The 114,945-nt window shown below is 55.9% G+C and carries 108 protein-coding genes and 1 pseudogene (1 of these 109 only partly in view); 38 read left to right on the top strand and 71 right to left on the bottom strand.

What is annotated here, in order from left to right; genetic code table 11:
• On the bottom strand, positions 1–1,895 hold the 5' portion of the coding sequence (locus tag ABY734_RS10490; protein ID WP_372779033.1) for a TonB-dependent receptor. 652 nt of this gene lie to the left of the window's left edge; the window shows 1,895 of its 2,547 coding nt (coding positions 1–1,895); it begins with the start codon at positions 1,893–1,895; its stop codon lies beyond the left edge, outside the window.
• Between the two features lie 815 nt (positions 1,896–2,710).
• On the opposite strand from ABY734_RS10490, the gene ABY734_RS10485 reads away from it, so the two are divergent.
• From ABY734_RS10485 to ABY734_RS10465, 5 genes are all read left to right on the top strand, one after another.
• Positions 2,711–3,481: a helix-turn-helix transcriptional regulator gene (locus tag ABY734_RS10485; RefSeq protein ID WP_372779032.1), complete on the top strand. Its 771-nt coding sequence runs from the start codon at positions 2,711–2,713 to the stop codon at positions 3,479–3,481.
• Positions 3,482–3,966: 485 nt separating this feature from the next.
• Positions 3,967–5,328, top strand: coding sequence for a cytochrome P450 (locus ABY734_RS10480; protein ID WP_372779031.1), 1,362 nt, complete (start codon positions 3,967–3,969; stop codon positions 5,326–5,328).
• A gap of 307 nt (positions 5,329–5,635) precedes the next feature.
• The gene (locus tag ABY734_RS10475) at positions 5,636–6,472 is read left to right on the top strand and encodes a metal-dependent hydrolase (protein ID WP_372779029.1); all 837 of its coding nucleotides are present in this window, start codon (positions 5,636–5,638) and stop codon (positions 6,470–6,472) included.
• A 328-nt stretch (positions 6,473–6,800) separates the two neighbouring features.
• A complete protein-coding gene (locus tag ABY734_RS10470) occupies positions 6,801–7,049 on the top strand; it encodes a hypothetical protein (RefSeq protein ID WP_372779028.1) in 249 nt (82 codons plus the stop codon).
• Positions 7,050–7,061: 12 nt separating this feature from the next.
• Positions 7,062–7,433, top strand: coding sequence for a metal-dependent hydrolase (locus ABY734_RS10465; protein WP_372779026.1), 372 nt, complete (start codon positions 7,062–7,064; stop codon positions 7,431–7,433).
• A 107-nt stretch (positions 7,434–7,540) separates the two neighbouring features.
• On the opposite strand, the gene ABY734_RS10460 is transcribed toward ABY734_RS10465, so the two are convergent.
• The gene (locus tag ABY734_RS10460; RefSeq protein WP_372779025.1) at positions 7,541–7,804 is read right to left on the bottom strand and encodes a helix-turn-helix domain-containing protein; all 264 of its coding nucleotides are present in this window, start codon (positions 7,802–7,804) and stop codon (positions 7,541–7,543) included.
• 67 nt (positions 7,805–7,871) lie between these two features.
• Here ABY734_RS10460 and ABY734_RS10455 point away from each other — a divergent pair, with 67 nt between their 5' ends.
• The gene (locus tag ABY734_RS10455; RefSeq protein ID WP_372779024.1) at positions 7,872–8,405 is read left to right on the top strand and encodes a hypothetical protein; all 534 of its coding nucleotides are present in this window, start codon (positions 7,872–7,874) and stop codon (positions 8,403–8,405) included.
• Positions 8,402–9,814: a DEAD/DEAH box helicase gene (locus ABY734_RS10450; RefSeq protein WP_372779023.1), complete on the top strand. Its 1,413-nt coding sequence runs from the start codon at positions 8,402–8,404 to the stop codon at positions 9,812–9,814. Before ABY734_RS10455 ends, ABY734_RS10450 begins: the two co-directional genes overlap by 4 nt.
• A 54-nt stretch (positions 9,815–9,868) precedes the next feature.
• Here ABY734_RS10450 and gmtX read toward each other — a convergent pair whose 3' ends face one another.
• Genes gmtX through gmtY form a run of 3 tightly spaced genes read right to left on the bottom strand, consistent with a single transcriptional unit; the run spans position 9,869 to position 16,074 of the window.
• Positions 9,869–10,459, bottom strand: coding sequence for a gamma-mobile-trio protein GmtX (gene gmtX, locus ABY734_RS10445; protein WP_372779022.1), 591 nt, complete (start codon positions 10,457–10,459; stop codon positions 9,869–9,871).
• Entirely contained in the window at positions 10,456–14,652 is a 4,197-nt protein-coding gene (locus ABY734_RS10440) for a VPA1269 family protein (RefSeq protein ID WP_372779021.1), read from the bottom strand. The genes gmtX and ABY734_RS10440 overlap by 4 nt, the downstream gene beginning before the upstream one ends.
• Positions 14,653–14,685: 33 nt before the next feature.
• Positions 14,686–16,074: a gamma-mobile-trio recombinase GmtY gene (gene gmtY, locus ABY734_RS10435; RefSeq protein ID WP_372779020.1), complete on the bottom strand. Its 1,389-nt coding sequence runs from the start codon at positions 16,072–16,074 to the stop codon at positions 14,686–14,688.
• A 131-nt stretch (positions 16,075–16,205) separates the two neighbouring features.
• Between gmtY and ABY734_RS10430 the strand changes: the two are divergent.
• Positions 16,206–16,538: pseudogene (locus ABY734_RS10430) on the top strand (GreA/GreB family elongation factor); the annotation flags it as partial.
• On the opposite strand, the gene ABY734_RS10425 reads toward ABY734_RS10430, so the two are convergent.
• The 4 genes from ABY734_RS10425 to ABY734_RS10410 form a co-directional block, all read right to left on the bottom strand.
• Entirely contained in the window at positions 16,513–17,361 is an 849-nt protein-coding gene (locus tag ABY734_RS10425; protein ID WP_372779018.1) for a DMT family transporter, read from the bottom strand. The pseudogene ABY734_RS10430 and the gene ABY734_RS10425 overlap by 26 nt on opposite strands.
• A gap of 1 nt (position 17,362) precedes the next feature.
• Positions 17,363–17,743 carry a cytochrome c family protein gene (locus tag ABY734_RS10420; RefSeq protein ID WP_372779017.1) on the bottom strand — a complete coding sequence of 127 codons (381 nt, stop codon included), beginning with the start codon at positions 17,741–17,743 and terminating at the stop codon, positions 17,363–17,365.
• A complete protein-coding gene (locus ABY734_RS10415) occupies positions 17,740–19,239 on the bottom strand; it encodes an FAD-dependent oxidoreductase (protein WP_372779016.1) in 1,500 nt (499 codons plus the stop codon). The genes ABY734_RS10420 and ABY734_RS10415 overlap by 4 nt, the downstream gene beginning before the upstream one ends.
• 128 nt (positions 19,240–19,367) lie before the next feature.
• Positions 19,368–20,198: a hypothetical protein gene (locus ABY734_RS10410; RefSeq protein ID WP_372779014.1), complete on the bottom strand. Its 831-nt coding sequence runs from the start codon at positions 20,196–20,198 to the stop codon at positions 19,368–19,370.
• A gap of 296 nt (positions 20,199–20,494) precedes the next feature.
• On the opposite strand from ABY734_RS10410, the gene ABY734_RS10405 reads away from it, so the two are divergent.
• Both ABY734_RS10405 and ABY734_RS10400 read left to right on the top strand, forming a co-directional pair.
• On the top strand, positions 20,495–21,193 hold the full coding sequence (locus ABY734_RS10405) for an EthD domain-containing protein (RefSeq protein ID WP_372779013.1): 699 nt from the start codon (positions 20,495–20,497) through the stop codon (positions 21,191–21,193).
• 85 nt (positions 21,194–21,278) lie between these two features.
• Complete coding sequence (locus ABY734_RS10400) at positions 21,279–22,514, top strand: alpha/beta hydrolase fold domain-containing protein (RefSeq protein WP_372779011.1); 1,236 nt, start codon at positions 21,279–21,281, stop codon at positions 22,512–22,514.
• Between the two features lie 29 nt (positions 22,515–22,543).
• On the opposite strand, the gene ABY734_RS10395 is transcribed toward ABY734_RS10400, so the two are convergent.
• The 18 genes from ABY734_RS10395 to ABY734_RS10310 all read right to left on the bottom strand — a co-directional run bounded on the left by ABY734_RS10395 (position 22,544) and on the right by ABY734_RS10310 (position 37,725).
• The gene (locus ABY734_RS10395) at positions 22,544–22,963 is read right to left on the bottom strand and encodes a hypothetical protein (RefSeq protein ID WP_372779009.1); all 420 of its coding nucleotides are present in this window, start codon (positions 22,961–22,963) and stop codon (positions 22,544–22,546) included.
• 29 nt (positions 22,964–22,992) lie between these two features.
• Complete coding sequence (locus ABY734_RS10390) at positions 22,993–23,637, bottom strand: HAD family hydrolase (RefSeq protein ID WP_372779008.1); 645 nt, start codon at positions 23,635–23,637, stop codon at positions 22,993–22,995.
• The gene (locus tag ABY734_RS10385) at positions 23,618–24,259 is read right to left on the bottom strand and encodes a CDP-alcohol phosphatidyltransferase family protein (RefSeq protein ID WP_372779007.1); all 642 of its coding nucleotides are present in this window, start codon (positions 24,257–24,259) and stop codon (positions 23,618–23,620) included. Before ABY734_RS10385 ends, ABY734_RS10390 begins: the two co-directional genes overlap by 20 nt.
• 240 nt (positions 24,260–24,499) lie before the next feature.
• Positions 24,500–24,838, bottom strand: a complete 339-nt coding sequence (locus ABY734_RS10380; RefSeq protein WP_372779006.1) for a HopJ type III effector protein — start codon at positions 24,836–24,838, stop codon at positions 24,500–24,502.
• Positions 24,839–24,909: 71 nt separating this feature from the next.
• A complete protein-coding gene (lipA, locus tag ABY734_RS10375; protein ID WP_372779005.1) occupies positions 24,910–25,914 on the bottom strand; it encodes a lipoyl synthase in 1,005 nt (334 codons plus the stop codon).
• 3 nt (positions 25,915–25,917) lie between these two features.
• Positions 25,918–26,592: a lipoyl(octanoyl) transferase LipB gene (gene lipB / locus ABY734_RS10370; protein ID WP_372779004.1), complete on the bottom strand. Its 675-nt coding sequence runs from the start codon at positions 26,590–26,592 to the stop codon at positions 25,918–25,920.
• On the bottom strand, positions 26,592–26,861 hold the full coding sequence (locus ABY734_RS10365) for a YbeD family protein (RefSeq protein ID WP_372779003.1): 270 nt from the start codon (positions 26,859–26,861) through the stop codon (positions 26,592–26,594). Before ABY734_RS10365 ends, lipB begins: the two co-directional genes overlap by 1 nt.
• The gene (locus tag ABY734_RS10360) at positions 26,861–28,027 is read right to left on the bottom strand and encodes a D-alanyl-D-alanine carboxypeptidase family protein (protein WP_372779002.1); all 1,167 of its coding nucleotides are present in this window, start codon (positions 28,025–28,027) and stop codon (positions 26,861–26,863) included. Before ABY734_RS10360 ends, ABY734_RS10365 begins: the two co-directional genes overlap by 1 nt.
• Positions 28,028–28,046: 19 nt before the next feature.
• Positions 28,047–28,874, bottom strand: coding sequence for a septal ring lytic transglycosylase RlpA family protein (locus ABY734_RS10355; protein ID WP_372779001.1), 828 nt, complete (start codon positions 28,872–28,874; stop codon positions 28,047–28,049).
• Positions 28,871–29,848, bottom strand: coding sequence for a lytic murein transglycosylase B (gene mltB, locus ABY734_RS10350; protein WP_372779000.1), 978 nt, complete (start codon positions 29,846–29,848; stop codon positions 28,871–28,873). The genes ABY734_RS10355 and mltB overlap by 4 nt, the downstream gene beginning before the upstream one ends.
• Positions 29,849–29,876: 28 nt before the next feature.
• Positions 29,877–31,022, bottom strand: coding sequence for a rod shape-determining protein RodA (rodA, locus tag ABY734_RS10345; protein WP_372778999.1), 1,146 nt, complete (start codon positions 31,020–31,022; stop codon positions 29,877–29,879).
• Complete coding sequence (gene mrdA, locus ABY734_RS10340) at positions 31,019–32,914, bottom strand: penicillin-binding protein 2 (protein WP_372778998.1); 1,896 nt, start codon at positions 32,912–32,914, stop codon at positions 31,019–31,021. The genes rodA and mrdA overlap by 4 nt, the downstream gene beginning before the upstream one ends.
• An 11-nt stretch (positions 32,915–32,925) precedes the next feature.
• Positions 32,926–33,393, bottom strand: coding sequence for a 23S rRNA (pseudouridine(1915)-N(3))-methyltransferase RlmH (gene rlmH, locus ABY734_RS10335; RefSeq protein ID WP_372778997.1), 468 nt, complete (start codon positions 33,391–33,393; stop codon positions 32,926–32,928).
• The gene (gene rsfS / locus ABY734_RS10330; RefSeq protein WP_372778996.1) at positions 33,383–33,730 is read right to left on the bottom strand and encodes a ribosome silencing factor; all 348 of its coding nucleotides are present in this window, start codon (positions 33,728–33,730) and stop codon (positions 33,383–33,385) included. Before rsfS ends, rlmH begins: the two co-directional genes overlap by 11 nt.
• Positions 33,731–33,743: 13 nt before the next feature.
• Positions 33,744–34,373, bottom strand: a complete 630-nt coding sequence (gene nadD, locus ABY734_RS10325; protein ID WP_372778995.1) for a nicotinate-nucleotide adenylyltransferase — start codon at positions 34,371–34,373, stop codon at positions 33,744–33,746.
• Positions 34,373–35,629 (bottom strand): glutamate-5-semialdehyde dehydrogenase, encoded by a 1,257-nt coding sequence (locus ABY734_RS10320; protein ID WP_372778994.1) that lies wholly within the window; start codon positions 35,627–35,629, stop codon positions 34,373–34,375. The genes nadD and ABY734_RS10320 overlap by 1 nt, the downstream gene beginning before the upstream one ends.
• Positions 35,630–35,700: 71 nt before the next feature.
• Entirely contained in the window at positions 35,701–36,459 is a 759-nt protein-coding gene (locus tag ABY734_RS10315; protein WP_372778993.1) for an SDR family NAD(P)-dependent oxidoreductase, read from the bottom strand.
• Between the two features lie 138 nt (positions 36,460–36,597).
• Positions 36,598–37,725, bottom strand: a complete 1,128-nt coding sequence (locus tag ABY734_RS10310) for a CaiB/BaiF CoA transferase family protein (RefSeq protein WP_372778992.1) — start codon at positions 37,723–37,725, stop codon at positions 36,598–36,600.
• Positions 37,726–37,942: 217 nt separating this feature from the next.
• Between ABY734_RS10310 and ABY734_RS10305 the strand changes: the two genes are divergently transcribed.
• Positions 37,943–38,779, top strand: a complete 837-nt coding sequence (locus ABY734_RS10305; RefSeq protein ID WP_372778990.1) for an acyl-CoA thioesterase — start codon at positions 37,943–37,945, stop codon at positions 38,777–38,779.
• Between the two features lie 48 nt (positions 38,780–38,827).
• Here ABY734_RS10305 and ABY734_RS10300 read toward each other — a convergent pair whose 3' ends face one another.
• The 4 genes from ABY734_RS10300 to ABY734_RS10285 form a co-directional block, all read right to left on the bottom strand.
• Entirely contained in the window at positions 38,828–40,282 is a 1,455-nt protein-coding gene (locus ABY734_RS10300) for an NAD-dependent succinate-semialdehyde dehydrogenase (RefSeq protein WP_372778988.1), read from the bottom strand.
• Positions 40,283–40,479: 197 nt separating this feature from the next.
• Positions 40,480–41,697 carry an NAD(P)/FAD-dependent oxidoreductase gene (locus tag ABY734_RS10295; protein ID WP_372778986.1) on the bottom strand — a complete coding sequence of 406 codons (1,218 nt, stop codon included), beginning with the start codon at positions 41,695–41,697 and terminating at the stop codon, positions 40,480–40,482.
• Positions 41,694–42,014 carry a 2Fe-2S iron-sulfur cluster-binding protein gene (locus ABY734_RS10290; RefSeq protein ID WP_372778984.1) on the bottom strand — a complete coding sequence of 107 codons (321 nt, stop codon included), beginning with the start codon at positions 42,012–42,014 and terminating at the stop codon, positions 41,694–41,696. Before ABY734_RS10290 ends, ABY734_RS10295 begins: the two co-directional genes overlap by 4 nt.
• Positions 42,015–42,174: 160 nt before the next feature.
• Complete coding sequence (locus ABY734_RS10285; RefSeq protein ID WP_372778982.1) at positions 42,175–42,855, bottom strand: SDR family NAD(P)-dependent oxidoreductase; 681 nt, start codon at positions 42,853–42,855, stop codon at positions 42,175–42,177.
• Positions 42,856–43,092: 237 nt separating this feature from the next.
• Here ABY734_RS10285 and ABY734_RS10280 point away from each other — a divergent pair, with 237 nt between their 5' ends.
• Positions 43,093–44,034 (top strand): AEC family transporter, encoded by a 942-nt coding sequence (locus ABY734_RS10280; RefSeq protein ID WP_372778980.1) that lies wholly within the window; start codon positions 43,093–43,095, stop codon positions 44,032–44,034.
• A 34-nt stretch (positions 44,035–44,068) separates the two neighbouring features.
• Here ABY734_RS10280 and ABY734_RS10275 read toward each other — a convergent pair whose 3' ends face one another.
• Positions 44,069–44,683: a TetR/AcrR family transcriptional regulator gene (locus ABY734_RS10275; RefSeq protein WP_372778978.1), complete on the bottom strand. Its 615-nt coding sequence runs from the start codon at positions 44,681–44,683 to the stop codon at positions 44,069–44,071.
• 73 nt (positions 44,684–44,756) lie between these two features.
• Between ABY734_RS10275 and ABY734_RS10270 the strand changes: the two genes are divergently transcribed.
• Positions 44,757–46,049 (top strand): Rieske 2Fe-2S domain-containing protein, encoded by a 1,293-nt coding sequence (locus tag ABY734_RS10270; protein WP_372778976.1) that lies wholly within the window; start codon positions 44,757–44,759, stop codon positions 46,047–46,049.
• On the top strand, positions 46,046–46,588 hold the full coding sequence (locus ABY734_RS10265; RefSeq protein ID WP_372778974.1) for an aromatic-ring-hydroxylating dioxygenase subunit beta: 543 nt from the start codon (positions 46,046–46,048) through the stop codon (positions 46,586–46,588). The genes ABY734_RS10270 and ABY734_RS10265 overlap by 4 nt, the downstream gene beginning before the upstream one ends.
• Positions 46,589–46,756: 168 nt before the next feature.
• Here ABY734_RS10265 and ABY734_RS10260 read toward each other — a convergent pair whose 3' ends face one another.
• The 4 genes from ABY734_RS10260 to ABY734_RS10245 form a co-directional block, all read right to left on the bottom strand.
• Complete coding sequence (locus tag ABY734_RS10260) at positions 46,757–48,439, bottom strand: FAD-binding protein (protein ID WP_372778972.1); 1,683 nt, start codon at positions 48,437–48,439, stop codon at positions 46,757–46,759.
• A gap of 249 nt (positions 48,440–48,688) precedes the next feature.
• A complete protein-coding gene (locus tag ABY734_RS10255) occupies positions 48,689–50,284 on the bottom strand; it encodes an AMP-binding protein (protein WP_372778970.1) in 1,596 nt (531 codons plus the stop codon).
• A gap of 124 nt (positions 50,285–50,408) precedes the next feature.
• Positions 50,409–51,476, bottom strand: a complete 1,068-nt coding sequence (locus tag ABY734_RS10250) for a phosphotransferase (RefSeq protein WP_372778968.1) — start codon at positions 51,474–51,476, stop codon at positions 50,409–50,411.
• 15 nt (positions 51,477–51,491) lie between these two features.
• The gene (locus tag ABY734_RS10245) at positions 51,492–52,532 is read right to left on the bottom strand and encodes a TIGR03857 family LLM class F420-dependent oxidoreductase (RefSeq protein ID WP_372778966.1); all 1,041 of its coding nucleotides are present in this window, start codon (positions 52,530–52,532) and stop codon (positions 51,492–51,494) included.
• Positions 52,533–52,729: 197 nt separating this feature from the next.
• On the opposite strand from ABY734_RS10245, the gene ABY734_RS10240 reads away from it, so the two are divergent.
• Positions 52,730–53,137, top strand: a complete 408-nt coding sequence (locus tag ABY734_RS10240; RefSeq protein ID WP_372778964.1) for a nuclear transport factor 2 family protein — start codon at positions 52,730–52,732, stop codon at positions 53,135–53,137.
• 64 nt (positions 53,138–53,201) lie between these two features.
• Positions 53,202–54,026, top strand: coding sequence for an SDR family NAD(P)-dependent oxidoreductase (locus ABY734_RS10235; RefSeq protein ID WP_372778962.1), 825 nt, complete (start codon positions 53,202–53,204; stop codon positions 54,024–54,026).
• Between the two features lie 69 nt (positions 54,027–54,095).
• On the opposite strand, the gene ABY734_RS10230 is transcribed toward ABY734_RS10235, so the two are convergent.
• The 3 genes from ABY734_RS10230 to ABY734_RS10220 are packed head-to-tail and all read right to left on the bottom strand — an operon-like array spanning position 54,096 to position 57,623.
• On the bottom strand, positions 54,096–56,387 hold the full coding sequence (locus ABY734_RS10230; RefSeq protein ID WP_372778960.1) for an MlaD family protein: 2,292 nt from the start codon (positions 56,385–56,387) through the stop codon (positions 54,096–54,098).
• Positions 56,380–57,000 carry a paraquat-inducible protein A gene (locus ABY734_RS10225; RefSeq protein ID WP_372778958.1) on the bottom strand — a complete coding sequence of 207 codons (621 nt, stop codon included), beginning with the start codon at positions 56,998–57,000 and terminating at the stop codon, positions 56,380–56,382. Before ABY734_RS10225 ends, ABY734_RS10230 begins: the two co-directional genes overlap by 8 nt.
• Positions 56,997–57,623 (bottom strand): paraquat-inducible protein A, encoded by a 627-nt coding sequence (locus ABY734_RS10220; protein WP_372778956.1) that lies wholly within the window; start codon positions 57,621–57,623, stop codon positions 56,997–56,999. Before ABY734_RS10220 ends, ABY734_RS10225 begins: the two co-directional genes overlap by 4 nt.
• Before the next feature lie 284 nt (positions 57,624–57,907).
• On the opposite strand from ABY734_RS10220, the gene ABY734_RS10215 reads away from it, so the two are divergent.
• Together ABY734_RS10215 and ABY734_RS10210 are read left to right on the top strand one after the other, a co-directional pair.
• Positions 57,908–60,412, top strand: coding sequence for a TonB-dependent receptor (locus ABY734_RS10215; RefSeq protein WP_372778954.1), 2,505 nt, complete (start codon positions 57,908–57,910; stop codon positions 60,410–60,412).
• Positions 60,413–60,548: 136 nt separating this feature from the next.
• Positions 60,549–61,226, top strand: coding sequence for a hypothetical protein (locus ABY734_RS10210; RefSeq protein ID WP_372778952.1), 678 nt, complete (start codon positions 60,549–60,551; stop codon positions 61,224–61,226).
• Here the strand turns inward: ABY734_RS10210 and ABY734_RS10205 are convergent.
• The 11 genes from ABY734_RS10205 to ABY734_RS10155 all read right to left on the bottom strand — a co-directional run bounded on the left by ABY734_RS10205 (position 61,214) and on the right by ABY734_RS10155 (position 73,617).
• Positions 61,214–62,857 carry an HAD family hydrolase gene (locus ABY734_RS10205; RefSeq protein ID WP_372778950.1) on the bottom strand — a complete coding sequence of 548 codons (1,644 nt, stop codon included), beginning with the start codon at positions 62,855–62,857 and terminating at the stop codon, positions 61,214–61,216. The two genes, ABY734_RS10210 and ABY734_RS10205, sit on opposite strands and share 13 nt — an antisense overlap.
• Before the next feature lie 61 nt (positions 62,858–62,918).
• Entirely contained in the window at positions 62,919–63,977 is a 1,059-nt protein-coding gene (locus ABY734_RS10200; RefSeq protein ID WP_372778948.1) for a dihydrodipicolinate reductase, read from the bottom strand.
• Positions 63,978–64,080: 103 nt separating this feature from the next.
• Positions 64,081–66,336: a TonB-dependent receptor gene (locus ABY734_RS10195; RefSeq protein WP_372778946.1), complete on the bottom strand. Its 2,256-nt coding sequence runs from the start codon at positions 66,334–66,336 to the stop codon at positions 64,081–64,083.
• 121 nt (positions 66,337–66,457) lie between these two features.
• Positions 66,458–67,903: a parallel beta-helix domain-containing protein gene (locus tag ABY734_RS10190; protein ID WP_372778944.1), complete on the bottom strand. Its 1,446-nt coding sequence runs from the start codon at positions 67,901–67,903 to the stop codon at positions 66,458–66,460.
• Entirely contained in the window at positions 67,900–69,081 is a 1,182-nt protein-coding gene (locus ABY734_RS10185; RefSeq protein WP_372778942.1) for a cytochrome-c peroxidase, read from the bottom strand. Before ABY734_RS10185 ends, ABY734_RS10190 begins: the two co-directional genes overlap by 4 nt.
• Positions 69,082–69,084: 3 nt before the next feature.
• Positions 69,085–69,777: a cytochrome c gene (locus ABY734_RS10180; protein ID WP_372778940.1), complete on the bottom strand. Its 693-nt coding sequence runs from the start codon at positions 69,775–69,777 to the stop codon at positions 69,085–69,087.
• A 101-nt stretch (positions 69,778–69,878) separates the two neighbouring features.
• A complete protein-coding gene (locus ABY734_RS10175; RefSeq protein WP_372778938.1) occupies positions 69,879–70,763 on the bottom strand; it encodes an HDOD domain-containing protein in 885 nt (294 codons plus the stop codon).
• A gap of 136 nt (positions 70,764–70,899) precedes the next feature.
• Positions 70,900–71,325 (bottom strand): cytochrome c5 family protein, encoded by a 426-nt coding sequence (locus tag ABY734_RS10170; protein WP_372778936.1) that lies wholly within the window; start codon positions 71,323–71,325, stop codon positions 70,900–70,902.
• Positions 71,326–71,468: 143 nt separating this feature from the next.
• Positions 71,469–71,792 carry a hypothetical protein gene (locus ABY734_RS10165; protein ID WP_372778934.1) on the bottom strand — a complete coding sequence of 108 codons (324 nt, stop codon included), beginning with the start codon at positions 71,790–71,792 and terminating at the stop codon, positions 71,469–71,471.
• Positions 71,789–73,336, bottom strand: a complete 1,548-nt coding sequence (locus ABY734_RS10160; protein ID WP_372778932.1) for a PepSY-associated TM helix domain-containing protein — start codon at positions 73,334–73,336, stop codon at positions 71,789–71,791. The genes ABY734_RS10165 and ABY734_RS10160 overlap by 4 nt, the downstream gene beginning before the upstream one ends.
• Positions 73,333–73,617, bottom strand: a complete 285-nt coding sequence (locus ABY734_RS10155) for a hypothetical protein (RefSeq protein WP_372778930.1) — start codon at positions 73,615–73,617, stop codon at positions 73,333–73,335. The genes ABY734_RS10160 and ABY734_RS10155 overlap by 4 nt, the downstream gene beginning before the upstream one ends.
• A gap of 202 nt (positions 73,618–73,819) precedes the next feature.
• On the opposite strand from ABY734_RS10155, the gene ABY734_RS10150 reads away from it, so the two are divergent.
• Positions 73,820–74,008, top strand: a complete 189-nt coding sequence (locus ABY734_RS10150; RefSeq protein ID WP_372778928.1) for a hypothetical protein — start codon at positions 73,820–73,822, stop codon at positions 74,006–74,008.
• Positions 74,009–74,103: 95 nt separating this feature from the next.
• On the opposite strand, the gene ABY734_RS10145 is transcribed toward ABY734_RS10150, so the two are convergent.
• The 4 genes from ABY734_RS10145 to ABY734_RS10130 all read right to left on the bottom strand — a co-directional run bounded on the left by ABY734_RS10145 (position 74,104) and on the right by ABY734_RS10130 (position 79,626).
• Positions 74,104–74,889, bottom strand: a complete 786-nt coding sequence (locus ABY734_RS10145) for an enoyl-CoA hydratase/isomerase family protein (RefSeq protein ID WP_372778926.1) — start codon at positions 74,887–74,889, stop codon at positions 74,104–74,106.
• A gap of 9 nt (positions 74,890–74,898) precedes the next feature.
• On the bottom strand, positions 74,899–76,068 hold the full coding sequence (locus tag ABY734_RS10140) for an acyl-CoA dehydrogenase family protein (protein WP_372778924.1): 1,170 nt from the start codon (positions 76,066–76,068) through the stop codon (positions 74,899–74,901).
• A gap of 173 nt (positions 76,069–76,241) precedes the next feature.
• A complete protein-coding gene (locus ABY734_RS10135) occupies positions 76,242–78,386 on the bottom strand; it encodes a 3-hydroxyacyl-CoA dehydrogenase NAD-binding domain-containing protein (protein WP_372778922.1) in 2,145 nt (714 codons plus the stop codon).
• 31 nt (positions 78,387–78,417) lie between these two features.
• Positions 78,418–79,626 (bottom strand): acetyl-CoA C-acetyltransferase, encoded by a 1,209-nt coding sequence (locus ABY734_RS10130; RefSeq protein ID WP_372778920.1) that lies wholly within the window; start codon positions 79,624–79,626, stop codon positions 78,418–78,420.
• A 336-nt stretch (positions 79,627–79,962) separates the two neighbouring features.
• Here ABY734_RS10130 and ABY734_RS10125 point away from each other — a divergent pair, with 336 nt between their 5' ends.
• Entirely contained in the window at positions 79,963–80,139 is a 177-nt protein-coding gene (locus ABY734_RS10125; protein ID WP_372778918.1) for a carbon storage regulator, read from the top strand.
• A gap of 8 nt (positions 80,140–80,147) precedes the next feature.
• On the opposite strand, the gene ABY734_RS10120 is transcribed toward ABY734_RS10125, so the two are convergent.
• The gene (locus ABY734_RS10120) at positions 80,148–81,125 is read right to left on the bottom strand and encodes a hypothetical protein (RefSeq protein WP_372778916.1); all 978 of its coding nucleotides are present in this window, start codon (positions 81,123–81,125) and stop codon (positions 80,148–80,150) included.
• 193 nt (positions 81,126–81,318) lie between these two features.
• Positions 81,319–81,876, bottom strand: a complete 558-nt coding sequence (locus ABY734_RS10115; RefSeq protein ID WP_372778914.1) for a chalcone isomerase family protein — start codon at positions 81,874–81,876, stop codon at positions 81,319–81,321.
• A 113-nt stretch (positions 81,877–81,989) separates the two neighbouring features.
• On the opposite strand from ABY734_RS10115, the gene ABY734_RS10110 reads away from it, so the two are divergent.
• Genes ABY734_RS10110 through ABY734_RS10100 form a run of 3 tightly spaced genes read left to right on the top strand, consistent with a single transcriptional unit; the run spans position 81,990 to position 85,398 of the window.
• Positions 81,990–83,324: an NAD(P)/FAD-dependent oxidoreductase gene (locus ABY734_RS10110; RefSeq protein WP_372778912.1), complete on the top strand. Its 1,335-nt coding sequence runs from the start codon at positions 81,990–81,992 to the stop codon at positions 83,322–83,324.
• Positions 83,324–84,112, top strand: coding sequence for a DUF1365 domain-containing protein (locus ABY734_RS10105; RefSeq protein ID WP_372778910.1), 789 nt, complete (start codon positions 83,324–83,326; stop codon positions 84,110–84,112). The genes ABY734_RS10110 and ABY734_RS10105 overlap by 1 nt, the downstream gene beginning before the upstream one ends.
• A 14-nt stretch (positions 84,113–84,126) precedes the next feature.
• Positions 84,127–85,398, top strand: coding sequence for a class I SAM-dependent methyltransferase (locus tag ABY734_RS10100; protein WP_372778908.1), 1,272 nt, complete (start codon positions 84,127–84,129; stop codon positions 85,396–85,398).
• A gap of 10 nt (positions 85,399–85,408) precedes the next feature.
• Here the strand turns inward: ABY734_RS10100 and ABY734_RS10095 are convergent, their stop codons facing one another.
• The 4 genes from ABY734_RS10095 to ABY734_RS10080 all read right to left on the bottom strand — a co-directional run bounded on the left by ABY734_RS10095 (position 85,409) and on the right by ABY734_RS10080 (position 90,015).
• Positions 85,409–86,866, bottom strand: a complete 1,458-nt coding sequence (locus ABY734_RS10095; RefSeq protein ID WP_372778906.1) for a wax ester/triacylglycerol synthase domain-containing protein — start codon at positions 86,864–86,866, stop codon at positions 85,409–85,411.
• A gap of 209 nt (positions 86,867–87,075) precedes the next feature.
• Positions 87,076–87,882, bottom strand: coding sequence for an enoyl-CoA hydratase-related protein (locus ABY734_RS10090; protein WP_372778904.1), 807 nt, complete (start codon positions 87,880–87,882; stop codon positions 87,076–87,078).
• Between the two features lie 133 nt (positions 87,883–88,015).
• Complete coding sequence (locus ABY734_RS10085; protein ID WP_372778902.1) at positions 88,016–88,936, bottom strand: haloalkane dehalogenase; 921 nt, start codon at positions 88,934–88,936, stop codon at positions 88,016–88,018.
• The gene (locus ABY734_RS10080; protein ID WP_372779070.1) at positions 88,933–90,015 is read right to left on the bottom strand and encodes a ketoacyl-ACP synthase III; all 1,083 of its coding nucleotides are present in this window, start codon (positions 90,013–90,015) and stop codon (positions 88,933–88,935) included. Before ABY734_RS10080 ends, ABY734_RS10085 begins: the two co-directional genes overlap by 4 nt.
• A gap of 175 nt (positions 90,016–90,190) precedes the next feature.
• Between ABY734_RS10080 and ABY734_RS10075 the strand changes: the two genes are divergently transcribed.
• From ABY734_RS10075 to ABY734_RS10040, 8 genes are all read left to right on the top strand, one after another.
• Complete coding sequence (locus ABY734_RS10075; protein ID WP_372778900.1) at positions 90,191–90,802, top strand: TetR/AcrR family transcriptional regulator; 612 nt, start codon at positions 90,191–90,193, stop codon at positions 90,800–90,802.
• 101 nt (positions 90,803–90,903) lie between these two features.
• Complete coding sequence (locus ABY734_RS10070) at positions 90,904–92,016, top strand: acyl-CoA dehydrogenase family protein (RefSeq protein WP_372778898.1); 1,113 nt, start codon at positions 90,904–90,906, stop codon at positions 92,014–92,016.
• A 13-nt stretch (positions 92,017–92,029) separates the two neighbouring features.
• The gene (locus ABY734_RS10065; RefSeq protein ID WP_372778896.1) at positions 92,030–93,253 is read left to right on the top strand and encodes an acyl-CoA dehydrogenase family protein; all 1,224 of its coding nucleotides are present in this window, start codon (positions 92,030–92,032) and stop codon (positions 93,251–93,253) included.
• 88 nt (positions 93,254–93,341) lie between these two features.
• Entirely contained in the window at positions 93,342–93,524 is a 183-nt protein-coding gene (locus tag ABY734_RS10060; RefSeq protein ID WP_372778894.1) for a hypothetical protein, read from the top strand.
• A gap of 73 nt (positions 93,525–93,597) precedes the next feature.
• A complete protein-coding gene (yrfG, locus tag ABY734_RS10055; protein WP_372778892.1) occupies positions 93,598–94,254 on the top strand; it encodes a GMP/IMP nucleotidase in 657 nt (218 codons plus the stop codon).
• Positions 94,251–94,643 (top strand): ribosome-associated heat shock protein Hsp15, encoded by a 393-nt coding sequence (gene hslR / locus ABY734_RS10050; protein WP_372778890.1) that lies wholly within the window; start codon positions 94,251–94,253, stop codon positions 94,641–94,643. The genes yrfG and hslR overlap by 4 nt, the downstream gene beginning before the upstream one ends.
• Positions 94,644–94,668: 25 nt before the next feature.
• Complete coding sequence (gene hslO / locus ABY734_RS10045) at positions 94,669–95,532, top strand: Hsp33 family molecular chaperone HslO (RefSeq protein ID WP_372778888.1); 864 nt, start codon at positions 94,669–94,671, stop codon at positions 95,530–95,532.
• A 157-nt stretch (positions 95,533–95,689) separates the two neighbouring features.
• The gene (locus tag ABY734_RS10040; protein ID WP_372778887.1) at positions 95,690–97,243 is read left to right on the top strand and encodes a phosphoenolpyruvate carboxykinase; all 1,554 of its coding nucleotides are present in this window, start codon (positions 95,690–95,692) and stop codon (positions 97,241–97,243) included.
• 96 nt (positions 97,244–97,339) lie between these two features.
• Here ABY734_RS10040 and ABY734_RS10035 read toward each other — a convergent pair whose 3' ends face one another.
• Entirely contained in the window at positions 97,340–98,122 is a 783-nt protein-coding gene (locus ABY734_RS10035) for an esterase/lipase family protein (RefSeq protein ID WP_372778885.1), read from the bottom strand.
• Positions 98,123–98,408: 286 nt separating this feature from the next.
• Between ABY734_RS10035 and ABY734_RS10030 the strand changes: the two genes are divergently transcribed.
• From ABY734_RS10030 to ABY734_RS10015, 4 genes are all read left to right on the top strand, one after another.
• Positions 98,409–98,786, top strand: a complete 378-nt coding sequence (locus tag ABY734_RS10030; protein WP_372778883.1) for a hypothetical protein — start codon at positions 98,409–98,411, stop codon at positions 98,784–98,786.
• A gap of 134 nt (positions 98,787–98,920) precedes the next feature.
• Positions 98,921–99,337, top strand: a complete 417-nt coding sequence (locus ABY734_RS10025) for a phasin family protein (RefSeq protein WP_372778881.1) — start codon at positions 98,921–98,923, stop codon at positions 99,335–99,337.
• Positions 99,338–99,458: 121 nt separating this feature from the next.
• Positions 99,459–100,100: a TetR/AcrR family transcriptional regulator gene (locus ABY734_RS10020; RefSeq protein WP_372778879.1), complete on the top strand. Its 642-nt coding sequence runs from the start codon at positions 99,459–99,461 to the stop codon at positions 100,098–100,100.
• Between the two features lie 126 nt (positions 100,101–100,226).
• On the top strand, positions 100,227–102,530 hold the full coding sequence (locus ABY734_RS10015; RefSeq protein ID WP_372778877.1) for a Tex family protein: 2,304 nt from the start codon (positions 100,227–100,229) through the stop codon (positions 102,528–102,530).
• Between the two features lie 24 nt (positions 102,531–102,554).
• Here the strand turns inward: ABY734_RS10015 and ABY734_RS10010 are convergent, their stop codons facing one another.
• The 4 genes from ABY734_RS10010 to ABY734_RS09995 form a co-directional block, all read right to left on the bottom strand.
• Positions 102,555–103,487: a PA2778 family cysteine peptidase gene (locus tag ABY734_RS10010; RefSeq protein ID WP_372778875.1), complete on the bottom strand. Its 933-nt coding sequence runs from the start codon at positions 103,485–103,487 to the stop codon at positions 102,555–102,557.
• Positions 103,488–103,560: 73 nt separating this feature from the next.
• On the bottom strand, positions 103,561–103,959 hold the full coding sequence (locus ABY734_RS10005; RefSeq protein WP_372778873.1) for a PA2779 family protein: 399 nt from the start codon (positions 103,957–103,959) through the stop codon (positions 103,561–103,563).
• A 118-nt stretch (positions 103,960–104,077) separates the two neighbouring features.
• Positions 104,078–104,845 carry an adenosylcobinamide-GDP ribazoletransferase gene (gene cobS / locus ABY734_RS10000; RefSeq protein WP_372778871.1) on the bottom strand — a complete coding sequence of 256 codons (768 nt, stop codon included), beginning with the start codon at positions 104,843–104,845 and terminating at the stop codon, positions 104,078–104,080.
• A gap of 89 nt (positions 104,846–104,934) precedes the next feature.
• Complete coding sequence (locus ABY734_RS09995; RefSeq protein WP_372778869.1) at positions 104,935–105,348, bottom strand: Hsp20/alpha crystallin family protein; 414 nt, start codon at positions 105,346–105,348, stop codon at positions 104,935–104,937.
• A gap of 141 nt (positions 105,349–105,489) precedes the next feature.
• On the opposite strand from ABY734_RS09995, the gene ABY734_RS09990 reads away from it, so the two are divergent.
• The gene (locus ABY734_RS09990; RefSeq protein ID WP_372778867.1) at positions 105,490–105,969 is read left to right on the top strand and encodes a peroxiredoxin; all 480 of its coding nucleotides are present in this window, start codon (positions 105,490–105,492) and stop codon (positions 105,967–105,969) included.
• A 20-nt stretch (positions 105,970–105,989) separates the two neighbouring features.
• Positions 105,990–106,799 (top strand): glutamate racemase, encoded by an 810-nt coding sequence (murI, locus tag ABY734_RS09985; RefSeq protein ID WP_372778865.1) that lies wholly within the window; start codon positions 105,990–105,992, stop codon positions 106,797–106,799.
• On the opposite strand, the gene ABY734_RS09980 is transcribed toward murI, so the two are convergent.
• The 5 genes from ABY734_RS09980 to ABY734_RS09960 form a co-directional block, all read right to left on the bottom strand.
• Positions 106,796–107,140, bottom strand: a complete 345-nt coding sequence (locus ABY734_RS09980; RefSeq protein ID WP_372778863.1) for a hypothetical protein — start codon at positions 107,138–107,140, stop codon at positions 106,796–106,798. The two genes, murI and ABY734_RS09980, sit on opposite strands and share 4 nt — an antisense overlap.
• 103 nt (positions 107,141–107,243) lie before the next feature.
• Complete coding sequence (locus ABY734_RS09975) at positions 107,244–108,236, bottom strand: Rieske 2Fe-2S domain-containing protein (protein ID WP_372778861.1); 993 nt, start codon at positions 108,234–108,236, stop codon at positions 107,244–107,246.
• A gap of 161 nt (positions 108,237–108,397) precedes the next feature.
• On the bottom strand, positions 108,398–109,771 hold the full coding sequence (locus ABY734_RS09970) for a DASS family sodium-coupled anion symporter (RefSeq protein WP_372778859.1): 1,374 nt from the start codon (positions 109,769–109,771) through the stop codon (positions 108,398–108,400).
• Between the two features lie 5 nt (positions 109,772–109,776).
• Entirely contained in the window at positions 109,777–110,844 is a 1,068-nt protein-coding gene (locus tag ABY734_RS09965) for a hypothetical protein (protein WP_372778857.1), read from the bottom strand.
• Positions 110,845–110,926: 82 nt separating this feature from the next.
• Positions 110,927–112,069, bottom strand: coding sequence for a PepSY-associated TM helix domain-containing protein (locus tag ABY734_RS09960; protein WP_372778855.1), 1,143 nt, complete (start codon positions 112,067–112,069; stop codon positions 110,927–110,929).
• A 315-nt stretch (positions 112,070–112,384) separates the two neighbouring features.
• Between ABY734_RS09960 and ABY734_RS09955 the strand changes: the two genes are divergently transcribed.
• Positions 112,385–113,155, top strand: coding sequence for an exodeoxyribonuclease III (locus ABY734_RS09955; RefSeq protein WP_372778853.1), 771 nt, complete (start codon positions 112,385–112,387; stop codon positions 113,153–113,155).
• Here the strand turns inward: ABY734_RS09955 and ABY734_RS09950 are convergent.
• Positions 113,152–114,945, bottom strand: a 1,794-nt coding sequence (locus ABY734_RS09950; protein ID WP_372778851.1) for an FAD-dependent oxidoreductase, incomplete at its 5' end; no start/stop codon positions are given. The genes ABY734_RS09955 and ABY734_RS09950 overlap by 4 nt on opposite strands.

The following is a 114,945-nucleotide window of genomic DNA, read 5'->3' as shown; positions in this document are numbered from 1 at the left end:
ACGTGCTCCGACTCAAAACCATCTGTAAAGCCGAAACCGTAGACAATGCCATCAGCTGCAGGCTCGTCGGTGTCATCGCCGCGCCCTTCATCGGCAAATACGCCCGATTGCGTTCCGGTAGAGCCGCGCTGCGGATCGCGGGTATTGAATCCGCCTGACTTGTAAGCCTGAACATACTTTCCGTAGAGATTGCTATTTTCGGAGAGGTCATATTCGGCTACGAAGCTAAAGGAGCTATCAGTAAAATCCTTCGATGCATTAATATTGTCAAAGGCACGGTCGCCCGGCACCAGGAAATCAATCTGCGCGAGAACGGGCGCCAAGACCCCTATATTTTGCACATCTACTGCTTGGTTCAAGGTACCAATTTGCAGATAGGTTTTATCGGTCTGATTTTTTATTGCCGCTCTGGAATCTTTAGAGTAGCGACCTCCAATGGTTAAGCTCAGCCTGTCATCCAGAATGCCAGGCGTCCATGTAAATTGACCGAACAAAGCCCTAGCGGTATTTTCGACTTCGTAGTGTTGAGAAAGCATATTGACGATTGAAACATCACCGAGAGAAAGCACAGTGCCAATCACTGGCGCTAATACTGGCTCCAGAAGTGGGAGAAGAGTGTCACTCAGCTCGGAGCTAAACTGGTGGTGCAGCGGTGAGTTGTCTTCGACTGCCTCTTCTTCAAAGTAATAAGCCCCAAAGATATAATCCAAAGATTCGTTAAATAACGAACCGATAAATTGTAGCTCATGAGAAATCTGTTCCTGAGATATCTGTGGCACAACCAAGGGTAAACAATCCTCTCCAGTTTGCGCTCTCACGGCCGGGCCACAGTACTCATGTGAATCTGTTCGGTAGCGGCCCGAACCTATACCTCCGCCGAGGTCTGCGTAAGATGCGTCATATAGTTCCCGGTATGCGGCGATATATTTCACCTGAACGTTGTAAAAATCTTTTGTTAATATGACCGAGTGCCCTTCAATTTCGGTTTCTGATGTTTCCATAGGGCGAAATGATGCCATCGAGTCAAAGCGGTCGTCGCTATACTTGGATTGCGTGACAGAAAACTCTCTCACCGGCTCAGCCTGCCCTTTATTATTTTCAGCAGGGCGGATCGCTTGATATATGTAGTTGATGTACTCGTATTCCGACTTGTCGTAGGCGTAGTCTACGGTCATGGAGTCATTGACGTCCCAACGGAAGTCCAATCGATAACCTTCGACTTCGCGGTCACCAAAATCGCCCCCGGGGCCCGTATTCTCGATAAAGCCGTCTCTCCTTGTTGCCAGGTAAGCAACTTTGGCAGCTAAAGTATCGCCAAGGGGTATGTTGGCGCTCGTTTTGGAACCGAACTGATTGCGATTTCCGAAAGTGAGCTTTTCTTTGAATTCAAAGGACTCTGTGGTGGGACGCTGGGTGACCAAGTTAATTGCACCACCGGTGGTGTTTCGACCGTAAAGTGTACCCTGAGGGCCTCGCAATACCTCAATGCGTTGTAGTTCTGCCACATCGAGTGCGGTACCAGTAGAACGCGCTATGTACACGCCGTCTACGTAGACACCTACCGGCGGGTCTTGAGTAACCTGTACGTCAGCGATGCCAACACCACGGATAAATATACGTAAAGTTGCGTTATTGATCGGGAATGGTTCGATAGTCAGGCTGGGTACTTTCGAGCCGAGATCATTCAAGCTATTAATGCCGTCGATCTCAAGGCGCTCTTCCCCGAAAGCGGTTAACGAAATTGGCGTTTCCTGAAGTGACTGTGACTTTCTCTGGGCTGTAACTACAACCTCTTCTAGCTCTAAGGAATTACTGCCTTCTTGGGCGTAAGCCTCCAAGGAAAACGAGCTGGCAAGTAGACCACTCCCCACTGATACAAGTAGTAACTTCTTCAAATTGTTCTCCCATGGCTTTTTTACTATCAAACTCACGGGCAACCGAATACACAAATTGCCGAGATTGCCACTCCGAGTTAAGGTCGCTCAAACTTATCGAAACCCATCAATCAAGGCGCCCTTACTATTGCGATCTTTATATTGAGGATCAGAGTACTCAAGATCTCTAACGATGAGGGAAATTCAGACCCGAAAGGTCAGTTGCTTTGCCGCCTCTACCTCGCTATAAGGTATCAATAACTTTCGGACACCAAAATGTAGCAATATGATCAAATGATGGATGTATGTGATTGATGCTGCTGCGACGTTTTCCAATTGAAATGATTTATTCTGGGTGCAATTACATCACTGCAAAGCTACCATTGACGTGAATATAAATGGAGGCCTTGCAGTACGATTGCAATCAATCTCGCATAAGTATATGACACCCTCGATCTAGGATACTTTATCACTCCGACTGCAGCCGGCGACAACAAGACTGGTATATTCCGTGGACCAGAGCGTTACGAAATTGAAGGTCAAATATTCTCGGATTTTAGATCCCAGCCTGAACCGTGATTAATCGCCATCAAGCGCCGACGGAGAAGTAGGGAATCAGTGCTGAGAGCTCAGGTCGAATAATCGAGCAAAGGGGTAGGCTGTAGCCGCCGGTTCTCTACGACGGAATATTCGCCACCAGAACGTCGCCGCGCGCTCTGTTAATTTCGCTATGGAACGCGGACTATCCTCAGGATTGCAAGTCGAAATGGCATCGACACCAGCTCGACTTAAAAGTTGATGCCGCCAACCTTGATTTAGACTTGGAAGTACAGCTTATGAAAATTGAGAGTTTCCATGTAGATTTAGTCAGTTGCGAATACGTTTGGGTCGACAAAAATGTTGGCAAAGTTCCAATGAACACTAAAGAGTGGTGCCTATACTACAATGCCGAGGTTACAGCGGCTCTCCAGCATGAAAGCCGCCAAATACTTCTAGAGCCAAACTTTATTTATTTAATACCGCCGAACACCGAGGTATACGGCACTTTACTTTCGTCGTCATTCCAATTAGTTCTCTTCTTTCATTTGCCATCCTTTCATATTGATTTAGAACCAGGTGTCTATAAGTCTCCTGCGATTGATATCGTGATTGATCGCGCCACACGCCTCAGTTCAATGGAGAAAAATGAGCGGTACGGATTGATTGGACAGCTTTATAGCAACCTTCTGGTTAGTTACGTTTTAAGCCAACTGGACATCGCGCTATTTAAACGGACAGCAATCGATCGACGCATCCAGAAATCTGTTAGCTACCTAAACCGATCTTACACAGAATGTATCGCAATAGAGGACCTTGCCAAGCGCCAGAATATGACAAGAGAATCTTTTAGTCGCTTGTTCAAGAAAGAGTTAGGAAGACCACCATTCGAATACATCGTCAACTTAAGAATGAACAAAGCACGCTTACTGTTACAGAATTCGAACCAATCCATTAAATCAATCGCCAATGTGGTGGGCTACAGCGACCAATACAATTTCTCCAGGTTATTTAAAAAATACTACGGCATGTCACCAAAAGCTTACAGGTTATCTCACCCAAAAGAGTAAACGCTGCGCGAACGATTCAGCCGCCCATTTAGCTCCACCTATTCACTGCGAAGGAAGACCACCGCATTCTGATCGGATGACGCTGCAACCGACTCGGCGATCAGTAATTACGCGATAGAAGCGAGTTAGGAGCTGCGCCATAAGCTACTCGTCTCGCCCAACACTCCGCGTCACAGAGATCCATCATTATATCAAATGCTTCTATTTTTTCGAGATTGGCTTGCTGCTAGTTTAGACAGGCGGATAAAGAACTTAATGCTAGATGGAGACTTGGAGATGTGCGCAATGCTCGTGTGTGTCTTACGCATTTTTTGGCCGAAGTCAGGAAATGGGTTTTAAAGCAAAGGAGTGCAATTTGAACGAGAAGGCCACACTGCCCTAACGACCTGACAAGCGAAGCCGCCTAATAGGCTTTTATAAGGCACATCACAAGATTTGTTGTGCCCGCCCATCACAACCCCCCTAACCAGGTAATATTTTATATTATGAGCATTGCGGAATTTAACAACTACAAAAATGCTTCGGACAACTCTGACCTGAAGCACATCCCTGGTTCATATGGCCGCCCGTTTATAGGCCATTATTTCGATATGGTGAACGATCTTTACGGCACCATCGACAGGCAGTATTGCCGCTACGGGCCAGTGTCAAAACTGAGCGTAGCGTACCTAAAGGGTGTTCTGCTGGTCGGGCCAGATATTTACGGCGAAGTGTATCTCGACAAGAACAAAAACTTTTCGGCCGAGATGGGCTACTCTCGCACTCTTGGTCGTTTCTATAAGGGTGCGCTGCTGCTCCGAGATCATAACGAACATCGCCTCCAGCGTCGCATTATGCAGAGCGCGTTTAAGACCGAAGCCATGCGCGGATACTTTAGTACAATGGGCCCGATGATTCAGGACGCAGTTGAAAGCTGGGACGGTCGCAAGGATCTCCTGTTCTTTCCAGCCATAAAGCGAACGCTACTGGACGTGGCCGCTAGAATATTTGTGGGATTGGATAAAAACGACGAACGAGCCAACAACTTAAATCGAGCCTTTTTGGATATTGCCACTGGTTTGATGGGGTTTGTTGCGAAAGAAATTCCTGGGACCAAATACGCGAGAGGGAAAAAGGCCCAGCGATATCTACAGGATTTCTTTGGTTCGCTGATCGAGGAAAGGCGTTACGGCGATGGTATCGACACATTCAGTTATTTCACGCGGGAAAAAACCGAGAACGGCGGGTATTTTAGCGACGACGACATCATCGCACATATGAGCTTTCTGCTCTTCGCAGCACACGACACCACCACTAGTGCCCTCAGCCACTTAATGTTGCATCTGGGGGAGAATCCGGAGTGGCAACAGCGCCTGCGTGATGAAGCGATGTCGATCGATAAGGATTTTCTTGATTACGACGATCTGGATAAGATGCCATATACCGATGCGGCGATCAAGGAAACATTACGACTTCATCCATCAGCTATGGTTGCGCAACGGCGAACTATTCGCGACTGCGAACTCGGCGGACACTTCATCCCCGCAAACACTATTCTGTTCCTAGTTCCCCAGTACAACCATCGTATGGCCGAGTATTGGGATAACCCTCACTCATTCGAGCCTGACCGCTGGCTGGATCCTCGCAATGAGCACAAGCGACATCCCTTCAACTTCGTCGGGTTTGGTGGTGGCGCCCACAAATGCATCGGTATGCATTTTGCTCTGATGCAGTCCAAAACCTTTGTGCACCAGTTTTTACCTCGCTACAAATTCACGTTAACGGCCGACTCTGGCAAACGGCTCCAGACTGTGCCACTGCCAAAACCGGCTGATGATTTACCAATTAAACTGAAGCGCATAAGGTAATACATCGGTATGCGCCGATAGGTTTCCGAGAGTCACAAATAGATCACTATCGACGACTTATGAATACAAGCGCAGCGGGAACGCTAGATTCAATATTGACTGGCTTTGCCAGCGCCTGACATTGTCAATGTGCATCACATAAATCCATTAAACGGTCATATCAACTAATTTATAGTTCCAACATCAGCATCTATTATAAAAATAAATGTTTTACATAGTTACGTGTGGAAAGAACGATTAAGCATCTACCATACCTCAATAACGTCGTAAAACTATAAACACGACATTATTAGACAGGAGAAAATATATGAACACGATCGAAGCCATCGACTTTCACTCAAAGAAAGTTGATTTCGACCTTAATTTAAGCACTTGCGAAGCCTGGTGCGACACAAGACATATGAGGGTTTTCTGGGAAGCTGTCTCTCTAATAACACCCGCAGCTGAGAAGTATATTATGCGCTCAGTATTGGCTTATAAGAATGATCCAATTATTAAGGATAATGCCTGGCTTAAGATTTTAGTTGACGAATTTATAGAACAGGAGAGGGAGCACACTGTAGTTCATGTGAAGCTAAATAAGGCGCTAGGTATAAATGATATAGGCGAAAACTCCAATCTAGAAAAAACGATGCGCGGGCTAACTTCGAATCTATCTATTCTAGATAATCTAGCTATTGCGGCTGCATTGGAGCACCTATTTTTCTCCGTAATTAAATTAACGTTTATAGACACTGGATTCTACAAAGATGAAACCGTCGATAAAAGGGTGCTAGATGTATTTAAATGGCATTGGTGCGAGGAACTAGAGCATCACTCGGTGACCATTAGCCTGCTGTCTCAGCTTGATAACTCCTACAAAACACGCATAGGTGCTGCGTTCAATATAGTGTCCAAATTTATTCCAGATTGCTGGAAAATAATTCTTGAGGTCGAGAAGTTGTACTCTCCTACGCACTATCGCTTCAATGCAACGGTCGATACGCTAAAACTGTTAAATTACTTTAGGAAGGGTGTTGGTGTCTCGTCAAAATTTTTCGACCCTACATACGACGTGATTCCAGCTGGAAAATGGTCGTGGAGTTATATCGAACAGTGGCGAAAATCACTTGGTGTTGACGAGGAAGTAAAAGTCAGATCTTGAAATGCAGAAGTCCAAACCTGACCTGACCTGACCTGACACATCCTTTTTAAAAGGAGAAAGTTACCCTTTTTGATAAAGGTGTCAAATCTTATATCAAAACAAAAGGTAACTCACACTATCCATGCTGACCTTAAGGGACTATGGCAACAAATCCCCCTAAAGGTGACGGACGCCGGAATGGAACAGTTCTTGGACGATCCCAAACGAAGACTCCATCCGGCAACTATATCTAGCGAGACACAACGACTAGTCGATTTATGGATGTAAAAACCTCCAATAAGTGTCCCTTCAAGGGCGTACGGAAAGAAAGTGACTGAGGAGACGACTAGTGATTGATATTTCGTTTGAAATAAACGGCAGAAAGGTATCGCCTCGAAATATTGGAAGCGCACTGGAATCAGCTTTTGTAGAGTCATTACAGCAGTCCATTACCAAGGCGGTAGGTTCAGCCCGATGCCCTGAACATGACCAGAAGCCAAAGATTAAGGTCAAGGGCCGCAACCTCGACTCCCTGAATTTTGAGGTTTCGGGATGCTGCGAGCAACTGATTGAAAACGTGAAGAAGAAACTCAAATAATTAGGTGGAGTTATGAACGGACCTACGCACCAATTTGCTGGCGCCGTTGCAGCTTTCGCGATCGCACAGCATGACTCAAAAAACAAGACAACACCTTTGCATCATCCGGCCGTTGCAATACCCATTGGCGCATACCTGGGCGAGCTACCCGACATGATCGAGCCCTCGCTGGGCAACGCTCACCATCGGCAGTTTTTCCACAGTTTAACAGTGCTAGGGTTATTGGGAGTAGGCATGCACAAAGTTTATCGCTGGGATCCGCAGGATAACGTTAAACAGCTTTTGCGGGGCCTGCTTTTGCTAGGCGGGGCAGCTTATCTCAGCCATTTAGCCCTTGATGCATTGACGAGTCGACCGCTTCCCATCCTGGGAAAGATTCGCTGACAAGCCGATACTCTCAGCGACTCAGGAACATATGATTACGGGGCGCACACCGCCCCCTTCCCGATGGCTTACCGCCATCCAACAAAAAAGCAGCATTTTAATATTCTCTAACCGCGATGTTTGGTGGAAAGCGCCATTGAAGTCAGGACAAGTTCGAGCCCTTCATGCGGATCGACTCCTAAGGCCCGACAGTATTCCACATACTCAATGATGTCGATGCGGCGTCGATCCTGCTCCATTTTGCCTAGCACAGAATGGTGCCGGCCTACCAACGTAGAAGCAGCACGTAGCGACAAGCCTTGTTCTTCACGCTTGGCCCTGAGCCAAGTGCGAAGCTTGTAATAATGTTGTGAATAGGCAGATGGCTTCATTGTCTCGATAGTAGAGACAATGTAGAATGTCGCGAAATTCGAGACACTCAGCCTTCTAGACGCGCCTATGAAACCACTCCGCATCCACCCGGAGCTGCTCTTCCTTTTGCAATCAGATCAGCTCGACACCTTTACAGTGCCGGAGTTGACAGCTGCCTATATGGCCTTACCCGCGCGCTCCCAGAAAACGGCGAAAGCCTGCCGTCAATTCGTGTACCGCAATGTATTGCGCCTAACAGAGAAAGGGGTATTACAACGTGTTGAACGCAGCGACGGCCGGCCTCGTTATCGGTACGTTGGGGCTGAACAAGAAGGGCACCTGAAATCCGAGCACAATCAGCCACCCTCGGGTCATCACAATGCCAGGAACGAGACCGAGCTGCGTAGCCTCCACGACAAACTACACCGCTATAACCGGGAAATCCTGGCGGTCATCGGTGAAACCGAGGAATACGATGCCCTATGCAGCGAATTCCCGGAGCTACGCAGTTCCGTTCAACAACGTTACAACGACGCGCGAGACCGCTGCACCAAAATGCTCGGCAGGGTACGAGCACTGGAATTCGTGATCGCCGATCATCTTCCGGCCACCCAATCATGACTCTTCGACATTGGCAGGCTGAGTGCATCACTCGGGCGTACCAAGCCTATTGTGGTGGCCAGCCGCACTTCCTGTGTCTAGCCACGCCAGGGGCAGGTAAGACGTGGATGGCTTCCGCTTTGGCCAAGCGTTTGATGGACGCAGGCTTGGTTGACCTGGTGGTTTGTTTCGCCCCCTCAGTCATCGTGGCAGACGATTTTCGGACTGAGCTGGAAACCCAGTTTGAGGAATCCTTTGACGGCCTGCTTGGCTCACGCGGACGCACCCTGACGTACCAGGCGATGCTGAGCATCAACGACAGCTTCTGGGACCTGTTCCGACGCCAGCGGGTATTCGCGATATTTGACGAAATACACCACTGCGCCGGGCAAACGCCGGAGACAGCAAACGCCTGGGGCGAACGGGTCATTTCGCGAGTTCAGGGGCAGGCCGCCTATACGCTGGCGCTCACCGGAACACCTTGGCGTTCCGACGCCATCCCTATCGCGCTGTCATACTACTGCCGGGATAATGGCCAGATCCACTGCGACTACAGGTACGGATTGGCGCGAGCGATCGCCGATGGGGTCTGCCGGTCGCCACAGCTGACCATCGTCGACAACGACCGAATAACGATCCAGCGCCGTAATGCCCTCGACCGGTACGCAAATTTTCGCGAACTGCTTGCAGAAAGCGAGTGCACCTACCAGCAACTGTTGGAGACTGAAGCCCTCATCACATACATCCTTCAGCAGGCTAATCATACTCTGACACGAATACGCGCGACCTCGCCAAATGCCGGCGGACTGATCGTCGCGGCCTCAGTGTCTCACGCACATTTTATCGCTGATCTTTTGGTGCGCACATGCGGTGAGAGCGCAGCCATTGCCACTTATCGTGAAGATGACCCGCTAGCGACGATCCGAAGCTACAAGCGCAACCGTGATAAGTGGATTATATCTGTGGGCATGATCAGCGAAGGCACTAATGTTCCCCGCCTGCGCGTCTGCTGTCACCTCACGCGCGTAAAAACGGAATTATATTTTCGACAGATTCTAGGGCGGATCTTGCGCGCCAACGGGCTCAGCGGTGAAAAAGGTTACCTCTACATGCCTGCAGAACCGACGCTAATCGAATATGCCGAGCGCTTAGCCGAGGATATTCCGACCGTCCAGCCGGTGAAATTTGAGGTCATGCGCCCCACACGCGGCGGCGACCTGCCTTCACCCTCACGACAAAAGAACCCTCCGGCACAATCTGATATGCGAATAATTTTTGGAACAAAGTTTGCCACTCCTGTACAACCCACTGTAGACCAATCCCAATCCATAGCGCCTTCAACGTTGCGGGAATCCTACGAATTGACTTTAAATATGTTCGGCCGCTTTCATCGGGAACTATTGACCATCAATGGCCTAGACTCCGAATAACACCATTCCGATTAAGCAACATCGATGGTACATACCTAATCAATAAGCTCGACACTATAAGCTATCAAGAGCCTTTCGAAGTGCATCTATAGTGCCCACAGGAAAGACTGTTTTACCTGACTCGTCTAAGACATCACCGCGAGATCCAAGTATTAATCCGGCATCTTCCAAAAAACTGGAAGACACCAGGTATTCCAGTGCTCTTCGCTCAATTAAATTGAGCTCAGCTTTTATAATATTATCTGTGACTTTTATTTCTAAGCCCGGCGGCAGAAATTCTGAAATCAGACGATTAGCCTCTGCCAACTCTGCGGCCTGAACTTGCACGAGAAGCCGTAAACCAGGATCTTCAATGTCTGCAATCCATGAGTCCTTGCCCTTTGCATTTTTTTTAATAGATCCAGACTTTACAGAATCACGAAAAGACTTTATCAGGATACGATAATTCTCCCCCGTACTGTTTCTTATACTTTGTGCCTTTGGAACTCCAAGATCCGTCCCGACTTTCGCTATAGTAGCTATAGAAAAATCAGAATTACCTAACTCACGCTGCTGACAACATACTTTATAAATAGCGTCTAGTGTCGAATGAATCCTACTAGAGCTTATGCTCTTCAAATGCTCCAATGTGTCTTCTGGGCTCATGGATCTACCCCAGGCACCAATGCTCGACATTCTGAAAATATTATTTTGAATTCGTCATCTGATATAGACTGATCAAACGACAAGTCGCTAATTCTTACTTCACCCTTCACAACCTTATCTACCGACTCCCACGTCCGCAATCTACTCAGAAGAAGTCTGACGACCTGATTGCCCAAAATAAGCTGCTGATCAGGAGAAAGATTATATAATCGTGGAGAAAGCTTATTGAGGTCAGCCATACGGTCGAGCATTTGGGATCTGGGTATTACGGCATTTTTAGCTGAAGAAGACTCAAATATTTCTGCGTTTTCACACACCTCGCATAATTGATGGAAATGAGAAACCTCTTCCCACGAACTACTCAGTTCACTATATTTATCTGCTACTAGCGAGACAGATTTATTCCGACTATTAGCATCTAAAGCAGTGTTATTAATTATATCGAGGCAATCAGCTACAAAACTAGATACCGCTTGCATATCACACATAAGAAGGTCTAGTTTTTCAGCTGCACTCTCTAACTCTGATGTGATTTTTCGTTTCCTCTGGTCAAGTGAATATAGAGCACCATCATCAAGGCCATCACCTCTTTTTGCCCTATCATAGAAAACTTCTGTTTCCTCTTTTATCTGAATATTTACAAGCTCAAGAGCATCGACCAACCCTTGATAGTGTTCAGCTTGTGTATTGGCCGCTAAGGATATTTCATTCTCTAAAGAAATCAGGCCACCTAGAAATGCCGGACCAGTTATGAAATGCCTACATCTCACACAATTCTGACGTCCGAGGTAGCCACTGACGACTTGAGAGCGGACTCTCTTTTTTCCAAGCAGCTCGCCCCCATCCGAGCATCTAGAGCCTGCATAGGGACAAATACCATAGTCTCGAAATAAAAAGCTACCGGGCGGTTGAGACGCATACGTCTGGTAAGCATCTTTGCCATCGCTTCCAATTAGTTCTCCACGCAATTCCGAAATTCTATTTTGCTCCATCATAGCTTGTGCAAAACTAGCTTTATTTTTTAAAGCTCTCTTTTCACCCTCATCAATCCTCATCTTAAGCGTCTCTGGCGACGATTTCACGTAGTATAGCGACATAACTATCGACGCATGCCCAACAACTTTCATGATCACATCAAGAGGAAGGCCGAACTCCGTCGCATATGCAGTTATCAAAGAAACTCGCATACTATGCGGTGGATAATCAGTTTTATAGTGAGCAAGAATCTCCTTCTGACCAACAAGCGAAGCCAATTTCAAATCTTTCGGTTGGCTATAGTACAAGCCAGCAGCAATTCGAGCCGCCAACCTGCCTTGAAAATGCCCTGGCTCAATATCATTGTAATCACGAAATAAAAAACAATTGGCACCCTTCGCACGCAGTTGTGATTCATTTAACAGTGTGCGCCGACAAGACAACCAAGCCGTCGGCTCCTCAATTGGGTTATATTTTGACTGCCACTCTCTAAGGATTATCATCCAATAGGCGAGCCTTTCGGGAATCCACGGCACACTGTACCCACTTCCCTGATAACCTGTTTTGTTTGTTGTGAAATACATGCCGCAAGCATCGTCATTTAATTTTTTGATAAAGCCTTGCTTGTCCAGCATACCAGCGAGCTGACCTCTATTTTTCGTCCAAGATAATTTATCCCCACTAACAATGGGAATATCTACGTCGGCTTCACCAGAATCATTATACGCAAGCTGTTTCCCTCGAGCGGGGACACTACAAAGTGCGTAGGTATGCATCCAATAAACAGGACACCAAATTTTGTAGCGACCATGCTCGAACTTTATTACGCAATTAGGATCTTTAAAATCAATTGTTTCCTCGTCAACATTCACCCAATCTGCATCAAAGATTTGAAGATGTCTAAGATCCTGAAAGTTTGTCGCACCATCCGGCACAATCCATCGCCTCAACTCGTCCACGAACTGAAATGCCAACGATGGCTTTACAGACTCATCACGCCTAGTAGACTCAACGCCTGATTTATTTCTATAGTTATTGAATGGGTTTCTTGCATTATTAATCTTTCTAATCTCGCCGGATTCCAAGTCTTCAAATGTCATCTTCATACTGATAACGTACTCAAAGTACTCATTCAGCGTCATCAGAATTTTATTTCCAACTGAAATTGACGACTGCTCATCTAAAAAAACCTGAAAACTCCACAGCTCATGATCTTTCCTAGAGACAAATTCTTCCGGCGTACCAGCTAGATCATACTTAGCAATATAATCGCGCAAGAACCTACATAAATATGACTCCTTCTGTTTTGATGCTCGAGAACAACTTAGAAATTCGTCAAAACTTTTTTTCCAAGCGTCAAACGAGGCATCTATATTCTTTGTAACATATGGCTCTTTCCGCCCTAAAAAGTGATACCAATTTTTCCACTCCTCCAGATAGACTTGATCCGGCGTTTTAGCCATACGAGGATCTTTTAATTTTACGCATAGCCTTCTGTACTCATTCTGAGTTGAAGCACCATTTGCTATAGCTATATTTCTGCATTCGTCAAATTCATAGAACCGAGGGATATCGCACATATCGAACCAATCAACCCACTCTTCCTTGAATTTAAGTTCCGGATGAGCTGGCAAAGATGGATAGGCCCTCCTTGCTTTTTTATACTCAACGCTATTCTTGATCTTAAGTACTTTTACAGCCCATTTGACATCGCCCAAACATCGATATCTAACCGGTAACGCGACATCAGGCCACCCAGGAAAGCTGGAAAATATACGATTTGGATTTGCTGGCAATCCCTTATCATCTTTATAGTGAGCTCTGTACTCTGAAAGATTTCTAATACCAAGCCTGCGAATAGCAGCTCGCACCTCATCTAAAGTTTTATACCAGAAATCCCTTTCTGTCTTTATTCCCAGAAATCCATGCCAACCGTTATATTCGCTCCACACATCTGAATATTGATTCATTGGCGCAGCAGGCAATCTAATATCTTTTTTATGTTCCGTTGCGTACTGTTGCCACGATTTAATCTTCAATTTCTTCGCTGCAACGCTCGCATCACCCCAACTTTCATAAGGATTTAGCACTCGGCCACCACCCAAGAAACCTCTCCAGCCACCATTTTTCACCCAAACATCTTTATATTTATCTCTTGGGGTTGCGGGCAACTTAGGGTCTAGCGCATGCTTCTGAATATAGTCCTTAGGTGTCTCAAATCCCAGCGCCTTAGCAGCGGCGCTTGCAACATGCCACTGTTCATAGAACTTCCCAGAGTAACCAACCCCAAGAAATCCTTTCATGCCTCCGTTTTGTAACCATACGTCTTCATAAATCCTATTAGGCTTTGCCGGGAGCTGTCGGCAAAGTTTATATTTTTCGACGTACTCCTTCTGACTTGTAATGCCTAGTGCTCGAGCGGCCTGCGAAGCTTCAGCGTATGACGCAAAAAATATCTTTCTTCTGCTCGTAGTACCCAAGAAATCTTTCCAACCATTGGCATCCCTCCAAATTTCTGGATACGCTATTTGGGGAGATCTAGGAAGCTTTGGATCCTTTTTATACTGCCGATAATACTGCTCCGCACTTTTGATATTTAGGGCTATCGCTGCTTTGCTAGCTAAATCCCATGTTTTATACTTATTTTTGAGATACCCTGTATCCAAGAAACCTTGCCATCCACCTCGCTTACCCCATTCGGTTCTATATTTTTCTTCAGGCTTTCCAGGTAAGCGAAGGTCTCTATCACGACGATTTACGTAATCTTTCGCAGAGACCATTTTGAGCTTTCTAGCTGATTCTGCTGCCTCCTCCCATGTGTCGTAGTGTGACACTACGGGTTTACCTAGAAAGCCGTCTATACCACCATTCTTCCTCCAATCACTCGCGTAATGATTGTCAGGGTTGCGTGGTAGACACGAATCCTCCCAATATCGCTGCTTGTAGTCTGAGGAATTCTTAATCCCTAATCGCTGAGCTGCTTTGCTAGCCTGCCCCCACGTTTGATAAATTTGATCAGCCCGTCGATTGGACCGATGGGTAAGAAATCCATCCCATTCGTTATTACTTTTCCAAATATCGTTATAATATTCTTCTGGGAATTTCGGGAGAAGGGGGTCTTCTTTATAGCGCCTTCGATATTCGCGCTTACTTTTTATCCCTAACCCGATCGCTGCATGACTAGCGTGTAGCCAGTATTTATAAGTACTTTCAGTCATTCTTATTGAAAAGCAAGCCGAAGAAGGATGTTTCTATTCATTGAACTTCCCTCTAACACAATCGCTTTTTTCTCCCGCCTCAGTCTTCTTCATCGCATCACGAATTTCTACACCGCTAGCTTGTATATAAATCAGACAAGAGTCAGGGCTTTTGTGATGCATCGCCTTCTGAATTTCATACTGGTTAAAACCGCGCTTAGCCAACTCATAACCGTATGCGTGCCTGTGCCCATGCTCCGTAGTTCCTTCATTTTTTTTGGGACTTAGACCGATGCGCCTTACCGCATCTGAATGCATACGCTGGAAATTCTTTATCGTTTCAGGTTCACCTTTACTATTTGTAAAAGCATAAGGGTGTTTGGCATTATCACTGGGCGCCACCCTCTGATATTTTAGGTAACTAGTCCAAATATAAAGAAACTCTCTAGCCGCAGAAGTGGGGCAAAATATTACTTGGAAAAAATTCCTTCGGTCTGTCAGCAACGGATCCTTCCAACCCGCATGAAGACGCTCTGTTTTAGGGTAATCAGTTCTAGGCGGAAGGCCAAACTCTTTCAGTAAATATTCCCGTCGATTGTTATATTTATATTCTGGAGATTCGCCATCTGAAGGATGAAAAACGCGAACCACTGCTTCCAATCGTTTTTCGTCTACCAATATATCGCTTTCGTAAATGTGGAATATCTCACTTTTTCGGAGTCCACCAAAATGCATCAAATATGTAATCGCCTGATTCTTAAAATCAGTACGTTCCTCCGGCGGCATTCCGATAGTAGAATATCGCCTCACGAATCCATCGTTAAGTAGCTTAGATATTTTTGAAGCGGGAAACCTGAAAAAGTCCTCTAGCCGATACATTGGCGGCCTGTGCGCTCTTATTTTTCGGACGAGGTTCAAATTGTATTTCTCTTTGTTTTGCTGGGATAAATGCTTCAAAAAAGACCGATCTTGCCGATGAATATGTGCGCAATAATTTAGACGCTCCTCGATAGAAGTTGCCTTTCTAAATGGATTTATCCTATTTTCTTTGTGACCTGATTTCTCGGAAAGGAAATCCGTGTAACTGGTTATGTGATACAGGATTATATTGGCATCACGAGCCTTTCTCGGTGACCAATACAATCCGGAATTGTCTTCTAGTGTGTCACGATCGATTGTCCCAAAGGTTAGGGCGATAACAAATGACCTTAGCAGATCAGACCCAGCAACAAATTTATTGCCATTAGCGTTGATGTACTTTACCAACAGCATTACGGAATAGGTATTTCGCTCGATCCACGATTGACTCTTATTCGAATTTTCTGCCAGGAACCGAAGGTGGGAAATTAGAAGTCCATTTTCAGTAAGCAATGCCGGCAACCGAAATGTTTTCCGATATATATTTGTTGTGTACCTCGCCTTTATCTTTACAACATATGACATGGATCGCCGCCAAAGTATTTATTACATAGTATAGGGTTATTTCATCGGAGTAGGTAAGCTTATTCCTACAACGCAATCTAGCATTTACGTGGTATAAGGCTTAAATAGTATAAAATTGAGTGGGGTTATAATATATCTACGGCAAGCGCCGACTGCGCGAAATCGACAGCCGGGTTCGCTTTCTGACCAAGCGCCTGGACGAACTGACGGTGGTTGACCGCGCTCCTGAGGACCAAGACAAAGTCTTTTTCGGCGCCTGGGTGACACTGGAAGACGAACAAGGAGAGACCGTGGAGTACCGGATTGTCGGGCCGGACGAGTTTGATCTGAAAGCCCGCAAACTGTCGATGGACTCACCACTGGCCAAGGCCATGCTGGGCAAGCGTCTCGACGACGAGATCGTCGTGCGCACACCCGAAGGCGAGCGCGAGTACGCTATTATCTCGATTCGCTACGAAGGTTGATCCACACCCCCACCAGCATTAATGCCGCACCGGCAAACACCCACACCGAAACCGCTTCCTGAAAAATCAGCCAGGCCAGCAGGGCGATCAAGGGCAGGCGCAGAAAATCCATCGGGATCACCACATTGGCCGGCGCCAGCGACAAGGCTTTGGTCAAACAGTAATGAGCCGTCAATGCGGTTAGCGCGATGGAAATCAGGCAGGGCCACTGCCAGCCGGGCGGCCATATCGGATCAAAGGAAAAGGCCAGCGCCGCCATCGGCAATTGCAGCAGATTCATCAGAACCAGTACCGACATCGGTGAATCGGTCAGGGTAATTTTGCGGGTCAGGGTATGCGCGATACCAAAGGCAAAGGCTCCGGCCAGCATCACCATAGTGCCGGTCTCCGGCTCCACCAGTCCCGGCCGCACGATCAACAAGGTGCCGAGAAAACCGAGCACCACCGCCGCGACGCGCGGCGCGGTAATCTTTTCTCCCAGCAGCACCGCCGCAAACAGCAGCGACCAGATCGGCACCGTGAATTCCAGCGCAAATACCTGCGCCAGCGGAATCAGCGCAATGGCCACAAACCAGGCGTATTGCGCCAGAAAATGCACACTGTGACGCAGCAGTTGCACGCCGGGCTGCCGCACTCGCAGCCTGTAAACGCCGATAAAAGGGAAGCAACAAAGCAGCACCGAAACCGCAATAATATTGCGGTAGAACATCAGCTGCAGCGGCGTCAGATCACCAAGCACGATGCGCGCCGCGATCGCCATGGCAGAAAAGGAGGCAATGGCACCGGCCATCCAGGCCGCTGCCTTGAGGGGATGGTGAGTCACATCAGGGCGCTTCAGAAAAGGTCTTGAGGTATTCAATCACATCGGCGCGGTCCTGCGCATCCGCAATACCTTTGCTCATCATCATATTGCCCGGCAGAAAATTCTGCGGGTCGGCAAGCCAGACATTCATCAGCTCGGGCGTCCAGACAAAATCGGCTTGTTTCAAGGCGTCGCTGTAGTAGTCGAAACCGGGCTGACTGCCTACGCGCTTGTTGAAAATATTCCACAGACTCGGGCCGTTATTGTGACCCACTGCCTGCTCCGGGTAGTGGCAGGTGCGGCAGGCCCCGAACTTCAGGCGGCCGCGCTCCGCATCCCCTTCGGGCATTTCCGCCAAGGCAGGAACCGACAAAAACAGCACTAAACTAATCAGACGAATCATGAGCGCACCCCCATAGCATGACGGCCCGCGCGCCGCCCGAAAAAGCTGCCGTCGCCCAGAGAAATCCCGCTCGCAATATAGGGCGCCACCGGCAAGCCTGCGGATGTGCGCCCGGCCGCATAGAGCCCGGGAATCGCTTCGCCAAAACCGTTCAAGACCTGGCTGTCCACACTGGTGCGCAAACCGCCAAAGGTATGGGCCGGGAAAAAAGCCTTGTCCACGCTCAGATCGTAGGCAACAAAAGGCGCCTCACGCAGGGGGCTCAGATACTCTTTCACCTTGCCGAATAAAGGGTCCCGCTGCTTGCGCGCATGCCGGTTGTAGTAGGCGACAGACGCCAGCAGCGCGTCCTTGGGCATGGGCAACTGGCCGGTCAATTCATCCAGCGTTTTGCCACGCGCCACTTCCGCCACCCGGTAGTCGTCATAGCCGTACTGGCTGGTTTTATCAGTGATCAACCAAGCCTTGCCCTGCTGATGAAAGGCAATCTCATGACCGAGGAAAGCGTGGTAGTGATCCTCGCCAATAAAACGCTGCCCGTTTTGATTGACCACAATGCCCTTTAACACATGGTCGGGGAGATACAGGGGCATGATCGCAAAACCGTGGTGCATCTGGGCGGTGGCGCCGCCAGCACTGATGCCCATTTGTATGCCCATCCCCTGATCGCCCATATTGCCCCAGGGCACCGAACACTGCGCCAGTTCAGGCGCGTAAGTTTGCAGCATGTCGGAGTTGTGAACAAAGCCGCCAGCGGCCAGTACCACACCCTTTTTGGCGCGCAGCTGTCGGGTTTCGCCGTCCATTTCTACCTGTATGCCGCCAATGCGACCATCGGATTCGGCAATCAGCCGCTTACAGGTAACCCCTGTAAGGTACTTCGCGCCGGCTTTTTGGGCCGAGGGTATCAGAGCCTCCATCAGGCTGCGCCCGCCCGTCCAGCCGGAGTAGCCCGGCACATGACCGCGCGGCGCGGGAGGCGTCTGCCGCGCAAACTCGGCAACCTGCTCAGAGCCCGAGTAATAAAGGGAGTCCGCACTGCCCGGCAGGCCCTTTTCAGCGGTAAACGATGGCTCGTAATGAACACCCTGTTGAACCAGCCAGTCAAAATGGGCGGGGGACTGCTCGCAGTACAGGTCTATTTTTTCTGACTGGGCATAGAGACCACTGGCCGCCGTGATGTAATCACGCATGGCCTCTTCACTGTCGCTAACGCCGCAGGCTTTTTGCAGGGCGGTACCGCCGCCACAGTAAACCACTCCGCCGGACATTGCCGAAGAACCGCCGAGTTTTGGCAGCATTTCCAGCACCAGTACCGTGCCGCCCGCGGCGCAAGCCTCAATGGCCGCAGCGGTTCCGGCGACACCGGAGCCGACCACAATGACATCGACACTCGCAAACCAGCTGCGCACGGAACCTGCGGTCAGGGCCGAAGCACTGAGAGGCGCCGCCGCCAGACCCGCTAACATCGAACGCCGGGTTAGTTCGTTATTCACCGTAAACCTTCCTGAGCCACCGGGTTTCAGGAGAGCTTACACGAAAAGCCCGCCGACAAAGGGCGGGCTGGCTGAAATGCTACAGCGGGATTAATTCATTAAACCGCTGGTTTGGATTGCCGGGATCATCAGGCCGCAGGCGCGTCACCTGATTCAGGCGCTGAACCACCACCGGAATCCGAGGGGCGTTCAGCCTCCAGAGTGACTGTGATATTCACAATCTCTGACAAGGCAAAGGGCTGCGGCAGCGGCGACTGCTCTTCAGCATCTGAGGGCATACCAAACGCTACCTGAAAGCCATCATCCTCAGGCGCGCCGCCCTCGGGTGGAAAGGCAGGTTGCTGCGGTTGAGAGGGCGCTGCACCATCATTCCCACCCTCGGGTGCCGACGGTGCCGCAGAATCTGAAGGCGCCTCAGGAGACTCTGTACTGGCTACAGTAGCCTCGACCCCCATCAGCTGGGTTTGGGTGGCCGATGCCCGGTTTTCCAGATCGTCCTGGGTGGGCGGCTCGCTATTCGACGCGGCGCTTACAAAGTCTTCAGGGCCCGGTGCCGAATCACTATCCATATCCCCTCCGCTCATTGCCACGGGGTTATCGGGCGCGGCCGGCTGCTCCGGAGCCGATGGCGCAGAAGGCTCACTTCCTCCACCACCGCCGCCCTGACTCTGGACGAAACCGGCGGTCTGCTGCGCCAAGCCCGGCAACGACCGTGAATTGGCGTCAGTAAACACAGAACCCGACAGAAACTCTGAAACACTGAAATTCGCACCGGCGTTGCCGTTCGGCGTTGCGGCACTGGTCAGGGGTTCAGCTTCCAAAGAAGACTGACCGCTCACACTAAATGGCAGCGTCTCACCGAGCCCACCAGGCAAACTACCAGTCCCCACTGGGCCCTGCGCAACCGCCAGGCCACTACCTGCAAGTAAACTTACAACCAGCGTTTTCTTAACAAACATATGCTCCTCCTTTTGCTTCTGGTTTTGCCTGTTCTTACTAGTTGGGACGAGGCCCCGCGCTTCAAGTTTCAGTAAATATTTACAGTGCTTACTTGTTGTGACAGCACGCACAACTGGGGCATTCGCGGCAAAAAAGTGGCGTGATGCCATGCCGCCGCCCACACAAGAAACTTCAAAGATTTAAACCAGCGGCCCTAAATCTGCGGACAGCTGGCCATCCGGAGTTTGTGCGGTGTCAGCAAGGCGTGGATTGAGCTACGCTGTCGCTACAGATTGCCCACTACAGAGACAACAACATGGAAAAAATCATTTACTTGCTGTGGAAAGAAGACTCGGCCTCAGCCGACGACTTTCGGGAGCTGTTGCGCGATAAAGCCAGCGCCGAACTCAGAGGTGAAACGCCTCACCTAATAAGATTGTGCGTATCGGATTCTGACGTCGATGCTGCGGCAGGTTATCGCCTGGAAAGCATGAAACCTGCCGCAGATGCGATTCTCTCGATCTGGCTGGACAGTGCCATTAACCGCAAAGGCGTAGAACGCATTCTCGGAGATCATTGCAAGAAATTCTGCGGTTATCTGGTAACCGAATCCGAGCCGCTGCTTAACACCACCCATATTCCTGCGCCAGGCGAGCGCACCACGGGCATGAATCAGGTGGTGTTTCTGCAAAAGCCCGAGCGGCTGAGTTTTAGCGAATGGATTGACATCTGGCATGGCAGCCACACGGACATCGCCATTGAGACTCAATCCACCTTTGGCTACCGCCAGAATGTCGTGGCGCGCGCACTCACGGACAACGCACCGCCGATCGACGCCATTGTGGAAGAGAACTTTCCGGAGGCCGCGATACACGGCCGTGAAGCCTTTTACGATGCGCAGGGTAAACCCGAACTACAGCAAGAACGGGAAAAAATCATGATGGAGAGCTGCGCCCGCTTTATCGACTTCGACAAGATTGACTGTATACCCATGAGTGAATACCTTGTACCGTGATGTGAAACGCCGGTAAACCAAGAGCCTATCGGCGCTTCACCGACAACGAATAATTTATGAACGAATAACAAAAAAGAGTGGCAGTATGCTGATCCTATCCCTGTTTTGGGCCTGGCTTGCCTGGAATTGCTATCACCCCTGGCGTGGCAAACCCGAAATATTCGGCGTGGTCAGCTTCATCTTCGGACTGCTGGTAGGCGAACTGCCGCTGCATATTATTGTTATCGAGTTTCTTATCACCATCGGCCTGATTGCGGGCGGCGGCCTATACGGCCTGCTGGATGCCTCCGCCGTGTTGATCGCCGGTGCTTCCTGGTTGGCACTGGCACAGTTTTACTCCCAGGCTGACGGCGCCCGCACCGAAGTGCTGGGAGCGGCACGGCAGATTCTCGGTGAGGACTTTATCGACGCAATCCCTCCCGAGCGCCGCCGCGATATTCCCGCGCGTCCGGAGCTGTCTGAACTGATCAATCCTTTTGCCTTTAAAGTGCCGGGCGTTCGTCGGGTTCGCAACGTAACCTATCACGAACAGGATGGGCGCCCGCTGAAGCTGGATATTTTTCATCAGGAAAACTTGCCGCCGAATGCGCCGGTCTTGCTGCAGATTCACGGCGGCGCCTGGGTTATCGGCAACAAGGATCAACAGGCCCTGCCCTTGATGGGCCAGCTCGCCAGCCGAGGCTGGGTGTGCGTAACAGTGCAATACCGGCTTAGCCCCGGCGCCACCTTCCCGGACCACATTATCGATTGCAAACGGGCACTGGTGTGGGTGAAACAGCACATCGCCGACTATGGTGGCGACCCGAATTTCATTATCACAACCGGCGGTTCTGCAGGCGGCCACCTTTCCGCCCTACTCGCCCTGTCGGCCAATGAACCGGCCTTCCAGCCGGGCTTCGAAGCCGAAGATACCCGAGTGCAGGGCGCAGTGCCCTTTTACGGCATCTATGATTTCACCAACAGTCTCAGCCAGCGGCGTCATAAAGGGCTGGAAGAGCTGGTTGGCAAGCGGGTACTGAAGTGCATGCTCAGCGAGGAGCCGGAGCGCTGGCAGCAGGCGTCCCCCCTGTTTCACGTCAGTGACCAGGCACCAACGATGCTGCTTATACACGGCGACGGCGACACACTGGCCCCGGTTGAAGAATCGCATGCGCTCTACAAAGCGCTGCGAGAAATACGCGGCGTTCGCGTGGGTTTTGCGGAACTTCCCCACGCCCAACACGCCTTCGAGCTCTGGTATTCACGGCGCAGCCTGCAGGTAATTTACGCGCTGGAATATTTCCTGACGGCCCTGCACCAAGAACACCTTGACCAACAGTAAGTCCCGGCTGGCAACCAAGAAGTGCATAGCTACTGGGAATGCTTTGGCGAGCCTGCCTGAGGCTGCATTTGCTGGGCTCGTTTGAGCAGAATGGCGCGTTGATCTTCAGTCAGCACGGTCTGAATCCGAGCCTGCAGCAATGCCGTTTCTGCGGTCAACTCACCGCTCAGCTCGCCCAGCTGCTTTGAATGGTGCCGAATCGACTTCTCGTCAAACTCAGGACCAATTTCCTGACCCAGCTGAATTTTGAGCGCCTGGATTTTCCGACTTAGCTGCTCGGTTTTACCCTCGGATTCCACCAGCAGGCTTTCAATTTCCTCTGCCTGGCCTTTATTCAGATTGACGATGCTGTCGAGACGCGCCACCTGATCTGACGCTATCGACGCGGCCTGCCCCGCCATCGGCATCGACAAAACCACCGCCATACATATCCTTTTCCATATTTTCATTTAGCTCTCCTTACACTGCCTGCGCAGCGTTAACTGGTGACTATTTCCCAGCCCTTGCGCTGGGCTAACTGGCGCAATCGACGATCCGGCCGAATGGCGATAGATTGCAAAACCTCCTCAAACAACAGCGAATCACTCCAGGAATCGCCGTAAGCTGTGGCTTGCGACAGCGGCAGACCACAGCGTTCTGCTATCTGCTTTGCGGCGTCTGTTTTGCTGCGCCCCAGGGGATGACGGACTGGCGGGCGCGCCAGAAAGCGATTTCCGTCGTCGGCGCAGCGCGCCGCCACCGCAAACTCAGCGCCCAAATAGCGTGCCAGCGGATCCGCGATAAACTGGGGGGTGCCCGACAACAGGACAACACAGTCTCCCGCGTGACGGTGGCTGCGCAAGCGCCGAACGCTGTCGCTGATCAGGTGCCGCGCAAGCTCCTCGCAGACAAACTGCTCAGCGTGACTCGCGATCTCCGCCTTCTTTAAACCACTCAGCCAGGCTTTGTTTTTGCGCAGCACATGATGGCCGTAGCGCGGCAGACACAACAGGGTAAACAGGCCTGCCGCCAGATAGTTCTGCACACCCAGCACCCGGCGTGTGCGCAGGTAGTGGAAGAAACGCAGCTCACTGCCCGGTTTTGTCACCAGCGTGCCGTCGATATCAAACAGCACCAGCTTCACGCGAGCCCTCCTGACCTTCATTGTGTTCGTTGCGGGCTGCAACAAACTCAATCACAACCGGCGCTCCGCGCAAGATACACAGAGCCGCGGAGGTTACTATCAGGGTTTGAGAGATCATGTCGATCAGGCTGGACCATTCGGCCCAGAACGGAGACGAGAGCGAGGCCACACCGCTCCAGAAAATGACCCAGGTAAAAGTCGTTGCTTTGACGACCGCATAAAATGCCCGCATAAAACGTCCACCGACAATGACCTTGGCCAGCGGGCTGCGCAGCATATCAAAGGCCGCTGTGCCCTGGGCGGCGCCGTGACTGCGGATGGCGTCAACCAGCTCACCACGGGCAATAAACAACAGAGGTACCCACACGGGAATCAAGCCGACATGGGCCAGCACGACCCACAGTACGTTTTCCACCATGCGATCGGCCGCAATATCAAAGGTGGCGCCAAACACCGACTCCTCTCCACGCTTGCGCGCGATATAGCCATCGAGCCCATCAAGGCTGATCATCACCACCACCAGCAGCGCGTTGAACAACTGCATGGCCGGACTGCCAAAGTAGATCAACAGAACAACCACCAACAGTAACAGGCAGCGCCCACTCGTAATCCAGTTTGCCATTGGTTCTCCTTACAGAAGGTTTTCTACAAGCAGACAAAACAAAGCTTAAGTTGAGGGTATTGGATTACCAGAAGGCATAAGGGGTTCCTGTGAATACTGCACAGGGCTGTAAGTTAAGAATAATGACTTTGTGAAGTGGTCGTCTTTTTACGGTGGGCACCCAACGTAAAAAACGGCACTACAACGAAAAAACGCCGGAAAATCCGGCGTTTTTTGATTAATTCTTTTGTAGCAAAATAGCTACAGCGGCGTTAATGCAGCGCCGCTGAAAACAATACCTTGCCAGCCGCTGCGCATAAAATTCCGGATATTCGCATGGTCATCACCAGCCGGATTTTGCAGCACATCTTGAGTATAAAAATCGCCGAACGCATTAAGCGTTGCCTTCTCATCAAGGCCGTGCAGTTGGGCAAAGGCAAAAATTTTGCATGACCCATTGTTACTGCCCGCCTCGTTGTGCACATCACCATTGCGAAAAGCGGTGGGCGTGAACACGTAATGCTCATCAATCACCTGCATAACCTCACTAAAGGCAACAGGTCCGGTACGCAGGGCGTCCAGCAATTGTTTGGGGCTCATGACGAAATTCCTGAAAAAGCAAAAAAGATGGGGCTCGCCTGCGGCGCAGGCGAGCGTTGGCACGGAAGCACTTACTTAAGCAAACTGAGATCGACCTGCTTATCGGCGTGGTAGGACGAGCGCACCAGAGGGCCACTGGCAACACTTTTGAAGCCCAACTCTCTGGCGATATCCGCAAATTCATCAAATTCGTCCGGGTGCACAAAACGATCGACCGGTAAATGGTCGCGGCTGGGCTGCAGGTACTGACCGAGCGTGATCATGTCGATATCGTGTTCGCGCATATCGTGCATAACCTGAATCAATTCCTCACGGGTTTCACCCAGCCCCAGCATCAAGCCGGATTTGGTGAGCACTTCCGGACGACGTTCTTTGTAGCGTTTGAGCAAATCCAGTGACCATTGGTAGTCAGAACCGGGACGAATCTTGCGGTACAGGCTGGGCACAGATTCCAGATTGTGGTTAAAGACATCGGGGGGCTCCGCCGCCAGAATATCCAGCGCGATATCCATGCGACCGCGAAAATCCGGTACTAGCACCTCAATACGGATACCTTCCGAGCGAGCACGGGTTTCGCGAATACACTGGGCGAAATGCTCGGCGCCGCCGTCTTTCAGATCGTCGCGGTCGACCGACGTTATCACCACATATTTGAGCTGCATTTCCGCGATGGCTTCCGCCAGCTCGCGCGGCTCGTTCTCGTCGAGCGCATTGGGACGACCGTGGGCAACATCACAGAAGGGGCAACGACGGGTGCAGATCTCGCCCATAATCATGAAAGTGGCCGTGCCACCGCTGAAGCATTCACCAAGGTTCGGGCACTGGGCCTCTTCACAGACCGAGGCCAGTTTGTGCTTGCGCAGGACATTCTTGATGCGGCCCACTTCAGGGCTGGCCGGAATCCGCACCCGCAGCCAGTCGGGCTTGACGGGCAATTCGGTGGTCGGAATGACCTTTACCGGAATCCGCGCTACTTTTTCAGCACCGCGAAGCTTCTCGCCCTGAACCACCGGGCGCTGCGCAGCCCGACCCCGAGCGCGTTTGGCTGCCGGTGTATTGTCGGTTTGCTCAGTCATGACTTACCTCGAACTACAGGGAAACCCCGCATTGTACACGTGATCGCAGGCAGAATAACCCAAGGCCCCCCGAAATATCTCGGCCAGACGCATGCCAACGCGGGCCAGATCAACCGCTCGCTCCAGGGTAGTAGCGAGATCGGTCACCGCCATGCCGGCATGACCACAGGGATTGATGCGCTGGAACGCGCTCAGGTCCATATCCAGATTGAGGCTGAGGCCGTGAAAGCTGCAGCCTCGGCGCACTCTCAGGCCCACTTGCGCGATTTTGGCACCATTTTCAAGGTAGACCCCGGGGGCATCGGCACGGGGTGCCGCGCTGACACCGTATTCGCCCAGCAGAGCAACAACGCTTTCCTCGATGGCGGTAACCAGCGCCCGCACACCGATACCGAGCCGCTTCAGGTCGAGCAGCACATAGCCGACCAGCTGTCCCGGGCCGTGATAGGTGACCTGACCACCCCGATCCACCTGCACCACGGGGATATCACCGGGGGCCAGCAGGTGTTCGGCTTTGCCCGCCTGCCCCTGGGTAAATACTGCGGGGTGCTCCAGCAGCCACAGCTCGTCGGCGCTATCGGGGCCACGGCTGGCGGTGTAATCCTGCATCGCGTGCCAGGTCGGCTCGTACTCGCTCTGGCCCAGCCAGCGCACCGTGAGCGTTGAGGGCGCCGCCATCACAGCACCATCTGAACGCGGCCGGTTGCCTTGAGCGCCTCGAAAATGGCCTGCAGCTGGCGCTCGCCAGTCGCGGTAATCGTGACAGACACCGAGCACCATTTACCGGTTCGACTCAGTTTGACACGGATATCCTGCGGGTCGATGGGCCCGCAAAACTCACTCATCACATTGACCACCAGATCGCTGAAATCCGGCTTGGCGTCGCCCATCACCTTGATCGGATAGGCGCAGGGAAATTCAATTTTCGGGGCTTCTGGCTCAGTCATCAGCGGCCAATCAAATTAAGAACAAACAAGACAATGGCGTCCCACAGGCGTTTCAGGATGCCGCCCTCCTCGACGTTCTGCAGTGCCACCAGCGGGGTGCGGACCAGCTCCTCACCATCCAGCGACACGACCAGTTCACCGTATTCCTGGCCTTCACTAATCGGGGCCGTCAGCACGTCATCGACGCTGAGCGCGGCTTCCAGCTCCTTGTGCTTACCGCGGGGAATGGTCAGGTGCACCTCATCTTTCACACCAAGGCTTACGGAGTCTGCTGCGCCCTTCCAGACCCGACTCGTGCTCAACTCGGTACCGGAGGTGTAGAGATGGTGAGTTTCGAAGAAGCGAAAGCCATAGGCCAGCAAACGCTGCGTTTCTCGCTCTCTCGCAGACTCACTTTTGGTCCCCATCACCACGGAAATCAAGCGCATACCTTCACGCTCTGCAGAGGCTACCAGACAATAGCCAGACGCCTCAGTGTGCCCGGTCTTCAAGCCATCAACACTCGGGTCGCTCCACAGGAGACGATTGCGGTTGGTTTGGCGAATCCCGTTGTAAGTAAACTCTTTTTCGCTGTAGAGCGCGTATTCTGCCGGGTACCCCAAGATTGCCTTTGCGAGCAGCGCCATGTCCCTGGCTGACGAGTACTGATCTTCGTGGGGCAGACCGTGGGAATTCGTAAAATGGGTGTTTTCCATGCCCAGCTGATAGGCATGCTGGTTCATCACCTCGGCAAAGGATTTCTCACTGCCGGCAATATATTCGGCAACAGCCACGGTAGCGTCATTGCCTGACGACACCACAATACCGCGATGCAGCTCACCCAGTGAGACCTGCTTTCCGACTTCAAGCCACATCAGGGACGAGCCCTTGAATACGGGATTCTGAGCCCAGGCGTTTTTGCTGATAGTAACGATATCGTCGTTCGCTACCTGACCATTTTCCAGCCAGTAGGACAGCACATAACTGGTCATCAGCTTGGTCAGACTGGCCGGCGGCAGGCGCTCATCAGCCCTATGTTCCGTAATGACCTCGCCGCTGTCAGCGTCCATCAGAATCCAGGCTTTGGCTGCGATCTGCGGCGGGGCCGGAATCAGCGAAGGCTGGGCGGCCGCCCAGACGGGAAACAACATAAACAGCAGAGCTAGAAGGCGTTTGGTATAGGACATGGGTTTCCGTTTCAAGTTTTCAGGGTTTGCTGTTGTCGGTGACGATGGACGCGAGCCCGTAGTTGTCGCGCTCTAACATCCGCCGCACCCGCTCGGCTTCCAGATAATCGGTGAACGGGCCAACGCGAACACGATGAAAAGGCGGAGAGTCATTGCTGGCACTAATATGCACCGGCAACTCATGCCGCCCTGCCAATTCCGCCTGCAGGCGCAGGGCACTGCCCTTTACCTGAAACGCCGCAACCTGCAGAAAATAGTTTGCGCCAGGCGCACGTTCGCGGGCCGGATCGCTGGCAAGCTGTTTATTATCCAGATCAATGACGCTGATTTCCACTGGCGCCGTGCCCTGATCGGCGAAGCCCAGCTTAACCGCCGCCGCGTAAGAGAGGTCGATGATCCGGTCACCGTGGAAGGGCCCCCGGTCATTGACTCGCACAATCGCCGTGCGACCGTTATTGAGGTTGGTCACTTTCACATAGACCGGGATGGGCAGCGTTTTGTGGGCGGCCGTCATTTTGTAGAGATCGTAGACCTCGCCATTAGAGGTCAGGCGTCCGTGAAACTTGGTGCCATACCAAGACGCAATGCCCCGTTCCCGGTAGTCGCGATAATCCGTCATCAACTCATAGCGACGCCCCATAACAACATAGGGGCTGACGTTTCCGCGCGAGGTAATCGGTTCCCAGCGCGGCACCGCATCGTTGATCATCGCGGGGTCCAGCACCTGCCTGGGCGCACTGTCTTTAGCTGGCCCCGATGGCGGCACCGGCGGTGAATCCTTCAGCCAAGAGCAGCCCGGCAGCACGAGACAGAGGGCCAAAGCCCAATACGACAAGGTCCGCTTCATTGTGTGTAACGCTGGGCCACCAGTTGACTCAATTGATACACCGCCATCGCATACATGGAGCTGTGGTTGTAGCGGGTAATCACATAAAAATTGTGCAGCCCGAGCCAATGCTCCTCACCCTCGTCGCCGATAAAGCGAATTGCACTGGCCATGGCGTCGCCGTCAAGCTTGGCATAACTGCGCACCCCTTTGTCAGCCAGCTGGGCCACGCTCCACTTTGGCTTCAGGCCGGCCTCGAACACCTCGGCATCATGCTGCTTTGCCACATCGGCGGCCAGCACCACGGCTTCGCCCTGACGCCAGTGATGCCGCGCGAAATAGTTGGCAACACTGCCGATGGCATCGACCGGATTGTTGACGATATCCGCAACACCGTCGCCGTCGAAATCAACGGCAAAACTGCGATAGCTACTGGGAATAAACTGGCCGAAGCCCATGGCACCGGCGTATGAGCCCTTCAATTCAAGCGGGTCCAGGCTCTGCTCGCGCGTCATCAGCAGGTATTCCTCCAGTTGCTTGCCAAAGAATTTACTGCGGGGCGGGTAGTCAAAGCCCAGGGTCGCCAGCGCATCGAGCACACGGTAGTTGCCCTTGTGGCGCCCGTAACGGGTTTCGACCCCGATGACCGCAACAATGATCTGTGGCGGCACCCCGTATTCCTTATGGGCCCGCTCCAGCGTGGCACGGTGCTCGCGCCAGAACTCGACGCCCTGTTCTATTCGGGACTCCTGAATGAATATCCTGCGGTAGTCCTTCCACTCCAGGGTGCGCTCCGCCGGGCGGGCAATAGCGTCCAGAATGCTTTGTTTGCGCTCGGCCTGCGCCAGTAGCGCTTCGACCCGGCTGCGTTCAAAGCCGTGCTCGGAAACCATCCGGTCGGTAAACGGTCTTGCCTGCTCGTGATCCAGATAATTCGCCCACGAGGCTGCCGGCAGCGACAGAAGCAGCGCGAGGGACATCAGGGCTTTACGCATCGTGTTCAGAAACCTTCCGTTTTTATGATTACTGGTGGATAAAGCGCTCGTCGGCGCGAATACTCATTAAAATGCCAAATCCAATCATCAGAGTCACCAGCGACGTACCGCCCTGACTGACAAGGGGCAAGGGTACACCAACTACCGGCAGCAATCCCGACACCATCCCCATATTCACGAATACATAGACAAAAAAAGTGAGCGTTATACTCCCCGCCAACAGACGACCAAAGCTGTGTTTTGCATGGACCGCAATCCAGGACCCGCGCAAAATGAGCAACAGGTAGACCAGCACCAGCGCCAGCACGCCGCGCAGGCCGAATTCCTCGGCCAGTACCGCGACAATAAAGTCGGTGTGACTCTCCGGCAGAAAATCCAGGTGGGACTGGGTTCCCTGCAGCCAGCCCTTGCCGTCAACCCCGCCCGAGCCGATGGCCGTCTGCGACTGGATGATATTCCAACCAGCGCCGAGCTTGTCGCGCTCCGGGTTGAGCATGGTCAAAATCCGCCCGCGCTGATAGTCGTGCAGCACAAACTCCCAGATCGGCCAGGCTGCCGCGCCCAGCAGGGCAAAGCCGGCGGCAATGATATGCCAGCCGATACCCGCCAGGAACAGTACGAAAATACCGGAGGAGGCAATAATGATGGCGGTCCCCAGATCCGGCTGGCGCGCAATCAGGAAGGCGGGCACCAGCAGGATGACCAGTCCGCTCATCACCGCGCTGAAACGCGGCGGCAGCGGCCGCATCGCGTAATACCAGGCCAGAGTCATCGGCAGAACCAGTTTCAGCACCTCGGAGGGCTGAAAACGGAAACCGCCGATGGAAAGCCAGCGCTGGGCGCCCTTGGCACCGTCGCCGAAAAAGGCCACGCCCAACAGCAGGCCTATGCCCGCCACATAGGCGATCGGCGCCAGACGTTTCAGGCTTTCAACGTTCACCTGGGCAACCGCAAACATCACAATGTAGCCAATTAGCAGGTAGCGCGCCTGCCGCGCCACCATCGCGGCGCTCTCACCGCTGGCGCTGTATAAAATCACCAGCCCGAAGCCGGTCAGCGTCAGCAACAGAACCAACAGGGTCAGGTCCAGCCGCAAACGCTGGAAAATGTTGCGTTGAATATCTTGGGCGTGGTGGTCGCGCGGTAACTGGCGAATGAAGTCTGAGTGACTCATACCTCTTCGTCTCCTACAGCGGCCTTGAGCGTAGCGGGATTCAGCTTCGGCTGATGCTTGAGGGTATCAGGACGCAGGTAGGCATCGAATACGCGGCGCGCGATAGGTGCAGCCACGCGACCACCCGCCTCGCCATTTTCCACAACCACAGCCAGAACAATACTCGGGTTGTCAGCGGGTGCAAATCCGACAAACAAGGCGTGATCGCGCTGACGCTTGGCCACCTGCTCCGGGTCATAATCCTCGTGTGATTCGATGCTGACGACCTGGGCAGTACCGGTTTTGCCAGCGATGCGATAGTCCAGATTCTTGGCAATATTCTTGGCCGTACCGCGGGGGCCATGCACGACATCCTCCATCACTTCGTGCATGTAATCCCAGTCACTTTCATTGGCCAGTTCCACCTGCGGCTTGATCGGTGCCGACACCGGCACGCCATTGATGCTGCGCGCAATGCGCGGCACCCGGCGCTCACCCCGACTCGCCAGCACCGCGGTCGACACCGCCAGCTGCATCGGTGTGGTCAACATAAACCCCTGGCCGATGCCGACGTTGACCGTTTCACCCGGGAACCAGTGGGAACCTTTGACTTCGCGCTTCCATTCCCGAGAAGGCAGCAAGCCGGCTCGCTCGTTGTCATTATCAATACCGGTGCGCTGACCCAGACCAAAACGGGATCCGAACTCGTGAATACGGTCAATGCCCATGTTGTAGGCCATGTCGTAAAAGTAAACATCACAGGATTCGACAACCGCCTGATGCAGATCGATCCGGTTGCCGTGACCACCAGCTTTCCAGTCCCGATAAATCCGCTCGTCGTAAGGCAGCTTGTACCACCCGGGATCGTAAACCGTTGTGCGCCGGGTCACCACGCCGTAGTGCAGCCCACCGAGCCCGAAGATTGGCTTGAGCGTAGAGCCCGGGGGGTACTGACCCAGCAGGGTGCGATTGAACAGGGGCAGATCCGGGGATTCGCGCAGCGCCCTATAGTTCTCGCTGCTGATCCCGCCCACAAACAGGTTGATGTCGTAACTGGGTGTGCTCACCATCGCCAACACCCCGCCGTCGGCCGGGTCGATCGCCACAATGGCACCGCGCTCATCGCCCAGGATCTCGTGGGCCACCCGCTGCAGATTGACGTCGATATTGAGCACCAGATCCGCGCCGGGAATCGGCGGGTGCCGCTCCAGCACTCTCAACACCCGGCCCCGGGCATTGGTTTCCACGTTCTGGTAGCCAACGGTGCCGTGCAGGGAATCCTCGTAAAAGTGCTCAATGCCCAGCTTGCCGATATGGTTGGTGGCGCTGTAGTTGACCGTATCGATCTGCTCCATTTCACGCTCGTTGATCCGCCCCACATAGCCCAGCACATGGGCCAGCAGCTCGCCCTGCGGGTAGTAGCGGATCAGCTGGGCATCAATGTCCACCCCCGGCAGCCGATAGCGATTCACCGCAAAGCGCGCGATCTCCTCCTCGGTCAGACGCAGCTTCAGCGGAACCGCCTGATAGGGGCGACGATGGCGCAGGCGACGCTTGAACTTCGTTATATCGTCGTCATCTATGTCAATCAGTTTGGCCAGCTCGGCCAGTGTGCTGTCGATATCCGGCACCCGCTCCTTGATCAACACCAGACTGTAACTGGGAATGTTTTCTGCCAGCAGCACGCCGTTGCGATCGTAGATCAGGCCGCGCTTGGGAGGGATGGGCTGCAACTGGATACGGTTGCGATCCGACTGCACCTGGTAGAGTTCATGCTGCATCACCTGCAGGTAAATATAGCGCCCACAGATCACCCCCAGAAGAACCCCCATACCCAGAATGGCCACCAGATAGCGGCGACCAAAAAGAGTGCGCTCGCGGTTGGGGTCTTTCAGTCGATCGATTGGCGGCATCCTGATTGCGCTTATCGATGGTAGGGATGGCCCTGGAGAATACTCCAGGCGCGATAAATCTGTTCGGCCAGCATCACCCGCACCAGCGGGTGAGGCAGGGTCATGGCGGACAGCGACCAGCGCTGTCGGGCCTGCTGAAGACACATTGGATCAAGCCCGTCCGGCCCGCCCACCAGCAGGCTCACATTGTGACCTTCGTCGTACCAGCCGCCAAGAGTCTCGGCCAGCTTTTCGGTGCTGAGCGAGCGGCCGGTAACATCCAGCGCCACGATAAGATCGTCACGCGGCACCGCCTTGAGCAGCGCCTCACCCTCCTGCTGCCGGGCGCGGCGGATATCCGCATTTTTGCCCCGCTTGGCCAGCGGGATCTCCTGTATGTCCAGACTGAACTCGGCGGGCAGGCGCTTGCGGTATTCCGCCACGCCCGACTCCACCCACGCCGGCATACGGGTACCCACCGCGAGCAGTTTAATCCGCATCGCCCGGTTTGCCCGCCGGCACCGACCAGAGACGCTCAATATCATAAAAGGTGCGGGCTTCCGGCAGCATCGTATGGACGACTACATCGCCGAAATCCACCAGCACCCACTCAGAGACATTGTCCCCTTCCGTGCCGAAGGGCTTAATGCCCTGCTGTTTGGCTTCATCAATCACGTTGTTCGCCAAAGACTTTACATGGCGGTTGGAGGTGCCGCTGGCCACAACCATATAGTCCGTCACACCTGTCATGTCGCGCACGTCGAGCACCACCACGTCTCGCGCCTTCATATCGTCCAGCGCGGTTTTGACAAGTTCCACCAATTCAACAGATTTCATGTGTCTCCAGATTTTAAAGATAAAGCCGGTGTTCGCGGATATAGCCCAATACCGCCTCGGGCAACCAGTCACCCAGCGGCTCGCCTGCCTGCAGACGGCGACGCACTTCCGTGGCCGACTGCGGCCACGGCCGCAGCGCTATACGAGCAAAACCGCCGCTGGACTGTGCCGTTATCTTCTGGGCGTCAACCCGGCGCGGTTCAGTATAGGCAATCACTTCCGCGGCGGGCTGACACGCAACTCCGTCCCGCTCCATGACAACCACATTCGCAAATTCAAACAGGGATTTCCAGCGCGCCCAGTGCTGCAGGGTGTTGAAGGCATCGCCACCCATAACAAACGTCAGACTGACATCCCGGCCCAACACTTCGCGCAGCTCCGCCAGCGTATCTGCCGTGTAGGACGGACCTTCGCGACGCAGCTCGCGATCGTCCACTCCGACACCGGCAATACCGGCAGTCGCCAGGCGCGCCATGGCCAGACGGTGGCTGGCGGAGGAGTCGGGCGAGTTGCGGTGAGCCGGCAGATGGCAGGGGACCAGATCGAGCCGGGAAAACCCCAAACGCTGCCGCAACTCCACGGCACACTCCACATGCCCGCGATGAATCGGGTCGAAGGTGCCGCCGAGGATCGCGTGCGCCATTACTGCCGGATGTGTCCGTCGCCCAGCACAATGTACTTCTGCGAGGTGAGGCCTTCCAGCCCCACTGGACCGCGGGCGTGGATTTTGTCGGTAGAGATGCCAATTTCCGCACCGAGCCCGTATTCAAAGCCGTCGGCGAAGCGCGTGGAGGCGTTTACCATCACCGAGCTGGAATCCACTTCACGCAGGAAGCGTCGGGACTTGCTGTAATTCTCGGTGACAATGGCGTCGGTGTGCTGAGAGCTCCACTGATTGATATGGGCAATCGCCTCGTCCAGTCCCCCGACCACTTTCACCGAAAGAATCGGCGCCAGATATTCTGTCGCCCAGTCGCTGTCGTCGGCTGCCAGCATGTCAGCCACAATCGCGCGGCTCTGCTCACAGCCGCGCAGCTCCACGCCTTTTGCCTGCAGCTGCTGCGCAATACCCGGCAACAGTTCCTGCGCACGGCTAGCCGCAATCAACAGGGTTTCCATGGTATTGCAGGTGCCGTAGCGGTGGGTTTTGGCGTTAACAGCAATAGCCAGCGCCTTGTCCGCAGCGGCCTCGTCGTCGATATAGACGTGGCAGATGCCATCGAGGTGCTTGATAACGGTCACCGTCGCATCTCGCGAGATGCGCTCGATCAGCCCCTTGCCGCCACGCGGCACCACCACATCCACATAGTCGGGCATAGTGATCAGGGCGCCCACCGCAGCGCGGTCGGTGGTCGCCACCACCTGCACGGCCGTTTCCGGCAGACCAACAGAGGCCAGACCACTGCGAATGCAATCGGCGATAGCCTGGTTGGAATGGATGGCTTCAGAACCGCCGCGCAGAATCGCAGCGTTGCCCGATTTAAGGCAGAGGCTGGCCGCCTCGGCGGTCACATTGGGGCGCGACTCGTAGATGATGCCGATAACGCCCAGCGGCACGCGCATTTTGCCCACCTGAATACCACTGGGGCGATAGTTCAGGTCGCTGATCTCTCCGACCGGATCAGGCAGCGCCGCTACCTGTTGCAGGCCTTCGATCATGCCGTCGATTCGCGCCGGGGTCAGCTCGAGGCGATCCAGCAGGGCTGCATCGAGGCCATTGTCGCGGCCAGCCGCCAGATCCCTAGCATTGGCCTCGGCAATAGCTGCCCGTGCGGCATCAATCGCCTTGGCAATCGCCTGCAGCGCCGCATTTTTTTCGCCCGTGCCCAGTGCCGCCATAATGCGCGAGGCTTCTCGCGCCTGACGGCCCATGGTGATCATGGTGTCCTGAATAGTCATGTGTTCCCGCATGCCAAAAAATCAAGCCCGGCATTATAGCGGGAACCATGCCTCCGCGTCAGTGGGGGATTTCAGCCCAAGGAGGCCTGACCGCCGTCCAGCGCGATGGTCTGGCCATTTACATAGCGACTGTCTTCACTGCACAGGCTGGCGACAAAGTTGCCGATATCCAGCTCGCAGTCACCAATACGCTTCATGGGGATGCTGGCGACAAACTCGGCGGCTTCTTCGGGGCGGTTCTCAGTCCACCACTGGAGCGCCGGTGACAGAGCGTGGGGCAGAATCACGTTGGTGCGAATACCGTCTTCGGCCCACTCGCAGGCAGCCCCGCGACTGAGGGAACGAATGGCCTCTTTAACCGCCGCGTAAGCGCCGTAACCCTTCATATCCCAGCGCTTGGCCGCAGTAGAGGCCAGATTGACGATGCAGCCATCGCCTTTCAGATGCGGGTGACACAGCTTCATCATGCGCAGGGTTGCCAGCGGCCCGGACTGCCAGCCCGCCTCGAAGGCTTCTTCGGTGACAGAGTGCAGATCGCCCAGCGGCACTTCCTGGGCGTTGTTGACGAGGATATTCAAGCCCCCAAAGTGGCTGACCACCTGCTCGACGCAGGCGGTCATTGAATCGAGGTTTTTGACATTGCACTCGATCGGCAGAGCCACACCACCGCGCTTTTCAATTTCGGCGCAGGTGGTTTCGAGCTTGGACAGAGTGCGACCGGTCACCGCAACGCTTGCACCGTTGGCGGCCAGCGCAAAGGCGATACCCTGACCAACACCCTGACCGGCGCCGGTAACCAATGCGATTTTGCCTGACAATCTGCTCGACATGACGTAACTCCCAAATTAGTGAAGCCGGGATCATAACCGCCACAGCGCGTCAGACCAGTAGCAAAAGCCGCCGAAGTTGTAGACTTCTGCTACCGGTTTAACACAGTCAACCACCAGGCTCTCGGCCAGGCACACAACTCAGGTAAGCGCACCCGCCTCGCGCAGGCGCGCCAGATCGTCCTGAGTGTATCCGGCTGCCAGCAAGACGGCATCGGTATCACCTCCGGTCGGGGTGGGAAGACGTGGTGTGGCCGGCGCCGTACGGCTGAACTTGGGCGCGGGCGCAGGCTGAACCACCCCGCCAAGCTCGACAAAGGATTGCCGCGCCTGATTCTGCGGGTGCGATGGCGCCTCACTCATGGATAGCACTGGCGCAAAGCAAACATCGCTGCCTTCCATAATCTCGCACCACTCATCGCGGGTTTTGGTTTTGATGACAGAGGCCAGCTTTTCTTTCAGCTGCGGCCACTGGGCTTTGTCCATCTGCGGCGCAAACTCCTCCTTGTCGAGCCCAGCCAGCTCGATCAGCAAGGCGTAGAACTGCGGCTCAATGGAGCCGATAGAGACATATTTGCCATCGCTGGTTTCGTAGGTGTCGTAGAAATGGGCCGCTCCGTCGAGCATATTGCGCTCGCGCTCATCTTCCCAAACGCCCATGGCCTTGAAGGAATACATCATATGCATCAGGGCCGCCGAGCCTTCCACCATCGACACATCCACTACCTGCCCTTTGCCGGAACGCCCCGACTCCCAGATGGCGCTCATTACGCCGAAGGCCAGAAACATGCCGCCACCGCCGAAGTCGCCCACCAGATTCAGCGGCGGCACTGGCTTCTCGCCGGCGCGGCCAATCGCGTGCAAAGCGCCCGACAAGGAGATGTAATTCATATCGTGGCCGGCAACATGGGCCAGCGGGCCGGTCTGCCCCCAGCCGGTCATGCGGCCATAAACCAATTTGGGGTTTCTAGCCCAGCAATCGTCCGGGCCAATACCAAGGCGCTCGGCAACGCCGGGACGAAAACCTTCGATTAAAGCGTCAGCGCTTTCGCAAAGCCTCAGTAGGGCTTCGACACCCTCCGGCGACTTCAGGTTCAGGGCAATACTGCGTTTGCTCCGCTCACTGATCTGAGTACTGCGATCAGCATCGCTGGACTGGCGGGAAATGGAAATCACTTCCGCCCCCATATCGGCAAACATCATGCCGCAGAAGGGGGCTGGCCCCAGCCCCTCGATTTCAATAATACGCATGCCTGTCAGTGGGCCCATGATTGCTCCTCTCGTTTTAATTACATGGTGTAGAGTCTAATAGGGTTATTGTCCCGCGTAGGAAAGCATCCTGCCATGGCGGAAGTCACCAAACGGTAGACGATTTGTGACAGGCCGCGCCACGCACAAAGCATCTGCAAAACCGGCGCTGGCGGCCCTGCCGTGATTCTCGTAGCATGGCCACCGAATTATTCTGCATACCATCGGTGAAACTGCTATGAGCCACGCTGTACCCGCCAAATCGGCCCGCCCCGAAACCGCCTTCAACCAGCTGCGGTCAGGCATCATTGCCACAGCCGATGGCGACTACCGCGCCACCATCGAAGCATCCTGGCTGCAGGGGCGCACAGCCTTTGGCGGTCTGAGTACCGCGCTGGTGTTCGAAGCCATGCGCCAGCAGGTTGACGCCGAGCGCCAGCTGCGCACCCTCGCCGTCAGTTTTGTGGGACCGGCCCCGGCTGGCGAACATCGTATCAGCACCCGAGTATTGCGCGAAGGCGGCTCGGTAACCCATATGCAGGGCGAGCTGCTGTGCAATGGGGAGGTGGCCGTCTCAGTCAATGCCGCCTTTGGCAAGGCCCGCCAATCAAGCATTCAGGTGGCTGCACCTGCCTTGCCGGAACTGCAAGCCCCCGAAGCGTGCGCGAAATTCCCCTACATCGAAGGCATCACACCCGAATTCACCCGCCATTTCGACATGTATCTCGAGCACGGCAGCATGCCCTTCAGCCGCGCAGACAGTGCCGATTTTGGTATGTGGCTGCGCTTTCGCGAAGCCCAGCCACTCACCCTGAGTCATCTGCTGGCGCTGGGCGATGTACCTCCCATGCCGGGCCTGAACATGATCAAGCTGCCGGGCGTTGGCAGCTCCTTGAGCTGGTATGTAGAATTGCCGGCCACGCTTCCCGAAGTCAGTGCCGACAGTTTTGTTTACTACGACTATCGCTGCCAGGCGGCTGGCGACGGTTACTTTAACAATGTCGCTACCCTGTGGACTCAGAACGGCGAGCCGCTGATGTTTGGGCGGCAGGTCGCGACGGTTTTTGAACGTTAGGCCATGCTATCGAGCGGGTTGAATATCAACTGACAATGACGGGCGACCTCAGATCTCGCCCATGCACATATACTTGAGAGACATGTACTCATCGATGCCGTAGTGGGAGCCTTCGCGACCAAATCCGGACTGCTTCACCCCACCAAAGGGCGCCACTTCGTTGGAGATGATGCCGGTGTTGATACCCACCATGCCGTATTCCAGCGCTTCAGCAACGCGCCACACCCTTGAGATATCGCGGCTGTAAAAATAGCTGGCCAGACCAAACTCGGTATCGTTGGCCATCCGGATCACTGCCTCATCACTGCTGAAACGAAACAGCGGCGCCACTGGTCCAAAAGTTTCTTCGCTGGCAATCAGCATGTCCTGCGTCACATCGGCCAACACCGTTGGCTCAAAAAAGTTTTCTCCCAGCGCCAGTCGATTACCACCGCACACGGTGCGCGCACCTTTAGCCAGAGCGTCGTTGATATGCTCTTCGACCTTGGCCACCGCCCCGCCGTCGATCATCGGCCCCTGAGTTACGCCTTCATCAAAACCGTTGCCCACTTTTAGCTGACCTACTGCTGCCGCAAGCTTTTCCGCAAAGGCATCGTAGACCTTGTCGTGCACGTAGAGCCGATTGGTGCAGACACAGGTCTGACCAGCATTGCGGTATTTGGACGCCACCGCGCCCGCCACCGCCGCGTCCAAATCGGCATCGTCAAAAACGATAAAGGGCGCATTGCCACCCAGCTCCATGGACAGTTTTTTCAGGGTGGGCGAGCACTGTTCCATCAACACACGGCCCACTTCGGTGGAACCGGTGAAGGACAGTTTTCGGATAATCGGGCTCGATGTCAGCTCGGCGCCCAGCTCGCGGGATTTGCCGGTAATCACATTGAAGACACCGGCCGGAATGCCCGCTTCATCGGCCAAGACCGCCAGGGCCAGCGCGGTCAGCGGCGTGGCATCTGCAGGGCGCACAATCATCGAACACCCAGCCGCCAGCGCAGGTGCCGCCTTGCGGGTAATCATCGCAGCGGGGAAATTCCAAGGAGTAATCGCCGCGCACACACCAATGGGTTCTTTCACCACCACCAGACGCTTGTCACTGGAAGGGCTGGGAATCACGTCACCGTAGGTACGCTTACCCTCTTCCGAAAACCATTCGATAAACGAAGCCGCGTAGCCCACTTCACCCTTGGCCTCGGCCAGGGGCTTGCCCTGTTCGGCGGTCATGATCTTGGCGATGTCATCGGCATGGGCCGTAATCAGGTCGAACCATTTGCGCAGCAGGCCGCAGCGCTCTTTGGCAGTGAGTTTTTTCCAGGCCGCGAAGGCCGTATTGGCCTGCTCAATCACCGCCCGAGTTTGCGCCCCGCTCAGCTTCGGCACACTGCCGACCAGCTCACCCGTGGCAGGGTTGAAAACCTCTGTGGCATCGCCAGTTTCACCATCAATCCATTGGCCGTTGGCGTAGGCCTGGTTTCTCAGCAGGTCGGGTTTTGAGAGGGATAGCATGGGAGTTCTCCAAAAAATGCCTGTACGCAGGCTGACAGCTCAACGAGAGAATTTCAGTTAAATTATTCCCTCACCCTAGCCCTCTCCCAGAGGGAGAGGGAACTGGATAGCCAGTTCGGCAGACGCTCAAGTGAATTAATTCCCAAGAAAGATTCAGCGCCCCCTCTCCCTGTGGGAGAGGGTTGGGGTGAGGGAGATCAGGCGATCAGCGACTTGAGTTCGACCGATTCATCCGACAGCGTGGCAGCGTCGGCTTTGACGCGACCCGCAACCAGCTTCTTGGCAACCATAAAATCTTTCGGGCGATTGACCGTATCCGCCGAAATAATCACGCCACCACAGAGATAAAAGGCCGAGAAGTTGTTCTCTTCCATGGAACCGCGAATCACCACCTCTTCGTAGCCCTGATTAATTCCGACCATCTGCAGCTTCAGGTCGTACTGATCAGACCAGAACCAGGGCGCCCCGTTGTGCACCGCTTCTTTGCCGCAGATCGTTGCCGCAATAACGCGCGCACCTTCAGAGGCATTGGGAACCGATTCCAGACGCATGCGTCGCAGCAAAAAGCCGTGGTCGTGATTGGCGCAGTCGCCGGCAGCAAAAATATCCGGATCACTGGAGCGACACTGCTGGTCCACCAGAATACCATTATCCACTTCAAGGCCTGCTGCTTCCGCCAACTCGGTATTCGGGATCAGGCCGATACCCACGATAATCACATCGGCATCGAGCTTGGTGCCATCGGCCAGCACGACCTTCTCGACCAGCTCGTCACCTTCCAGCGCATCGACACCGGCACCGAGTTTGATATCAACGCCTTTGGCAGAGTGCACGCCGTAGTAATATTCGGACAGCGCAGGGCCAGTCACCCGCGCCAGCAGGCGCGGCATCGCTTCAACCAGCGTAACCTTGAGTTCTTTCTTGATACCGACCGCAGCCGCTTCCAGACCAATATAGCCGCCACCAATAATCAGCAGGCGTTTACCTGGCAGGAACTGGGCCTTGAGCTTTTCAATATCAGCGATGGTACGCACGTAATGTACGTTGGGCTTTTCCGCGCCCGGCAGTGGCAGGCGTCGGGCGTGCCCGCCAGTGCATAACGCAAGCTTGGTATAGTCGAGTACCTCACCATTGGCGAGGGTGACGTTTTTTGCCGCCCGATCAATGCGCTCTACCCGTACGCCGGTAATCACTTCCACATTCTGTTTTTCGTAAGTGGAGGCAGGCTTGATATAGAGCTGCTCTTCGGTCATGTCACCGGAGAGGTAGGCCTTTGACAGCGGCGGGCGACGATAGGGCAATGCGGGCTCTTCGCCAACCATCACTATGCGCCCCTCAAAGCCTTGCTGACGCAGGGCTGCTGTCAGATCACAACCGGCCTGACCTGCACCGATAATAACAACGGTCTCACTCAAAACTGGCTCTCCGGGAGATGAATCACCAACCCTTCCAGTTCATCGCTCATCGTAATCTGACAACTTAGACGGCTATTCGGCTTCGGATCGACTACGCCATCGAGCATATCGAGCTCTATTTCATCGGGTTCACCCGTCTTGGCGGCCCAAGCGTCATCCACAATGCAGTGGCAGGTAGCGCAGGCGCAACCGCCACCGCAATCGCCCAGAATCCCGGAAATGCCGTTATCGATAGCGGCTTGCATCAGGTTGTCACCGTTTGGGACGTCGACAACGGTTTCTTCACCATCAAAGCTGACGTAAGTTACTTGACCCATGTGTCTCTACTCCACACCGCGCCATCCCTGATGGCTGCTGTTTTATCAGTTCGCGTTATGCCGCCACAGACGGGCGGCAGCAAGCGCGAAATAGTAGCAAGTTCGCCTGTAATGTCTACTTAACGACCGGTAACACTTAAAAACCAGCCCGGCAATAGCGCTAAACCCTGCCGACAACCGGCAGCAGCGCGCCGGTGACAGCCTCAGCCTGCGGACTGAGCAAAAACAGGATGACATCGGCCAGAGCCGCGGGCGTTACCCAGGTCGAAAAATCCGCATCGGGCATAGCATCACGATTGGGCTTGGTATCGATAATGCTGGGCTGAACCGCATTTACCGTGATATTGCGAGATTTAAGCTCTTCCGCCAGCGCTTCAGTCAAGCGGGAAACACCGGACTTCGATGCAGCGTAGGCTCCCAGCCCCATATCCGCTTTCACCGAGCCCGCTGCACTGATATTCACGATGCGACCGCCATCAGCAGGAATGTGGGGCAGCGCTGCCTTGCTGGCATTAACTGCGGTGCGCACATTCAATTTGTAAAGGTGGTCCCAGGTATCGATCGAACCCTCTTCAAGGGTTTCCCAAGCAAAGCCACCGGCCACATTCACCAGTGCATCGATACGTCCGGCTTTGGCAGCAATGTCGGCAAAAGCCTTGTTAGTGGCATCAGCATCACCGAGATCCAGTGCGGGCGTGGATTGGACCCCTGCTTCCGGCTGACCATCAACAACGTCGACGGCATAAACTTTGGCGCCCGCTTTGGCGGCTGCGCTGGACACTGCACGACCCAGCGACCCAAGACCGCCGGTTACGATCACAACTTTATCCTGCAAACTCATAAAAAATACACTCCTTCACCAACATAAAACGGGCTCTGAACGGATCTCTGTGATGATGTAACGTTCACCGCAGACGCCAAACGGACGCGATTCAAACAAATCAACGACCTAAAAACGCATCCACCGCCACATACCGCCCTCTATTCATCAAGCTTTCTCAGAATACGCAGGAAAGCTAACCACCTCAATCACCCAAAATCGTTACAATAGCGATCTCTAGTTAGCGCTAACCTTTTGATGATTTCACTTCTCTATTTATCTTTTCTTTCTATCTTTCCGGTATTCGCCTGGATATTCCTTGGCGCAATTCTTGTACGCTGCCTGCCGCGCCTGCACAACGTTTACCGTTTCGGCGAAAAGTTCGTTTTCTATATCGGGATTCCGGGCATCCTGTTTATCACCGCATCCAAAATCGAACCTTCAGAAGCGTTGACCGCAACCTATTCCATCGCCGGCATCGTCGCCACCCTATCCGCATTATTGTTTAGCTGGGGCTTCGCGCGCTGGCGAAACTACGACATCGAGCAAACCGGCATCATCACGCAAGCCGGGTATCGCGCCAATCTTGGCATTATTGGCCTTGCTCTCTGCGCCAGCACATTTGGTGAAAAGGGGCTTGCCTTGGCGGCACTACCGGTCGCTGTCTGGACACTCCTGTTCAACGTGCTGGCCGTTGCCGTCTTGAACGCAGCCTACGGAGTGCCTTTTGCGCTGCGCCCCTTGATCAGAAATTTAATCCGCAATCCACTTATTATCGGGATAACCCTGGGGTTTGTGGCGGCATTAAGCAGTGTAGAACTGCCCGCCAATTTCTACCGCGCAGGGTCGGCGTTCACCGCTCTGGTGATCCCCCTATCGCTTATTTTCTTGGGCGGCGCGATTGATCTAAAACCTTCACGGCGTTCCCAGCAAGCTCTCGTACTTGCCACGACGATTCGACTACTGTTCGCACCCGCGCTGGCACTGCTAATCTTTCTATTGATGGGTGTGCGCGAAGTAGAGCTTGGGGTCAGTTTCCTGCTACTTAGCGGGCCTGTTGCAGCTGCGTCTCATATTATGGTGGCAGCGAGAGGAGGCGATGCAAAGCTCGCAGCCAATATTGTGGTTTTGTCGACGGCTCTGGCGCCTTTTACCATAACAGCCGGCTTGTTTTTGCTTCGCTATTTCGCCTTTATCTAGACGATAGCTAAGGTGGGGCTTGCCCCTACCCTGATCAGGAGTCTGCAAAAACTCGCATGACACTGGCCATCAATTGCTTTTGCTCGGCCAAATTCTCCGCGTCCAACACACTCCCCATCTTCGCCTGATCGAGAATTTTCTGCGACAGAAAATAGCCGGTCACCGCGTTGAACATCATGATCATCTTCAGCGTAATGCGTTTGTGATCCGACGCCGGGTCAACACTGAGCGCCTCCCACAAGCTCTCGCCCTGGGCGAACAAACGCTGCAGCCAGTCCTCCATCGCTACCTGCCCTGCATCACCGGACTTACCCGATAAGGCCTGGTGAAACAGGCCCGGCATGGCCGGATGCTCACTGAGCAGATCAGTGATCTTGCCCGGCAAATCCTGCAGTTCGTGCTTGCTCAGACCACTGTTCAGGGTTTCCAAAATGACGTCAGCCAGCGGCTGCAAGGCGCGGGTCAGCACATCGCGATAAAGCGCTTCCTTATTTCTGAAATGGTTGTAGAGTCCCGGCTCCTTGATACCAACCCGCTCGGCCACATCCCGCAAACTGGTGTTGTCGTAGCCACTCTCGCCAAAGAGCTCCTCCGCGGCATCGAGAATGCGCTGACGGGTTCGCTCCCCCTTGGTCATTTTGCTCGTCACAACGATTCCCCGCATTCAGTATTTGCGCATTTTATTATCAAGTGATAGTTTTTAGCAATTCAGGAGAAAAGCCATGACGATCGATCTCAAAGAACTGGTCAACGACGACGCATCGCTGATCAGTCGCCGGGCCTGGAGTGACCAGGCCGTGTACGAGCGGGAGAAGCGCGCAATCTTTGCCAAAAGCTGGCTGTTTCTGGGGCACGAATCTCAGATCAAAGCACCCGGCGACTTCGTTCAGGCCTATATGTGCGAAACCCCCATCATTCTCGCCCGCGGCGATGACGGTGGCATTCACGCCTCGGTCAATAGCTGTTCCCATCGGGGCCTGCCGGTATGTCGCAGTGACCACGGCAATACCAAACGCTTTGTCTGCCCTTATCACAACTGGTCTTACAAGGTAGACGGTGAACTGGCGGCCATCCCGCAGGAGCGGCAGGTAAAGTGCAAACCCAACAAGGCTGAGCTGGGGCTTAAGAAAGTGCCCCGCGTCGAATCCTGGCGCGGCCTGATATTTGGCTCATTCAATGACAGCATCGAACCGCTGGAAGACTTTCTCGGCGATATGACATTCTATCTGGGCGCCTGGATTGACCGTTTTCCCGGCGGCATTGAATTTGTCGGCTCACCCCACCGCTGGGTAATCGATTGCAACTGGAAATTGCCGGTAGAAAATCAGCTGGGGGATGTGTACCACGGCCCCTACCTGCACGGCTCACTGATCTCCCCGGACTCGGAGGCGGGCAAGGAAATTGACAGCTACGCCTATAACGTTATCCCGACGCCGGGGCACGGCGCCTCATTTCGCCTGATGCCGGAAGACAGCCCGATAGACCAGGTGGCCTGGGGCTTTGAAAGCACCGTCGGCCAGCTCGGTAGCGATGAACTGAAAGACTATCTGCGCAGCGTTCAAACAAGTGCCGAAGAGTATGTCGGCCCGATACGGGCCCGAATGAAGGGCCTCGCCTACGGGGTGTACCCCAACCTGTCTTTCCTGTGGTCTAACGCGGGCTTCAAGGTTTCCCACCCGCGCGGCCCCAACAAGGTGGAGTACTGGTCCTGGTCGGTGGTGCCTGCCGATGCGCCGGAACACCTGAAGAAGCAACTGCGCAACAACCACGCTTCGTTCTTTGGTCCCGGCGGCGTACTGGAGCAGGAAGACGCCGAAGCCTGGATGCAGCAGAACCTGGGCGCCAATATCGATTTCGCCGACGACCGCAAATTCTTCTATGGCCTTGGTCTTGGTGAGGAAAGTACCCACCCGGACCTGCCCGGCACAGTAACTACCGGCGCCAATGAATACTATGCCCGCGCCTTCTTTAGCCGCTGGCGCGAGGACTTGCTGGCTGCGGAGGCCGAGGCATGAGCTCATTAGAACTTCAGCATCGCGTTGAACAATTCTATTACCGGGAAGCGCGCTTGCTCGACAACCGGGAATACCAGCAGTGGTTTGCACTGATTCATCCGGAGATCAGTTACAGCATGCCGGGGCGCTCCAACCCTATGGTCGACAACCGCGAGCGCGGTCAGGAAAGCATGATCAGCGTGGAGCGCGAACTGGAGGGCGTGGAATCCGATGGCTTGCCCTACCGCGATGAAAACTACGCCGTGCTCTGGGTGCGAGTCGATCGCAGTTACAAAATGAATTCCTGGGCAGAAAACCCGCCGGCGCGCACCCGTCGGATCATCGGTAACGTGGAGATTCTGGACGCCAGTGACGAATCGCTGTCTGTGCTCAGCAACTTCCATCTGTTTTACGCGCGGCCCGGCCTGAAAGATTTCTTTTACGCGGGGCAGCGGCGCGATACGCTCGTTGCGAACGGTGATAGCTTTCAGATAAAGCGAAGGGAAATTGTGATGGATATATCGACGGTTAATGTGCCGACGCTGGGGATATTTTTATAAGCGTTACTGTCCTCGCCAGTTCCCCCTCACCCCAGCCCTCTCCCAAAGGGAGAGGGGGCGCACGGAGCTGGGCTGAAAGTCCCCTCTCCCTCTGGGACAAACCCGCAGGGTTTGGGCGCCGGAACCCGTGACGGCGGGGCGGAGCCCCGAGCGCAGCGAGTCAATGGGTTAGGGTGAGGGCGCTTCTCTCGCAATATGCTCCGCCGCCACAAAACCAAAGGTCATTGCCGGCCCGAGTGTTGCCCCCGCGCCGGGGTAATAACGGCCGGTCACAGACGCAGCGGTATTACCAATGGCGTACAAGCCTTCAATTACCTCGCCCTCCTTGTTGAGCACCTGCGCCGAGGCATTGGTCAGCAGGCCGCCCTTGGTACCGATATCACCGGGGTAGACTTCCATGGCATAAAAGGGCCCTTCTTTTATGGGCGCCAGACAGGGGTTGGGCGAGATGCGCACATCGCCATAGAGCAAATCGTAGGCGTTTTCACCGCGATTGAAATCTTCATCTTTACCCTGCGCCGCAAACTGATTGAAACGCTCAACCGTCTCACTCAGGCCGCGTTTATCAACACCCAGCGAGTCGGCCAGAGCATCGATGCTGTCAGCTTTAGTCAGAAGCTGCTTGAAGCGCGGCGGCTGCAACCAGTTCAGATGCATGCCATCCGGCAACAGCGGCCCGAAGGGATACTCGCGCTTATAGCGGCTGTCAAAGATCACATAGGCAGGGGTATTGCCCTGCTTCTGCATCGCCTGTACGGCGGTGGTATAGGCAACCGATTCATTAAAGAAACGCTTGCCGGCCTTGTTGACCATGATGCAGCCCGGCATCGAACGCTCGGTAAAGAGTTGCCGCGAACGGTCTTCTCCCGGCAGGGTAATACTTGGCCCCCACCAGGCCTCGTCCATCAGATGGGTGGCAGCGCCCACTTCCAGTCCCGCCAGCAGCATATCACCCGTGTTAGTCGGGCTCGCAGACGACCAGTCAGCGCGCGTCGGCTGCGGCAGGTATTGCTCGCGAAGCTCTTGGCTGTGTTCAAAGCCGCCACTGCCAAGCACGACGGCTTTGGCGCGAACGTCGACAGTTTCGCCCTCACGTTCAATCACTGCACCGCAGACCCGGCCATCTTCAACCAGCAGCTTTCGGGCCGGACTGTTGAGCCACAATGGCACCTGTTGATCGAGCAGCGAGCGGCGCAAGCGGCCGATCAAGGCATTGCCCATGGTCAGGCGACGTGACTTGCGCGATTTCAGGCGACCGGGAATATCGCTGAAATATTCCCAGGCCAGCTTCAAGACCAGCTTGAACCAGCCCGGCGATTTACTCAGCAGTATTGCGCCTTCGATATTGGTGTAGCCCATCATGCCCATGACCTTGGTCTGCACATGATTGTCCTGCAGGTTGAGAAAATCGTCGCCCAGTTGCTGGGCTTGATAAGGGAAGGGATCTATCGATCGGCCACCGGGCGCGGCGCCATCCAACTCCTGATAGTAGTCGGCATAGTGCTCCATCGCCATGTAACGCACTTCGCTGTGCTGCTCCAGCCACGTGAGCATGCGTGGCCCGTGGTCGACAAAGGCTTCAAGATTTTCCGGTGCAACATCGTCCCCGCACAATTGTTTAAGGTAGGTCAGGGCTTTTTCACGGGAATCCTCAATACCTACTGACGGCATCAGGTGATTGCAGGGGATCCACAAACCGCCACCGGACGTGGCAGAGGTGCCACCGTATTTCGCGGCTTTCTCTACCATCAATACATCGAGCCCGGCGTGAGCTGCACGCAGCGCCGCCGTCATGGCGCCGGCACCGGAGCCCACCACCAGAAGATCAACCGAATGCTGCAATTGCGCCATGCTTACCTCTATTCTTCTTGTATCAAGTCAGCAGCTCACGGCATCTGCTCAGGCTATCTGACTGCTTTGCAGCTACATGCTACCCAATAACATTTTTATTGCAATGTTTTTGTGGTGCAGCCAAAGCGCTGCAAACAGCCGCAGCACGCGATCCGTGTTTTAACGATTGATCAGGAGATAAGCGAGGAAGAAAAAGAGGAGGAAAAAGAAAGGATGGCAGCGGCCAGCAAAGGCCGCTGCCTACAGTACTTACTGTACGCCGCGCTTGGCGTCGCCCCAGTACTTGGCTTTGAGGGCTTTTTTGTCGGGCTTGCCGACCGGCGTCATGGGCAGACTGTCCACAAAATCAACCGACTTGGGCGCCTGCACAGAACCTTTCTTCTGCTTGACGTGCTCCGACAGGGCCGCTGCCAGTTCGTCATTGGCTTCAACACCCGGCTTGACCACTACCACCGCCTTCACAGACTCGCCCCAGCGCTCATCGGGCACGCCGACAACGGCAACCTGAGCCACAGCCTCGTGTCCGGACAGGGCGTCTTCCACTTCTTTCGGGAAGACATTGAAGCCGCCGGTCACGATCATGTCTTTCTTGCGATCGACAATGTAGAGGAAACCCTCGTCATCGAAGCGACCAATGTCACCGGTGTGCAGCCAGTTGCCAGCAAAGGCTTCTGCGGTCTGCTCCGGCAGGTCCTTATAGCCCTTCATCACCAGCGGGCCGCGCACACAGATCTCGCCCGGCTCACCCTGAGCCACTGGCTGATTGTTATCATCCAGCAGGGCCACATGCACCCAAGGCGCCGGACGGCCACAGGAGGCCAGACGCTCGGGTTTGCTGAGGTCGTGCTCTTTCTTCGACAGATTGGTGATCACCATCGGCGCTTCAGACTGACCAAAGAACTGATAGAAAATCTGACCCCACTTTTCGATGCCTTCTTTCAGGCGTGCCGGGCTCATCGGCGAGGCACCGTAGAAGATGGTCCCCATACTGGACATATCGGCCGTCGCCGCGCGCGGCGAATCCAGCAGAATGTAGAGCATGACCGGCACCAGCATGGTGGCGGTGATCTTGTATTTCTCAACCCAGTCGAAAAACAGATCCGGGGTAAAGCCGGGCATGACATAAAACGCGCCGCCTTTTTGCAGTACGGGCACAAAGAAAGCCGACGCAGCGTGGGACAGCGGAGTCGCCATCAGCATGCGCAGCTCGTCGGGAAATTCCCATTCAGCGGCCTGGATCATGGCCATGGCGGCCGAGCCCCGATGAGCAGACATAACGCCCTTCGGTTTGCCGGTGGTGCCACCTGTGTAGTTGACGGAACCCAGATCATCCGGGGTGATGTCCGCTTTGACCAGTGGTTTGGGCTCAAACTGATTCGCGAGCGCCATGTAGTCTTCGCCGATATCGTTCGGGCCAAAAGCAATGAAGTGCTTGATGCCGGGTACACGCTCTTTCAATGCCGCTGCGACTTCCCCGAATAGGGTTTCATCGTAGATCAGCACATCGATTTCGGCATTTTCCAACACGTAGACATGGTCATCCATAGAACCCATGGGATGCAGCGGCGTGCCAATAAAACCCGAGATAGACATGGCAGCCGTATTGGCCAGCACTTCGGGGCGGTTGCCAGACAAAATAGCCGCGCGCGTTCCTTTACCCAGCCCCAGCGAGGCCAGCGCCTGCATCATGCGGCTGACCAGGGCACGCATATCAGCGTAGGTCAGAATTTGATCTTCACCCATAAACAGACAGGGGCGATCGTTGTAGCGATTCAAGCCCTCGATCAGCAGGTCGGGCATGGTGATGCCTTGGGTCAGGACTGATTCATTGACAGTATCAGACATAGCAGCTCTCTTTAGTCTTAGTTATCGATGGGTTATAGCAAAAGCGGGATTCTACCGCCTTGGTCAAGCCCCTGTATGTTACCGATGGATTACCCCGGCCAATAGCTTGGTAGAAGTCCGGCGCTTAGCTCAGAAACTCGTCTGCCTTTAGGTCGACACAGTGTTGCAGGTGGCGCTGAATCATGGCCAGAAACATGGTGTCGCCGCGCTCATCAGGCGAGGAGAAGCTGGCACCGAGGATGGTGATCATCAGCCCGTGCATGCTCTGTTCCCGGTATTGCGCCCAGCACTCGTCAAAACCGAGGTTGACCCCCAGCGCTGCCAACTGTTCGCTGTACTCGCGCACCAGCGATTCTTCCCACTGGCGGCGGTCATCGGTGTCCACGCTGCCGCCGAGGAAGTAGGCCGCATCGGCCAGCGCACTGGTTTCCATGGTGGTTTGCCAGTCTACCGTACAGGCCTCATTGCCGTTAAACAGAATATTCTCGCTGCGAAAATCGCCGTGGGCGAGGGTTTTTGCCCCCTGAAATCGGGTGGCGAAATGCAGGTGCCGGCCGATATAGCGCTCGGCAAAGGCGAGGCACTCGTCATTGATGCCGTGGCCAAAACGCTCCTGAAAGGTGGGCCAGGCCTGAGTCAGGAAGTCCTGGGCCAAGGCACCGCCGTCGGTCCGAGCCTGACTCATCACGTGGTCGTAGTCACCGAGCGTGTCATCCCCGTAAAACGCCGCCGCCAGCTTGGCCGCCTCGCGCAGCGCGACCCGGCTTTGCTCCAACGTTGCGCCGATCAGCTGGCTGCCCGGCTCGGCGGGGGCCATATCTTCCATCACCGTGATAAAAGACTGCCGGTCTTCACTGATCTCGTTGGCGTAAATGGTCGGGGTGCGCATGGCGGTGCGATTTGCCAGATGGCGATAGAACATCACCTCGTTGTAGTAAGCGCCCTGAGCTCCAGCCAATGCGCGGGCGGTTTCATCTTCCGCCGGGAACTTGATGATCACCGATTTCGGGGCACCCTCTGTCGCGCCTTCGTAAGTCAGCTTAAAACGGGCGTTATCTCCCATTTTGCCAGTACCGATAATGGCGTAGTCCGCGCTGACAACGCTGCCCGCCGGCAAGTGACCGGAGGACTGCAGCGCCTCGGTCAACCAGTCTGGCGTGATATTGTCTGGGTGGGTAATGATGTCCAACATGGATAAACCTGCCTGTTATTTGAGCTTGCGATAGTGATCCAGCACACCGGCAAACTGGTCGGGCGTGGAGGCGTGAATGCAGACTTCGTCGGCGCCGTAGCTAAGCTCCTCGTGAAGACGCCTGGCGCAATCTTCCTCACTGCCGCTGGCAAGCGCCGAAACCCACTCTTCTGGAATCAGCGCTTCGATCTCTTCCAATTGTTCCAGTGTCGCCACGCTGTCGATGCTGCCCAGCATACCGGCAACTACCGGATGCTTGCGAAAATCTTCAATGACCTGCTGATCCCAGCCATTGAGCGCCGCCAACATCTCCGCATAACCGGGCGCCTGCATATAGGATCCCATGCGACCCACCACCTTGCGCAAGTAGTCCTCGCGGCTCGGATTGATCAACGTCGCCATCACACTGCAGAGCCTTACTTTGCTCTCGCGGCCGGCCTTGGCGGCGCCTTCGTCAACCAGTTCGCGAGCCCGTTTCATTCCCGCCGGAGTAATGAAGGTATGAAGGTGAACGCCATCAAAATGCTGACCGGCAAAGCGCAGACTCTTGGGGCCGAAACCAACAAAGTGAACGGGTATGTCCGCATTCAGCCAGTCTCCGCTTTTCAGGTAGGGAAGATTCCCCATCGGGCCCTCGTAGCCGGCCACTGATTCGCCCTGCCACAGGGTGCGCAGTACCTTCAGCCCGTCAACAATGTGGGCGTTGGTTACCGTATCCAGCCCCATCAATTGATTGCGGATTGCCACGCCTCTGGCCAGGCCCAGCTCAAAGCGGCCGTTAGACAGGTAATGAAGCGAGCTGCACATGGTCGCCAACACATGGGGGTGACGGGTGTGCAGGTTGGTTGCCGCTGTCGCCACCTTGATGTGCTCGGTCACGGCCAGCGCCGCCGAACAGATCACGCCGGCATCTTTTACGTCAAAACGCTCAGACAGCCAGACCTTGCCCAGACCAAGGGCCTCAGCCCGCTTCGCTTCGGCAATGGCATCGCGCGGGGTTTCGGTGTGACCCGGCAGCAGGTAGCAGCCGAGCTCCGGGAATTCCTGAGTTGACATGTCTCGCCCTCTGATTATGCTCAATTTTTCACCACGCCCACTGCGCAGCAAAGGTATTTCAGGCCGCCGATTATAGCGGCCCTCGTCAAGCAGATACTGACGAATGATTAATAAACACCCCCCAGCTCACGCATATAAAGTAGGCGATGGTAGAAATCACGCTACCCCAGTTATAAAAGGCCACGTAAGCTATGACCATGCAAACAGAAAAAAACAAACAGGTCGTGCAGGCATTTTTTGATGCCATGAGCCGAGGAGATATCGCCGGCTTTATCGACCTCTACGACGATGAAGGCAGCGTGTGGACCTCTGGCAACACCCTGATATCCGGCACGCTCACCAAAGCCGAGATAGAGCAGGGAGCCGGCGCCATCTTCGACGCTTTCCCGGAGGGGCTGACCTTTACGGTGCACGCCATGGCCGCCGAGGGCGATCGCGTTGCGGTCGAAGCCGAATCCAACGGCACACACGTATCAGGCAAACACTACCGCAACCTCTACCACTTTCTTTTTGAAATGCGAAACGGGAAAGTCCTCAAACTCAAAGAATATATGGACACGGAAATGATCACCGACGTGCTTTGCGGCGGACAACGCCCCTCGTAAAAGCGTCTTCAGAACAACACCAAAATACAAGCTCATTAACTTACAGCCTGAAAGGAAGGAAATAATGAATAATATTCTCGGCTATCAGAATCAAAATGTTGTGGTCACCGGTGCGGCATCCGGTATGGGCGCCGCCTGCGCCGAGCGGCTGATCGAGGCAGGTGCCAATGTCTACGCACTGGATATCAATGAGATCAGCGCTCCGGTCACCAAGGCCATCAAGGTCAACATCATGGACAAGGATTCAATTACAGCGGCGGTTGCCGAACTGCCCGACAAGATCTTTTCCCTGTTCAATTGTGCCGGGGTACCCTGCCCGCCGGTACCACCCTACAACACGGTAATGATCAACTTTGTCGGCATGCGCGAACTCACCCGCCAGCTGCTGCCGCGCATTGTAAAAAATGGCAGCATCGCGTCGATCGCCTCGACTGCGGGCATGGCCTGGCGCACAAACAAAGAAAACGTCGACAAGTTTCTGGCACAAGATACCTTCGAGGCCGCCGACGCTTGGCTACAAACAGAAGAAGGTGCCGCCATCAGCGCCGATGGTTACGCCTTTTCCAAGCAGTGCATGATTGTGTACATGTTCAACATCGCCGGCGAGTTGGCAAAAAAACATATTCGCATCAACACCATCTGCCCTTCGCCAACCGAATCGGCCTTTAGCCAGCAAATGGAAGAAATTGGCTTGGGCAAGGATGTTACCGATCTGTTTACCCCGGCTAATGGGCAGTACGCGGACGGGGGCGATATGGGCGATGCGCTGGTAGCCATCAACAGTAATCTGTTCCGTTTCGTCAGTGGCTGCCTGATTCCCGTTGACTGGGGTTATACCGCAGAAATTACAGCAGGCCAGCGCGACAATCTGATGAATATTTCACTTTAGAAAAACAGGCTTTTGCCAGGCAATAAAAAACCGGGAGCAATACCCGGTTTTTTATTTTCTGCGCCAGGGCTAGGGAGCGGTTACCAAGGGTATTTTGGGGCTCCACTTCAACCAGCGATCATCGACCTTGGTGTGCAGGGCAAACTGCGAGCCCTGCGTGACTACCGGCTCATCAGCGGCTTCTTCCGGTGTGGCAAACGCGATGCCGCCTTCCAGCAGGGACTCAATGGATTTACTGCGGATATTGGCGCCTTTGAACAGCCCCACATCTACATTGACTCCGCTAGAGTTCCAGAACTTACTGCCTTTTCTGACCAGATTGGCGTAGCGCGGTTTGATGTTAATGTGAATCAGAGTATGAGTCGCATCCGCAGACAGCTCGTAAGCAAAAACCTCACCGACCGGCACATCCCGGTAGAGCACCGGCACGCCTTCCTTGATGGAACCGCGCTGGGGAGCAGTCAGCACCAGGTTGAGACCACTTTTCGGTTTCTCCAATGAGGGTGGCTTGTCGAGGGCCACAAAGCTGTTGCGCGCTTTGCCGCTGCCGGGCCGCACCGTAATATAGGTGCCGGTAACCAGTGTTTCCAGATTGCGGGTGCCAGCCAGGCCCAATTGCGGCTTCACCAGCCAGAACTGGCTGCCCTCGCGAGCCAGACCTTTGGCCGAGGGCGACAGCCGTGCACTGACGGTAACGCCGTTCATATCCTCATCAAGCTCGACGCCATAAACCTCGCCCACCTTAATGCCCTGATATTTGATTTCCGTTCCCTTGGTGATGCTGCTGCCGGTGCTGAAACGCAGACTGATTTCCCGGGACACATCCACCAGGGTGCTTTCATAGGTTGGGTGCAGCTTGTAGCGCAAACCTTCCCAGGCCGCCTGGGGTTTGGCCACCTGCGGCGTGTGAAAGGCGATACCACCGGCGACAATCGTTGCCAGCGACTCCGCCTGGATATTGATGCCACTCAGCCCACCGCTGACATTGATACCACTGGCGTTCCAGAACATCGATTCGCGATGCACAAGATGCGCGTAGCGTTCATGGATAAAGACGCCGACACTGACGCCGCGCGCACCCAATTCGACCGTTTCCACCTGCCCCACGGGAATCTTGCGGTAATAAACCTTGCTACCCACACTGACCGAACCCAGCTCGTCACTGCGCAGCTCAATCCGCAAGCCCGGCGCCGGCACCCGCGCCTGCGGCGGTTCGCTCAGTGCGGTGTAGCGCTCCGGCACCTCGCCGCCCTCAGCCGAGAGCTTTACGCTGACATAGGGCCCACCGATTAGTGCATCCAGCCCGCTGACGCCACTGGCAGACACCTCGGGTTTGACCAGCCAGAACTGGGTATCGGCGTTGAGAAAACGGTGATAGGGGGCCTTTATTTCGAGACTGACGTCGGCCCCCTCTGCCGGATTTTCACCGCTGAACCGCCAGGATTCCACACGGCCAATCTCCTGGCCGCGCAGCCGCACACTGGCGCCCACATTCAAGCCGTCGGGGTTTTGGAATTGCACCATCACCCGGCGACTGCCCTGCGCTTTTTCGCGGCTTTCATAAAGCCGGTATTCGGTATCTTGCTCTGCGCCCGGACGATTTTTTACCGGCGTTTCAAAGGTCACACCACCCGCCAGAATACTGGCCACCGACCCCGCATCAATCTGCACGCCCTGCAGCCCGGCGTTGACCTTAAAGCCACTCTGCCGCCAAAAGCGGCTGCTGCTGTTCACCAGATGCTGGTGCACCGGGTCGATGCGGGCGATGATTTCAACACCCTCTTCGAGCAGTTGATAGCCTTCAATTTCGCCCACGGCGATCTGCTGATAAAGCACTGGCGCGCCGACCGCCAGCGAGCCCAAGGCGTCGGCCTGCAGGCGCAGGCGCAAGCCCGGCACATTGCTCGCCAGCGGCGGTGGCTCATACAGGGCGGTAAAATTTTCGCGGGGCTCGCCCTCCCCGGGCTTGAAACTGATGTAGTTACCTTCAACCAGGGTATCCAGTCCGGATATGCCTGACAGGGATATCTGGGGTTGAACCAGCCAAAACTCGGTTTTTTCCCGAATCAGGGGCTCAATCTGTCGACTCAACTCCAGCGTGGCAGTGACGCTCTTGAGGTCCTCATCAAGCTGTAAGGCCGTAACCTGACCAACATCAATGCCCTGATACATGACCGGAGTCTTACCGACCGTAATGCCGCTGCCGTTGGCAAAGGAAACGCTAACAACCAGGCCGTGCTCAATGAAATTCTTGTACATCAGCCAGCCCGACAGCGCGGCGGCGACCAGGGGCAGCAGCCACACCGCTGAGAATTTGCGTTGAGGCCGCGTGGTTGCGGAGGCAATAGAAGGGTCATTCATGTTCGAGATCCCAGAGCAAGCGAGGGTCAAAATAATCGGCGGCCAGCATGGTGAGTACCACCACGGAACCAAAGGCCAGCGCGGCGGGGCCGCTTTCCACGTTGGCGATATTACCCATATGCACCACCGTGACCAGAATGGAAATCATAAACAGATCGAGCATGGACCAGCGCCCGATAAAGCGAATGAAGCGATACAGCAGTGTGCACTGTTCTTTGCTCAGCGGCAGCTTCAACTGCACCACCAGCATCAACAGCAACATCACAACCAGCTTTGCCACCGGCACCGCCACGCTGGCGATAAATACCACCGCGGCAATGGCCTGCAGCTCGGCGTCCCAGAGTTTGATAACACCGGACATGATCGTATCCGGGTCACCTTGACCGAAACTCACCACGGTGAGAATGGGCAACATATTCGCGGGCACCAGCAGGGCAAGAGCGGCCAAGGTCAGTGCCCAGCTGTAACTCAGACTTGCCGACTGACGAAAGGAAATCGGGCTTTCGCAGCGCGGGCAACAGTAAGTCCCGCCCCGCTGGGGCGTCGGCAACCGGCATAGCTTGGCGCAACTCAAACAACGCGCCAGACCTTGCTCACGAGCGGTGCGACTCATACCCGTTGCTCCCACCGCCACCAGGCGATGTCTTCGCGAAAGTACTGGTTGCAAAGGATCAGCGCCAGCAGAACACCCGCAACACAATAGGTCCCAATACCGACGAACACCTCACCGTCGTCCAGCATTTTAACGTAGGCCACAATAATCCCCAGCGCATAAACTTCCAACATGCTCCAGCCCTGCATATGACGATGCCACTTCAACCAGGCAGGAAAATTGTTGGGCAATCGGGATAATCGAAGAGTGAGCGCAATGCCGAAGCTGAGCAGAAGATGAAAGAACGGAGCGACCACGGAACACAGTAGTACCAGCAGCGAGAGTACCTGTTCACCTTGAGTCCAGAGGTGCCAAACGCCACCGAGCAGCGAATTACTGCCCCACTGTCCGACCATGGTAAAGCGGAGCACGGGGGCAGTAACTGCCGGTACAAACAGCGCCAATCCGCTGAGAGCCGCCGCAAGGTGCAAATCAATGGCGTAACGCCCCCCTTCCTTCACTAGTGCATCACAGCGCGGACAGTGGCATTCGCGGTCCAACGGCACAGCATCAACCTGCAACAGCAGGTCGCAATCGGGACAGGCCAGCAGGGATTCGCGATGTGGGGACAGGATGTCAGTCATCGCGCCATTGTAATGAAGATTCCACAACCCCGCACCGGCAAGCTCTAAAAGTCACGAACTCTAGCGGTAATACAATAAACACAAGTATTACTCACCGCTCTGGTGTTTCAAGTGCCAGACATAAAACAGGACGAGCCCGATTAATTAAACCGCGGCTCAAGATGACCAGCGCCAACACCTTCATATTGGCACAGACTTGCCGCTCGCCTTCAGTTTGTCGCACAATCAACACACAATAAAAATCAGGCGGTAGACAAATAGAAGGCCGCCCCTTGGAGTCAGAAATGAAATACCATCGTGTTGTCATGACGGCTGTAGCGGTATTGTCACTTAATTGCCCCGCTGTCGCCCAACCGTCAGAACCAAAAACCGCCGTCGCCCTGGAGGAAGTACTGGTGACCGCGCGCAAACGTTCGGAAAGCCAGCAATCCGTCCCGGTGGCGGTCACGGCGGTGTCGGCCGAAGAGATGGCCCAGAACAATATCGATAATATCGCCGGGCTGGCGAAAATCGCACCGGGGCTGGATCAGCGCGAGGGTCGCAAGCAGGGAGCCTTCGCGATTCGCGGCGTAGGTCAGAACCGTATCAACGAACTGCAGGCCGACCCCGGTGTCGCCGTGTATCTGGACGGTATGTTTCTGGCGCGCAATGACACGCAACTGGTCGACTCACTCACCATTCAAAGTGTGCAGGTTTTGCGCGGTCCCCAAGGCACCCTGTTTGGCAAGAACAGCGTTGGCGGTGCCATCCTGGTAACGACCAAAGACCCTTTTGAAGAATTTACCCTGACGGCCAGTGGCAAAGTTGATTCGCTGGGACAACGCAATGTCAGTATCAGCATGGATACACCCTTGAGCGACAGCGTTTTCACCAAACTTATCATCGGTTCCATTCAATCCGACGGCTACGCCGAGGACATCGACTCTGGCCGGGAGTTCGGCGACGACGACCGCCTGATTGCGGCACTGCAGGTGCTGTGGGAAATCTCCCCCGACGCGCGCCTCAAAACCCTGCTCTATGCCAACAAACAGGATGAACAGATCCCGCCCTACAACTGTGAATTTGTCACCGACACCTCATCCCTCAGCTACGCACGCGCGCCAGGGCGCGAGGAGGCTTATCTTGAAGCCTGTAAGCGGGTAGAGCCGCTATTCAGTGAAGAAAAGGTTCAGTCAGAAGATTTCGGGCTGCGCTTTAAATCCGAGGATGTCCTTTTAGGTGCGACGCTGGACTGGGATCTGGGCTTTGCCGAATTCAAAAGCATTTCGTCTTATGCCCTGAAAGGCGATAACCGCACCGATTTTGATATCGATGCGACTGACCTGCTGATCGTGCGTAATGTGAGCTACAACAAGCAGTTGCTTGAAGACCAAGGCGTCTATGACGAGGATGGCAGTCGCTATACCATCGGCCAGGAATTTCAGCTGTCGGGGCTGGCCCTGGACAATCGCCTCCAGTACACCGTGGGTATTTTCGGTTCAAAGGAGAGCCTCGACAAGCAATTGGCCGGTCAGATGCTGACGCCCGAAGGCTGGGTCGGCTTTGAACGCCTGCCCGGGCTACCCAGCCCCAACGACTTTTGCGCCGGCACCATTACCGGCGAAGACTGTCTGTATGTTCGCGGCCTGGTGGACAGCAATGTAGCCTCCTACGACAATACCTCCTATGCCGCCTTTTCACAGGTGATTTACGATATTCTCGACACCGTGCACCTGACCGGTGGTCTGCGCTACTCCTATGAAAAGCGCGAGATTAAGCTGGAGAACTTTCAGGGGCCGCTGATCCCGTCCGGCGGCGGCGTGATCACCATCCCCGGCGATCCGACCACCGGCAACGTGCCCATCACCGTGATGACCGAAACCCAGTTCAACCAACTGGAAGGCGATTTCATTCCGATCAGCCGGGGCACTCCGCGGTCTGGCGAGGTGGATTTCGAACGTCTCTCGCCCATGATGAGCCTTTCCTGGGATGTGGCGGAGCAATACCCGTTTAAACATATCGATGGACTGCTGACCTATATTACGGTCAGTGAGGGCTTTAAATCCGGCGGCTTCAATTCCCTGACCTCGGGCATAGGAACCTTTGAACCCGAGTTTGTAATCAGCACTGAAGTAGGTTTCAAGCTCGATGCCCTGCAGCGCAGCCTGCGCCTGAATGTCGCCGCCTACAACTCCGACTATAAGGATATCCAGATACTGGTGACCAAGCTTTCCTCGCTGGGTGCGCCTGAAGTCAGCACCAATAACGCAGGCCTAGCGAAAATGCGCGGCGTGGAATTTGAGCTGACCTGGCTGCCCAGCGCCAACTGGATACTGCGCGCCAGCGGTAACTACATCGATGCCGAATTCCTGGAGTACGATGACGAAATTCTGGACCCGGTTAGCGCACAGCCACGCCCGGTCGATCGCAGCAGTGAGCCCTTCCCCTATATTCCGGACTACGTCTACAGCCTGTCGGCGCGCTACAACATCGATACGGCCGCGGGTAACTTCAGCTTGATGCTGGCACGCAACACCCGGGCCGGACAGTTTCTGGGCAATGACGCCGCCGCAGGTCTGCCGATGTTTCGTGACCGCGCCACCACAGACAGCTTCAGTGTGTATACGGCGCGCGCCAGCTGGATTCCCTTTGAAGACTACTCACTGCAGGTATCGCTGTTTGTGAACAATCTGACCGACGAGGAGTATGTTGCCTCCGGCTCAGCGACCTATTCGGGCTTTGGCAGTAACTCGCTGACCCGCGGCAAGTCCATTCACGGCGGGCTCGAACTCAAGTACGAATGGCGTTAACTCCCGCGAGGCAATGCCTAGTCACCGGAGTATCAGAATTCAGTCGTCATGCCTGTATAGAACTTTACGCGACTGTCATGGCAGGGCATCGGAAATTCACCTACGGTAGTGCTATGGCACTACACTAGGTACGCCCATGGAAAAACTGATATATCTACTGGATCGCGCTGCAACGCCCGGTACGCTAAAGCACACTCTCCTGAACGATGGGCTGGATGGCCTTCGCGGCTCACAGGCCAGCGAGATCACCATCAACATCGCCAATATGGACAGCGATGTGTCTAATGTAGCCCCCCAGCGTATCGCCGGCCCCTGGAGCGATCTGGGCGCCGCGGTCTCGCTCTGGACCGCCACGGTGGATCGACACAAAGACTACCTGAGCGTGCTGGCCCAAACCGGTTGCACGATACACGGCTATCTGGTGACAGAATCTGTCCCGCAGCCCTGCGCCGACCGCTGGGCCGAAGGCGAACGCCGTCCAGGCGTTACCCAGTTTACGGCTCACGGCAAACCGGACGCGGTGTCTGAGGCAGATTTCTACCGCAACTGGACCGAACACACTGAGCTGTCCTTTAAACTTCACCCGGATCGCTGGTCCTACGTTCGCAATGCTGTGGCCCGGCCGCTGACAGAAAAGGCCCCACCCTATCGGGCGTTGGTGCTGGAGCACTTCAGAACGCTGGAAGATTTCACTGATGAGGATCGCTACTTTGGCGACCCGGCCATTGTTCAGCAGATGTACGAGGAATTACCGGGCTTTTGTGATTTCAACACGATGGTGACTGGCCCCATGAGCGAATATTATTTTCGGTGACGCTCACAGGCGAGCACCAAAGCCCAGAACTCTGAGAAGTCATTAACCACCACATCGGGCTTATGAGGGTGGGCCTCGGTACCGGGAAAAATCTTTTGCAGCCAGGGTAAATCCCACAGAGCGCCGTTGAAAAATACGGCGGTCATGCCCGCACGCTTGGCCGCCACAATATCCGTGGTGCTGTCACCCACATACCAGACCCTGCGCCCGGGTTCCGCGCCGACCTTTTCTGCGGCCAACAGCAGCTGATCCGGATGGGGTTTGCGCAGAGGCGTATCGTCTCCACACACATCCGCATCAAACAGCTCCGCCCAGCCGCTGCCTTCCACTGAAGCCAGCTCGTGCTCAAAAAACTCTCGGTCGCGGTTGGTGATAACCCCCACCTTCAGCGGTAGTTTGCGCAAACCTTCCAGCATGGCCCGCACCTTGGGTTCAAAGGGCTCTACTTCGCCATAGTGATTCCGGTAGTGACTATTGAATGCCCGATGGGCGATGCGCTTGGCCTCCTCATCGCGCCCGAACAGGACCTCGAAAATATCGGTGCGCGAAATCTTTCGGTCGGCGCGAACCTTGGGGTGCAGACGATTGTAGCTTTGCACGTATTCAACCAGCTTTGCATCTTCCGGCGAGCGGCTGTCCTCCGGGCGCACCAGTCGTCCCGTCAGGCCCAGGCTGGCCAGCTCAGGGAGCATGTCGTCTACCGCGTGGTACATAGCGTCCAACGTATCGACGAGGGTTGCGTGCCAGTCGAAAAGCACCACATCCGGTGCGAGAAGGCGCGCCACCGCCGGATGCCAGTCCGGTTCGATACGGGGCGGCGGCGGTTGTGGTGACGGAAAAGGCGGCGGTCGAACCCCGTCAATCACGGCAGGGTTTTCGCCGGCGAGAATGTCAAACAGCTCCTCAAAGCTGGCGATAACCGCACGGGGTTTATAGCCGCTGAAGGCAAGGCGCAGAGCGGGCACTTCCCAGAAGCCGCCGTTGTAGAACACCCCGGCAATGCCGGCGTTTCTCGCGGCCTGCATATCCACCATGCTGTCCGCCACATACCAGACGTGATCCCCGGCAAGCTCACCGATATCGGCCAGAGCTCGCTGCAACATCTCCGGTTCCGGTTTGTATTCACTGACATCGTCGGCGCAGACCGTGGTATCGAACAGCGCCTGCCAGCGCCCGCCATCGACCGTCTGCAATTCATAGTCCAGAAACTGACGGCTGCGATTAGTGGCCACGCCCAGCCGGATACCCGCCGCCTTGAGCGCGCTCAGGTACTCGTAAATTCCGTCCTGAAAGGGTTTTACCTTGCCGAAGTGATTTTGGTAGCAGCGATTGTAGGCAGCGTGCGCGGTACGTTTGGCGGCGCGGTTGTCACCAAAAATCGCGTTAAAGATTTCCGTCCGCGAAACCCGGCGCTCGGCTAGGATGCGCGGGTGCAGACGCCGGAAGATGCGAATGTAGCGCACCAGCCGGGCATCGGCCTCGTTGACACACTCGGACTCCGGCAGCAGGGCCTTGACCAGCCCTAACTCCTCCAGCAGCGGCAGCATATCCGCCATGGCGCTGAACATGGCATCGGCGGTATCTACCAGAGTGCCATGCCAGTCAAACAGGATAAGACGGGGCAGTGTCATAGGTCCTCGCGCGACAAGACGTCGCCTCAATCCTAGCAGTTATCCGGCCAACTGCGAGCGTTCAAGCCAGCAGCGAAGGTGCAGCCCGCCCGCAGATCATCGGCAGATCAAGATAGCTGCGTACCCCGGGTTCGGCTGCGCATACGTAGGGAATACTGTTTACGCAATGCATAGCGGTAACCACAATGCCCTCATTGCGTGCCAGCCCTGCCTCGATTGAGGTGGGATGCATGCCGTGATACACCGCTTTCAGATCCGGGTCGCCTTTGACCACCACTTCATAACGCGGCCCTTCCGGCCCAAAATCCCAGGGCTTGGAGAAGTGTTCCTCACCCATTAACCAGTTCACTATGGCCTCAATAACCGGCTTGCCATCCACCAGACCCTGCCAGGTAAAACGCTGGGCCGCCACGAAACCCGGCTCAATAACACCAATCGGAGAATCTATCGGCCGGGTAGCCGTAGCCACCTCGTGCAGGGTGTTAAGAGAATCCAGCGCAATGCCCAACTCGTCCGCAACCATATTGATGGACTGGTAAAAGCCCAGGCTGAGAAAACCGGCCATGGGGCTGGCCAGCGCATCTTCCGGAGTTGTGCCAAACAGCATCATCTCGCCCACAACATCCGGCGCACCGTAGGTGCGAATATCGGAAAACTCTTCCGATCGGACATAGGTGGTCGCACGCTGCATGGATGTCAACTGGAGGGGAAAGCGCTCGGTAAATCCGCCGGGATGAATGCCGGTGCCATGAAGTACTGCCTGGCCCCTTTGACAGGCGGCTTCCAGCGCTTCGCGCTTGGCATCGTGTGGCGGGTAAAACCAGGAGGTGGGCGTAACCACGCTTTTGCCGGAAGCCAGCAGCTGCTTCACCTCGTCCTCAACCGGAAAGACGGGCGCGTAGACCACGCAGTCGGCATCCATAGCCAGGATATCGTCGATACGGTTGGTGGCCTTCACGCCCAGCGGTGCGATGCCTGCCAACTCACCCGCATCGCGCCCTACCTTGCTCTCACTGTGAACCCAGCATCCGACCAGCTCCAGATCCGGATGCTCGCTGATGCCCTGAATGGCAGCGCGGCCAATACCACCGGTAGCCCACTGAATGACGCTATAAGCCATAACCTGCTCCTGATTGTTATCGTGGTTATGGCCTTAAGGTAGCTTTCCGGCACCCTTGCGGACATTACCAGATCGCAAGGTGGCATTGCCGTCGCTGAAAACCCTAGTAGACGTACTTCACATCCACTCCGTAGGTGGTCGGATCCTGCACACCCACATGGTAGGTGCCCAGCAGGTCGCCGGTAAGGCCGCCGGGCTGGGAGATACCGCGATCATCCAGCAGATTTCGACCCCATAGCGCCACTTCCACCCTACTGTTGGCCGGCACAAACAGAATACGCGCATTCAGAATCGCAAAATCTTCACCGTAGCCCGGCACCTGAAAGAAACGATCCTGATGATCTTCGTTTTCAGGGTCTGTGTTGTCTTTATAGACGTAATCCAGATGAAACAGGATCGAACCAAATGACAGCACCGGAGACCAGTCCACGGTAATCGTGTAGTCCTGAGGTGCTGTGGTATTAACCTGCTCAGCTTCCTGAAACTCGGCCTGCGAGTCAAAGTGAGCCTCGCGCTGGGAATCCTGCTTGCGATAGGTATAGATCAAACCCGCGCGAAGCTCATCGCTGATCAGCCAGTCGATGGTAATTTCAGTGCCTTTGTATTCTTCATCGGTATTGATAACAGTCGGCACCGCCGCACCGGATCCAGGCTCCTGGGATTCGATAGACTCCTGCCGGCCTTCAATCTCCATATAGAAAAATGCCAGCTGAGTACGCAGGTGGCTGTCAAAGAAATCCCCCTTCAGGCCCAACTCAATATTCTCGACCTCTTCCGGATCAAGCGGCACTTTTCCCGTATTGGGATTCAGTGAATCAAAACCGCCAGATTTGTAACCGGTCGAGTAGGACAGATAGGTCATGGCAGTGTCGCTAAACTGATAGTTGGCCACCAGTCGCCCGGTCACCTTGCTCCAGCTCTCTTCAGCGTACTCGGGCTCGTTGTTTTCCGTATTAAAGATCAGGTTTTCACCGAGGAGCTGCGCTAATATAAAATCTGATTGCGGCGCATGCCAGCTGAATTCCTTTTCGTCTTTCGAGTAGCGCAAACCGACAATCACATTCCATTGGTCGTTAATCGTGAAATCCGCATCGCCATAGACGCCGTAATTCACAAAATCGCCGGTATTAATCATGCTTTCCTGCCCGAAGGTGCCGTCATATGAAGGCCCCAACAGGGTATTGATCAGCGTAGGCGGCAATCCCACCTGCTCTGAGGCCAGCGACACCGCTGCAGCCGTACTGAAGCGTAGATCGGTTTTCTGATAAGTGTCTTCAGCGCTGTAGTTCATGCCGAGGACCAGGTCGAGAAACTCACCTGTGAAGTTAAACTGAAGCTCGTTGTAGAAAATATCCGAGTCTTCGATATTGTTGGTATCCACGTAAACTTCGTGGTCACCTGTGCCGTCTTCATCCTGCAGGTTGAAAGTTTCAAATTGCCGGTAGCTGGTAATGAATTTTCCCGACCACTGCTCATTAATATCGAACAGCGCCTTGCCAGTCCGCGCGTCCATATCGCGCCTTTCACGCCCCTCGATCACATCGGTATTCAGCTTGCGGTCGCGCGGATCGGGAAAGTTGGTACGCTCATTAAGCACACCGAGCACCGCCTTGGGCCCGTTATCGACCTTGTCGTAGTCGTAGGATAGTTGCAGGCTGAGCCAGTTAAGAGCATCCCAACGCACCGCCAGGCGCGCTGCCTGATTATCCTGCTCGCGGGGGTCGTTTGGAGACGGCCCAAAGTTTTCGATAACCGCATCGCGCTGGTTAGTCAGCGCGTTAGCGCGAACAGCCAATCCGCCTGCACTGAAATTACCCAGCGCTTCGTAGCGACGCAACCCATAATTACCCAGTCGGGCACTGAGCATAATCTCGGTTTCTTCACTGGGCGCATTGGGAATCATGTTCACCACACCCGCCGCAGCGTTGCGGCCGAACAGGGTGCCCTGCGGACCTTTCAAGACCTCGATCTGTTGCATATCGGAGAAGGCTACCGTGGTCGCCGCCTTCGGCAGGTAAACCTCGTCGTAGAAGGTGGCAACCGACGGATCACCGCCGGTACTGATATTGGAGCCTTTGACGCCGCGCACAATCAACTGAGACTGCGTAATACCACCGCCGTGCACATCCTCCCCGACCTGAAAACCGGGAATATAGTCCTGCATATCTTCCAGAATCAGGGCGCCGGTGTTTTCAACATCCGTCGATGAAAAGGTGTCTACCGTGACAGGTACTGTTTGTGCATTCTGTTCCCGCTTCTGCGCGGTCACGACGACCTCTTCCAGAGAGAGATCTTTGGCGATGGCAGGAAGCGTTGTAGCCATCAGAACCAACACCCATTGGCACGAGTACTTTTTCATTATTATTATTCTCCAGTGCAATATCCCTTCACCCTAGCCCTCTCCCCAAGGAGAGGGGACACATGGACCGGGGTTCTACTCGCCCCTTCCACCAAAAGACGATCGGGGTGAGAGCAGGTCGTTAATTCGAAGGCTCCTCACATTTCGCCACTTGCCCTTGTGTTGCCGCAACCGCTTCCAGCTTTTTCGGCGACAGACACAACATGTACTCAGCCACTTTCAAACGGAGTTCTTCCGACAAATGACCCTGTGATGGCATGGGCGGAAAATCCGGGCGCTTTTTCACCGGGTTGGCTAGGTAATCGGCGATCCCCTGGGGGTTGTCGTAATACTGCGCCTGAATGGCCATGGCAGGCGGCCCTATCATACGCAGATTGTACGCATGGCAACCGGCACAGATGCCTTTGTAAAGGCGCGCCACCCGGTCGGCGTCGGTTTCAATTTCGCGCGGTGCGGCGTCGGCCGGCAGCAGGTAGGTTTTGACATCAGCCGTGGTGGTAATGTCGCACTTGCTCCATTTGCCAATACCGAAAGAGGTATAACGCTCGGCATTCAGTATGCAGTTGTCCGGCTCCTGTGCACTACCGACATTGGCGAGAATATCCGGCCCGGTAGTTTTGAATTTGGTCAGCATGGCCGCTTTCACTTCCGCAACCGGATCGGAGCCATTATTGAACATCAGGTTATCCAGAATCTGGATATTATCAGGATTGGGTTCGCTTTCCGTGTCGCTGGCCACATCGGTCACAAAGGCCAGGTCGGTAATAACAATACCGGCGGTCTGATTGCCGGTAATGATATTGCCTTCAATTTTTACATCGTCAGCAGCCATCACCACAATGCCGATGCCGACCGGCACTTTCGAGACGATGGAACCCGGCGCACCAAAATTGGGGGTGTTGTTATTCACCACAAAATTGTTACGCACAATAATATCGTAGGCGGTTTTAATCGGCAGGCCCGGTGTAATGAATACCAGAACACCGGCGGTATTATTGTGGGCGTAGTTGTTTTCCACCAGCGCGTGGCGCGTATTTTCGATTTCGATGCCGGCTACGCTGTCAAAGACTTCGTTGTGCTTCACGTCGACGTTGTCGCACATGCCTACATAAATCGCCGCGTCTTCGATACCGCTAAGCACGTTGTATTCAATCAAGCCGTTCTTGCCGTACTGGGGAAAGATGCCGTAGACCCCGGTATCGACAACCCAGTTGTTGCGAATTACGTAGTTGTTGCCCGACTGGCCCATGATCGCATTACCTTTGTAATGCATGATTTTGAGCCACTCGACGGTCACATTATTTCCGGAATAGAGAATGGCATCATTCAGCTTGTGGTCACCCTCCATTACCGGCCATTCGCCTTCCACCACCACGCCGCGCAGGGTGATGTTGTCTTTGTCGATATAAACGCTTTCACGGTAGGTTCCGGGTTGCACCAGAATCACATCACCGCTGACCGCCTCGTTGACGGCCGCCTGAATGGACTCGCCATCCTTGACGACAATGTCTTTTGCCAGCACAGGCATACACAGTAAGAGGCTGAGCAGGAGCGTTATTTTTTTCATGGGCTGTCTCCCATTGCGACAGAGGTGGGTTCTACAGTTTCAGAATGATTAAGCGCGTCCGCAACCGACAGGCCGGAGGGTACGCGCTCGGGAATAACGGGCATAAAGCTTTGGTCAGTCAAGGTCTTGAGAAAGTCCACTAGGCGATCAAGCTCGGTATCGGTCAGCTTTGGCTCCCAGATATGCCAGTGAATACTCAGATGCTCACCCTCAGGTACGGCGTGACCGCGCCCTTTAGTATAAAACTCCACGGTTTCACGCAGCGTCTTGAAGCGTCCGGAATGCATATAGGGCGCGGTCAGTTCAATATTGCGCAAGGTGGGCACCTTGAAGCCACCGCGCAAAGAGCGGTCACCGGTGGGGCCCTCGGCACCGATGTCCAGCGGCCGTCCGGTGGGCTCCGGTGTACCAAGCACCGCCAGCTGCTGGTTGGTAAACAGCGGTGGCGTATGGCATTCGGCGCAGCGGGCCACAAATGAGCGGAAGATATTCATGCCCTCAATTTCCGGCTCGCTCAGAACCTCATGAAAGCCGTGAGCATACAGGTCATAGCGGCTGTTAAGTGAAATCAACGAGGCCTCAAACGCCGCCAGCGCGGTGTAAATCGTATCCAGCGTCAGGCCTTTTTCGCCAAAAGCCTGCTTAAACAAATCCGTATAAATGGGGTTGCCGCGCAAACTGGCCAGTAACTGCTCCGGGGTATTACCCATTTCGTGTTCAGCGTAGAGCGGCCCGAGTAACTGCTGTTCGAGTGAGCTTGCGCGGGCATCCCAAAACAGCGTTTGCAGAAAACCCACGTTCCACAGACTCGGCGCGGAACGCTCCGCTGTCTGCCCGTGAATTCCCTTGCTCAGGGCCAGGCCATCGGTAAAACCTTTGTCAGGCTGATGGCAGCTGGCACAGGACACCGAACCGTCACCCGACAACAGCGGGTCAAAAAACAGCAGACGCCCCAGATCAATTTGCTGTGCGGTAAAGCCATCGCGCGGAGTGGGCAGGCCAACTTTGAGCCCACCCATACCGGCATCCTGCAAGGAGGGGTAGCCACTGTAGAGTGAGCGGAAGCGGCACACGCCGCTGTCGCTGACAAACCCCGGCGGACAGGCGGCATTCAGCCGCCAATCGTCAGCCCAAGCTTCCGCACAGCAAAGGCTGATTATAACAAGCCAGCGGCGCATCACTTACTCGGCGAGTGTCTGGATATAACTGACGACGTTGCGCACGTCTTCATCGGTGGGCAGCGCCGGTGCCATCATGACCATCTGACGGCCGTATTTGTCGTCGGCGCCGCGGATGCCCTTGCGGAACAGCTCAAACTGACGCACCAGATACCAGTCGTCAACGCCGGCCAGGGCCGGAGAGTCCAGCAGCTTATTACCTTCGGCATTGGGTCCGTGGCAGGAGCCGCAGACCATGGAATAGTAGTCCTCACCCTTCTTTATATTTCCCGCAACCGTTGCTTCCGGGGCGCGGTTGGGCAGTGAGTCGATATAGGCCACCAGCGCATCGACAGCCGCTTCATCGGCAATGGTGGTGGCAATAGCCACCATCTGCTGACCATAGACGTCTTTGGGATGGGTACCGCGACGGCCTTCTTTAAAGGCCAGCATTTGTCGCTTCAGATACCAGGGGCTTTGGTTGACAAGGGACGGCGCATTCATGGCCTTGATGCCCTCTCCTTTCGCGCCGTGACAGGCCTGACAAGCGACATACAACTGTTTGCCGTCGCTGACATTGCCAGTCGCCAAGAGACTCTGGGCCTGTTGGGCCGCAGCCTGACTATCGATACTTACGGCGGGGTCGTCGCTACAGGCCATCACCGCCACTACTACGGGCAGAACACTGCAAATCTTCAGCAAGCGTTTGATTATCATTATGTTTTTTCCTGATATACGGCTGCGGGCAAATTCAGCCAAGTATTTTAGCCCAGAATGAGCATTAAGTGCACAGCGCCAACTTTGCAGCGACTGAGCGACTAAACCAGTGCTTGACGCATCGCCTCTACTTCAGCTTTGGCAGTCTTGATAAAGGCAAGCCCCTCTTCGGGATCAAGCTCACCCAGCGGCAGCTTGCGAAAGGCCGGAATTTGAAAAAGCGGGGGGAGTCCTCGAACCGCCGTCTCACCGATATAGGTGTGGTAGCGGGCCACCAGGATCAGGTCAGCGAGGTCCGCCTGCGGACGCTTATCGCGCAACCAGTTCTCGCGCTCCAGCCCGACATTGACCAGCTCATCGTCGAAATGCCAGGCATTGAGAATCAACGCACTGATCTTGCCGCTGTACTGATTTATCAACGCCGCCACCTTGTCGCGATCAGCCAACAGCGCCGGGTATTTCTCCAGATGCATCAGCAGCGGCAAGGCACCGATATCCTGAATCAGCCCTGCCAGCAAAGCCCGATCCGGGGCCATGTCACAACGCCCTGCCATCACGTGGGCCAGAGACCCGGTATAAACGCTGCGCTTCCAGATATCGCGGAGATAGCCTTTGATTTCCTTGTTGCGCATAAAGAACAAGGTGCGAATGGCATAACTCGACGATAAGTCCCGTGTACTCGACACCCCAAGACGGCTGATTGCCTGAGCCAGCGTCAGCGCCGGCTTCGCCCGGCGGTAATAAACGCTGTTGGATACCTTTATCAGGTAGGTACTTAAGCCCGGGTCCTGCTGTATAACGGTGACCAGATCCGATATCCCCAGATCACGCTCAGCAGCGACAGAGCGCACGTCCAAAGCCACGTCAGGCAGGCTGGGCAGCTCCAGTGAACCGTCTTTTAAAGACGCAGTGACCTGCCGCAACAAATCCTTTTGCGGGTCAGAACTAACACGTACAAATGACGGCGGCTTGGGGTTTGTCGGCATAGTCTATTGGTACACTGGTTTAGTAGAGACTGTCCAGCCTGCAGAGCAGGGCCGCAATACGCGATTCCCGAAGCTTCCGACAAAAAAAATGCCGCGACAAGCGCGGCATTTTCAAACTTAGACAATATTTAGGCGATTACTTGCTGTTTTCAACAATGTAATCAACTGTCGCCTTGATCTCGTCATCGGAACAGCTCATGCAGGTGCCTTTTGGCGGCATGCCGTTAATGCCGTTGATGGCATTGGCATAAACCTCTTCAATACCCTTGCCCAGACGCTCTTCCCAAGCAGCAGCGTCGCCGATCTTGGGAGCACCCGCCGCGCCAGTGGTATGGCACGCCATGCACGACGTGTTGTAAATTTCCTCAGCAGACTTGCCGCTGCCAGCGCTGCCTGCGGCTGAGGCCGACCCACAGCTGCTGTCACCTTCCATGCACACCTGGCCCGCAGGCTTGATTCGCTCTTCCAGCTCGGCGCGCTGTTGATCTGTCATCGCAAAGGCTGAAGCTGCCACTACCAGAAAAGCCAATACGGTCAGCTTTTTCGCAAAAAAATTAGTCACTTACCTATTCCTCTCTACGGACAGTCTTCGCCTCAGCGAAGGCCTCTGAAAATCTGGCTGCGCATTATAACGGCAGAGGCCCTAAGAAACCACTTTCCGCCGCACTGTGGCTTTCCCCCGTCCAGGTATTTAAGCCTGCCATCCTATTTCTGGATTTTGGAAAACCGCCTGGAGGTACCCATACTTTTTTCAACCTCAGCAAACAGCGGCAACAACAGTGCCAGCAACCAGCCGCTCACCAGCACGCTGCCCAGCCACAACAACAAGGGGGCATAGAGGCCAAAAGGGACAAAAACAAGGGTAGGCAGTATCGACAAGATCGTCAGCGCTTTGCGTGTTTCCGCCGACAACACCATGACCTGCGCGCGTCGCGACACGCGTGCGCGTTTCGGGTCAGATAGGGCCAACAACAGAAGGCAAACCAAGCTGAACGCTACGGCAATCAACGTGAACGCCTGGATGCTCATACGGATTCCGCCAATCTCAGTGTCTCAGGCGTCACCGGCTTGCGCCTGATGCTCAACAAGCAGCCGCAACCAGCCAACAGGAAAACCAGATCGACTGCGAGCACGCCTGGCAGTGTGCTCCACCCAAGGGGGCCGCCACTCAGCCATCGGACCAGCGGCAACAGAAGGAGCAATACAGCCAGAAGGTAGCGATTCAGACTGGAGTAACGATCGCTTTCCAGCCAAAACGCGGGCAACGCAAGAAGCCCTGCGGCTGCAAAAAACACCAACGACAGCTCGGTGCCAGCCGTCAGAAAGATGGCGGCGGTAAGTGCAAGCCCTGCCGGCAAACCATACCCCACCCAGCCCGTCAGTTTCTCCAGCCACGCCCAGCCCGGCGCATCGCGGCGGCGGGCCGTCCACAAGCGCAGCCCGCTCAGAGTGACGTAGGCACTGGCAAAGCCGAAGGCAAACCAGACAATCTTCGAGAGCAAACCCGCGAAATTGCCAAAATGCAGGGGCGACATCAGCCCCGCCAGGTCGCCACCGAGGGAGGGCTCCTGCCCCAAGGAAGGCTTCACTCCAAGGAATTCGCCGGTCGCCCCCTGATACAGCAGGTGATCGGGCAGCAGCTTACCCTCGGCGGTTTGCATGGACATTTGCACAGAAGCATCCGCCCTGCCCCAGTGCAGTATCTGCAGGCCGGTCAGCTCCAGGCCAGTGCGCTGGCGGGCGTCGTCAAAAATGGCTTCCAGATCATAGAGTGGAGCCGGGCTTTCGTCGGTCGGGATGGGTGGCGTGAGCACTTCTTCGGTAACCGTATCCACGTCGCCGCCAAAGGCCACATAGGCGATGGCTGGCAGGCCAATGGCGCCACCAAAACTGAAAAAGGCACCGGTAAAGGCGAGCATAAAGGCGAAGGGCAGATTCCAGGTGCCCGCCACCACGTGGGCGTCCCGGGCAGTGAGCACGGAATCGCCCCGCTTGCGGAGGGTGAACATATCCTTAAACAGGTGGCGATGGATAACAAACCCGGTCACCGCTGCTGCCAGCATGGCAAAGCCCAGTATGCCCGTCAGCAACAGGCCCCACTGGCCGGGCAACAGCAGGCGCACATGCAAATCCACCAGAAAGTCGGTGAGCACTGTACTGCTCGATTCATGGAACAGAGCCTCGACTTCGCCTTCACGCTCATCCACAACCGTCAGGGTGGTGGGGTCGATCAGGGCCAATACCCCTTTTTCCACCCCATGCCCCTCATCGCTCTCGATATGGGTGTGAAACAAGGCCCGCAGCCTGCCGTCAGCGGCGGGAAAGACAAAAACCTCGTCGCCATAGGCTGGGTCGTTGCGCTGGTAGATGTCGTTGAGCACTGGCCCGATGCCTTTGGGAAAGGCTGTAGGTACAGGTTCCGGCAGGGGGTTGGCCCAAGTCGCCAACTCCTGCTCAAACACCGCGAGGGTGCCGGTAAGGATAACAACGTATAACAACAGGCCCAGCGCCACGCCCATCCAGCCGTGCAGGCCAATCAGGTCTTTGGCCGTATCCTTCTGCAGACGAATCACTGGCTGCCTCCGCTTATGTGCAGTAGCACCAGCGCGAGATTGGCGCCCAGCACAAGCAGCACCACTGTATAGGCACGGATAAGCCGGCTGTCGAGGTAACTGTAAAAGAAGAGCAGCGCCCAAATGGCGGGAAACAGCACCAGGGGGATTGCGACATTATCGATCCTGGCAGGCCCGGCGGGTAAATAGACTGAGGCGCCGCAGACGGTGAGAAAGGTACTCAGAAAAACCAGAGGCCCGACCAGGAAAATACGGGGCCAGCGCCAGTTTGCAAACACCATTGACCACCCAAGAAGGAAAAGCGGCTACCTTAGCAGGGCGGTATGGCGCGATCAAGAATCATTCTCATTATGATCCACCCCTCACCCCAGGGAGAGGAGGAACGAGAGGCGGCGGGAAGATTAATTATTACGTTGTCATCAGCTTGTCATATTCATTGGGCAAACTCTGTTCTGTCTGAATTTAACCAACGAGGGTTTACCCATGAAACGCGCTGCATTCTGCTTTGCCATTGCCCTGATCCCGACCCTGGCGTCTGCCAACGAGGCGGTACAGCATATTGAAGAAGTGGTGGTCACCGGCGCCGTGCGCGGCAACGACGCCATTCAGGTCGCAGAGATCAATCTGCCGGGTGATGCTGATCTGGCTGAAATGCCGGTTATCAGCGAGTAAATTTTACTTAGCTACTTTCAGGGCGGGAGAGGCAACTTGTCACCGCCCTTCTTCAAGTCACCCTCCCCTCTCCCGAAGGGAGAGGGGATTTAAAGCTACCTCCCCTTGAATACCGCCGGGCGTTTCTCCAGAAAGGCCGCAACCGCTTCAGCCGAATCTTCCGTTGCCACACACACATTCTGGGCCTTGGCCTCAAGCGCTATAGTATCGGCGTAGGACAACACTGACGCCTTGCGCAGCAGTTGTTTAACTTCGCGCAGAGCAATGGGCGCGCGACCGGATAGCTCCTCAGCCCAGCTGCGTGCTTCCGCCATTAGCTGATCGGCTGGCACCAGTTTGTTTGCTATGCCCGCTTCCAGGCAGTCATGCGCACTCATGCGACCGCCTTCCGCAATCAGCTGAAACGCTCTTTGGTAACCGAGATGCCGCAACAGCTGCCAGCTGGCGCCGCCATCGGGCACCAGCCCTATATTGGTAAACGCCATTAGCATGCTGCCCGTGTCCGACATCACGACGAGGTCACAGTTCATGGCAAAGGCAGCTCCTATGCCGGCCATCACACCCGGTACCACGGCAATAATGGGCTGCGGCAAATTCGCCATCTTGTCGAGCAGCGGCGCGTACTCTTTCATGAGCTGATCTTCGACCGTTTTGTGCTCACCAATGCCTTCCACCAAATCTGCGCCTGATGAAAATGCCTTACCGGTAGAGCCAAAAAGAACAACGCGCACAGCGCTGTTGTTTTCAAGGTCTGACAACACCGCCAGCAACTCGCTGCGCATTTGCTGGCTGAAGGCATTCAGGGTTTCCGGCTTGTCGAGCAGAATCGTGGCGATGGCGCCGGTCTCTGCGTAGTCGAGCGTTTTGTATGCTGCTGCCATTGTGAGCTCCTAGCGGTCGATGTACGACACGAAGTTATCGGAAAAAACGTCACGCCCGACAATCAGTTTCATAATCTCAGAAGTGCCAGCAAATATCCGTGTGATACGCGCATCGGTGTACATCCGCGAGATGGGATACTCATCCATATAGCCCGCACCGCCGTGTAACTGCACGCCCTCGTCTACCATCCGGCACAACACCTCGCTGGTGTAGAGCTTGGCTTTTGCCGCGTCTTCCGCCGTAAGCTCGCCTTTATTGTGCGCCGCCACACAGGCATCCACATGGGCTTGCGCCACATCGATCTCGGTGCGCAGTTCAGCCATTTTGAACTGGGTGTTCTGCATATAAGAAAGCGGCTTGCCGAAGGCCTTGCGCTCCATAACAAAGTCGCGGGTAACTTCAAAGGCTTTCTGGGCTGAGGCAATAAAGCCACAGGCGCCTAACAGCCGCTCTTCGGCCAGGCCCTGCATTAAATAAATAAAACCGTGCGCAGGATCACCGAGCACATTTTCCTTGGGGATTTTCACATCGTGGAAAAAGAGTTCGGCGGTATCCTGCGCCTTCATCCCCATTTTTTTGAGGTTGCGGCCGCGTTCGAAACCCTCCATACCGCGCTCAACCAGAAACAGCCCCATCGCATGCGGATTGTTTTCCGGGTCTGTCTTGGCTGCCACCACAACCAGGTCAGCCAGTATGCCGTTGCTGATGTAGGTCTTGGTTCCGTTTAGCAGCCAGTGATCTCCTTGATCTCTGGCCGTTGCCCGCATACCCGCCAGATCTGACCCCGCATCCGGTTCGGTCATGGCAATACCCAGTATGCATTCACCGCTCACACACCGCGGCAGAAATCGCTCCAGCTGCTCCTCGCTGCCAAAGCGGGACAGGTAGGGGCCGACCAGACGACTGTGGAGAGAGTTATTCCAATCCCCCGCCAGCACATTGGCGGTCTCTTCGATAATAATCTGCTCAAACCGAAAGTCGCTATCGCCCATACCGCCGTATTTCTCATCCGGCCAGACCATCAGAAAGCCCTGTTCACCCGCCTTGGTGAAAGCCTCCCGATCAACAATGCCCTGCTCGCGCCAGCGCTCGACGTGAGGCGCAATTTCCTTTTCCAGAAATTTTCGGTAGGCACCGCGGAACATGATCTGCTCTTCGGTGAAGTTGCGTTTTAGCATTTTTGATCTCCGATTAGGGTAGGCGCCGCTGGCTATCTATACCCTCCAGTCATTGCGAGGAGTGGAGCGACGAAGCAATCTCTCTGGGCATGGCAGAAGCTGCTGGAGTTTGCTTCGCTGCGTTTCGCATGCCCCACGAAGTGCTTTGGGCGCGCAATGACGGGAGTTTTAAATCAAGCAAACAGCTCCTTCTTTTTCGCCTTATCAAGCAGCAATTGCGGCGGGGCAAAGCGCTCACCGTATTTTTCGCTCAATTCGTTGCAGCGATCGACAAAGGATTGCAAGCCATAGGTGTTGATAAACTGGAAAACACCGCCGGTGTGGGGAGGAAAGCCGATGCCCATAATGGAGCCGATATTGGAGTCGGGCACATTGTTCATCACACCCTCTTCAAAGCAGCGCAGGGATTCGACGACCTGCCTGAACAGCAAACGATCCTTGATATCCTGCTGTGGCAGGCTGACGTCCTCGTTATAAAACCAGTTCTGCAGCTCGGGCCAGAGCTCTTTCTCACCACCTTCCGGATAGTCGTAGTAACCGCCGCCATGGGCGCGCCCCCCACGGCCGTTATCGATCATGCGCTTGGCAAGGCGGTAAGCTGCCGTTTCCGGCGCAGGTTCCTGCCCCGCTCGCTCGTCGAGGTCGCGGTTGGTTTCATTCACCTTGATCGTCAACTGCTGGCTGACTTCATCCTGTACCGCAAGCGGCCCAACCGGCATGCCGATGGCCTTGCCCAGATTCTCAATCAGCGCCGGACTCAGTCCTTCCTCGACCAACAACGCGCCCTCGTCGATATAGGTACCGAATACGCGGGAGGTAAAAAAGCCGCGCGAATCGTTCACCACAATCGGGGTCTTTTTGATTTGCTGGGCGTAGTCAAAGGCGCGCGCCAGGGTTTCGTCGGAGGTTTTCTCACCCACGATAATTTCCACCAGCGGCATTTTGTCGACCGGCGAGAAGAAGTGAATACCGATAAAGTTTTCCGGTTTTTGGGATGGCTCGGCGAGCAGCGTGATGGGCAAGGTGGACGTATTGGAACCCCACACGCCGTTATCTGCCAGCATGGGCTCCAGCTCTTTGGTGATCTTGTGCTTCAGGTCGACGTTTTCAAACACCGCCTCGATAATCAAATCACAGCCCTGCAGATCTTCCGCGTTGGCCGTTGCCTTGATCAAGCCCAGAATGCCGGCCTTTTTCTCTTCGCTCATTCGCCCTTTGGCCACTGCTTTATCCAGCAGCTTTTCGGAGTAGGCTTTGCCCTTGTCGGCCGCATCCTGGCTGATATCTTTCAGCACCACCTCGATACCGGCTTTGGCTGACACATAGGCGATACCCTGCCCCATCATGCCCGCACCCAGCACGCCCACCTTTTTGACGGCGGTTTTATCGATGCCTTTGGGGCGGCTGCCACCACCGTTGACCTGATTCATCTGCATAAAGAAGTTCATCAGGTTTTTGGCCTGAGGCGTGGTTACCAGCGCCGTAAGGCCGCGACTTTCGATGCGCATCGCGGTGTCAAAATCCACCCGCAGGGTATTGGCAATCACATCCAGAATCCGCGCTGGCGCTGGCACCAGCCCACGGGTCTTTTGCAGCAACATGGGGATGGCGCCCTGCACCATCTGCGCAACCTTGGGGTTGCGCATATCACCGCCAGGAATCTTGAACCCCTTTTCATTCCAGGGGTTACTGGCCTCGGGGTTGGCCTTGATCCAGACTTTGGCCTTGGCAATCATCTCCTCGGGAGTGTCTGCCACCTCTTCGATCAGGCCTGCGGCCTGCGCTTTCACCACATTAAAGCGGGTGCCCTCCAGCAGCGGCATAATAGCTTTTTCAACGCCCAGCTTGCTCACCAGCCGCACAATGCCGCCACCACCGGGGAGCAGGCCCAGGCTCACTTCAGGCAAGCCAACCTGCACTGCCGGGGAGTTCAAGGCCACCCTGTGGTGGCAGGCCAGGCAGATTTCATAACCGCCGCCCAAGGCTGCGCCATTGACTGCTGCCACCACCGGCTTGCCGATTTTTTCCAGTTTGGCGAGCATGCCCTTGATCTCTTCGCACATCAGGAACAGGCCTTCCTCATCCTTGCCCGGCTCGGCCTTCAGCATGTTCTTGATATCGCCACCGGCGAAAAAAGTTTTCTTGGCGGAGGTCAGTACCACGCCGGCGATGTCGTCGCGTTCTTTCTCAAGGCGCTCGACAGTCGCGCTCATTAGCTCGATATATTCATCGTTCATCGCGTTAACCGGACCACTCATATCCATGGTTACGGTCACGATGTTGTCGCTGTCTTTCTCGTAGTGAAATTGTCCAGTCATGACTAATACCCTTTCTGATTCGTCCGTCGGCTTAAACGCGCTCAATAATGGTTGCGATACCCATGCCACCACCCACACACAGGGTGATCAGGCCGTAGCGCAGGCCGCGGCGCTCCAGCTCATCCAGACAGGTGCCGGTCAGCATGGCGCCGGTAGCGCCCAGCGGGTGCCCCATAGCAATGGCACCACCGTTGACGTTGATCTTTTCATAGGGAACCCCGGTTGCGGTGTGAAAGCGCATGGGCACGGAGGCGAAGGCTTCATTCACTTCAAACAAATCAATATCGTCGAAGCTCATACCGGCGCGTTCGAGCACTTTTTTGGCTGCGGGCGCCGGGCCGGTGAGCATAATGGTGGGTTCTGTACTGGTGACTGCTGTCGCAACAATGCGACCGCGCGGTGTCAGCCCCAGTTCCTTGCCGATCTTCTCGCTGCCGATCAGTACAGCGGCAGCGCCATCGACAATACCCGAGGAGTTGCCCGCGTGGTGAACGTGCTGGATTTTTGCCACCTGAGGGTACTTGCTCAGGGCAATATCGTCGTAGCCCAGTGAACCCAGAAACTCAAAGGAAGGTTTCAGGCCGGCCAGGCTCTCTACCGTTGTACCCGGCTTAATGAAATCATCCTTTTCCAGAATGACAAGGCCGTTGTCGTCGCGCACCGGAATCACTGAGCGATCGAAATAACCCGCGTCGCGGGCCGCGGCAGCCTTGCGCTGGGATTCAGCCGCAAAGGCGTCTACGTCCTGTCGGCTATAGCCATCAAGGGTAGCAATCAGATCGGCGCCGATGCCCTGCGGCACAAAGGCGGTATCAATGGCCGTGGCCGGGTCTTCGCCCCAGGCACCGCCATTGGCCCCCATCGGGACCCGCGACATGCATTCCACACCACCGGCCACGACCAGGTCTTCCCAGCCCGAGGCTATTTTTTGTGCAGCGATATTGACCGCTTCCAGACCGGATGCACAAAACCTGTCCAGCTGGACACCGGCAACGGATTCATCCCAACCCGCTTTCATGACCGCCGTTTTCGCCACACAGGCGCCCTGCTCGCCGACCGGCACCACACAGCCAGCCACCACATCGTCCACCCGGCTGGTGTCCAGCTCGTAGCGATCGCGCAGACCATTGAGCAGGCCCGCCAGTAGATCCACCGGCTTTACTTCATGCAGGCTGCCGTCTTTTTTACCCTTGCTGCGCGGAGTCCGCACCGCATCGTAAATCAAGGCTGATTGACTCATAGCTGTCTCCGAAAAAGATAACGGCCGCTAGAATCTCGCGTTGCGTGCCCCACGCCAATGATCCGCACTTACAGTAAATTGACACTTTGTTACAACGATTAACTCTGGCACCAGAGCTAAAATCGAGGCACCGCAGCACAATTGACCGCACTCCGCCCACCAGTAACCCAGCGCAGCTCTAAGATTTATTTATGGTAAGGCTTCACAGCATGGCGCGGATGCAGGCCGTTGCCGGCAGCCCCCGTCATGCTATTTCTGCACAACTGGGGTAGAATTCCCGCTTTGTCGATTTTGATTGCAGCAAGCCCGGGATGGGTGAGATGCGGGAGAGAAGTTATGTTAGTGCTCAATAGAACACCCGGCCAGGTATTCACTATCGGTGATGATATCCGCATCACAATTGTGTCGGTAAACGGAAAAAACGTGCGCGTCGGCATCGAGGCGCCCAGAGAAGTGACCGTTTTACGCGCTGAGCTGGAAAAACGCGACGCACCTGAAAAGCCCCAGGAATAAACCCTCGCTTACTCCGCGAAGAAGATTTCCAGCTTGGCCGTAATACTGGGCTCTGCGCTCCAATTCAGCTCCCGTGGGTAAAACACCTCCGGGGACAAGCCCAGAAAGATCCAGTCCTCATAGAGCTGATACTGCCAGCTCAAGCCGTAGAATACCCCGTTGACACGGGGCACTGGCTGGCTCGCGCCAAGGGCACCGAACCGGTAATGCACCGCCGAGCGCTCGGACACCACCTGGGTCAGCGTGTAGACATTGGCGTATTCAAAAAAATTCAGCTGGTCTTCAAAATCCGCTTCCAGCCAGACACTGAAGATAAAGACATCGCCAACAGGGTGACTTGAGGTAAATTCCGAGCTGCTTCCCCAGCCATCGTCATCGAAATATTCAACCTTCTGGCGCAGCAGATGAAACCAGCTCTCGCCATCTTCCTCACCCCACTCGCGCTTGATCTGAAATTTGACATAGGGCACCAGTGACGAACGCAGCCGCACACCGCCGCTGAACTTGCGGCGCCACTTTCTCTCTTTATCGTCCGGCGAGAATTCAAGGCCGGACACAGAATCCTCGCGTTTAATCCGCTCGCCTGTGGAGACCGAACGCACCCGCTCTTCAACACTGCTCTCTTCGTCCGAGCTGAAAAACAGCTTGAGCTTTTTTTCCGTATTCGGGAGATCAACCCGAACCCTCAGCCGAACATCGCTCTCGATCTCCCCTTCTGCTCGCCATGTCTGCTTGGTTTCCAGGCGCATCTCACTGTCGTTCTCACTCTCAAAGTTAGCGCCGTCAGTAAAATAGCTGTCCAGACCTCGCCACATGCCGACGTAGCCCTTGCTGAGCCAGTCGCGCTGAATCTCCATCTGCTGCAAGCTGCGCACCATGAAGCCCGGCTCTTCGTCCTTTACCTGTTCGGGCACATTACGCTTTTTGCGCTCACCGCCAAAATACAGCTCATCGTTATCGGTAATTGGCACGAGGTCACGCGCCATCAGCGCTGGACTCAATAGCACCAGCACTGGAACAGAAATAAGCAAGGAGATTCGAAAGGGAGTCAAGCAGGCATCCTAGTCGCGCTGCGGCACCACGGCCGCCCTGGTTAGGCCAATTGTTTCTTACCACTATAGCGCTTGCTTGTACCTATCGCGACCCGCAGAGGTACTTATCTTGCCTCAGACATATAAGCTAGCGACCCTGCTGCCACTGAGCCAGCAACTCATCGCGCTGACTCTCGCTGATCGCCGCCTTGCCCAGCCAGATACTCAATATCACGGCCGCCCCGGCCGGGTCTGTCAGCGTGCCCTGCGCCACGCCATTGAGCTCCAGCGTCAGACCGCTGTCGGGCAACCAGTAAACTGCATAGCGGTCTCCGGCTTCAACCGCACCCAGCCAGTTGCAGAAGGTATCTATGGCTTCGCGATTGGCCGCAAGCACATCCTCAGACCAATGCTCTGCCAGTTGCTCGCGAGTCATTTTGCGGAAGCGTTCAGCGCTGACCGAGAGACCGTATTCGATCGTCAGGTATTTTCGGTAATCCGGGTCGAGGATATCGCGACCGTCCGGCAAGGCTTGCTGACGGTCAACATAGAGCGCCACATCGGTAATACGCTTCCAGAGAATGGAATAACGCGCCTGCCCGACCCTTTCCAGTGAGTGCTTACCAACAACGATCTGATCAGGGAAGCTCTGCGCAGCAGCGTGAAACGGCAAACTCAGTGAAACCAGCAGTAGCCAGTATTTCATCGTATTTCCTCTAAAGTCTCGGTGGCTCTTGTGTACGCAAACCGGCGGTTTTTCGATCCGGGTTGATCTACTGACGACAGACTCGCGTACATCAGACAAAGCAGGAGTCTTGTATGTCAGATCAACCACTTAATGTCGCCGTTGTCGGCTCCGGCATCGCCGGCCTCAGTGCCGCCTGGCTACTCAGCAAACAACACCGGGTCACGCTGTTCGAACGCGATCAGCGCCTCGGTGGTCACAGCAACACCGTTGATATTATTACCGGCAGCGGCCGACTGGCCGTAGACACCGGCTTTATCGTTTTTAACAAGCCCTGCTACCCCAACCTGGTTAACCTGTTCGAAACCCTTGGCGTCGAGTACCAGTCGACGGACATGTCTTTCGGTGTGTCTGTCAATGAAGGCCAGCTGGAATACGCCGGCGCCGATTCTCTCGGCCCCCTGCTGGCCCAAAAGCGCAACCTGTTGCGACCGCGCTTCTGGCGCATGCTGGCAGATCTGGTGCGCTTCTATCGAGAGAGTGATGGCTGGCTGACCTCTCTGGATGATTCCGTCACGCTAGGCGAGTTGCTCGAACAAGGCAAGTACGGCGCCGGATTTCGCGATGACCACCTGATCCCGATGGGTGCTGCCATCTGGTCCACCCCCGCCGAGCAGATGGTCAATTATCCGGCCCGCGCCTTCCTCCAGTTTTGCCAGAACCACGGTCTGCTGAAACTCGCCAACAGGCCTCAGTGGCAAACGGTTGTGGGTGGGTCCCGGGAGTACGTGCGCAAAATGAGCGCGCAGATCAACGGCGATATCCTGCTCGGTACCGGCATTGCCAGGGTCGAGCGGCACACTGACTTCGTGGAATTAACTGACGAGCACGGCCAGACCCGGCGTTTTGACCACGTGGTTCTGGCCGGCCACGCTGATCAGTCTCTGGCCATGCTGGGCGACGCCAGTGCCGCGGAAACCCGTTTACTCTCGCAGTTCCGCTACGAACACAATGTGGCCTGGCTGCACAGCGACCCGGCCCTGATGCCAAAGCGCAAGGCGGCCTGGGCCAGCTGGTGCTATCTGGCCAATCGGCAGCAAGCCCAGGGCAAGGTTGCGGTCAGCTACTGGATGAATCGCCTGCAGAACCTGCCCGGTGAGACTCCGATCCTGGTGACACTCAATCCCTGGCGCGAGCCGGATGAAAAACTGCGCTACCAACGCTTTGACTATCAACACCCCCAGTTCAACATCGCTGCACTCGAGGCCCAGCGCCAGCTGTGGCAACTGCAGGGGGGCAATCGTACCTGGTTTTGCGGCAGCTATTTCGGCCACGGTTTTCACGAAGACGGTGTGCAATCCGGGCTGGCCGTCGCCGAAGCCCTCGGTGGCGTGACCCGCCCCTGGATACTGGAGCAACCCAACTCGCGCATCCATGTATCACCGCAACCGGCAGCCGAGGCCGCCTGATGACGTTTCAGCCCCATTTGCAATCCGGGCTTTACCGCGGCCAGGTAATGCATCACCGCCTGGCGCCGCGGCGACACCGTTTTGCCTACAAGGTTTCGGCCTTCCTGTTTGATCTGGATGAACTGGAGCAGCTTGACCGCCAGTGCCGATGGTTTTCACTGAACCGTTTCAATCTGTTCAGTTTTTACAGCCGCGATTTCGGCGACGGCCATCACGACTCCCTGCGCGATTACCTGAGCACCCTGCTCGAACAGCAGGGCTATCCCTCAAAGCTCGGGCGCGCCAGCCTGCTGTGCTACCCGCGTATGCTCGGCTATGCCTTTAACCCGATTGCCGCCTACTTCTGCTACGACACGCAAAATCGACTCTTCGCCACAGTTTACGAGGTGCGCAACACCTTCGGCGAACGCCACAGTTATCTGCTGCCCGCCGATGTCGGCAACGATGGACTGATCCGGCAGCAGGTGGCCAAGGCGCTGCACGTTTCGCCCTTTATGCCGATGACCCAGCAATACCACTTTCGCGTTTGCCCGCCGGGGAAAACCCTGCAACTGGGCATTCGCCAGCAGCAAGACAATACCACCCTGTTCACGGCGCTGTTTCGGGCCGAACAGCAGGCCTTTACCGATCGACATTTGCTTAACTGTTTCTGCCAGCTGCCGCTAATGACCCTCAAAGTGGTTGCCGGCATTCACTGGGAGGCCCTCAAGCTCTGGCTCAAGGGCCTGAAAATCTATCGCCATCAGGCGGCTGAAAGCCACGGCCTGAGCGTAAAATCTCCACAATAATTCGGAAGTTGTCCATGCCTACAAATTCGCTGACATCAGAACCCCTACCGTCGGAATCTGTGAACCTCAATAGCACGCGGTCCAAAGCGTTCAGCCCCGCGCCAGACACCGCCCCGCGCTGGCTGTCGCGACTGCTCGCTCCGCTGAGCCAGGTAAGTGAGGGCTTGCTACATCTGCAGTTACCCAATGGCGACAGTCTGCACTTCGGCAGTGACAACGGGAAGCTGGAGGCCAGCGTCAAGGTCAATCGCTGGCGCGCACTGCGGCGACTGCTGTCCGGCGGCACCCTCGGCTGGTCGGAAGGTTTTGTCGAAGGCGACTGGGATTCGCCCAACGTGGCTGCGGTCATCAGCTGGGCACTGGCCAATGAAGAGGCTCTCAGCGAGCTGCTCGAAGGCTCCCGGATCAGTCGCTTTCTAAGCCTTTTTCGCCATCGCCGCCGCGCCAACAGCAAACGCGGCAGTCGCAAGAACATCAGTTTCCACTATGACCTGGGTAACAACTTCTACGGAACCTGGCTTGATGAGTCGATGACCTATTCATCGGCGCTTTATTCTTCTCCTGTGCAGTCGCTCGCTTCAGCCCAGGCTGCCAAATACCAGAATATCGTCGACGCACTGGCGATAAAGGATGGCGCCAGCGTACTTGAAGTAGGCTGTGGCTGGGGCGGTTTTGCGGAACACCTGTGCAGTCAGCGCAGGGTTTCGCTGGACGGCATCACCCTGTCTCGCGAACAGCTCGCTTACGCTCGCGAACGCCTTGCCCGAAGCGGGCTCTCGGAAAACACCGAGCTGCGTCTTGAAGACTACCGGGATACCACCGGCCAGTACGACCACATTGTTTCCATCGAGATGCTCGAAGCAGTCGGGCGGGAATACTGGGATACCTATTTTCAAACGCTCTACCAGCGCCTCAAGCCTGGTGGCAGCGCGGCCATTCAGGTGATTACCATCGACGAGCACCGCTTCGAAGGCTACTGCGACAGCCCAGATTTCATACAAACCTATATTTTCCCGGGCGGCATGCTCCCCAGCATTGAGCGCGTCGAGATTCACAGCACCCGTGCCGGGCTGGAATGGCAGGGCGCTCAGGCCTTTGGCAGCAGTTATGCGCGCACCCTGGCCGAGTGGAATCAACGCTTTCACGCCAGTTGGCCCGAAATATCCAGACAGGGCTTTGACGAACGCTTTCGGCGCCTGTGGCGCTACTATTTGGAATACTGCGAAGGCGGCTTTCTGGGCGGCAGCATCAACGTCTATCAGGTTTTCCTCAGACGCCCTGCCTGAGCTGAAGCGCTCAGGCCCGCGCGACGCGGGGGAAATCCCGCCGGGCCGCGTCCAGCTCCACTTCCACCTCTGCCTCCTGCTGAGGCAGCAGGTAGGATTCCATTTCCTGCCAGGCATCCTGCAGGGCCTTGAGGTAAACGTCGGGGTCGGGCAGAGCTTCCCGGCAGGCGTTTATCGCCAGCGTCAATTCCTCTCCCCAACGGGAAACCGTATGAGTCAGGGCGGCACCGGGCAGCAGGGGCGCCAGCGCAAAGCTTCGCAGCATCTGCGAGTGACCAAAGTACAGCGGCTCATCACTGCCCCGCACGCCATCGACAAAGGTGTGATAGCGATAGGGGGTATAGCGCCCGAGACGCATATAGCCCCTTACGCCCAGATTCATCAGCAGCGGCGAGACCAGTGCAGCCGCCTCGTTAACCAGCGTGTGCTCTGCCAAGGGGTCGTGGGCTCGGGCTGCGCGCTGAGCTTCGCTGACATTGCGCAGGCGCTCCAGTGGCGAGGCGCAATCAGTGTAAAGCCCCAGCCGAAGATTGCCGGCAATACCCGCGCTTTTCTGCTGCCGCTGCAGCACCCCTGCCAAACGCTGGGGAGTGCTCGCCACCAGACTTTCTTCAGGCAATTCTCCTTTGTGTAACAGATAGTTGCGCAGGCCACCGCCAATCAGGGTCAACATGACGTCACACAGGCTGCTGCCCGGCACTCGCTCCCGCATTTTCTGGCAGGTATTGCGCGACAGCGGCATAACATTCACCACCCGATACGTGGACGGGTGCCGGTTAAAACGGGTGGCGATGGTTTTCGGTGCCTCCGGCATATCCGCCAGGCGCAGGCTGCGGTAACGATCCAGCCCCTGCCTCAACAATTGCCGACTGCGCCACCAACGCCCTCCCTGATTGCGAATTGCGTTGCTCAGCAACTGACCTGAACGGGGCCGGATTTCGCGGGTGCAAAAGCCAGGATCACCACCCTCCACAATCGGGGCCGGATCCTGTGAATGCAAACGCATCAGCAGCTCATTGAGCTGCCCGTTGTCGGCTATGGCCCGATGCGCCCGCACTACCAGGGCAAAGCTGCCCTTGGGCAAACCCGACAGTCCGTCCAGACCGTTAATGACAAAAGCCTGCCAAAGGGGGCGATCGCGATGCATGGGCAGAGCCTGAAGCCGGGCCAACTGCAGGTAGAATTGATGCCAGTTGCCGGGCTGTGGCAGGGCAAGCTGCCGCAGGTGGCAGTCCACATCAAAGTCCGGGTCTTCGATCCAGTAAGGGTGATCAAGGGCAGCGGGCACATTGAGCAGCCGCCGCCGGAATAGCGGGAATCGGGTGACGGCGTTCAGAAACCCCTGTCGAATAGCTGAAAAGTCTGTTTTGTTGCTGCCTTCGTAGAGATTGACGGCTGTGACCACAAGCGGCATGCCGTTTTGCTCCATCGCCAAATAGCTGCTTTCGATACCGGTGAGCTGTTCCATGTCTGCCTCTCGAAATGGCGGCACCACTGCGTCAGCGTGATCAATTCTCAGCAGCGCCCAGACGTTTAACTAAGTGCGGGGAGCTGAATAAGATAAACCAATGGCCGGAATTCAACAGAAATAACTGCGCCAAAAATACCGGTAAAAACAGGCCAATATAACTTGCCGTGTCATATTGGCGTAAAGATTACGAGCGATAGTTATATGAGCTATTTGCCCTGGAAATTGGGCTTGCGTTTTTCCTTGAAAGCGCGGGGTCCTTCGCGAGCATCCTGTGTCATCATCACCGCGCCGGTCTGCTCCATTTCCAGGCGGAAGGCATCCTCCCAGGGCAGGGTATGTGATTCGAGCACCGTGCGTTTGATCGCCTGCATTGCCAGCGGTGCATTGCTCGCCACAATTTGTGCCAGCTCCGCAGCCCGCTCGCGCAAGGAAGCAGCCGGCACCACTTCCGAAACCAACCCCATCTGCTGGGCGGTGAGCGCATCGACCGGCTCCGCCGTCAGCAGTAGCTTCATGGCGTGGGCATAGGGCAGTTGCCGCGCCAAGCGCACCAGACTACCGGCCCCCGGCACAATGCCGGACTTGGGCTCCGGCAAACCAAAGATAGCCGAGTCTGCAGCGATGCGAATATCCGTTGCCTGAAGAATCTCACAGCCGCCACCCAAAGCACGGCCATTGATGGCAGCAATAACCGGTTTGTGCAGGGGTCGATCTTTGAGCATGACCCGATCTACAATCATCGGATCGGCCAGCAGCTTTTCCTCGATCTCGTTCTGCGGCTGGCGGGCCCCGGTCCAGAGCGGAATGACACTACCCAGATCGCCACCGCAGCAGAAGTCTTCTTCACCCGCCGCAGTCAGCACCACAACCCGGATGTCGTCATTGCTGCGCACTTCTTCCCAGGCTTCATTGAGCAGCACAAAGACCTCGGCGTTGAGGGTGTTTTTGGCCTCGGGGCGATTGAGGGTGATCCAGGCGATGTGGTTTTGTTGTTCGAATAATACGGCGGTCATGGTGGTTCTCTGGTTTTAATGGTTAGTCGTTTTCCCCTCACCCCGACCCTCTCCCAGAGGGAGAGGGGGCGCCCAAACTTGATCAGGAAGTTCCCTCTCCCTCTGGGAGAGGGTCGGGGTGAGGGTAAGCCGGTCAGGCAAGCTCCCGCACACTTAGCACGACCTTCGCCAACGCAGCACCCTGCTCTTCCTGAACAAAATGGCCGGCACCTTTTATGGTGGTGTGCAGACTGTTGTTCGCGCCGGGAATACGCTTGCGAAAGACCTCTGCCCAGTTCGCGGTACTGGGATCGCTGTCGCTGAAAGCCGTGACAAAAGGCTTGTGCCAGGTTTCCAGCACCTGCCACACCCTGCGATTCTCTGCGCAGCCGGGCATGTCCTCGCGGATGGGGATAAGGCTGGGAAACTCAAGTACCCCTGTTTTGTAACTGGCGTCGGGAAAGGGGGCGTCGTAGGCGGCCTTGATCTCGGCGCTCAGGGGGTTCACACAGACGCCGGCGACGATCTCCGCAACGGGTAAATCATCGGCGTTGGCCGTCATATCGACCCAGGCGGTGATGGTGTCACCGGGCCAGTCGGCCACGCCGGCCGGCGGTGCTTCGCAATTGGGCAACAGGGTATTGGCCACCACCACCGCACTGAAGCGCTCCTGACAGGCGGCCAGCGTACTCAAACCAATGGGCCCGCCCCAGTCCTGACAGACCAGCAGGATGTCCTTTAAATCCAGCTCTGTAACAAACTGAGTCAGCCATTGCACAAAAGCTGCATAGGAGTAGTCGCTGCGCTGGGCCAGCTTGTCCGAGCGACCAAAGCCGATGTGGTCCGGCGCAACAGCGCGATACCCGGACGCCACCACCGCCTCGATCACATGGCGATAGGCAAAACTCCAGCTCGGCTCACCGTGCAGCATCAAGACGACCGGCGCATCGCTCGGACCCTCGTCGATATAAGCCATGCGCAAGTCCCCGGTCGGGTGCGACAGGGACAGGTAGTGCGGGCTATAGGGGAAGTCAGGCAGCGCCGCAAAGCGCTGCTCGGGAGTGCGCAGAATCATAAACCGTTCGCGCGCCGGCCACCCTCGATCCAGGGCTGCAGGATTTCCAGGGCGGTTTTATCACACGGCGGCAGCTCGTCGTCACAGGTGCCAAGCGGCTCTACCCGATCACCCCAGCGCACCAGAAACGCACCCCAGGTCAGACCCGCGCCAAAGGCGGCGGCCAGCACATTGTCTCCCGGTTTTATGCGCCCCTGCTCCAGTGCCTCGCACAGGGCAACCGGCACAGTCGCGGCAGAGGTATTGCCGTACTTTTCTATATTCACCATCACCTTTTCCATGGGCGCGTTGAGGCGCTTGGCGAGGGTTTCAATAATGCGGATGTTGGCCTGGTGAGGCACCACCAGATCGACGTCTTCCGGTTTCAGGTTAAGCTTTTCCAGTACGTTATTCATGGCGAAGCCCATACCGCGCACCGCCCGCTTGAAAATTTCCTGGCCTTCGAAATTGATGGCAAAGTGTCCGTCAACCGGTCCGAAGCGCTCGCGCACGGCACCGGAGTCGCAGGCCATCAGAATGTCCCGGGCATCACCGTCGCAACCGAGCTTGTCCGCCAGTAGGCCACTCTCTTTATCACTGGGTTCAACGATTACGGCACCCGCCGCGTCGCCGAACAATACCGACACGTCGCGCATAGTCCAATCCAGATAATAGGGAATGCCGTCGACACCAATCACCATGACCCGCTCTACACTGCCGGAGCGCACCATGGCCGTGGCCAAACTCAGGCCATAGACAAAACCAGTACAGGCCGCATTCAGATCAAATACCGCCGCGTTGGTTGCGCCCAACTGATGCTGCACCGCAGACGCCCCGTTGGGAATCATATTATCCGGCGCCGCTGTAGCCAGAATAATCATGTCGATATCGGCGGCATCCAGCCCGGCCGCAGCCAGTGCCCGCTTGCCAGCCAACGCGGCCAGCTCGGAATATTTTACATGGGTAATGCGCCGTTCCTTGATACCGGTGCGAGTGCTGATCCATTCATCAGAGGTATCCATGACCTTGGTCAGATCTTCGTTGGTTAAAACGGCTGGCGGCAGGCATTTACCCCACCCGGTAATATTGGCGTAGCGCATAACAGTCAACTTTTCCGGATTACAATCTTCGGGATTATGCAACAGCCATAAAACCTGTGCCATCCCGATTCCGGCCAGTTCGCGGGTCAGAGGGCGTATATGTACATGTACGGGTAGGCACTCAGGGGGGGGGAATTGCTACCATTCCTGTTGATACACCAAGAGAATTCGGCTTATGGCTAGCAGACGTTGGGGCAATGGCGCCCGAGTAGATGACGTTGACACAGGCAAAAAGAAACTGCTGCGTGCGGCAATCACCTGTTTTGTCAGCAAAGGTGTGCAGGCAACCACCATTGAAGACGTGGCCAATGCGGCCAATGTTACACGTCGCACAGTGTATCGCTACTATGCCGGTAAAGCCGAACTTATTTCCGCGGTCATCGATCTTGAGCGTCGCCGCCTGTTTGACCTGCTGGCAACGGCCTGCTCCTCTTACAGTCACGATTTCCCCCGCATGGTAGAGGAAGCCGTGGTCTGCGCGGCAGATGTGCTTTCGCCCAGCCGCGGCAGCCAGGATTTACTCAGCAGCGGCAATGCTGACGAGCTGCTGGCGCATATGACCGGCGACGCCGCTAACGAAGAATGGCAAAAGCTGTTTAAGGACGCCTACCTCGACTACCGGCGACGCACGCCAGATGCCGGCGCACTGAGCGACATTCTGGATATGGTCAGCCGGCTGGCCTTCTCCTTCCGCTGCATGCCGGCCAGCGCCGACGATGCGCGACGGGCAGTTCAGGCTTTATTTGGTGTCGCCCGCAGACGAAGCGCCAATCTGCGCCTGGTCTGACCTGATCTGGCACTTCCCACGCAGGGTTTTGCTATTGTGGCTCCCGCTGCTCGCCGCTAAGCTTCCGGATTCTTAAACCGCACAGAACCCGGGAGCAAAGCATGAACTTTGACTTCTCTGAAGATCAGAAATTTATTCAGGAGCAGGCTCGCAACTTTCTCAGCAGCGAGTGCACCACCGCACGCGTTCGCCAGACGTTGGAAGGCGAGCAGGCTTATGATCAGCCCCTTTGGCAGCAGATTGTCGAACTGGGCTGGCCCGCCACCGCCATTGCCGAAGATCAGGGTGGACTGGGTCTTGGCTATCTCGAGCTCTGTGTGATTGCCGAAGAACTCGGCCGCGCACTGGCGCCAGTGCCGTTCATTGCTTCCGTTTACCTCGCCACCGAAGCCATCAAACTGGGTGCCGACAAAGCCCAGCAGGACAGCTGGTTGCCGCAACTGGCTGCCGGTGAGTGGATCGGCTGCCTGGCTGCGCAGGAAAAGCCGGGCGCACTGAAACTCGGCCAGCTCGCCACCACCGTCACTGCCGGCAAACTGAGCGGCAAGAAAACAGCCGTTCTCCACGGCGCCATTGCCGACAAGGCTGTCGTGCTTGCTACCGAGAACGACCAGCCTGGGCTGTATCTGGTCGATCTTTCCGCATCCGGCGTCAGCCGCAAGTCGCTGACCAGTATTGACCCGACCCTGCCGCTGGCAGAACTGAACTTTGACGGAGCTGCAGCTGAAAAGCTGGCAGACTGCAAAGACATTCAAACCCTGCTCGATACCCTTTACGATCGCGCCGCTGTATTGCTCGCCTTCGAACAGATCGGCGGCTGTGATGCCGCCCTGGCGATGGGCAAGGAGTACACCGTCGGGCGCTACGCCTTTGGTCGCCAGGTCGCTTCCTTTCAGGCCATCAAGCACAAATTCGCCGACATGTTTGTCGCCACCGAACTGGCCCGCTCCAACGCATACTATGGCGCCTGGGCTCTGTCGGCGGACGATGCCGAACTGCCACTGGCTGCGGCCACCGCGCGGGTCAGCGCCATTGACGCCTATTACCAGTGCAGTAAGGAAAACATTCAGGCCCACGGCGGCATGGGCTTTACCTGGGAGTTTGACTGCCACCTCTACTATCGCCGGGCCCAGGCCCTGTCGCTGATTCTCGGCGGCAATCCCCAGTGGAAAGAATTACTCGTCGAGCGCCTGCTGCGCATCAAGGCTGCCTGAGAGGAGAAGGACTATGGATTTTAAAGATACCCCGGAACAGGCCGAGTTTCGCAAAGAGGTTCAGGCCTGGTTAAAAACCAACGCTACTGCGAAAACCAAAGACGGCGGCCGAACCAGTCAGGAAGAAGCCTACGAGCGCGCCAAAGCCTGGTACCAGAAAGTTTATGACGCCGGTTACGCCTGCCCCACCTGGCCCAAAGAATATGGCGGTGCCGGCCTGACCCAGATTCACAAAGTTATCTGGTCACAGGAAGTGGCTAAATACGACGAGCCCGACGGTTACTTCGTTATTGGCCAGGGCAACTGTGGCCCGGCCCTGATGCATTTTGCCTCTGAAGAGCAGAAAACCACACTGCTGCCGCGCATGGCTTCGGCAGAAGATGTCTGGTGCCAGCTGTTCTCCGAACCAAGCGCCGGCTCCGACGTTGCCGGTCTGCGCACCAAGGCAGAACTGAAAGGCGACAAGTGGATTGTCAACGGCCAGAAAATCTGGACCTCCGGCGCACAGCACTCAGACTACGGCGTCATCCTCTGTCGCACCGACACCGAGGTCTCCAAATACCGCGGCATGACCATGTTCTTTATCGACATGAAACAGCCGGGCGTGGATGTACAGCCCATCAAACAGATGGACGGCGGCTCTCACTTTAACGAAGTGTTCTTTAACAATGCCGAGATTCCCGACAGCCAGCGCCTGGGTGAAGTCGGCGGCGGCTGGGGCGCAGCCCTGCTGGTGCTGATGAATGAACGCCTGGCTATCTCTGGTGTGCAGCCCGATGGCTTCCCGGAGTTTTTCGAGCTGGTGCAAACGCTGGAGCTGGATGGCGAGCCGGTGGTCAACAATCCGGTGGTGCGCGATCGCCTGGCCATCTGGTACACGCAGCACGCCGGCATCAAGGCCTCTACCAATCGCATGCTCACAGCCGTCGCCAAGGGCGGCATGCCCGGCGCGGAAGCGGCGCTTGGCAAACTGGTCGGCGCCGTCATGAACCAGGACATTGCCAACTACGCCTTGCAGCTGATGGCCGACACCGGCGCTATCTGTGACGATGCACTGGCCCCGCAGAAAGCCCACTTCCAGAAGTCGGTACTGTTCGCTCCAGGCATCCGTCTGGCTGGCGGCACCGATGAAGTGATGCGCAATATCATCGCCGAACAGGTACTTGGTCTGCCGCAGGAACCTCGCGCCGATAAAGGCATGGCATTCAAGGACATACCCTCCGGAAACCAGCACTGACCCAGTCTGGAGTAGGGGTTTTCCCCTACTCCCTTTCACCCCCTTCACTCTTACACTGGCCTGCCATGCATGCAGTCAGGTAGTCGTCATGGCCTCCGAAAACAAAGACAAGGCGCCGGAAGATCAGTCCAAGCAAACCCAGTTCGTAAAGCCTCAGGCCTACCGCGACCGCAGCCTGCCGCGCCTGCGCGATCACGCTGGCGACGAATGGTGGCTCAATGTGGACTACGTCAGCGAAGGTCTTTGCGACAAGACAAAAGACAAACACTGAGTGCAAGTCTGTTCCCCACCTTATCTGCGGTGCTAGAATTCCTGTTACACCCAAACCGGACAGCATCCAGCCCATGATTAACTGGCAGGACATCGATACCGTCATGCTCGATATGGACGGCACCTTGCTCGACCTCCATTTCGACAACTATTTTTGGACTCAGCATTTGCCGCTGCGTTATAGCGAAATTCACGGTACGCCGCTGGACAGCACGCGCGATAGCCTGATAGCACAGATCACTGCCAAACAGGGCACCCTGAACTGGTATTGCCTGGATTACTGGTCCGAGGAACTGAAGCTCGATATCCCAAGCCTCAAGCGCGAAGTCCATCACCTGATTGCCATCCGCCCTTATGTCGAAGAGTTTTTGCAGTGGCTGAGCGACTCCCACCGCGAAGTCTGGCTGGTAACCAATGCCCACCAGCATAGCCTTGACATCAAGATGGAGCGCACCAGCCTGGACCGCTGGATTGACCGGATCGTCATTTCCCACCAGTTTTCCGCCGCCAAGGAAGACCCTCAGTTTTGGCTGAAACTCAGTGAAGAGGCGCCCTTTGATGAGAAGCGCACCTTGCTGGTAGACGACAACGCCAGTGTCCTGCAGGCCGCCGCCGATTTCGGCATTGCCCACCTGCTGACCCTGCGTCAACCCGACAGCAAGCAGTCCATTCGCGACAACCTGGCATTCCCGGCCATTCATCACTTCGACGAACTCTTGCCCACTCCATGACCGAAGCCCCCAAGGTGCGCCTGGACAAATGGCTCTGGGCGGCGCGTTTTTTCAAAACCCGCAGTCTCGCCAAGCAGGCCATCGACGGCGGCAAGGTTCACTACAACGGGGAACGCTGCAAAGTCAGCAAAGAGGTTGAACTCGGCGCCACCCTTACCATTCGTCAGGGCTGGGACGCCAAAACCGTGGAAGTACAGGCCCTGTCAGACCAGCGCCGGGGCGCGCCTGAAGCACAGCTTCTCTACCGCGAAACCGAAGACAGCATCAAGCAGCGAGAGGCACGCGCCGCCCAGCGCAAGGCCTTTGGTCCCGGCGCCGATCTGGTCAGCCGCGAGCGACCCAACAAAAAACAACGCCGCCAGATTCACCGCTTTAAACAGCAAACCTGAAACAGACTATTACCGAACCCAGACTATGACCAAACACAGCTGCGCGGACACCATCAGCCGCTTCACATTCGATGACTGCGCCGTGCGCGGCGAGCACGTATTGCTCGATACCAGCTATCAGGAGCTGCTCGCGGTTCATCACTACCCGCCGGTGGTGGCAGAACTGCTGGGTGAATTGTGCGCCGCCGCCTGCCTGCTGGCAGAAACCATCAAATTTGACGGCATTTTGACCCTTCAGATTCGCAGTGAAGGCGAGATTCCGCTGATCATGGCCGAAGCCACCAATGCCCAAAGCTTCCGCGCCATCGCCCGTCAGGCTCAAGAGGCCACCAGCGCCGACTTCAGCCAGCTTTTTACTAACGGCCAACTGGTGCTGACCATTCAGCCGCGCAACGGCGAACCCTATCGGGGCATTGTCATGCTCGACGGCAACAGCCTCGCCTCCAGCCTCGAAGCCTATTTCAAGCAAAGCGAACAATTGGAAACCCGACTCTGGCTGCACAGCGATGGCCAGCGCGCCAGTGGCTTCCTGTTACAGCAATTACCGGGTGACGGTAATAGTTCACAGTGGCAGCACCTCAGTCACATGGCCGCTACCCTTACTCAGGAAGAGCTGCTTACCCTGCCGCGGGAAACCCTCCTTTACCGTCTCTATCACGAGGAAAACCTTCGCCTGCACCCGCAAAAACCCGTGCAGTTTCAATGTACTTGCAGCCGCGAGCGGCTGGAAAATGCACTGCTTTCACTGGGCGAGAACGAGCTGCGGGACATTCTCAAAGAGCGGTCAGTGATCGACGTAAACTGTGAATTCTGCAACCGTTTTTACAGCTTCAGCGAGCCTGATGTCGACGCATTGCTGGGGAACTCTGGCCGCGAACAACCCCACTAAGGCAGGGTTAGCGCTGGCCCGGCTTTTTTGACATAATGGCGCCCCCGAAAATTGGCGCCCCTGCAAGCCGGCAGCGGCAGCCCAAAGACAGGCCCCCAAACAAGAGCTGCAAGTTGCGACTTGAAAGCCAACGGGAGCGTTTTGACAGGACGAGAGAATGAGTGCAGAAACGATTGTTTACACAGATTTAGCGCCATCGCGGCTTATCGAGCAAGCGCTGGCGCGTGGTGAGGGCGAACTCGCTGATAACGGCGCCCTGGTTGTTACAACCGGCAAGCGTACCGGCCGCTCTCCGGGCGACCGCTTCATTGTTAAAGAGCCCTCTACCGGCGACGCTATCGAGTGGGGCAGCGTCAACCGCCCCTTCGACGCCGACAAGTTCGACGCCCTGTGGAACCGGGTTGAAGATTATCTCGCTGATCACGATCGTTTTGTTTCGCACCTCCACGTCGGCGCTCATGAAGAGCACTACCTGCCCGTTGAAGTTCACACCCAAACCGCTTGGCAGTCCCTGTTCGGTCGCAACATGTTCGTGCGCCCGCACAAGTACAACCCCAAGGGCAAAGAGCAGTGGACCATCCTCAACGTTGCCGGTTTTGTCTGCGACCCGGAGCGCGATGGCACCAACTCTGACGGCACAGTGATTATCAACTTTGCCCAGCGCAAAGTATTGCTCGCCGGCATGCGCTACGCCGGTGAAATGAAAAAAGCCATGTTCTCCGTGCAGAACTTCCTGCTGCCGGAAAAAGACGTGATGCCAATGCACTGCTCCGCCAACGTCGGTGACGAAGGCGACACCACCTTGTTCTTTGGCCTGTCCGGTACAGGTAAAACCACTCTCTCCGCCGACCCGGCCCGCTTCCTGATCGGTGACGACGAGCACGGCTGGGCCAAGGGCTCCGTATTCAACATCGAAGGCGGCTGCTACGCCAAGACCATCAACCTGAGCCAGGAAAACGAGCCCATCATCTGGGACGCGATCCGCTTCGGCGCCATTGTTGAAAATGTGGTGATTGACGCGGAAACCCGCACTCCGGATTACGACGACACTAGCCTGACCGAAAACGGCCGCTGCTGCTATCCGCTGGAGCACGTTGAAAAACGCGTTCCGCAAAATGCTGCAGGGGAGCCGCAAACCGTCATCTTCCTGACCTGTGACGTGTCCGGCGTTCTGCCGCCCGTGTCCATCCTCAGTAAAGAAGCGGCTGCCTTCCACTTCCTGAGCGGTTACACCGCCCGGGTCGGCTCAACCGAGCTGGGCGCAGAGGCCGGCATACACCCGACCTTCTCCACCTGCTTTGGCGCGCCCTTTATGCCGCGCCCTGCCGGTGACTACGCCGAACTGCTGATGAAACGCATCGCCGACTTCGGCTCGCGTGTGTACCTGATCAACACCGGCTGGACCGGTGGCTCCGGCGCTGCTGGCGGTACCGGTTCGCGCTTCCCGATTCCGGTAACTCGTGCCGTAGTCGCTGCAGCGCAGAACGGCGCTTTGAGCGATGTGGAAACCGAGCATCTGGACATCCTTAACCTGGATATTCCGAAATCCATCCCCGGCGTCGACGACAAGTACGTCAATCCACGCAACTCCTGGGGTGACACGGCCGCTTACGACGCAGAAGCGAGCAAACTGGCCAAGCTGTTTCAGGAAAACATCAAGAAGTTCGATGTTGCTGACGCCATCGTGGCGGCAGGCCCCAAAGCCAGCTGAACCAAAAGCACTGCTCCATAAAAAAGGCACGCCAAATGGCGTGCCTTTTTCGTTTAAATCCCGCTTAAAGAAACTTGCGGATCAGAAAGCCACTCTTCAAGACGCTATGGCATCGCGGAAGCACAGGCGCCGCAGCCAGTTGCTGTTAAATGGCACCCAGTCACCATCCTTCTGTGCCAGACGCTCTGCGACCGCATACATGACTGCGGCATTGTGAGTCAGCCCCATATGACTTCCGGGAACCCGCACATTCTCGGTCTGATAACCTGGCTCATCGATGCAGTAGTGCCAGTCAGCCACACCATCACCGGTGCTGTAAATCGCTGTAGAAGGTACCGGCGGGGATTGACGCCAAGTGTCCGCCGCCGCCAGCATGGGGTCGCTCAGGCCGCCCGGATTTACCCATTCGTACAGCTTGGCGACACCACCGGAAATACTGTCCGTGGTAGCCACATTAAACGGTGAGCCCAGTGTTATCACCTGCCGCACCAGCTCCGGCTCGGCATTGGCTGCGGCGCGCGCGTAAACACCTCCAAGACTCCAGCCAACCAGCGACACCCTGGCGCCGTCGTGCCGCATTGACACCTCTTCGACCTGGTTAAGCAGGTTATCGAGAAACTCCTGACGAATACCCGTGTTCCGGCCCTGCCTCCAGCCGTAGCTGTTAAATCCGGCTGCATTCAGGTAACGGCGCAGCAAAGCCGTGCCACCGTCACCGGTCATAAAAGCAGGAACAACGATCACCGGCTGACCATCACCTTTGGCGATACTTCTCAGCATCGGCTGAAATGACGCCGCCGCGGTAGCCTCAAGAAAGGCGCGCAGTTCAAGAAAGGCGGAAAACAGGTTCGGACCCGTGTGGGCAGGCGTTTTTTTCATCAGGCTCTCCATACTGCGCAGTGTTCTAATGGTTATGTGCTTGAAGCGCTGTCTCGACTATAACCGTAGCGGTAACGAAATATCAAAACCTATTTCACACTTGGATGGCATACGTACAAGCCCTGTGATGGTCATTTTTCAGTCAAATCAAAAATATCGTTTTTAGTATGTTTATTCTAATTTTTCTCCGTACAGTTGGCCCCAGCTTCAGAAAACGGTGCAGGAGATAGGTCGTACTGCCACGATCTGAACCCCTGAAAAACCAATGACCAAGAGGTGTATGCAAATGAGTAAGAAACAAGCCGAAACCAAGAGCACTTTCGAAAAAGCCAACGAACTGGCTCGCGACGTATTCCTGGCCCAACTGGGTCTGGCTGGTAAAGCACTGGAACAAGGTCAGGAAGTTGCCGAGAAAGCTCAGCAATCTTACAAGGAAAGCACCAGCAAAGTGCAATCGCTGGTAGAAAAGCGTTCTGAAATCTTTGCCGATCTGGTTAAGCGCGGCGAGAAAGTTCAGTCTGACGCCCAAACCAAATTCGACGAGCTGGCAGCCAAGCCGAAGGCGCTGGTTGAAGAGCAGGTTGAAGCGGTTAAAAGCTCTGTCGAGAAATTGAAAGAGCGCATCAACTCCCGCAAGAGTGAAAACGCAACTGCGGAAGCCTAAGGCTTTCGCACCTGAGTGATCAGGTAACCCATCAGGTCTTTTTTTGCACGGTGCGTCTTCTGGACCGCCGTGCTTTTTTACTTCAAGCCTGATACTGCGAACTCAACAAACACGTATCCATTGGGAGAATTGCCATGAGCAAAGAGAAATCTCAACTGAAAGAAGTCAGTGATGTAGCCAAAAACATCTGGTTGGCCGGCCTCGGCGCCTACGGTCGCGCCTTCGACGAAGCGCAAGAGCGTTACGAGCAGGCAAGCAAAGAAACTCCGCGCCTGTTCACCGAGCTGGTCGAAAAAGGTCGCAACCTGGAATCACAGGCACGCACTGCGATCGACGACGTTGCCAGCAAAGGCAAGGGCACTGCCACTTCTCTGGAAGAGCGCATCAATAAAGTCCGCGCGAATCTGGGCTTCGGCGGAGTAAGCGTTGAAGACTTTGAACGCCTGGAAAAGAAAGTCGATGCACTGGCCAAGAAAGTGAATTCGCTGTCAGCTGCACAGAAAAAGGCGCCTGCCAAGCGCGCCGCTGCCAGCAAGGCCGCTGCCGAATAAGTCAGCTACCTGCCAGCACTAGAAAGGGCGACACAGTTCGCCCTTTTTTTATGGGCAGTTTTTATGGACAGTCACGGGTTAACATGGCACTTTCGAACGCTCACAGTCTGACCGGACATCCATGAAAACCCGCGATCGTATTCTGCAAACTAGCCTCGAACTGTTCAACCTTGAAGGCGAACCCAACGTCACAACGGTGGACATTGCCAACGAGCTGGATATCAGCCCCGGCAACCTCTACTACCACTTCAAGGGCAAGGAGGACATTATCGGTGCTCTCTACGAGAGCTTTCACAATGAGCTCAGCGAGATTCTGAGCGCCCCCATCAGCCAGATTCTGAAACCTGATGACGCCTGGTTCTACCTCTACATCGTGTTCGAGGAAACCTACAAGCAGCGCTATTTTTACCGCAACCTGAATGACATCCTGCAGCGCTACCCCGCCATTGAAAAACGCTTTCGCCGCCTGCTTGCGCAAAAAGTGACCGCCGCGCAGGCTGTTGCCCGTCCACTCATCGAGCGCGGGGTGCTGGACCTGGACGAGGGCCAGTTGGGGCGGCTGAGTGAGGCCGTGGCCATGCAGGTGACCTTCTGGCTGACCTATGACCTGCTGCGGAATAATAACGCCCCCGAGCAGCTCCAGATACACCAGGGCGTGTTTCAGGTCATGTCACTGATCGCTCCCCACCTCACCGAGAATTACCGCAGTTTCTACGACGACTGCTGCGAGCTGTTCGACTCATTAACCGCAGATTTAACCTGAACTGCCCTCCCCCGCCGGAAGAGGTGGGTACTTGTCACACTCCCTTGCTGTCAAGTCTCGCGGCAGCGCAGCACTTTCTGCATAATGCGGCGCTCCCTTAACGAATAAGATTCAGGTTGTACACGAATGAAGCAAATTCTCCAGACCATTGCCCAGGAACTGAACACCGCATTGCGCAATGTAGAAGCGGCTGTTCAATTATTGGACGAGGGCGCTACTGTGCCGTTTATTGCCCGCTACCGTAAGGAAGTCACCGGCGGCCTGGACGACACGCAAATGCGCGATCTGGAGAGTCGGCTGGGCTACCTGCGAGAACTGGAAGAGCGCCGCGAGGCCATCCTCAGCAGCATCCGTGAACAGGACAAGCTCACCCCCGAGCTGGAAAAAAAGATTGTCGAGGCCGACACCAAAAGCCGCCTGGAAGACCTCTATCTGCCCTATAAGCCAAAGCGCCGCACCAAGGGACAGATCGCCATCGAGGCCGGGCTGGAGCCTCTGGCTGACGCCCTGCTGGGTAACCCCGAGCTCGACCCGGAGGCCGAGGCCGCCGGCTACCTCAACCCCGAGCACAAAATTGAAAGCAGCAAAGACGCCCTCGACGGTGCCAAATACATTCTGATGGAGCGTTTTGCCGAAGACGCAGACCTGATCCAGAAGCTGCGCAACTTTGTCTGGGAAGAAGGCAGACTCACCGCTGCAGTGATGACCGGCAAGGAAAAGGAAGGCGAGAAGTTCAGCGACTACTTCGAGCACAGCGAACCCCTCAAAACAACGCCCTCGCACCGGGCCCTGGCCATGTTTCGCGGCCGCAATGAAGGCGTACTCTCCCTCAACATCCAGCTCGGCGACGAAGCCAGCGCCAGCCCCTGCGAGGCCATGGTGGCCGACCACTGGAACCTCAGTTTCTCCAACCGCCCTGCCGATAAATGGCTCAGCGAAGTGGTGCGCTGGACCTGGAAGATCAAACTGTATATCCATCTTGAGACTGACCTGCTGGGCCAGCTGCGCGAGCGCGCCGAGGCCGATGCCATCCAGGTGTTCTCCTCCAACCTGAAAGATCTGCTGCTGGCGGCGCCGGCAGGCCCGCGCGCCACTATCGGCTTGGATCCGGGCTTGCGCACCGGCGTCAAAATGGCGGTAATCGATGCCACCGGCAAGGTGCTGGACCACGGCGCGATCTTCCCCAACCCTCCGCAAAACAAACTGGCCGAAGCCGGTGCGGTGCTGCTGAAGATGATCAAAACCTACAACATCGAACTTATCGCCATCGGCAACGGCACCGCCAGCCGGGAAACCGACAAATTTGTCGGCGATCTGCTGGCGGCGCATCCCGAGCTGAACACCACCAAAGTCATGGTCAACGAATCCGGCGCGTCCATCTATTCGGCTTCCGAGTATGCCGCCAAGGAATTCCCGGATCTTGACGTCACCATTCGCGGCGCGGTTTCCATCGCCCGGCGTTTGCAGGATCCGCTGGCCGAGCTGGTCAAGATAGAGCCCAAGTCCATCGGTGTCGGCCAGTACCAGCACGATGTATCTCAGACCGCCCTGTCGCGTTCACTGGATGCGGTAGTCGAGGACTGCGTAAACGCAGTCGGCGTTGATGTGAATACCGCCTCGCCGGCGCTGCTGACCCGCGTCTCGGGTTTGAACGCGAGCATCGCTGCCAATCTGGTGCAGTACCGAGATGAACATGGCATGTTCAAGGATCGGGAATCCCTGAAAAAGGTCCCCCGTCTGGGCGATAAGACCTTTGAACAGGCGGCGGGCTTTCTGCGCGTTATGAACGGCGACAACCCGCTGGACAGCTCAGCCGTTCACCCGGAATCCTACAGTGTGGTGGATAAAATCGTACAGCAGTGTGGCCGCCAGGTTGGCGCACTGATTGGGGACAGTACTTTCCTGCGCGGACTCAAGCCCGAGCAATTTATGGATGACAAATTCGGCTTGCCCACCATTCGTGACATTATCAGCGAACTGGACAAACCCGGTCGCGATCCTCGCCCGGAATTCAAAACTGCCAGTTTCAAGGACGGTATCGAGAAAGTCAGTGACCTGCAGCCAGACATGATTCTCGAAGGCTGTGTCACCAACGTCACGAATTTTGGTGCCTTCGTGGATATTGGTGTGCATCAGGACGGATTGGTGCACATATCCGCCCTGTCACACCAGTTTGTGAAAGACCCGCGCGAGGTGGTGAAGGCCGGTGATATCGTGAAAGTGAAGGTGCTCGATGTCGACGTTCAGCGCAAGCGCATTGCCTTGAGCATGCGCCTCGACGACAAGGCGACACCTCAGGATAAAGCCTCACGCGATAACAACCGTCGCAATGGCGGCGCCAAGGCCAAGCAGCCTCGCCAGCAGGAACCCGCAAACAATAATGCGCTGGCCGCGGCCTTTGCCAAGGCAAAACAGGGCGGGCGTCTCTGACGCCCTTGCAACGTGGCTGGCGTGTCAGTAAACCGGCAACCAGGACGCGCAGCTGCTGGGTTCACTGCCTGGCGTCGCTGCTGACAGTTCCTTTTCGCTGTTTTCCAGACGGCTATCGAAAGGCGCCAGTGTGCGGGCCCGTTTTATCGCCTGCTGGGCCGTAAGCGGACAACCTGCCGCTGCCAGCGCAAAGGCAAAATTATTCCAGGCCAGCGCATTTCCCGGCTGCAATTGCAGGCTGCGTTGAAAATACGCCAGAGCACCGTCGCGTTTTTTGTCCTGTAAATAATTAGCCATCATAAACTGGGCTGTGGCCGAGCGCGGCCAGTGCTCAGTGGCCTCTGACAGAGCATTTTCATACTGCCGCTCTGACACCGTGTCGGTCTCGCGCATTTTCTCAAGTTCTGACAGATACGGCAGCGCGCTTGCCGCTGCCGGATACACTCCCAGCGGTACCGGCACCAGCCCCCAGTAATCGCTGCGGTGCCAGGTTTTCATAAAGGTACGGGCGGATATCGCATAGTAAGCCTGCTTGCCGGAATGCAGCAGCAGGGTTGCGCCGGCATCGTCATAACCAACCACAAGCGCGTAGTGCCATTGCGGCCACCAGTTAAAGGACAGATTCTGCAAAACCAGCACCGGGTTGCCCGCGTCCAGCTCGGCAACTACCGCGTCCAAGGTTGGCAGCGCCGGATAGGGCAATAAACCCTGACGGCGAACAGCGGCGGTCATTTCCAACGTCAACGAACCTTCCCGACCGGGCAGGTAAACCTGACGAACCAGTTCATCGATAGCAACGTGCTGACCGCGAAACTGCAACGCAGACGTGAGCGCCGCCGGACCACAATGGGCCACATCCTGTTCCACGAAGGGCACATCAAGCCTGACACTTTCACGCTCGGGTGGCGTGCTGGGTTTGACAGTTGCACAGGCAGATAAGAGCAGGACTACAGACATAACCAGCAGACGAAAAAAAACTCGCCTCAAAGAGGCGAGTTTATAAAACAGAGTCATAGTCAACTCAGACTGATCAGTTAACCGGACGGATAAAGGGGAAGATATCCGTCGCGCCAATCACATCGGTAATGACGAACACAATAAAGATCGTCAGAACCACACCGACCAGACCGGCACCGGCGGGCGCATCCTGCAGGTTGGCATTTAGCTCCGCGAGCTCAGCGGCGGTCATTGCATTAATGCGTGCATCAACGTCAGTTGGCGAAACGCCCATATCCACCAGCTGCTGTTTCACGTCGTCGCGATCAAAAAAGGCTTTGACCGATTGCTTGTTCTCAAACTGGTGCTGCTCAACCAACATGTCAGAGGACGAAATAACGCCTGCGTTGGCGGATGACAGCAGCAGACCGCTCCACATGACCAAGGCTGACAAAATCAGGGACAGGGTCTTTCCGGTTTTTGTGCGATGCATAAAACTACCTCCAGTTGTTAGCTACAAAATCAGCTCGATAAGAGCGCATTCTACTCCTGTTACCAAGGCGAGTTCAGCGCTTGTAAATATTCACGGGAATTAAAGCCGCCAAACCCGCCTACACGCTGACGGCCAGTATGCAGCTATAGACCAGGAGTTCGCTGATTTGTTGCGCCGCGCCCAGGGCATCACCGGTAAAACCACCCAATCGCTGTCGCAATTGTGCGGAAAATCCCACTATGAATAGCGCAAGGATCACAATCAGCGCCAGGATCATGGCAAGTTCCATAAACAACAACAGCGGCAACAAAGGGGCTGCAGCGAGTAACAGGGCCGGCGGATCAATGGATTCGGCCAGGGGTTTACTTTTGCCTTCCGTTTTCGCATAGGGTGTCTTCAGCATAAGGCTGATCGCTGCCCAGCGGCTGAGGCCCGCAGTCAGAACAATAACGATCAACACCAGTTCGGTTTCCAGCGCGGCAATCAGCGCAACACGCAGCGCTAGCACAAAAAACAATCCAGACACCCCGAAGGTGCCAAGACGCGAGTCGGTCATGATTTTTAGCCGGCTAGCACGATCCTGACCACCGAAGCTGTCGCAATAGTCGGCAAAACCGTCTTCGTGAAAGGCTCCGGTCAACAAAACAACCGACAGGACACTGAAGAGCGCTGCCAGCCAGACGTTGGAAAACAGGCTGAGCGTCAGGCTGTAGGCCAGTGCCTGCAACAATCCAAGCACCAGGCCCACCCAGGGGAAAAAGCGCGCGGACCGATTCAACGCTTCCGGCGAGTACTGGATTTTCCCCAGCGCGGGCAACCGCGTCAGAAAAGTCCAGGCAAGCCAGAATTCATTGAGCGCTGCTGACAGATGTGTGCGTTCAGACATAGGGAGCAAGCCGACAAAAGCGCAAGCTTAGCCGCTCCCCCTTGAGAGCGAAAGGGCTCCGATGACGGAGCCCTGTCCAGTTCAGCCGATCAGTGGACGTTAATGGCGATACGGCGAGGCTCAGCATCTTTTGACTTCGGCAGATGGATCGCCAGAACGCCATTGTTGTATTTGGCCTCGATGCGATCCACGTCGGCAATTTTCGGCAGGGTAAACCGTCGCACGAAATCGCCGCGCCAGCGTTCCTTGCTGAGACTGGTGCGCTCGCCGTCGTCCCAATCGCGCTTGCCTTTAACCGTCAGCTGCTGGGAGTGCGTTGTGATCTCCACATCATCGGGATTCACGCCCGGCAGATCGACCGTAATGAAATAACCGCCTTCGTCCTCGGCCAGATCCACAGCCGGACTCCAGCTCTGCTGCTCTGCACCGGCATTGACGAAGCGGTTGAAATCCCGGCGGAAGTCATCCAGCCAGGCATAGGGTGTGTAAGTAAACGCAGACATGATTCACCTCCAAATACTTACCAGGCGTCAATTGCCTGTTACTTTCAAAATGGGGACACGCGATGATTTTTCAAGAGGGGCCTTTCAAGTACCTGCGCGCTGGGGGTAGACTTAGCCCCTCACTGACAGAAGGAGCCTCCAATGACGATTAAGACAGGCGATAAAATCCCCTCCGTAACGCTGAAAACCATGGGCGGCGAAGGCCCTCAGGACATTACCACCGACAGTATTTTCTCCGGCAAAAAAGTGGTTCTGTTTGCCGTGCCCGGCGCCTTTACCCCCGGTTGCTCCATGACTCACCTACCCGGTTTTGTGGTCAATGCGGACAAAATCAAGGCCAAAGGTGTCGATACCATCGCCTGCCTGTCTGTAAACGACGCTTTCGTAATGGGCGCCTGGGGCAAGGACCAGAACGCCGATGAAATCCTGATGCTGGCGGACGGCAATGCCGAGTTCACCAAGGCCTGCGGCCTGGAAATGGACGGCTCCGGTTTTGGTATGGGCGTGCGCTGCAAACGCATGGCAATGATTGTCGATGATGGCGTGGTCAGCCACTTTGCCATTGAACCGCCCGGCGGCATTGTCGAAACCTCTGCCGAAAAGATCCTCGAACTTCTGTAAGCATTCGCCCGGACAAAGCCATGAGCGCAGTACCCACCGTTCTGGTATTTGATTCGGGCGTTGGCTCTCTCAGTATCGGCGGCGAAATACATCGCCGCCTCCCCCACCTCAATCTGATCTACGCCATGGACAGCGGCGGCTTTCCTTACGGTGAATGGGAAGAGGCTGCACTGAGCGCGCATATTTGCGCGACAATTACCGCACTGGTAGAACAAACCCGTCCTGACCTGCTGGTCGTTGCCTGCAATTCGGCGAGCACTACCGTACTACCCGCCTTGCGCGCCCGGCTGACTCTGCCCGTGGTGGGTGTTGTGCCAGCCATTAAACCAGCGGCTGCGTTCAGCCGCAGTCGCGTAATCGGCCTGCTCGCTACTCCCGGCACCGTGCGCCGGCAGTACACCGCGCAACTCATCAAGGATTTTGCCGCAGACTGTTGTGTGATATCGGTGGGCAGCAGTGCGCTGGCGCCTGCCATAGAACGCCAATTCTGGGAGGGCACAGATCACCCGGAGCTTTACCAGACGCTGGCGGCAGAATTCGCAGGCCACCCCCGCGCTCCTGACATGGATACGCTGGTGCTGGCCTGCACCCATTTCCCGCTGGTCGCAGCGCAGTTGCATGAGTATTTTCCCGGGGTGAGTCTGGTGGACTCCGGCGAAGCAATTGCCCGCCGGGTGGAGTCTTTGCTCGACTCAGCCCTGCCGACTGGAGGCCAGCCCGGTGAACAGCGCGTTATCGTGCTGGGAGAAAGGAAGGTCAGCGCACACTTTCTGGAAAAACTCGCCGCGCAGGGAATATCCCGGAAACCAACGCTGGTCGCTGCGGATTAGCGGGTATTGAAGGTATCCAGCTCAGCGTGCACCTTGCGCGATACACTATCCATGTTTTCCACCGTGCGGTTGTAGGCGTTCAGTCGCTCCAGCAGGATTTCTACATCCACATCCGGTTCCGACACCTTGAGCGCATCGATACAGTCCAGAAAGCTCTGCGCCCGGGCCTGATAGTTGCGCATTTCCCGGTAAGCTTCGAGCATGGTCTGCTTGTCAGCCGTACTTCCATCCGGTACTACTGGCATCGGAGGTTCTTTGCAATCGGCTATTACCTGAGACAGGCCTACTACCTGTAAAAGCAGCAGTGCGGCCATTCCAATGGCCTTATTATGTAATTTCATTGCTACCGCACAAACAAAATTTCGGGCTAAACCTTAGCAGGTTTCCGAAAAAAAGAAAGGAGGCACCAGGCCTCCTTTCACGATCCCGACTGTTTGCCGAGAATTACAGGGCTTTCGGGTCGAAACCGTCAGCGTAGAACTGACTGTACCATTTGCGGAATTTAGCAATCGGGCCATCACCGTCACACAGGATCGGCAGCGGGCGGTAGATCTTGTGCTCCCAGATAGGCGCATCTTCTTCCAGCTGACCGACGATGTCTTTCACAATCGCCGCATTTACGCCGCCTTTCTTCACCTCACCATTGATCTTCGGCTGAGTGAAGGCAAAGCGAATCTGCACGGTTTCGTTGTCGATTGGTGTGGTCAAGCCCATCAGGCAGGTTTCAGCGATGCCCTTGAAGCGGGTATAGCCCTGACCGGGACCAAAACTGGCGGTGTGGATTTCACCCTTCACTTCACCGCGTGGTGTCGGCATATTGGCCTTCTGCAGTCCGCGCGACTTGGGTCCATCGTAGGTGGTTTCCCACTCGGGGAATGACGCCGTGCCGTGAACATAGCGAAAGTGCGCTGGATCAGCGGCGTTTTCCGCCATTTCCTGGGGGTGGGTTTTCAGGGTCCAGTCGTAGCGGTCCTGCGGTGACCACTCGTCGCTGTTCATCTCCTCATGGGTTTCAACTTCCCACAGCGGGTCGATGCGCTCCGGGTGATACCAGGCCCAGATTACCTGATTGGTCTCACGGGTCGGGAACGCATAGAGGCACTGCTTACCCGCCACTTTCGGCGGCATGTTCTTGGCATAAGGTACGTCGGTACACTCGCCTTTTTCATTGAACTTCCAGGCGTGAAAGGGGCAGACAATGGATTCGCCCTCAATACGACCGCCCTTGCCTTCATTTTCGTGAATGCCGTAACCCAGGTGAGCACCCAGGTGCGGGCAGTAAGCTTCCAGCAGCACGGGCGTTCCGCTTTCGGTGCGAAACAGCACCAGGTCCTGATTGAAATAACGCACGGCGCGGGACTCGCCCGGCGCCAGCTCATCGGCATAGGAAACGGCGTACCAGCCAAAGGGCATGGGCATGGGATAACGCTGTGACATGTCTCTCACCTCACTTGTCGGCCGGACAGGCCCGGCATTCGATTCTGAGCTGCAACTCTACGCTCACTGGCCAGACAAACAATGACAAATGCTGTCATCTTGCTGTCGATAGCTGCCAATGACGCAGTATTTTTCCTCTTATGACCGATTTTGCCAAGTAATCAGTGAATCAGCACAAAGCTGCTCAAGGCAATGATCACAGCCCCTAGCACACTCAACACCACTCCGCGCCGGGCCATCTGCGGCACGCTGATCATGCCGCTGCCGTAAACGATCGCGTTCGGCGCGGTGGCAATAGGCAGGGTAAAGGCGCAGCTGGCGCTTATCGCCGCTGGCACCATCAACAACGCCGGGGGCAAACCCAGTCCCAGCGCGGCAGCGCCCAGAATCGGCAGCAGCAGGGTGGCCGTGGCCATATTGCTGGTCGCTTCGGTGAGGAAGGTTACGCTCAGGCAGAGCACCAGCAGTAGCAACAGTACTGGCCAGTGCTGAAGAGCAGTTACCGCTCCGGCGACCTGCTCGGAAAGCCCCGAAGCGGCAAAGGCCTTGGCAATACAGATCCCACCACCGAACAGAATCAGAATGCCCCAGGGCAGTTCTCTGGTTGCCTCCCAGTCCAGCAGTCTGCCCCCCTTGCCGTCGCCGATGGCGAACAGGCTCGCCCCCGCCAGTAACGCCACGGTGGCATCGTTGGCACCCGGTAGATCCAGCAAACCAGACCAGCCCCCAAAGGGTTCACTGCGAGTGATCCACAGCAGCGCCGTGACCAGAAACACCCACAACACCCGTTTTTGCGCCACATCCCAAGGCTCCCTGTCGGGCAAGCTAGCCGACAGCGCGCTGTTCAAGCCTCGCGACAACCACCACATGGCCACCGGCAGCAACAGCAGCACCACCGGCAGGCCCCAGCGCATCCAGCCAATAAAACTGACTTCTTCTCCAGTCAGCTCCGTGTAGACCTGCATGAAGACGAGGTTGGGCGGTGTGCCAATCGGCGTACCGATACCGCCGATACTGGCGGCATAGGCAATCCCCAGCAGCAGGGGCACCGACAGTGTCGGTCTTTGCAAGCGATCGAGAATGGCCAGCGCCACCGGCAGCAGCATCAGGGTGGTGGCGGTATTTGAAATCCACATACTCAACAGGGCAGAGGCCAGCATAAACCCGACAATCAAACGCCGCTCACTGCCGGCACCCACCCAGTGCAGAGCCATCAGGGCCAGATGGTAGTGCGCACCGCGATAGGCCATGGCCCGCGACAGCAAAAAACCGCCCAGCATCAGCAGTACAATGGAGGCGCCATAGGCCTCGGCAACCTCGGCTTTGCTGAGCACGCCAAACAGCGGGAAAACCGCCAGGGGGATCAGGGCAGTCACGGCGATCGGCACCGCCTCGGCGAACCACCAGCCCAGACAGAAGGCAGTGACTGACAGGGTAACGGTGGCGTGCTGATTTAGCCCCATCGACCAGCCCAGCAGCACCGCCAGCCCGCCCAGTACTGGCCCCGCAAGGAGCCTCAGGTTCGAGTTACTCACGAGCCTTACTTCCCAGCTTCAACACCGGCGGTAGGCGCAGGCACCCGTAACAGGCGGTCTCCCGCATAAGAGCCGATAAACCAGTAATTGCCCCACTCCACTGCCACCGTTCCCGCGCCCATCGGCGCGCCCTTGTGGTCAAACAGAGTTTCCGCAGCCATGGTCTCTGGATCGATGGCAATCAACTGAAATCGCGATTCGCAGGCGCCGCTGTGCACATCGCCACACAGGCCAGGCAGCAGTTTGTCGCGCGGATGAGAAGCGACCAGCAAACGACCATCCGGCAACCAGCTGCTGTTGTCTGGATGCGCAACTTCCACTTCGCCGAGGTGTTCGCCGCTGTCGCGCGCAATTTTTCGCACGCGGTTATTGGTATAGAGATTCAGGAACAGGACTTCACCATCGCCGCTGATCTGAATACCGTTGGGGAAGGAACCCAGGCTTCCAGGCTGGATATCCACCCCTTCACCTTCGCGCCAGCGCCAGACATGACCGCGTTCCGCGCCAAAGAAGGTACGCAGTAGCGCCCAGATATTGTCCTTCGGAAACATGTGGGTCACCAAAAAGCCCCCTTCCGGCGTTGCGACCAAATCATTGAGGAAGGCGCCATCCGGCAACACTACACAGCCCTGCCAGTGCAGCGAACTGTCATCGCGCCACTCAAAAAATTCCACCGACTCACGGCCACCGTGGTTTACCACCAGTAACTGCCAGCGACCGTCACTGCGCTGGGAGAGATGAATGCCATGAGGGGAAATAGTCGCCCCCGGCGCGCCCGGACAATCGGCATCGCCCCAGCCCTCCGGCTCGGCCGTTTGACTGGCCAAAGGATACAGCGGCAGTGTGGTTTCGGTTTGCGGATCAAACAACATCAGGCTGCCCGAATCCGAGCCGGTAATGCCGCCAAACTGACTCAGAATGAGGTGTTTGCCATCGGGGGTCGGCTCAATATCTTCCGGCGCCTGCAAACCGCAGATGGGCACCCGGTCATCTACCGGCTCACAGGGAAAATCGCGCTGGGCATCGCACGCGGCCAATAGGAAAGGAAGAGCAAGCACCAACAGACGTGTCATAGGTCACCCACGATTATGATTATTTGGTGGGCACCATACTACCTGCACTGGAGTAACAAAAACCAGCGATGGCTGGCAGCCCTTAGACCCGACGCACGGCGCCGGGTGTCTGCGCCGGTGACTCCACTCTTGCCTTCGCCTTGGCTGCCGCCCGGCGCCGCTGAGGACGTCGCTTCAGCCACAGACTGACGCCGGTAAAGGCAAGCACCGCAGGCGCGAGTCCGAACAGGCACCAGATAATGCGGCTTGGCAGCCCGGCAAAATCGCCGAAATGAAGTCGGCGAAAGCTGTCCATAGTCTTTGCTGACACACCCTGCTCGCGAATATCGTAAACATCTTTCATGTCGCCGCTCTGGGCATCAAAGTGAACCGAACTGGCGTACTGGCTCAGCAAAGGGTTCGAACTGTTGATATCACCAAAGAAGCGTATGCCCTGCCCCGGCTCCCAGGGCAGGGAAATATAGGTGGCATCAAAATCCGGAAGCGCCTGCTCGCTTCGATCGTGCAAAGCCTGCAGTGACAGCCCGTCGTTGTAGAGCCGCGCCTGCATCTTATAGTGCTCCTCACCACCGGCATGCTCCTCCACTTCGTGGGCAAAGTGGGTAAGGTTCCAGTAAGCGCCGGTAAAGCCCAGAACCAACAGCACCGGCGACGCATAGGCGCCCACCAGTTTATGCAGGTCGCTGTAATAGAGCACGCGTCGCGCTTTAGTGCGCAAGGTAAACAGGTTCTTCCAGAAGCTCCGGTGCAGCCACAGGCCGGTAATCCCCAGCAGACAGAGAATAACCGCGATCAGTCCGCTGAGCAGCAGACCTGCATCATGCAGCAGCAGAGTGTAGTGCAACTCCAGCAACCAGTCGGTGAGGTAGTGGGTGGTGGAGACCACAGGCGCCAATATCGCTGCGCGATACTGATCCAGCAGAAGATACGACCAGTCGCTGCTGCCGTGGGCAATGACATACACCAGATCCGCCCGGGCCGGATCTTCGAACAAGGTCCAACCCACCACTTCGTGGCGGGGGTAGGTCTCGTTCACCACATCGCGCAGGGTGTCGAGGCTCTGCCGCTGCGGCAGTGGCTCAACCCTTACCCTGTCGTGCATCAACAGGCTGTCGATTTCGTGTTTGAACACCAGCACGCTGCCGGTCAGACAGATCACAAGCAGCGGCAGGCAGACCGCAAGGGCCGACCAGCTGTGAATACGGAACAGCAGTTTATTACTCATATACGCCAAAAAACTCGGGAAACAGTAAGCTGACTGTGACGCGGCGCACCTCACTAGCCCTGCTCCCGTTAAAGGCTGGCGATGTACTTTTCATCCGTCACATTCTCGACAGTCAATGCGGCACTGGGCTTTATCGGGGATCGCGCATTGGGCGAACGGTCAAGCAGCAGGCCTTCAGAATGTTGTTCTGCGAGGCTAAGCAAGCCGTCGCATTTAAACGCAAACGCGAACCATTATCAATATCATTTGTAGTAAAGCACCCCACCACCGCGCTGAGGTACAATGCGCGCTTTGTAAGAATGGGGACTCAGCGAAATGCGGATTGCTTCTTGGAACGTCAACGGCATTCGAGCCGTGATGAAAAAGGACTTTGCCGACTCACTGGCCAGCCTGAATGCCGACATCCTCTGTCTGCAGGAAACCAAGGCCCAGGATGATCAGGTTGTGGCCGCCCTGGAAGGTGTCGAGGGCTACCACGTATACAGCAACTCCGCCGAACGCAAGGGTTACTCCGGTGTGGCCATCCTGACACGCAAGGAGCCGATACGGGTTTTCGCCGATATCGGCATCGAGGAACACGACAGAGAAGGCCGCGTGCTCACCGCCGAATTTGAGGATTATTTCCTGCTAACGGTTTACACCCCCAATTCTGGAAACGAGCTGGTGCGCCTGCCCTACCGGGAAACCTGGGATAGGGACTTTCTGGGCTACGTTAAAACTCTGGAGCAACGAAAACCGGTACTGATGTGCGGCGACTTCAATGTGGCCCACCGCGACATCGATATTGCCCGGCCCAAACCCAATTACAACAAGAGCGCCGGCTTTACCCAGAAAGAAATTGATGGCATGGACAACATCGTGACGGCAGGCTTTGTCGACACCTTTCGCTATTTTTATCCAGAAACGGTGAAGTACAGTTGGTGGAGCTACCGCGCCGGCGCGCGGGCTAAAAACGTGGGCTGGCGGATAGATTATTTTCTCGGAAGCGACTCGCTGGTGAAGTCCCGGATCAAAGATGCAGCGATCTGGAATGATATTTTTGGTTCAGACCACTGCCCGGTCAGTGTCGATCTGAAGCTGGCTTAGCGCTGCCAGCGGTGAAAGCGCTCCACCCACTGCAGCAACTTTTGCGGCGCGTGGGCCTTACCCCACTCCCCCGCCGCATACTTATTGGCCTCGGCCAGCGTCGGGTAGATATGAATGGTGCCGAGTATTTTCTTCAGGCCAATGCCGTGCTTCATCGCCAGCACATACTCGGCAATCAGATCGCCGGCGTGGGCACCGACAATCGTCACCCCGAGAATACGATCTGAACCTTTGGCAGTAAGCACTTTGACAAAGCCCTCATCGCTGCCGTCGGCAATGGCCCGATCCAGATCATCGATGCCATAGCGGGTCACTTCATAGTCAACACCCTGATCAATGGCGTCCTGCTCATTGAGTCCGACCCGAGCCACTTCAGGGCTGATAAAGGTCGCCCAGGGAATGACTGAATAGTCGACCTTGAACTTTTTGAACTTCCCGAACAGGGCATTCACCGCAGCGTACCAGGCCTGATGCGCCGCCACATGAGTAAACTGGTAGGGGCCGGTCACATCGCCACAGGCATAAATATTAGGGTAACGGGTTTGCATATGCTCATTAACCGCCAGCGTGCCGTTGTCGCGCAATTCAATGCCTAACTCTTCCAGCCCGAAGCTCTCCACGTTGGCCTTACGGCCGATAGCCACCAGCACTTCATCAAACACCAGTCTGACTGTGCTCCCCTGATGTTCGGCGTAGAGCACCTTTTCGTTATCTTCACGGGCGAAGCGCACCGCCTTGTGACCCGTAAGCAGCTCAACACCATCGCGACGCAGCCCCTCTGTTGCGGCTTGCGCTACGTCAACATCTTCACGCGGCAGAATACGCGCCAGCATTTCTACCTGTGTCACCTGCGCCCCCAGGCGGGCAAATGCCTGTGCCAGTTCGCAACCGATTGGCCCGCCGCCAAGCACCAGCAGGCGACCGGGATTTTTTTCGAGATTCCACAGTGAATCGGAAGTAAGGTACCCCACCTCATCCAAACCGGGAAACGGCGGCACCAGCGGTCGGGCGCCGGCGGCAACAATAATACTGCGGGCACTCAAGCGCTCCGGATCACCACTCTCACTGCGAATCTCCACTTCCCAGGGCGACACCAGTTTCGCCTCACCCATGCGGCAATCCACCCCCAGCTCTGAATAGCGCTCCACGGAATCGTGGGGCTCAATGCGGTTGATTACCGACTGCACCCGTTGCATGATGGCTGCGAAGTCCGCTTCCGGCGCCAAGGTTTTAAGACCATAACGCGGCGCGGTATTCGCAAAGTGTTGCACCTGAGCGCTTTTGATCAGGGCCTTGGAGGGAACACAGCCGGTGTTGAGACAGTCTCCGCCCATCCGGTGACGCTCGATCAACGTCACACTGGCTTTAACTGTCGCTGCGATATAGGCACTGACCAGGCCGGCGGAACCGGCGCCAATCACAATCAGGTTGCGATCAAAGGTTTTCGGTTTTTGCCAGCCGCGATACACGCGCATAGCCTGCACCCGATTGACAATCGCCCTGCCGAACCAGGGCAGCAGTGCCAGCAACGTGAACGCGACAATCAATTCGGTTGAGAGCAACCCCGCCGGCGAAGAAATCTGCGCCAGCTGGGTGCCGGCATTCACGTAGACAATGGTGCCAGCCAGCATACCCACCTGACTGACCCAGTAAAACGTCCAGGTCCGAATGGGGGTGAGCGCCATTAACAGGTTGATGACAAAGAAGGGAAAAATCGGCACTAGCCGAATGGAGAAAAGATAGAGCGCACCGTCGCGTTCAACACCGCGATTAATGGCCTTTAAACGCTC

The organism is Litorivivens sp. (assembly GCF_041624475.1).
Lineage (GTDB): Bacteria > Pseudomonadota > Gammaproteobacteria > Pseudomonadales > Spongiibacteraceae > Litorivivens.
The sequence above is the reverse complement of the archived record's forward strand: the minus strand, read 5'-3'. Positions and strand labels throughout refer to the sequence as shown.

Bases quoted from the DNA above. Each gene is read 5' to 3' on its own strand.
- ABY734_RS10485 (WP_372779032.1), top strand. From the start codon at position 2,711: ATGAAAATTGAGAGTTTCCATGTAGATTTAGTCAGTTGCGAATACGTT.
- ABY734_RS10480 (WP_372779031.1), top strand. From the start codon at position 3,967: ATGAGCATTGCGGAATTTAACAACTACAAAAATGCTTCGGACAACTCT.
- ABY734_RS10475 (WP_372779029.1), top strand. From the start codon at position 5,636: ATGAACACGATCGAAGCCATCGACTTTCACTCAAAGAAAGTTGATTTC.
- ABY734_RS10465 (WP_372779026.1), top strand. From the start codon at position 7,062: ATGAACGGACCTACGCACCAATTTGCTGGCGCCGTTGCAGCTTTCGCG.
- ABY734_RS10460 (WP_372779025.1), bottom strand. From the start codon at position 7,804: ATGAAGCCATCTGCCTATTCACAACATTATTACAAGCTTCGCACTTGG.
- ABY734_RS10455 (WP_372779024.1), top strand. From the start codon at position 7,872: ATGAAACCACTCCGCATCCACCCGGAGCTGCTCTTCCTTTTGCAATCA.
- ABY734_RS10450 (WP_372779023.1), top strand. From the start codon at position 8,402: ATGACTCTTCGACATTGGCAGGCTGAGTGCATCACTCGGGCGTACCAA.
- gmtX (WP_372779022.1), bottom strand. From the start codon at position 10,459: ATGAGCCCAGAAGACACATTGGAGCATTTGAAGAGCATAAGCTCTAGT.
- ABY734_RS10440 (WP_372779021.1), bottom strand. From the start codon at position 14,652: ATGACTGAAAGTACTTATAAATACTGGCTACACGCTAGTCATGCAGCG.
- gmtY (WP_372779020.1), bottom strand. From the start codon at position 16,074: ATGTCATATGTTGTAAAGATAAAGGCGAGGTACACAACAAATATATAT.
- ABY734_RS10420 (WP_372779017.1), bottom strand. From the start codon at position 17,743: ATGATTCGTCTGATTAGTTTAGTGCTGTTTTTGTCGGTTCCTGCCTTG.
- ABY734_RS10410 (WP_372779014.1), bottom strand. From the start codon at position 20,198: ATGTTTGTTAAGAAAACGCTGGTTGTAAGTTTACTTGCAGGTAGTGGC.
- ABY734_RS10405 (WP_372779013.1), top strand. From the start codon at position 20,495: ATGGAAAAAATCATTTACTTGCTGTGGAAAGAAGACTCGGCCTCAGCC.
- ABY734_RS10400 (WP_372779011.1), top strand. From the start codon at position 21,279: ATGCTGATCCTATCCCTGTTTTGGGCCTGGCTTGCCTGGAATTGCTAT.
- ABY734_RS10395 (WP_372779009.1), bottom strand. From the start codon at position 22,963: ATGAAAATATGGAAAAGGATATGTATGGCGGTGGTTTTGTCGATGCCG.
- ABY734_RS10385 (WP_372779007.1), bottom strand. From the start codon at position 24,259: ATGGCAAACTGGATTACGAGTGGGCGCTGCCTGTTACTGTTGGTGGTT.
- ABY734_RS10380 (WP_372779006.1), bottom strand. From the start codon at position 24,838: ATGAGCCCCAAACAATTGCTGGACGCCCTGCGTACCGGACCTGTTGCC.
- lipA (WP_372779005.1), bottom strand. From the start codon at position 25,914: ATGACTGAGCAAACCGACAATACACCGGCAGCCAAACGCGCTCGGGGT.
- lipB (WP_372779004.1), bottom strand. From the start codon at position 26,592: ATGGCGGCGCCCTCAACGCTCACGGTGCGCTGGCTGGGCCAGAGCGAG.
- ABY734_RS10365 (WP_372779003.1), bottom strand. From the start codon at position 26,861: ATGACTGAGCCAGAAGCCCCGAAAATTGAATTTCCCTGCGCCTATCCG.
- ABY734_RS10360 (WP_372779002.1), bottom strand. From the start codon at position 28,027: ATGTCCTATACCAAACGCCTTCTAGCTCTGCTGTTTATGTTGTTTCCC.
- ABY734_RS10355 (WP_372779001.1), bottom strand. From the start codon at position 28,874: ATGAAGCGGACCTTGTCGTATTGGGCTTTGGCCCTCTGTCTCGTGCTG.
- mltB (WP_372779000.1), bottom strand. From the start codon at position 29,848: ATGCGTAAAGCCCTGATGTCCCTCGCGCTGCTTCTGTCGCTGCCGGCA.
- rodA (WP_372778999.1), bottom strand. From the start codon at position 31,022: ATGAGTCACTCAGACTTCATTCGCCAGTTACCGCGCGACCACCACGCC.
- mrdA (WP_372778998.1), bottom strand. From the start codon at position 32,914: ATGCCGCCAATCGATCGACTGAAAGACCCCAACCGCGAGCGCACTCTT.
- rlmH (WP_372778997.1), bottom strand. From the start codon at position 33,393: ATGCGGATTAAACTGCTCGCGGTGGGTACCCGTATGCCGGCGTGGGTG.
- rsfS (WP_372778996.1), bottom strand. From the start codon at position 33,730: ATGAAATCTGTTGAATTGGTGGAACTTGTCAAAACCGCGCTGGACGAT.
- nadD (WP_372778995.1), bottom strand. From the start codon at position 34,373: ATGGCGCACGCGATCCTCGGCGGCACCTTCGACCCGATTCATCGCGGG.
- ABY734_RS10320 (WP_372778994.1), bottom strand. From the start codon at position 35,629: ATGACTATTCAGGACACCATGATCACCATGGGCCGTCAGGCGCGAGAA.
- ABY734_RS10315 (WP_372778993.1), bottom strand. From the start codon at position 36,459: ATGTCGAGCAGATTGTCAGGCAAAATCGCATTGGTTACCGGCGCCGGT.
- ABY734_RS10310 (WP_372778992.1), bottom strand. From the start codon at position 37,725: ATGGGCCCACTGACAGGCATGCGTATTATTGAAATCGAGGGGCTGGGG.
- ABY734_RS10305 (WP_372778990.1), top strand. From the start codon at position 37,943: ATGAGCCACGCTGTACCCGCCAAATCGGCCCGCCCCGAAACCGCCTTC.
- ABY734_RS10300 (WP_372778988.1), bottom strand. From the start codon at position 40,282: ATGCTATCCCTCTCAAAACCCGACCTGCTGAGAAACCAGGCCTACGCC.
- ABY734_RS10290 (WP_372778984.1), bottom strand. From the start codon at position 42,014: ATGGGTCAAGTAACTTACGTCAGCTTTGATGGTGAAGAAACCGTTGTC.
- ABY734_RS10285 (WP_372778982.1), bottom strand. From the start codon at position 42,855: ATGAGTTTGCAGGATAAAGTTGTGATCGTAACCGGCGGTCTTGGGTCG.
- ABY734_RS10280 (WP_372778980.1), top strand. From the start codon at position 43,093: ATGATTTCACTTCTCTATTTATCTTTTCTTTCTATCTTTCCGGTATTC.
- ABY734_RS10270 (WP_372778976.1), top strand. From the start codon at position 44,757: ATGACGATCGATCTCAAAGAACTGGTCAACGACGACGCATCGCTGATC.
- ABY734_RS10265 (WP_372778974.1), top strand. From the start codon at position 46,046: ATGAGCTCATTAGAACTTCAGCATCGCGTTGAACAATTCTATTACCGG.
- ABY734_RS10260 (WP_372778972.1), bottom strand. From the start codon at position 48,439: ATGGCGCAATTGCAGCATTCGGTTGATCTTCTGGTGGTGGGCTCCGGT.
- ABY734_RS10255 (WP_372778970.1), bottom strand. From the start codon at position 50,284: ATGTCTGATACTGTCAATGAATCAGTCCTGACCCAAGGCATCACCATG.
- ABY734_RS10250 (WP_372778968.1), bottom strand. From the start codon at position 51,476: ATGTTGGACATCATTACCCACCCAGACAATATCACGCCAGACTGGTTG.
- ABY734_RS10245 (WP_372778966.1), bottom strand. From the start codon at position 52,532: ATGTCAACTCAGGAATTCCCGGAGCTCGGCTGCTACCTGCTGCCGGGT.
- ABY734_RS10240 (WP_372778964.1), top strand. From the start codon at position 52,730: ATGCAAACAGAAAAAAACAAACAGGTCGTGCAGGCATTTTTTGATGCC.
- ABY734_RS10235 (WP_372778962.1), top strand. From the start codon at position 53,202: ATGAATAATATTCTCGGCTATCAGAATCAAAATGTTGTGGTCACCGGT.
- ABY734_RS10230 (WP_372778960.1), bottom strand. From the start codon at position 56,387: ATGAATGACCCTTCTATTGCCTCCGCAACCACGCGGCCTCAACGCAAA.
- ABY734_RS10225 (WP_372778958.1), bottom strand. From the start codon at position 57,000: ATGAGTCGCACCGCTCGTGAGCAAGGTCTGGCGCGTTGTTTGAGTTGC.
- ABY734_RS10220 (WP_372778956.1), bottom strand. From the start codon at position 57,623: ATGACTGACATCCTGTCCCCACATCGCGAATCCCTGCTGGCCTGTCCC.
- ABY734_RS10215 (WP_372778954.1), top strand. From the start codon at position 57,908: ATGAAATACCATCGTGTTGTCATGACGGCTGTAGCGGTATTGTCACTT.
- ABY734_RS10210 (WP_372778952.1), top strand. From the start codon at position 60,549: ATGGAAAAACTGATATATCTACTGGATCGCGCTGCAACGCCCGGTACG.
- ABY734_RS10205 (WP_372778950.1), bottom strand. From the start codon at position 62,857: ATGACACTGCCCCGTCTTATCCTGTTTGACTGGCATGGCACTCTGGTA.
- ABY734_RS10200 (WP_372778948.1), bottom strand. From the start codon at position 63,977: ATGGCTTATAGCGTCATTCAGTGGGCTACCGGTGGTATTGGCCGCGCT.
- ABY734_RS10195 (WP_372778946.1), bottom strand. From the start codon at position 66,336: ATGAAAAAGTACTCGTGCCAATGGGTGTTGGTTCTGATGGCTACAACG.
- ABY734_RS10190 (WP_372778944.1), bottom strand. From the start codon at position 67,903: ATGAAAAAAATAACGCTCCTGCTCAGCCTCTTACTGTGTATGCCTGTG.
- ABY734_RS10185 (WP_372778942.1), bottom strand. From the start codon at position 69,081: ATGCGCCGCTGGCTTGTTATAATCAGCCTTTGCTGTGCGGAAGCTTGG.
- ABY734_RS10180 (WP_372778940.1), bottom strand. From the start codon at position 69,777: ATGATAATCAAACGCTTGCTGAAGATTTGCAGTGTTCTGCCCGTAGTA.
- ABY734_RS10175 (WP_372778938.1), bottom strand. From the start codon at position 70,763: ATGCCGACAAACCCCAAGCCGCCGTCATTTGTACGTGTTAGTTCTGAC.
- ABY734_RS10165 (WP_372778934.1), bottom strand. From the start codon at position 71,792: ATGAGCATCCAGGCGTTCACGTTGATTGCCGTAGCGTTCAGCTTGGTT.
- ABY734_RS10155 (WP_372778930.1), bottom strand. From the start codon at position 73,617: ATGGTGTTTGCAAACTGGCGCTGGCCCCGTATTTTCCTGGTCGGGCCT.
- ABY734_RS10150 (WP_372778928.1), top strand. From the start codon at position 73,820: ATGAAACGCGCTGCATTCTGCTTTGCCATTGCCCTGATCCCGACCCTG.
- ABY734_RS10145 (WP_372778926.1), bottom strand. From the start codon at position 74,889: ATGGCAGCAGCATACAAAACGCTCGACTACGCAGAGACCGGCGCCATC.
- ABY734_RS10140 (WP_372778924.1), bottom strand. From the start codon at position 76,068: ATGCTAAAACGCAACTTCACCGAAGAGCAGATCATGTTCCGCGGTGCC.
- ABY734_RS10135 (WP_372778922.1), bottom strand. From the start codon at position 78,386: ATGACTGGACAATTTCACTACGAGAAAGACAGCGACAACATCGTGACC.
- ABY734_RS10130 (WP_372778920.1), bottom strand. From the start codon at position 79,626: ATGAGTCAATCAGCCTTGATTTACGATGCGGTGCGGACTCCGCGCAGC.
- ABY734_RS10125 (WP_372778918.1), top strand. From the start codon at position 79,963: ATGTTAGTGCTCAATAGAACACCCGGCCAGGTATTCACTATCGGTGAT.
- ABY734_RS10120 (WP_372778916.1), bottom strand. From the start codon at position 81,125: ATGGCGCGTGACCTCGTGCCAATTACCGATAACGATGAGCTGTATTTT.
- ABY734_RS10115 (WP_372778914.1), bottom strand. From the start codon at position 81,876: ATGAAATACTGGCTACTGCTGGTTTCACTGAGTTTGCCGTTTCACGCT.
- ABY734_RS10110 (WP_372778912.1), top strand. From the start codon at position 81,990: ATGTCAGATCAACCACTTAATGTCGCCGTTGTCGGCTCCGGCATCGCC.
- ABY734_RS10105 (WP_372778910.1), top strand. From the start codon at position 83,324: ATGACGTTTCAGCCCCATTTGCAATCCGGGCTTTACCGCGGCCAGGTA.
- ABY734_RS10100 (WP_372778908.1), top strand. From the start codon at position 84,127: ATGCCTACAAATTCGCTGACATCAGAACCCCTACCGTCGGAATCTGTG.
- ABY734_RS10095 (WP_372778906.1), bottom strand. From the start codon at position 86,866: ATGGAACAGCTCACCGGTATCGAAAGCAGCTATTTGGCGATGGAGCAA.
- ABY734_RS10090 (WP_372778904.1), bottom strand. From the start codon at position 87,882: ATGACCGCCGTATTATTCGAACAACAAAACCACATCGCCTGGATCACC.
- ABY734_RS10085 (WP_372778902.1), bottom strand. From the start codon at position 88,936: ATGATTCTGCGCACTCCCGAGCAGCGCTTTGCGGCGCTGCCTGACTTC.
- ABY734_RS10080 (WP_372779070.1), bottom strand. From the start codon at position 90,015: ATGCGCTACGCCAATATTACCGGGTGGGGTAAATGCCTGCCGCCAGCC.
- ABY734_RS10075 (WP_372778900.1), top strand. From the start codon at position 90,191: ATGGCTAGCAGACGTTGGGGCAATGGCGCCCGAGTAGATGACGTTGAC.
- ABY734_RS10070 (WP_372778898.1), top strand. From the start codon at position 90,904: ATGAACTTTGACTTCTCTGAAGATCAGAAATTTATTCAGGAGCAGGCT.
- ABY734_RS10065 (WP_372778896.1), top strand. From the start codon at position 92,030: ATGGATTTTAAAGATACCCCGGAACAGGCCGAGTTTCGCAAAGAGGTT.
- ABY734_RS10060 (WP_372778894.1), top strand. From the start codon at position 93,342: ATGGCCTCCGAAAACAAAGACAAGGCGCCGGAAGATCAGTCCAAGCAA.
- yrfG (WP_372778892.1), top strand. From the start codon at position 93,598: ATGATTAACTGGCAGGACATCGATACCGTCATGCTCGATATGGACGGC.
- hslR (WP_372778890.1), top strand. From the start codon at position 94,251: ATGACCGAAGCCCCCAAGGTGCGCCTGGACAAATGGCTCTGGGCGGCG.
- hslO (WP_372778888.1), top strand. From the start codon at position 94,669: ATGACCAAACACAGCTGCGCGGACACCATCAGCCGCTTCACATTCGAT.
- ABY734_RS10040 (WP_372778887.1), top strand. From the start codon at position 95,690: ATGAGTGCAGAAACGATTGTTTACACAGATTTAGCGCCATCGCGGCTT.
- ABY734_RS10035 (WP_372778885.1), bottom strand. From the start codon at position 98,122: ATGAAAAAAACGCCTGCCCACACGGGTCCGAACCTGTTTTCCGCCTTT.
- ABY734_RS10030 (WP_372778883.1), top strand. From the start codon at position 98,409: ATGAGTAAGAAACAAGCCGAAACCAAGAGCACTTTCGAAAAAGCCAAC.
- ABY734_RS10025 (WP_372778881.1), top strand. From the start codon at position 98,921: ATGAGCAAAGAGAAATCTCAACTGAAAGAAGTCAGTGATGTAGCCAAA.
- ABY734_RS10020 (WP_372778879.1), top strand. From the start codon at position 99,459: ATGAAAACCCGCGATCGTATTCTGCAAACTAGCCTCGAACTGTTCAAC.
- ABY734_RS10015 (WP_372778877.1), top strand. From the start codon at position 100,227: ATGAAGCAAATTCTCCAGACCATTGCCCAGGAACTGAACACCGCATTG.
- ABY734_RS10010 (WP_372778875.1), bottom strand. From the start codon at position 103,487: ATGTCTGTAGTCCTGCTCTTATCTGCCTGTGCAACTGTCAAACCCAGC.
- ABY734_RS10005 (WP_372778873.1), bottom strand. From the start codon at position 103,959: ATGCATCGCACAAAAACCGGAAAGACCCTGTCCCTGATTTTGTCAGCC.
- cobS (WP_372778871.1), bottom strand. From the start codon at position 104,845: ATGTCTGAACGCACACATCTGTCAGCAGCGCTCAATGAATTCTGGCTT.
- ABY734_RS09995 (WP_372778869.1), bottom strand. From the start codon at position 105,348: ATGTCTGCGTTTACTTACACACCCTATGCCTGGCTGGATGACTTCCGC.
- ABY734_RS09990 (WP_372778867.1), top strand. From the start codon at position 105,490: ATGACGATTAAGACAGGCGATAAAATCCCCTCCGTAACGCTGAAAACC.
- murI (WP_372778865.1), top strand. From the start codon at position 105,990: ATGAGCGCAGTACCCACCGTTCTGGTATTTGATTCGGGCGTTGGCTCT.
- ABY734_RS09980 (WP_372778863.1), bottom strand. From the start codon at position 107,140: ATGAAATTACATAATAAGGCCATTGGAATGGCCGCACTGCTGCTTTTA.
- ABY734_RS09975 (WP_372778861.1), bottom strand. From the start codon at position 108,236: ATGTCACAGCGTTATCCCATGCCCATGCCCTTTGGCTGGTACGCCGTT.
- ABY734_RS09965 (WP_372778857.1), bottom strand. From the start codon at position 110,844: ATGACACGTCTGTTGGTGCTTGCTCTTCCTTTCCTATTGGCCGCGTGC.
- ABY734_RS09960 (WP_372778855.1), bottom strand. From the start codon at position 112,069: ATGAGTAATAAACTGCTGTTCCGTATTCACAGCTGGTCGGCCCTTGCG.
- ABY734_RS09955 (WP_372778853.1), top strand. From the start codon at position 112,385: ATGCGGATTGCTTCTTGGAACGTCAACGGCATTCGAGCCGTGATGAAA.